Below are 115,343 nucleotides of genomic sequence, written 5' to 3'. Positions count from 1 at the left end.
CCATCAATGACACCAATCCTTTAGAGGAATTGGCCGAAGCTTTGAAGTATTGGTATGCCAAAACCAAGCGAAAAGTAACGTATGAATACGTTGTATGGAAAGGGATCAACGACGACGAAGCACATGCACTTGCCCTTGCGAAATTTTGCCAGGTTATTCCCTCCAAGGTTAATTTGATTCAATACAATCCGATAGACGACGGGGAATTTCAGCAGGCGGACCCAGAGGCAATCGCCATGTACCTGAAAGTGTTGGAGGGTTTTGGAATTGTGGCAAAAATCCGCAAGTCCCGAGGTCAGGACATCGATGCCGCTTGTGGCCAGTTGGCGAATAAAAACGATCTGATTAAATCGTGATGGAGGAAAATGATTCGTGCCTGTAACCTGTAATTCAGTTGGCGTAGGGCAGGGCATGTAGGATGCGTGTCCTATTTGTTGCTAAAGTCAAACAATTTTCGTTTCTCCTCTTTGCTCAGGTTGTCGTACCCCTTCTCAGCTATTTTATCCAAAATACGGTCTATCTCCTCTTGAGTAGTCGTTTCGGAAGACATTTTCTGGTTTTTGGGAGGAGGTGTAGAAGCTGTGGAAGTCTGTTTTTTCCCTTCGTTGTTTCTACGGTAAGTTACTTTTACTTTGGGTTTTTTGGAAAAAAGCTTTTCAAAAAACGCCCCCATTGCTTGTATGAAAATGCCAATATCCTTGCCTTTGTTTAATTGGAGCACATAGTAGTATCCCAAAAAGGCTCCGCCTAGGTGGGCCAACTCTCCACCTGCATTGCTTCCAGCTGAGTTTGCAAATGCAATCAGCACATAAAAGATCGCAATGTATTTGATTTTGACAGGGCCTAAGAGAAGAAGGTGAAATTCCGTGTTTGGGCGCAGCGTAGCGGCTGCCACTACGATGGCATACACTCCTGCACTCGCCCCCAGCATCAAGGCGCCATCTATCCGGTCGCTAAAGTATGGTGCGATGTTATAGATAATCATGTAAAAAAATCCACCTGCAATTCCTCCTAATATATACAGGTTGACAAGCTTTCGGCTACCGAGGAATTCATGTACCAGCATACCAAACCAATACATAAACAACATATTGAACAGGATATGTAGAAAACCCTCGTGCAAAAACATGTAGGTAAACAACGTCCAAGGTTTGCCGATAAACTCCGGTATGGACGCTGGCATCATAAAGAAGGAAATCAGGGATTTGTAGATGTCTCCCGCCCCTCCCAAGGTCAGAAATACCCGCAAGACCATAAACGCCACAAAGAGCAAAATATTGATTGCCAATAGTTTGTACAGCCCGTTGTTTTTTTGGTTAAAGGCGTTTTTAATGTTATACCAAAATCCTCCGTACATGTTAGTAGAAATTTCTCCTATCCCTTTTCCAATAGGTTACCAAGAATGCCCCAATGACTAATCCAGAGAGATGGGCGAAATGGGCCACGTTGTCGGCGGGATTACTTGCAAATATATGATATACCGTGTATAGTCCATAAAACAGCACGAGGTATTTTGCTTTAATCGGTATCGGTGGGAAAAGCAAGAACAACTGGGTGTTTGGAAATAGCATGCCAAATGCGATCAGGATGCCAAATAAGGCACCAGAGGCGCCTACCATCGGAATGTTTACCTGCCGGTCTCTGATTCCCAGCATGTTTCTAGTGGCTCTGTCGATCAGTTCGGGATTGTCCGGATTCCTACTGTAAGTGTCTACCAGATCGTAAATACTGGCATTGAACAGGTGTCTGTTCGCATTGACGAATCGGTTGAACACCTCTGGATCCGGATTTTCGGTAAACGTTTCGATCTGATTATTCAGCTGATTGATTTTATACACATTGTACCCCGAGTATAAGATCCCAGACCCGACACCACAGACCATCCAGAGAATGATGATCTTTTTGGGTCCGAGGAATTGCTCCAGTAGTGGCCCGAAAATAAATAACCCAAACATGTTACTGAATAAATGCCAAAAATCGGCATGCATAAACATGTAAGTAACAAATTGGAAAGGCAAAAAGAACCGGGAATCAATATGATATAGGGCAAACCAGGCTTTAAGCTGCGGCATAAAAAATACCGTGATGATGTGCATGCCGATAGTGATCAGCAGGATATTTTTCACGGTGGGTGTTAAGGCTCGAAACATAGAAGGGTATTCGTTATTGGTTAAAAAAGCTGTCTATTTTAGTTAAATCCAATTTCACAAAGGTTTTGTTCCCTGTGGGGCTATAATTTGGGTTTTGGCAGGCAAATAGTCTTCCAACGAGGTTTTCCATTTCTTGAGGACTTAGTTTTTGTCCCGTCTTTATGGCCGATCGCTTGGCCAGAGAACGGGCGAGGTTTTCACGATTCCCTAAAGAAAGCACCGATTTAAAATGTTTGAACTGTTCTAGCAAGGATTCAAAGAGCGCTTTTTCGTTCGTAATGGGAACATCCGCAGGGATACCGTTGATGACGACTGTGTGGTTGCCGAAGGAACTAACTATGAAGCCCAAGCTGGTAAGCTCTTCCTGTAAGTCCATCACCAACACGTAATCCGCAGGGCTAAGGTTTAAGGTTTGTGGAAATAAGCACTGTTGCGATGCACCCTTCGATTTTTCCAGTTGACTCAGAAACCGTTCATATAGAATGCGTTCGTGACTGGCTTGTTGATCAAATAGCAGTATGCCGGAGGATATCTGTGCAATAATGTATTTGGATTCAACTTGGAACGTACTCCCGGGAGTCTTTCGCCCGGCCACCTCAGCCTTATAGTCTTGCTCTGTTTGATTTGCCCTGCTTGAGAATGTAACTGTTTCCGGTTCCTCCTGACGCTGAGAGAGTAAGCTGTCTTCGTCGTTGGTTTCAGGAAGTTTCCGGTTGTCAAAAAGGTTTTCCCATCCACCCACATTTTGTTTTCGGAAGGCGGGGCTTTGAAAGTTTTTGTAGGAATGTTCTGATTGGACTTCTTTGGTTTGGGCTTCGTTTTGGTTCCACGTTTGGGTAAAGTTTACATCTAGGCTGAAGTCCATGGCCGGCACGACGTGATGGGCACCCAATGATTGTTTGATGGCGGCTTTTAGCACGCCATAGATGGTGCGTTCATCGTCAAACTTAATTTCAGTCTTCGTAGGGTGTACATTGATATCGATGTGCGAGGGATCAATTTCCAGAAAGAGCGCATAAAAAGGATGTTGATCCGGTGCCATTAGGCCTTCAAAGGCGCTGACCACCGCATGGTGTAGGTAATTACTCTTTATATACCGGTTGTTTACAAAGAAATATTGATCTCCTCTTGTTTTTTTTGCGCTGCTTGGTTTGCCGATGTATCCTTTGATTCGTATTAGGGGAGTCTCTTCTTGACAGACAACCAACTGGTCCTGGTATCCTTGTCCCAGTACACCCAGGATTCGCTTGCTGAGTTTTCCTGGAGAGAGGCTAAATAACTGCATGTCGTTTTGATAGAGCGTAAAAGCTACCTCTGGGTAGGAGAGCGCAACGCGTTGAAACTCCTCTACCAGGTGTTTGGTTTCTACTGCGTTGGACTTTAGGAAGTTACGTCGTGCAGGGACATTGAAAAACAGGTTTTTTACCGAAATAGACGTTCCATCCGAACAGCTAATAGGCTCTTGCTTTTTGATTTCTGACCCTTCTATGCACAGCAGCGTCCCCAGTTCATCTTGGGTACGCTTCGTCTTCATTTCTACTTGGGCAACGGCGGCGATGGAAGCAAGTGCCTCGCCACGGAAACCGAAGGTTCGGATACAGAAAAGATCATCGGATTTTCGGATTTTTGACGTGGCATGTCGTTCAAAAGACATGCGGGCATCTGTTATAGACATGCCCATGCCGTCGTCAATTACCTGGATGAGTTGTTTTCCTCCTTCTTTTACTACTACTTTGATGTGGGTAGCGCCTGCGTCCAAGCTGTTTTCCAGAAGTTCTTTCAATGCAGATGCGGGTCGCTGTACTACCTCACCTGCAGCGATTTGATTCGCTAGGGCATCCGGGAGAAGTTGGATAAGGTCACTCATTTTGTACCGACTGATTTTAGTCTGTACAGTGCCACCAACGCAAAAACCGTAGCGCCTAAATAAAGGAAATAGTATAGAATATCAGGTCCCAAGTAAATATATCCCGCAAATCCGCCTATCAGCACCACCATGATGATCAATCGGATCATACCGGTGCTCTCAAATACGCTACTTGGTTTTTGCTTAATTGGACTTCCTTTGGTAAATGCCCCCCTAATAGAGGATCCGCCTCGATAGTGTGTGTCGTCATCCTCCTCGGTGTCCAAAACACCTTCTTGCTGAAGTTCTCTCTTGATACGCTCCGTTCGTTGGTGGATTTCTTCTTTTACAGGATCGTAGTGCCGGGGAGTAATTTGAAAACGGTGCGGTTGGTTCGTTTTGAAGATGGATGGGAATTTCATAATCAATGTTTATGGGTCAGAAGCATGCCAATGGCAGCTAGTAAGAGCTAAAATCATTCAACTGTCTGACGGTTATGCCATGCCTGTTCGCCTTTGGAGAACTCGATTGGTACGCCTGTCCCTGTCGTTTTAGCCCTTTGTTTGTGCCGTGGGTTATGATGGAGTTCTTTACCGATTTACTAAACGCTACCAATAATGGGTGCCCTATTTTTTCAAGTACCATCGCCAGTCCTTACTCGTTTTTCGGTATGATGCGCAGTCGATACGACAGAAGCAGGCTACTTCTGTGCGCTAATTTCCTTGTTTAATGGAGGCAGCCCCCTGATTTGACATAAGATTTCAACGGTTTATCAACTTTTCATAGGTTGAAAAGATGAAAATATGTACGTTTGATCAAAAGCCAATATCCTACAAAGCTAAACTTAAATTTATTTCGGATAAAATTTAAACGGTTTCATGTCTCAAAAAGTTTGTGTAGCAGTGGTTATCCTATTTTGTTGGATACAGGTGGTGTCTGCGATAGGAGAGAGGAAGGTAGACCCGCGGGATCCGCTGTTAAGTAAGGACGATCAGCGGCAGGCCGAATGGGTTGACAGCGTGTTTAACAGTTTGTCTTTTGAAGACCGGCTCGGTCAGCTCTTTATGGTGGCTGCGTACTCAAATAAAGACCAAAGGCATAAGGATGAACTGACCCGGTTGATTCAGGAGCAGAAGCTAGGAGGACTGATCTTTTTTCAGGGAGGGCCGGTGCGGCAGGCCCATTTGACCAATCATTACCAGTCGGTCTCTAGGGTCCCACTTTTCATTGCAATGGACGCCGAATGGGGACCCGGGATGCGCTTGGATAGTGTCTTGCAGTTTCCGAAACAAATGACACTCGGAGCAAGCCCACATGACCAATTGATTTATCAAATGGGAGAAGAAATTGCGAGGCAGTTTAAGGAACTGGGCATGCATATTAATTTTGCCCCCGTAGTAGATGTAAATTCAAATCCTGACAATCCCGTGATTGGCTACCGTGCTTTTGGGGAGGAAAAGGAAAGGGTTAGCAGAAAGTCTGTTGCGTATATGAAAGGGATGCAGGATAACGGGATCATGGCCAATGCCAAGCATTTTCCGGGCCACGGAGACACCAATTCAGATTCCCATTATACTACCCCGGTTATCCATAAGTCCAGATCACATATTTTGGATATTGATCTCTACCCCTACAGGGAGTTATTTAAGGAAGGACTGATGAGTGTAATGGTTGCCCATTTGCACGTCCCCAGCCTGGGAAGTGAAGCCAAGCAGCCAACCACTCTCTCGCCGCGCGTGGTGACCGATCTGTTAAAAGAAGAGATGCAATTTAAGGGTCTTATTTTTACAGATGCCTTAAATATGAAAGGGGTGAGCAGTTTGTATCCTCCTGGAGAGGTGGATCTCATGGCGTTGAAAGCGGGCAACGACGTGCTGCTGTACTCTGAAAATGTTCCCAGATCCAAGGCGCTTATTATGGAGGCTGTTCAGCGAGGAGAGTTGACTGAGGAGGAAATAGATAACAGGGTTAAGAAGATACTACATGCAAAGTATTGGGCAGGTTTGGATCGCGTCCAGCAGATAAATCCGCACCGGATGGTAGAGCGGATAAGTACTTTCGGTACGAAGGCGCTCATTGAGCAGCTTTATGCTTCATCCATTACGGTGGCCAAAAATGATCATGTAGACATTCCTGTCCGCCATGTGGATACGCAGCGCATGGCATCGCTCACCATTGGTGGTAGGGGAGAGCTATTCAAAGAATACCTTAGCAAGTATGGTCAATTTTCACACTACACGCTAAGGTCAAACAGTAACCTTGATAATTTTAAGGCACTGGAAGAAAATCTGAAAGAATACGGTACCATTGTGGTAGGAGTAATGGGCGTGACCAATAACCCGCGTCGTAACTTTGGAATTCAGGAGGCTGATGTACGGTTAATTAAGCGATTGAGTGAAACCCACCGGGTGATTACCGTTGTGTTTGGAAATGCCTATGCTGCTAGAAATTTCGAATCGCTGCCTAATTTGGTTTTGGCTTACGAGGAAAACGAATTTACGGAAAAACTCGTGCCCCAGGTGCTCTTTGGCGCCAGACCGAGCACCGGAACATTGCCGGTGAGTCTCAGTAGTAGTTTGCTTCAAGGAATGGGCTGCGAAACCTCAAAGATCCCGAGGCTAGCCTATGCAGCTCCAGAATCGGTGGGGATGGATAGCCGGGTTTTGATGCAGATTGATGATTTGATGGAATCATCCATTCGTAAGCGGGCCTTTCCGGGAGGAGTGGTGTTAGTAGCCAAACAGGGAAAGGTGGTATTTGAAAAGGGCTATGGGCATTTGGATTATACCCAGTCGAAGCGAGTCATGCCAGGGACCTTATATGACTTGGCATCGTTGACTAAAGTGATGGCCACGACCCAAGTGATGATGTTTTTGAGGAGTAGAGGCATTATTCAAATGGATGACCCCATTGGTAATTATTTGACGGAGTTGCGAGGTACCAACAAGGAACGGTTGCGGCTTGGAGATATCATGACCCATGAGGCTGGGTTATTGGGTTGGATTCCCCATCATGACCAAACCATTCAGGGAGGAAACTGGAAGCCGGAGTTTTATAGTCCAACGCCCACAGACGAGTTTAGTCTGCCCGTTTCCCAAAACATGTATGCCCATAAATCGCTTCCAGATTCCGTTTGGAAATGGACGGTGCAATCTAATCTCAAGCGATCGGGAACAAGGGATGGCCATCGGTACTCCTATACCTATTCGGATGTAGGGATGTATTTATTAAAACGAATGATCGAAGATATCACCAGGCAGCCAATGGATGAGTTTTTAAGGCAAAATTTCTTTGAGCCTTTGGGTACTTACCGACTCGGTTATCAGCCTTTAAGGCAGGTTGATACGGCTGACATAGCTCCCACTGAAGAAGATAGGCTTTTTAGAAAAGCGCTGGTGCAGGGATATGTTCATGATCCAGGTGCGGCTATGTTGGGAGGCGTGGCAGGGCATGCAGGACTATTCGGCACAGCCAATGATGCAGCGGTTTTGATGCAGATGATGCTTCAGGGAGGGAAATACGGTTACTTGGAATTCTATGATTCCGAGACGGTCCAGGCTTTTACGAATAAACAATCGCCGTACAATCGCAGGGGTTGGGGTTGGGATCGCCCGGATCCTGATCCAGCTAAACGGGCTGCAGTAGGGAAGTTAGCGCCCAAGGATTGCTTTGGACATACGGGATTTACCGGGACAGCCGTTTGGGCGGATCCCGCTAATGAGCTGGTGTTTGTTTTTCTGTCCAACCGCGTAAATCCAAATGCCGGAAATAACCTGATCAATAAGGATAAAATAAGGGGGGAAGTACATGATATTGTGTACCGGTCTTTCAGTCGCCCATTTCTATTGGCAGGTAATTGAACAAATCAGGGGTGTTTTGGTGTTAACAACCTGAATTTAGACACAAAATAACTATGAAGATTGGGATCGTTTGTTATCCGACCTTTGGTGGCAGCGGGGTAGTGGCTACGGAGTTGGGTAAAGCATTGTCCAAAGAAGGGCATAAAATCCATTTTATCACGTATAGTCAGCCTTCCCGATTAGATTTTTTTAATGAAAATTTATTCTACCACGAAGTCGACATCAAGAGTTATCCGTTGTTTGACCATGCTCCTTATGAGCTGGCGTTGGCGAGTAAGATGGTGAATGTGGTCAAGTATGAAGAACTTGACCTGCTTCATGTGCATTACGCGATTCCCCATGCCTCTGCGGCCTACATGGCCAAACAAATACTAAGAGAACAAGGGGTTCACATACCGGTAGTTACTACCCTTCACGGTACCGACATTACATTAGTAGGCAAGGATCCGAGCTACGAACCGGTGGTGACTTTCAGCATTAATAAGTCGGATGGTGTCACTGCTGTTTCAGAGGACTTGAAAAAGGCGACTTTAGAACATTTTGATGTCAGGCGGCATATAGAAGTGATTCCCAATTTTATTGATTTGGAGCGATTTAAGCGTCAAAAGAAGGAACATTTCAAGCGTGCGATCTGTCCGAATGGCGAAAAATTACTGGTGCATACCTCCAATTTTAGAAAGGTAAAGCGTGTAGAGGACGTCATAAAAGTATTTAAGGAGGTGCGAAAAGTGATGCCTGTGAAGCTGCTTCTCGTAGGGGATGGACCTGAACGGGACAAAATGGAGCGGCTGTGCCGGCAGTATGAGACGTGCGAGGATGTTCGGTTTTTAGGCAAATTGGAGGCGGTAGAAGAGGTGCTTTCGTTAGCCGACTTGTTCCTAATGCCTTCTGAGAAGGAAAGTTTCGGACTTGCCGCGCTGGAGGCGATGGCTTGTGAAGTGCCTGTGCTTTCTTCCAATGCGGGTGGGATACCGGAATTGAACCTGGATGGAGTCACAGGGTACGTATGCGAGGTAGGAGACATCGATACAATGACTCTAAGGGCACTGGAAATTTTGGCGGATGAAAATTTACCTCGCTTTAAGGAAAATGCGTTGGCCAGGGCAAAAGACTTTGATGTCTCAAGAATTTTGCCTCTTTATGAGACTTTTTATCAAAAGACAATCGAAAATGCGGTTTTGGAGCTGGCAAAATGAGAAATATCATTTTTATTTTCGCGGAAAAATGAAACCACTTTAGGTAGCAAATACGTTTAATTTGCATCTTTAAAAAAGTTAAAGAAAGTATTATAAAAGGAGAAACCGTCCATTGGTTGGGTGGTGAGTGGTTATTTTGGAAAAACTGTCAAAAGGATGAAGAAAATAGGTAGATTGGAAAGACCGGATAACAATGGATCCGCACGAATGTTTGCCAACCCCGTTTTGGAAAAAATCAGCCGAACGCATATCAGCGTGCCGATAGCGATGTTTATAGGGATGGGGATTTATTCGCTCTATTGGGGGGTAACGACCACGGAAATTAGCTTTTTGGGAGCGATTTTACTCTTGATAGGTGGCTTTCTCACGTTTACACTGGTAGAATACATCATGCACAGGTATTTGTACCACATGGAACCGGATACCCATCTTAAGGATAAAATGCAATATTCGATGCACGGTGTGCATCATGACTATCCCAAGGACAAGGATAGGTTGGCTATGCCCCCGTTTATTTCCGCTATGTACGCAGTGGTTTTGTATTTTGTGTTTGATTTTATCATGGGGGAATCCGCATTTTATTTCCTTCCGGGATTTTTGGTAGGGTATGCAGGCTATTTAGGGGTTCACTATATCGTTCACGCATTTCAACCACCCAAAAATTTCCTTAAAGTCCTTTGGGTAAATCATGCGATTCACCACTATAAAGACCCTGACGTGGCGTTTGGTGTAAGCACACCCATTTGGGATTATGTTTTTGGTACCATGCCAAAGAAGTAAACCATAAAAAAAGGCTGACCCGTTCAGCCTTTTTTTATGGTTTCTGCTAGTGGGTTCTTCAGTTTTTGAACCGGTCGCTTGGGGGATTTGAATGGGATGTGATCGTATACACATAATTATCAACATATGGACATTAGTATATTGGGACTTGGTTGGATTGGTGAACCCCTTTACATGTCTCTTCGTAAGAACGGGCATGCTGTGATCGGCTCCACCACCAATAGAGAAAAATGGTTGGAATTTCGTAATAGAGGTGTTGATGCCTGTCTCTTTGAACTTGGTCCAGAGCCGAAAGGTGAGGGCTATGAGAGACTTTTTGATACGGATATCCTTTATATAAACATTCCTCCATCCAGGCGTACCAAACCCGATTCTTTTCATATTGATCAGATTAAGCACGTGAATATATTAGCCAAACAAGGCGATACAAAGCGGGTAATCTACGTAAGTGCTACGTCGGTTTACCCTAATCGGAATCAGGTGGCCATGGAGGAGGATCCACTGACGGAAAGCACGACTGCCAATCCTGCCTTGTTTCATGCCGAACAGATCCTACGAAAGCAATGGGGAGACCAGCTTACCATTATTCGGTTTGGAGGGCTGTTAGGGGATAATCGGGTTCCCGGCAGGTATTTTTCTGGAAAATCAGGAGTAGTTGGACATGCGCCAGCAAATTACGTTTATCGATTTGATGCAGTCAGGGCGGTTGAATGGGTGATTAGCAAGGGGCTTTGGGGGGAGGTTTTTAATGTGGTGGCACCAGAACATCCGGTGAAATCAGCTGTTTATGAATCCAATGCAGCTTCGTTGGGGTTTGATCCGCCGGCAAGCTATGCCCCACCGGATGAATCGTGGAAGGAAATTTCGCCACAGAAAATAATGGTTTCTGGGTTTCGTTTTGAATATCCAAATCCACTTAGCTTTCCCTATTTGCGATGAATCTAAAAATTTTCATTGTTTATGCGCTAAAAAGCAGATGATACTTGGCATCGTTTACCAAACCAAGTATCTCATATTGCAGCATCCCTGATCAAAATCAATGAATTATGTGGTAAAACAGAATAATCATCGGAACGCTAATTCTGATAAGATTGATTATCAATAAAATGCGTGTATTCGCATAAGCGGTTTTTAAAGAAATGCAAATTTATATAGCTTTGTGAAGCTGAAATTAACAAACAATGGATAAATATTCATATATCTCCAATGCACATGTAGCCTATATAGATGAACTATATGATAGCTACAAGAAGAACCCAGACGCAATTGATCCAAGTTGGAAGGCTTTTTTTGATGGATTTGATTTTGCCATTACGAAGTATGGTGAAGACGAAGAGGGGGGGGCTGAAGTTTCCTCAATGACCTCAAAGACTGCGGTAAATGGAAATCTAGCGACGAAGGGTTCCATCATGGATATGGAGGAGCTACCCAAGGAAATTAAGGTTAGGGCATTTATTCATGCCTACCGTTCCAGGGGTCACCTTCGGTCTAAAACCAACCCTGTCCGGGAGCGTAGGGATCGAAGAGCGCTTTTGGACTTGGATGATTTTGGCTTGGATACTTCGGATTTAGATAAGGAGTTCCAGGCGGGTAATGAAATCGGAATAGGCAATGCAAAGCTTAGTAAGATTATCGAGTCCCTCAAGACGATCTATGAAGGTAGCATGGGTTTTGAATACATGTATATTCGGGATCCGGAAATTTTGGATTGGTTCAGGCTCAAGATTGAAAAGGAGGCGCTGGAGTTTAATCCACCTATTGAGGAGAAGAAGCGGATTTTGGCCAAGTTGAACGAGGCGGTGGTGTTTGAGAATTTTTTACATACCAAATACCTTGGACAGAAGCGCTTTTCACTAGAAGGAGGCGAGAGTACGATTCCATTTCTGGATGCCATGATCAACAAAGGCGCGGAAATGGGTGTGGAGGAAGTGATGATAGGCATGGCCCATCGCGGTAGATTAAATGTTTTGGCCAATATCATGGGGAAGACCTATGAGCAGATATTTTCTGAGTTTGAAGGTACCGCAAAGCCTGACCTGACTATGGGAGATGGGGATGTAAAATATCACATGGGATTTTCCAGTGAGGTTCCTACCACTTCTGATAAGCTGATGATATTGAAGTTGGCACCTAACCCTTCGCATTTGGAAGCAGTAAATCCAGTTGTAGAAGGCTTTGTGAGGGCTAAAATCGATCATCAGTACAATGGAGATGCCGACAAGATGATTCCTGTGTTGATCCATGGAGATGCTGCTGTTGCCGGGCAGGGCATTGTGTATGAGGTCACGCAAATGTCCGGACTAAAGGGATATTACACTGGAGGCACGATCCATTTCGTGATCAACAATCAAGTCGGTTTTACAACGGATTTTGACGACGCAAGAAGTTCCATATATTGTACAGATGTCGCAAAGATTATCGATGCTCCGGTCATTCACGTAAATGGGGATGATCCAGAGGCAGTGGTATTTGCGGCGAGACTCGCGGTGGAGTTTCGGCAAAAATACAACAGGGATATTTTTGTCGATATGGTATGCTACCGACGACATGGGCACAACGAATCGGATGAACCGAAGTTTACCCAACCCGAATTGTACAATGTGATTTCCAAGCATCCCAATCCGAGAGAGATATACAACAAGAAATTGCTCGAAAAAGGAGCGGTGGATGCACAGCTTGCAAAGCAGATGGATCAGGAGTTCCGTCAATTGCTTCAAGATAGGCTGAACATGGTCAAGGAAAAGCCACTTCCCTATACCTATTCGGCTTTTGAGAAGGCATGGTCGGAGTTGAGAAGGGCCACCGCAGCTGATTTTGAAGCTTCACCTGCAACGGGCATTTCAGAGGAGGCTATTAAGAAAGTTGCGGATGCACTCACGGTTATCCCAAAAGGATTCAAGCCCATTAAGCAAATCGAGGCTCAGGTAAAGCAGCGAAAAGAGATGTTTTTTAAGACAAAGTCTCTCAATTGGGCGGCAGCGGAACTGTTGGCTTATGGTTCCTTGCTTTTGGAGGGTAAAACGGTGCGTATCACTGGTCAGGATTGTCAGCGGGGTACCTTTTCGCATCGGCATGCGGTTATTCATGATGCTGTGACGAACAAACCCTACAATTCACTAAAGGAGCTCAAGGATAGTCGAGGTAAGTTTTATATTTATAATTCCCTGTTGTCAGAGTATGCTGTATTGGGTTTTGAATACGGGTATGCGATGGCTAATCCAAATGCATTGACAATTTGGGAGGCCCAATTTGGGGATTTCGCCAACGGTGCCCAGACCATGATTGATCAATTTATCACTTCCGGCGAGTCTAAATGGCAAAAAATGAATGGGCTGGTGATGTTGCTTCCCCACGGATATGAAGGGCAAGGCCCAGAGCATTCCAATGCCCGTCCGGAGCGTTTCTTGCAATTGGCAGCTGAAAATAACGTGGTAGTAGCCAATATTACGGAGCCATCCAACTTTTTTCACATGTTGAGGCGGCAGATGACTTGGGAATTTCGAAAGCCCTGCATCGTCATGTCTCCTAAATCTTTGCTCAGACATCCGAAGGTGTTTTCTCCGATGGAGGAATTTACTTCCGGAAGGTTTAAGGAAACCATCCTGGATACTACGGTAGATCCTAAGCAAGTACGCCGGGTGGTCTTATGTTCCGGTAAGATATACTACGAACTGGACGAACTGAGGGAAAAGGAGAAGATCAAAAATGTGGCAATCATACGTGTGGAGCAGCTACACCCGCTACCAAAAAACCAGATAATGGAGGCATTGAAAGCGTTTGGAGATGCTGAAATTTACTGGGTACAGGAGGAACCAGAAAATATGGGGTATTGGGCTTATATGGTTCGGAATCTTTTCAGGGATCTTCCTTCGATGAATGTCGTGGCGCGAAAGGCGAGCGCATCTCCCGCTACCGGATTTAACAAGGTGCACCAGGAAGAACAAAGGCAGATTCTGGAGAAGGCTTTATATATTCCGTGAAAATCGGCAGTAATCTAAGTTTTCAATTAGTTTAATATAAAGAAACGATCGAGCTTTTGGTAGCTCTAAATTAAAGCGAAGACCACATGAGTATAGCAATCAAGGTTCCCGCTGTTGGGGAATCCATTACCGAAGTAACCATAGGCCAGTGGTTTAAAAATGATGGCGACTATGTAGAAATGGACGAGGTGATTTGCGAACTAGAGTCCGATAAAGCGACTTTTGAACTGGCCGCTGAGGCTGCTGGCGTCCTTAAAATCAAAGGACAAGAAGGTGACACCTTGGAAATCGGAGCGGTAATATGTGAGATTGACACAGAAGGTTCGCAGGCTCCATCGACTCCGGAAGGGCCCGCTGAAACATCGGCAGAGACTAAAAAGACAGGAAGTGGCGAAGTAAAGGATATGGTGGTGCCTACGGTAGGTGAGTCTATCACAGAGGTTACATTGGCAACTTGGCTGAAAGGCGACGGGGAGTATGTGGAGCTTGATGAGATTATCGCAGAGGTAGACTCAGACAAGGCCACGTTTGAATTGCCTGCAGAGGCATCCGGCATATTGCGTCATGTGGCAAAGGAAGGCGATACGTTGGAAATAGGTGGTCTGATCTGTCAAATAGTGGAAAGCGGAGAGCCCAGTTCAGGGGTAGGGGATAGCAAGGGAACTCTCATGAATACCCCGGGTGTGGAACGCAGTGAAGTTGCAGGTAAGGAAAGCTATGCGACAGGACATGCATCCCCTGCGGCGGCAAAGATTTTGGCCGAAAAGGGTATAGAGGCCTCATCGGTAAAGGGAACCGGTAAAGACGGTCGAATTACGAAGGAAGATGCTGAAAGTGCGCAAAAGGCAGCCATCGCGCCGGCAAAGGCAGCAGCTGGCTCCGCACCTGTTGAATCCAAGTCTGCTAGCCCGGTAGTAGAAGGCGATCGAAATATGCGAAGGGAGAAAATGTCTTCCTTGCGCAGGACCATATCCAAGCGCTTGGTCGCAGCCAAGAACGAGACGGCCATGTTGACCACCTTTAACGAGGTAAACATGAAGCCAATAATGGATTTAAGGAAGCAATATAAAGATCTGTTTAAAGATAAATACAACGTTAATCTGGGCTTTATGTCCTTTTTTACGAAGGCAGCCTGTATGGCCTTGCAAGAATGGCCGGCGGTCAATGCGCAGATTGACGGAAATGAAATTATCTATCACGACTTTTGTGACGTGAGCATTGCGGTATCTTCTCCCAAGGGTCTTGTGGTTCCCGTCATTCGAAATGCGGAGAAAATGTCTTTCGCTGAAATCGAGCAGGAAGTGGTGCGTCTCGCCGTTAAGGCCAGAGACGGAAAGCTGACCATCGACGAGATGACAGGGGGAACATTTACGCTAACTAATGGCGGTATATTCGGATCCATGATGTCGACACCGATTATCAATGCCCCACAATCGGCCATTTTGGGAATGCACAATATTGTGGAGCGGCCGATGGCAGTAAATGGTGAGGTGAAGATATTGCCCATGATGTATTTGGCGTTATCTTACGACCACCGTATCATCGATGGGCGAGAGTCGGTGAGTTTCTTGGTACGCGTAAAGCAGCTTCTAGAAGATCCGACCCGCTTGCTGATCGGTGTGTAAGGGAGCTATTTAATGCCATTCGAGCCGTTGGCTTTGAAGGTTTTTTTTCATTCATTCACTATCTCTCTTCGTAGCAGAAGGAAAGGGATTAAAACGAGTAAATATGTACGACCTTATAGTAATTGGTTCAGGACCAGGAGGGTATGTTGCCGCAATCCGAGCCGCTCAGCTTGGTTTAAAAACAGCGATTGTGGAAAAGTATCCTACGCTTGGTGGTACCTGCTTAAATGTGGGCTGTATTCCCTCCAAAGCACTTTTGGACTCTTCTGAGCATTATCATAACGCCGCTCATGCCTTTACGTCACATGGGATTGATCTTAAAGATCTAAAGGTAAATATGCCGCAGATGATCAACCGAAAGTCAGAAGTGGTGAAACAAAATGTGGACGGCATCCAATACCTGATGAAGAAGAATAAAATCGATGTGCATCAAGGTGTCGGATCATTTGTGAACAAAACTACAGTGAAGGTTACCAAGAGCGATGGGACTTCTCAGGATATTACAGCTAAGCATATCCTTATTGCCACGGGTTCCAAACCGGCAGGGCTGCCATTTATCAAGTTGGATAAGGAACGGATTATTACTTCTACCGAAATCTTAAACCTAACCAGCGTTCCAAAGCACCTGATCGTGATCGGTGGGGGTGTAATCGGGCTCGAATTGGGGTCTGTTTTTGCAAGGGTTGGTGCAAAAGTATCCGTTGTGGAATTTATGGACTCGTTGATTCCAACCATGGATCGGACGATGGGGAAAGAGCTTCAAAAGTCTTTAAAGAAGCTTGGAATCGAATTTTATTTAAAGCACAAAGTGACTGCCGTGGAGCGAAACGGCGACGAAGTCACCGTGAAGGCAGACAATGCGAAGGGCGAGCAAATTTCGTTGCAAGGTGACTATGTGCTCGTTTCAATTGGGAGGAAGCCTTACACAGAGGGGTTGAATACCGAAGCTGCGGGCGTGAAGATCAATGATAGGGGGCAAATTGAGGTCGATGAACACTTAAAAACCAGCGTAGATTCCATTTATGCAATAGGGGACGTGGTAAAAGGTGCCATGTTGGCACACAAGGCAGAGGAAGAAGGCGTGTTTGTAGTGGAGCAATTGGTGGGGCAAAAGCCCCATATCAATTATTTGCTCATTCCCAATGTAGTGTATACTTGGCCTGAGGTTGCGGGAGTGGGATACACTGAAGAGCAGCTTAGAGAAAAAGGGATCACCTTCAAGACAGGTAAGTTTCCTTTTATGGCATCCGGACGAGCCAGGGCATCTGGAGATGTGGATGGATTGGTAAAGGTACTTGCGGATGCCAAAACGGATGAAATTCTGGGAGTGCATATGATCGGACCACGTGTAGCGGATATGATAGCCGAGGCGGTGGTGGCAATGGAGTTTAGGGCTTCTGCTGAGGATATTGCGAGGATGTCCCATGCTCACCCAACCTATACGGAGGTGTTTAGGGAAGCCTGTTTGGCTGCTACCGGTGACAGGGCCCTGCATATATAAGTGTCCAAGTTTAAAAAAATTAAAGGTCTCCGAACTCAGGAGACCTTTTTTATTTTTAGCTCAAATATTTACGTGCCTTTCGGCGTGGTAAGAGGATCTCACTAGCGGTCCCGACTCCACGTATTTTAAGCCTCGCTTGAGTCCTTCTTCCCGGTAAGCTGCAAATTGGTCTGGATGAATGAACTCGGCTACTTCAATATGCATTTTGGTAGGTTGTAGGTATTGTCCGAGTGTCAAAATATCACATCCGTGGGCAACTAGGTCATCCATAGCCTTGTGTACTTCGTCCACTTTTTCGCCTAACCCAAGCATGATGCCGGTTTTTGTGCGTTTTCCAAAATCCTTGGTTCGTCGTATCTGTTCCAGTGATCGGCCATACTTAGCTTGAGGTCTAACCCTTCGGTAGAGCCTTTCCACCGTTTCCATATTGTGTGAGACCACCTCCTGTCCAGCTTCGATCATTCTGATCAGTGCATCCCAGTTGGATTTTACGTCAGGAATGAGTGTTTCTATAGTGGTGTTCGGAGATAACCTCTTGGTTTCCACTACTGTTTGATACCATATTTCGGCTCCTCTATCCTTTAGTTCGTCCCTGTTTACCGAAGTGATCACTGCATGCTTTACTTTCATCAGTTGGATTGCTTCGGCGACCCTTCGGGGCTCATCGGTATCGTATTCAGGGGGCCTTCCTGTAGCTACTGCACAGAAGGAACATGAACGGGTACATACATTCCCTAAAATCATAAAAGTAGCAGTACCTGCACCCCAACATTCTCCCATATTGGGACAATTTCCACTTTCGCAGATGGTGTGAAGCTTATGCTGATCTACTAATTTTCTTACGTTGGCGTATTCTCTACCCACCGGCAGTTTTACCCTTAGCCAATCGGGTTTCTTTCGCTTGGTCTGTTCCTCAGAAATAACGGGTAATTCGATCATAGTTTAAATGAAGTCAGGTACAAAGGTAAAGATAAATGCAGGGCCTGCCAACCGGATATTATCTTCTGAACCCATAGTATAAGGTAAAATAAACGGATTGGAAAATTTGGCGGTTTTCCGTAGTTGGCATCAACACGATTTCTTTGTTAAAACCTTCCAGGAGGTAGCCAAGTTCCAAGCCGGTAACATTTGACTTGAAAAACCCAAATTCAAATGCCAATGCGGCCTTCGCATGTGCGCCAAAGGCCAATTCTGATTCGCCTATACCTTCGAATAGCCTGCCAGGCCCCAATACGTCAAATCTACTTTGGTGTAGTTCCGGGCTGTATTGTTGCCGAATGGTTTCTGTCCGGCTTTGATAGACCTCGATATAGTAGGGGGCCACAAGACCTAAGGTAGGACCAACCGCGGCCAGTGCGGAAACCTGCACACCCTGGTGGGGCGCTTTCTTAAACATGATGATTTCTCTCCCGTACTGTGGCCTGATGGCATACAGGTAATTGGATTTTCCAAAAATGAAGCTATTACCCAACGCAGTGCTATATCTGACTTCCTTGGGGTTTTTCACATTGGCCAATTCCAATTGGAAAAACTGAAAAAGGTTGTCGTCTATGCTGCTTCCTATTTTGAGGCTTATGCCTCCAATTAGGCCGCCATTGGTGTTTTTATTGATGCCGAATAATACTTCTCGGTCATAGTCGTAATTGCCCGCATCTTCCCGCTGCGCAAGGGATGTGTGGTAACTGAACGAACAGATACAGAGAATAAGTAGGTATTTCATCTGTTTATAATTTGTTCTTTAGCGGTCAGATGGAATCTCGCACGAATTTCAATCGTCCCTCCGTGTGTCGCTTGCGTCGTGCTCGATTTCATGTGTCTATAATTGTTTTTCAGCGGTCAAATGGAATCTCGCATGGCTAATAGTCATCCCAGTGTGTGTCGCTTGCGTCATGCTCGATTTCATGTTGTTTCCCATAAGCAGCCAGAAAGTAAACGTCCGAACCCCAGACAATGTTCTTAATTGGAAACTTAAAAATAGCAGATAATCGGTAGTATCAAAAGATACCGCTGTGATTATTCGATAGCTACCGGTAGCATATGGAAAAAACGAAATAAAAAAAGTTGAGTAGCTTTGTAGCGTTTTCGTGCCGCTGTACGTCTACACAATAACGACGTCCTATAATTATCAATTCTTTTGGAGCAAGATCTCATACAAGAAGCTAGAAAAGGGGATCCAAAGTCACTCGAGAGGCTTTATAAGCATTTCTATGGGTATGCCATGAGTGTGGCTTTGCGGTACTCGGGTAATCGCGACGAAGCGTGTGAGATTGTGAATGACAGTTTTCTGAAGATGTTTGATAAATTGGATCAATATAAAGGGGGGAGCTCCTTCAAAGGCTGGTTGAGGCGGATATTGATCAATACGTCGGTAGATTATTACAGGAAAAACCTCCGATTTTCGGGAATGGTGGATATAGAACAGATAGATGTGGAAGCATATCATGTGAGTGTAATAGATGATTTGTCCACGGAAGATATCCTTCGGTTATTGGGCGAACTGCCCGATAACTTGCGTATTATCTTTAACATGTTTGAAATCGAAGGTTACAAACACGATGAAATAGCAGCCCATTTGAATATACCTTCGAGTACCTGTCGGACCTATCTGGCTAGGGCCAAGGGTATGTTGAGGGAGAAGGTAATTGCTTTAAACCATGTAAAAAATGAAGGAGCAGTTTGATAAGAGGTTAGTGGATAAAATTAAAGACTCCTTTGCGCATCATGAGGAGCCATATGATCCTGCACAATGGGAAAAATTATCCAGTGCCTACTTTAAGCCGGAAAGGAAAACTGCGCGCCTGATATGGCCATTCATTACGGCTGGATTGGCAGCTAGTTTGTTTTTGGTGCTCGTTTATGGACCATTTGGAGGGGGGGACGCGCTAGATGACGAAAGACTTTCCGAAGCGGCTGAACGGAAATTTGAAGCGGAGGAGTCCGGGTGGGAAAGCCCGGCTTTAGCTGGGTCAGATACCTTGCCAACGCTTCGTCAGTTTGCGGATGAGGTCAATCAGCAGGGAGAAGAAGACACAAAAGCACAAAGTAGAACACCTATACGAACGAATTCCGCCGAGCGTTCCTCACCGGAAGATAAGCTAGCTTCTGTGGAGAAGAGTGATTTGGAAACCTATGAAGACCGGCTGGCTGTTCAAATCGAAGAGGATCGTCCATCAGGCTTTGAGCTCGATCAAATGCTACCTAAAGGGGACTTTGTGATGCCGACGGATACGCTTTTTAATGCAGCCGAAAGCCGTCCAGCTCCCATGGATGTGAATGAGGCGCTGCAAGTGCTGGAAAAATGGATGGCATCTGGGGATGAGGAGGCCACGACTCCATTGGCTGCAAAATCCAATTCACCTGTCAAGCTGGGCTTGGTGGTGGCTCCGCAGGCTAGTTCCGATGCCGTCAATGGGATGAATTTGGGTGCCGGGGTAATGTCTGAGTTTTCGTTGTCTCGAAAGTTACGATTGGATGTGGGAATGACCTACGCCAGACAGAACCTAAATGCAGATCGGTCTCCGAGTGTAGTCATGGCTTCTCAGGCATCCTACGCAAAGGCGGATCAAATGGCCATGGCGGAAAACATTCGAGCCAGTTCAAATTTTCTCGGCTCATCCTCCCAATTGAGTTTGGCCAGTATAGATATTCCGGTAAACTTGAAATACCTGCTTTTGGAGAGAAAAAATGCGGGTGTGTTTCTAATCACCGGTTTATCTAGCATGGTTTATTTGGATCAAGCAGCCACGGAAACCTTTGAGACAAGTTCTTTTTTTACCTCTACTTCCTCAGGGTTGAATTTTGCTCCCACTGTGGAGCAGTTTACTTCTGTTTACCGTCCTGCAGGTAGGTCAGGTGCTGATTTTGGAGGTATGTTGAACCTGTCGGTTGGCTATGAGTATAATTTGAAGAATGGAACGTTTATTTCCTTAGAACCTTTTTACAAATTGCCACTTGGAGACCTTACCTTTGTTAATCAACAATTTTCGGTTGCTGGAATGAACCTGCGGATGAACTTTAATCTTCGAAAATAATTCGTTACGTATTCCGATTGTTTTAGCCAATTGCACCTAAATTAAATCAATATAACTACCTTATTATGAATCAAATGTTTAAGTACCTTGCGGCACCATTCGTTTTCTTGTCCCTTACCGGATGTTTGCAGGAGTCGGAATCAGAGTTGGATCAAGTAATCGCGCGAGATGATGCCATTTTGGAGCGGTACATAGAGAGTAACCAACTAGCTGCCACTAAAACGCAAGTCGGATTTTATTATGAAAAAGTCAATCAGAATGCGGAAGGTGCGGAGATTGTAAACGATGATTTCGTCGGCGTTTATTTTGAAATCCGGTCATTGGACGGTCAGTTGATAAAATCTTATATGGATGAAACAAAGGAGCCGATTATATTTAAGCAATCGATGGATGGAATATGGCCGGTTGTCTTCGCCTATGCAGCTGGATTATCCCGTGTCGGAGAGGAGCTAATGGTCTATTCTCCCTCCTATTTGGCATTTGGTAACTACGGGTATCAGCAGTTGATCCTTGCCAATTCAAATCTGACTATTCGTCTTAAGTTTGCCCGAAAATACACACTTGATGAGCTAAAGGAGCGGGAGGAGCAGTTGATTTTGGATTATATAGCGGAAAATGAGTTGGAGGGATTTGAAGAAATATCTGATGGAATATACAGGAGGATATTGGAGTCAGGTGATGCGGAGAAAACAGCTTCTTCCAACAGCAGTAACGTGTCCTTTGATTTTGAGCTTTTCCAGTTGGGCGAGACAGAAGCGACTTTTGAATCTACCCCCAATTCCCGGCCATCCGTTACGATAGGGGCTGCTGGAGGATTGCCGTTTTTGGATCATGGCCTACGAGGTGTCAGAGAGGGAGCGGAGATCGAGGTATTGGCGTATTCATTTGCTGCCTATGATGGATCCATTCAAATTATTCCTTCAGAAATCCGGGAAGATTTGTACCTAAAAGGAGAGCAGATCGATTTGGTACGGCCTTTTACACCGGTTTTCCTAAAGGCAACGGTGGCGAGTGTCCTTTAAAACCACAGAAGGTGTTGAAACAAAGCTAAAATAGGAAAGTGGGAATACCGCTTTCCTATTTGTTTAGGTTGGTAACAAACTCTTGAAAAAGGGGATGTCCAGAATTTCATGTATGGATATCCCAAAGATAAACGCCCAGATCAACGCACTAATCAGCATGGTGAAGATGATTTTTTTCTTTGGGATGCCGAATGACGTAAGAATTACTGTTCCACCGATAGGAGTTAGTAAAATGGGAGTAAGTGCGGCAATTCCCCAAACGCCAAACTTTTGCCATATTCGAATGATATTTCGGGTTTGTTTGGTGAATTTTTTGGGATTTTTCCGGACTTTGATGGTCCACGTTCGCTTTATCCATTCTCCAACAAAGGTAAACGCCACCACAGAGGTCATCATGCCCGATACGGTGACCAGCTCTATTTCTAAGACGCTATATCCAGCCGCATAGCCAAGTACTGGGCCGGCAATGAATTTAAACAAGCATAGGAAATAGATGCCTAGAAACGTCGCAAGATATTCTACCATAAGAGGAAGAAAATGTAGATCAGGTAGCCTCCAAGCAATATGCCCCCATCAATTCGGGATAGGTTGTACCGCAGTCGCATGAGTGGAAACAACAATACCGTAAACGCAATCATCCAAAGGTAGTCATTGTAGATAAAATCGAGCGATACAGGTATGGGACGAACCAAAGCCGTAACTCCTATAATGGAAAGTATGTTCATCATGTTGCTTCCAAGGATATTCCCTATAGCAATGTCCGTTTCCTTTTTTAGGGCAGCAATCACCGATGTGATGAGTTCAGGAAGACTGGTTCCAACTGCAATTACGGTAATGCCAATCACCCGTTCACTGACACCGAGGGTTTGTGCAATATCAACGCCGTTTTCAACGAATAATTCCGCACCAAAATAAAGGCCGAGTATACCGAGTAGCACATATCCTAAGGACAGCCATATCGATTTTTTTTTCAGCTCAATGGTGTCTTCATCGCTAATTTCCACTCGCCCTATTTTTTTAAAAAAATACAGATTTACAGCCACCAGTAGGCCCACCAGCACAAGACCTTCCAAAAAAGAAATGATGCCGTTAAGGGATAAAAGAAAGAAAAATACGGTCGTGATTAACGTGAACAGATAGTCCATCCTCAGGATGGAACGAGTGATCACAACCGGAAAAACCAAGCTAGTAATTCCCAGTACCAGGGTGATATTTGCGATATTCGACCCCACGACGTTGCCGATGGCAATATCACTATTTCCCTTTAGGGCGGCGGTTACGCTCACCAGAAGTTCGGGGGCCGAGGTGCCAAATGCGACGATGGTCAGACCAATTAATCCGGCACTTAGCCCAAGTCGGGCGGCAATGGCGGACGCTCCATCTACGAGTACCTTGCCACCAGCCAAGAGTAATAACAGCCCGACGGTTAATAGAATGTAAGAAATCATTTGGTGTTAGAAAGAGAGTTTAGGACCGAAGCAAAGATCGCCTGCATCTCCTAGACCGGGTATGATATAGGAATGGGAATCCAGCCGGTCATCCAGTGCACATGTCCAGATCTTGAATGGAGATTTCAGGCTTTTTTGAAGGTATTCAACACCTTCAGGTGCAGCAATGACCGATAGAAGATGAAAGGTAGTTGGACGACCGTGTTTTAACAGGGCGTTGATGCTTTTGACAAACGATTTTCCTGTAGCTAACATGGGGTCTACCAGAATTACGTCCTTGCCTTCAATGGACGGTGCTGCAAGGTAACCCAATTCGATTTCTATAGGCTGGTGTTCCAGGTGATCCTTTCGAAATGCGCCGATCAATCCGCTATCAGCGTTGTCAAAAACACTCAAAACGCCGTTAAAATAGGGTATGGCTGCTCGCAGGACCGCAATCACAACAGGAGGAGACGCTGCCAGTGGGATTTTTGTTTCCGCTAGAGGCGTCTTGATAGTTGATGTTTCGTACGTAAGTTCCTTTGAAATTTCGTAAGCCATGATTTGACCTAGACGTTCAAGGTTCTTACGAAAAACCAATCGATTTGTTTGGGTCTCGGTATTTCTTAATTCAGCCAAGTAATGGTTGGCTATGGAGTTATCGCGGTTTAATACAAACATCGCTGGAAAATTGAACAAAAAAACCCGATCTGTAAAGATCGGGTTTTCACTACATATCAAATATTGATTACTTTACTTCAAAGCTTACTCTTCTCGCAAGTTGTCTTGCATCCGCAGAAGCTTTGTCTACACTCGTATCTTCTCCATATCCCTTGTAAGATACTCTAGAGGCATCTATTCCTGCGGCTACCATAACGTCGTACACTGCTTTAGCCCGACGCTCAGATAACTTCATGTTGTAGTTCTCAGGGCCTAGCTCATCAGCATAACCTTTCAACTCTACATTAACTCCTGGATTTCGCTTAAGGAAGTTGGCTACGTAGTTAATAGCTGATGCAGAATAACCAAGTGGTTTTGCGCTGTCAAATGCATAATACACATTCACGTATCCGTCGTTGATTGCTTTTTTCAAGTAATCTACTTCTTCAACGGTGTCAGCGGGAGGACATCCGTCCATAGATGCAGGTCCGGGGACAAATGGACATTTATCTAAGTGGTCAGCAATACCGTCTCCATCTGAATCCAATGTTCTACCGTGAGAATCCACGCGAGCGCCGGCAGGGGTGTTGGGTTCTTTGTCCAAGTAATCTGGAACACCATCTCCGTCGGAATCTTTCAGCATGTCTCTGATTTCACCAATTTGGGTAGCTAACTCTTCTTTGGTGGCATATTGGCTATCACGGATATACCAATCTGCGTGGGTGCTTCCACTACCTAAGTAGAAGGAAAGACCCAGTGTGCCTGTCCAGTATACGCCGTTAACCCCGTAGTGACCTGGAGTAGTTCGTGTAATTCTGGAATTGCCATCGAAAGCCAGATCTTGTCTTCCCGCAAGGATGGTGCTAATGTCGCCATTCAAAGCTACACGCTCTCCCAACTTTACTTGACTTGTCAAACCGACGATGAAGTTGTACTGATCATCTTGTTCGTCGGCAAATATACCTTCTTGGGGAGTCATTCTACCGATACCTGCGCCAAAGTGACCCAAAAGGTTCACACGGCGAGTGAAGGTTTCCCAGCTCATGATTCTTCCCAAGTTGGCAATACCTTGCAAATTAGCCCGGAAATAGTTCGAAGAAAATGAAGGAGTGCTGGACTCGTTGCTGAACGAACCGAATCCATAATCTAACTTCGCTCCAAACTTTTCATTAAACATGTACCTTACTCCAATATCCGCAGATCCTACATTTAACGGATTTGGACTGTAGTAGCCGGGAGTTAGAGGAGCCATGGCGTTATTGAAGCCAGCATTGACATCAATAGACCACTTGTTGAAGTCGTTTTGCGCTTGAGCTCCAAACCCTAAAGCGCCAGCCATTAGTGTTGATAATATTAATTTTTTCATGGTAAAAAATTTTTTTTCAACTTTCAGTTTTTAAATTGTTTTGAATTAAGATTTGTTTCGAAGTAGCAATTCCAATTACAAATGTAGAATATTTTGCGAGAACTCTAAACTATTCCACATTTTGTTTTGTAAAATTAAATTAATAATCCGAATTGTAGAAAACCGGTCATCACAAATTATGCCAACCCACCCCTTATTGATTGAGCTACTGCACCTGTCTGGAGTTTCTGGAGACGAGCGTCGTGTTCGTGATTTTGTGTTAAATTATGTTTTGAAACGTCGAAAGTTTTGGAAGGTTGCGCCGGAGGTTCATTTTGGAGATAATCTTCAGGATAATTTGATTTTGGCGTTCGGTAATCCTCGGACAGCGGTTTTTGCCCACATGGATACGGTAGGGTTTATGGCCCGTTATGCGAATCAGTTGGTTCCTGTAGGCGGCCCGGAGGTATTGGATGGGGATGCGCTAATAGGGGAGGATGCTTATGGTTCGATCGCGTGTAGGCTTCTGGTTGATGATGGCAACTTGTATCATGACTTTAAGCGGCCGGTTCTGCCCGGCACCATCCTGACCTATCGGCAGGACGTCGAAATCACAGATTCGTATATAGAGGGTGCCTATTTAGACAATCGGCTGGGGGTTTACAATGCGCTGCTGCTTTGTGAGGAGTTGACGGACGGATTGGTGGTGTTTTCGACCTACGAGGAGCATGGTGGGGGAGCAGTTCCGTTGTTAATGAAATATATTTATGAGAGGTGGCCCATACAGAATGCCCTGATATCAGATATCACCTGGGCTACTGAGGGGGTGAGGCCAGGAGAAGGTGTAGTTATTTCCCTGAGAGATAAGCACATCCCACGGAGAAGTTTTTTGAATAAAATGGTGTTACTTGCTGATGAAAGTGAAATCCCGTACCAATTAGAGGTGGAGGCGTATGGCAGTAGCGACGGTCGTGAGGTCCATTATTCTCCCTATCCAGTGGACTGGTGTTTCATTGGTGCTCCGCAGGAGAATGCGCATACACCAAGAGAGCGGGTGATATGGACAGACTTTGAGTCCATGCTTCAATTGTACAGGTTCTTGATGGATCGCCTCTAACTGTCGGGTAATTTGTTTTGTTTACCTTTTATATTCTTTATATTTGTCAAGAGCTTGCCACAGAGGCACCCTTAATTCCTTTTATGATTCAGATTTTAGACCGGAATTTTGTTCCGTACATAAGTGCCTCCGAAATTCAGCAACGCGTCAAGGAAATCGCCGGTAAAATAAATGAGGAATTTGCTGGTGATCCTCCCGTACTTTTAGGGGTTTTAAATGGCGCATTCATGTTTTTTTCTGATTTGGTAAAGCACCTCACCATCCCCTGTGAAGTGGCGTTTATTAGGATATCTTCCTACCAAGGATTGCAGTCGTCCGGTAAGGTCATACCCAAAATGGAAGTTACGGATGACCTGAAGGGGAAACGGGTCATTGTGGTAGAAGACATTGTGGATACAGGAAGGAGTATGGAATACCTGCTCCAGGTTCTGGCTGGGATGGGTGTTCCAAGTGTTTCCATTGTTACCTTGTTGCAAAAGCCAGACGCATTAGAAGTGGAAGGCATATCTTTGGATTATGTAGGTTTTTCTATCCAAAATCAGTTCGTATTAGGTTACGGTCTCGATTACAATGGATTTGGCCGGAATTTGCCTGAAATATATGTTTTGAAATAGAGTAAAAAGTTCTTTAACCAATTAAATAGTGATTGAGTATGCTTAACATCGTTTTATTTGGACCTCCCGGTGCGGGTAAAGGTACACAGAGTGAAAAGCTGATAGCCAAATATAAAATAGACCATATTTCAACCGGAGATTTGTTCCGCAAGCATCTCGGACAAGGGACGGATTTGGGGAGGCTTGCCCAAAAATACATGGATGAAGGCAATTTGGTGCCGGATGAAGTAGTGATTGGGATGGTCGATGACAAGATAAATGAAACCAAAGACCCTACCGGGTTTATTTTTGATGGGTTTCCACGAACTGTTGCACAGGCAGAAGCATTGGATGCATTGCTTAAGGCCAAAGGTATGGCAATTTCTGGAATGATTTCCTTGGAAGTGCCCGAAGAAGAGCTCCGAAAGCGTATTAAAGAACGGGGTAAGACGTCTGGTAGAGTAGATGATCAGGATGAAGCGAAGATCAGCAACCGAATTAAAGTCTATTTGGACGAGACACTTCCGGTGGCTGATTATTACGATCAGCAGGGGAAACTGAGTCCTGTAGAGGGTGTAGGCACCGTAGATGGCATATTCAGTGCAATTTGTAAGGTAATCGATAATTATTGATAGCCGAAAAAATAGTAGTACCTTTGTTTCAAATTGGCTAGGCATCATTGCTTAGCCAATTTTATTTGGCCCCGTGTCTATCGGCAATCTCCCACCCCGTGAGATAGGCTGGCAGAGGGCGGTTTTCCATCCAACTTAATCAAACACACTGGTGGCAGATTCCAATTTTATCGATTATGTTAAGTTTTGTTCCCGTTCTGGGTCCGGAGGAGCAGGTTCCGTGCATTTCCGGAGGGAAAAGCACGTGCCCAAAGGTGGTCCCGATGGAGGGGATGGCGGTAGAGGGGGACACATTATATTAAAGGGCAATGCGCAGCTTTGGACCCTGCTTCACCTCAAATATAAGAAGCACGTGATTGCCGATTCAGGTCGGAGTGGCGAAGGGGGGAGGCGAAAGGGTGCAGACGGAAAGGATGTCATTCTAGAAGTTCCCATGGGTACGGTGGCAAGGGATGCCGAAACAGGTAATATCCGCTGCGAGATAACCGAAGATGGTCAGGAGTATATTCTCACCTCTGGAGGGCGTGGAGGTCTTGGTAATGACCATTTTAAGACTGCTACCAATCAAGCGCCGCACTTTGCGCAGCCGGGGGAATCAGGAATTGAGGAATGGATTATTTTGGAGTTGAAATTACTGGCCGATGTTGGACTGGTTGGGTTCCCGAATGCAGGCAAATCGACCTTGTTGTCGAGTATTTCAGCAGCTAAGCCCGAGGTCGGAGATTATCCTTTTACGACATTAGTACCCAATCTGGGCGTGGTGGCTTACCGAGACGACCGCTCGTTTGTTATGGCGGATATTCCCGGGATCATAGAGGGTGCCTCAGAGGGCAAAGGGTTAGGATTGCGATTTTTGCGCCATATAGAGCGAAATTCCATTCTGCTATTTGTGATTCCAGCAGATGCAGCGCATCTAGGGTCGCAGTACAACATTCTGGTGAATGAATTGAGGAAGTATAATCCGGAACTCTTGGACAAGCAGCACTTGTTAGCCATTTCAAAATCCGATCTATTGGATGATGAGCTGATTGAGGCGTTGAAAGCAGAACTTCCACAAGAAGTTCCCCACGTCTTTATTTCGTCGGTTACCGGGAAAAATCTGGATCGACTCAAAGATATGATCTGGCAAAAAATTCACGAATAATGCCAGATTGTCAGGTTTTTTTGCTGTGGCAGGCTAATTGTAATGGAAATCGAAACTGTTAAAACTTCATTGAATATGGCGGAGCAAGAACATATGGAACAAGAGGATGTTCTTAAGGAAAAGGAAACCTTGGAAGACAATTCGACACTTGAAAACGATACAAAGGCTGAGGCGGAAGCTTCGGGTACAAGCGATACATCTTCAACGATAGTGGAAAGGCTCACTTCGGAAAATTCGGAATTGAAAGAGAAGTACCTCAGACTCTATTCGGAGTTTGAAAATTACCGAAGAAGAACAGCGAAGGAAAGGCTTGAGCTCATCAAGACGGCCTCTGAAGACGTAATCAAGGAGCTTTTGCCGGTTTTGGACGACTTTGAGCGAGCACTTAAAGCAGAGGAAAAGGAATCTGGCGAGATTGCAGATGAGGGAAAGCGACTTATCTATAACAAGCTAGTCAAAGCCCTTTCGTCTAAAGGTTTACATCCAATGGAAGACCTCATCGGGAAGCCATTTGATGCAGATATGCACGAGGCCATCACCCAGATACCCGCTCCTTCGGAAGATTTGAAAGGCAAGATTGTGGATGTGGTGGAGCGAGGTTACCTACTAGGAGAAAAAGTGGTCAGGTACGCAAAAGTTGTAATAGGACAATAAAAAAGATGGCTAAAAGAGATTATTACGAGGTTTTGGGCGTAGCCAAAGGGGCTAGTGCCGAAGAGATAAAGAAAGCCTATCGGAAAATGGCAATCAAATACCATCCCGATAAAAATCCTGACAACCCCGAAGCTGAGGAGAAATTTAAGGAAGCAGCCGAAGCCTATGAAGTGCTAAGCAATCCTGAGAAGCGGCAGCGATACGATCAGTTTGGACACCAGGGAGTTGGGGGAGGTGCAGGCTATAGCGGCGGGGGTATGAACATGGAGGATATCTTCTCCCAGTTTGGGGACATTTTTGGTGGCGGTGGATTTGACTCTTTCTTCGGAGGCGGCGGGGGTTCGCGTCGTTCCAAAAAGGGCACCAACCTCCGTGTCAAATTAAAGCTTAATTTGAGTGAGGTTGCAAATGGTGTGGAAAAGAAGATCAAAGTAAAGCGGCACAAGGTGGCGGAAGGTGTTACCTTCAAGAATTGCGCAACCTGTCAGGGAACCGGGCAGGTCAAAAAGGTCGTAAATACGATGCTTGGTCAAATGATGTCGGCAAGTACCTGTCCTACCTGTCAGGGCAGTGGCAAAATTGTGGACAAGAAGCCCGCCAATGCCGATTACCAAGGACTGGTAGTTTCAGAGGAAATCATCCCAATCAACATTCCGGCCGGCGTCGGAGAGGGAATGCAGTTGAGCCTTTCGGGCAAAGGAAATGAAATTCCAGGCGGAATCCCAGGGGATCTCCTGATAGTGATCGAGGAGGTTAGCGACGATGTCCTGATACGAGACGGGAATAATGTAGTGTATGATTTATACATTAGTTTTATCGATGCGGTACTGGGGGCATCTATTGAGGTGCCGACAATCGAGGGAAAAGTAAAAATAAAACTGGAGCCAGGTACGCAGAGCGGAAAAATACTTCGGCTTAAAGGGAAGGGCATTAAAGAGTTAAACGGATATGGTAAAGGAGATCAATTGATTCACGTAAATGTTTGGACCCCGAAAGAACTCAATAAAGAAGAGCGTCAACTGCTGGAGTCTTTGAGAGGTTCCGAGAATTTTAGGCCAAATCCGGGCAAATCAGAAAAAAGCATTTTCGACAAGGTAAAGGAGTTTTTCTAAATCAACGGGGTTTTGCTCCGTTTTCTGCTTGGTTTGAAGAAAACCTTTTGTTGCGTCGAACGTACTAATCTCGTATGCTTAAAAAAGTGTTTCTGTTACAATGCTTACTCTTGGCATCCCTTATGGCTGTAGAGTCTGTTGCCCAAATAGCCAAGCAATTTGTAGTGGAAGAGCGGGATGGATTCGATTTGGTCAATTTCGAGTTTTCGTGCTACAAAGGTGTTTCCGATTTCAAGCGGGGATATTATGGAAAGCCGATCTTTGCAACGGCCGAGCTTGGGAAAGTGAATATACTTCCCTCTTTTAGTTATCAAATCAAGGGAGGGGTACTTGCCGCCCGTCTGGAACACAAGAATGTGGAGTCTGAAAGCCTGGGAAGAAGTCTTTCTTACCGGCTCTTTTCCAATACCGATGAAGACTTCGACCATCATTGGGAAGTGGGGCTGGACCCGAATTACCTGTATAACCTGAACCTACATTTTGGCATCGGCAAGGCGCACCTTGATTTTTCCAGCTTACCGGTTTCCAACTGCAAGATTAAAACCGCCTCTGCGGACGTATACCTAGCCTATGCCAGTAAGCTTCCCAACTCCATTAACATGGACACTTTAAGCGTCACCATCAACATGGGGGCGCTTTATGGCGACGATCTTCATTTTTCAAATGCCAGGCAGATGATGTTTGACGTGAGTTATGGTTCTGTAAATTTGAACTTTTCCGATTTGATGGCAGAGGCCAGCCAAGTATATACCAAAGTGGCCGCAGGTTCGGTCAACATCACCCTTCCCCATCAAGATCTACCTTACTTGGTTAAAATCAAATCGACCGCCATGTGCCGTACGAAGCTACCAACCCATCTTCGGGAAATCGGCGATAAGGTCTATGTAAGTAACGGATACAAGGAAGATGCTAAAAATCTCATGACCTTTATGATTGACGTTTCTGTCGGTTCTGTATATTTGAAATAGCGTAAGTAAATTATGCTAACGCGTTTTTTTTCTTAACCAGCCAATAATTTGGGTATTCTAGAAATCATTGGATTGAATAAGTCGTACGGACACCACGTGGCTCTCCGAGATATCGATCTCTCTGTGGAGGAGGGGGCTGTCTTTGGGCTGCTTGGACCTAACGGGGCGGGGAAGACTACGCTGATTCGTATAGTAAATCAAATCATCGACCGCGATTCGGGTGAGATCTATGTCAATGGCGAGCCGCTTAAAATGGTGCATGTACATAATATCGGTTACCTGCCCGAGGAGCGGGGATTGTATAAGGGCATGTCAGTCGATGAACAACTTCAGTATTTTGCGCAGCTAAAGGGCCTTTCTAGCAGGGAATCCAAAGTCAGGATAGATCGATGGCTTAAGCGCTTGAACCTAGATCCTTGGAAGCGTAAGAAGGTTCAGGATCTTTCGAAGGGTATGGCTCAAAAAGTGCAGTTTATTGCAACGGTCATTCATGAACCCAAGCTTTTGATTTTGGATGAGCCATTTTCTGGCTTTGATCCAGTAAACGCCGAGATCATCAAAAATGAAATTCTGGCACTGAAGAGAAACGGTACCACGATCATACTTTCTACTCATCGGATGGAGTCCGTAGAGCTTCTTTGTGACCATATAGCCATGATCAATAAATCCAGGAAAATCTTGGATGGGCCCGTTCGACAGATTCGTCGGGAGTCCAGATCAAATCAATATCGAATCCGGATCAGACCTTTCCAAAGAGGCGTGCTTCCCGATTTTGCAGCATCAATGGAAGATGACGACACGGTAGTGTATTCGATAAGCCTTGGAGGTGAGCAGGTCAACGATTGGTTGATTCGGTTTATGCGCTTTGGGGAGGTGCTGCACTTCGAGGAGGTCATCCCAAGCATAGAGGAAATTTTTATTCAGAAAATCAACGAAAGCCATGGCGAGTAAGATTCTGTTGGTGATCAAACGCGAGTATTTGGCGAGGGTTAAGAAGCGGTCATTTATCGTAGCCACTATTCTGACCCCATTGATTTTTCCTTCTATACTTGGGGTGTTTTTGTGGCTTGGGCTGAGCGATACTCCGGGAGATCAGGCACGGATGGTTGAAGTGATTGACGAAAACGGCGTGATTTTTTTGGAAAGTAACGAGATGTTCGTCTTTTCCTATGTCAACGGATCGGTGGAAGATGCCAAAGCATCTATGCGCACTAGCAGCCGATTTGGATTGCTGCATATTCCACGAATAGAGGAAAATCGTCCAGTAACAGTGACCCTTTACACCGAAGAGACTCCAAGTTTATCGGCAGTAAAGAGTTTAGAATCTCTCGTCAGAAGCAGAATAGAGGAAAAGAAGCTACAAGATTCGGGAGTGGATCCATTTCTTCTTGATCGGCTGAAGGCCGATGTAGCGGTTACCGCTATTCGACTAGAGCAATCGGGCGGCGAAAAGGTCTCCAATACAATGGTGAACTACGGCATTGGCTTTATCACGGGTATTTTGATCTACACGTTCATATTCGTTTACGGGAACCAAATTATGCAAGGGGTAATCGAGGAGAAGTCGAGTAGGATTATCGAGATTTTGGTTTCTTCTTTGAGGCCCTTTCAGTTGATGATGGGGAAAATTGTTGGGATAGGTGCTGTTGGACTCACTCAGTTTCTAATATGGATTGTACTTATCAGCTTGGTCTCCTCCTTGGTAATGGGGTATTTTGGTATGCGCATGCCACAGGAGCAATTGCTCGAGATGTCCAATCCAGAGGCCTCGTCTTTGCTGGCAGAAAGCAGCGAGATCGTGAATATACTGGCGGTTTTGCAGGAGGTGAATTTTCCGCTTTTGGTTTTTACTTTCATTAGTTACTTCGTCGGAGGGTACCTTTTATATGGCGCATTTTTTGCCGCCATCGGAGCAGCAGTGGACAGTCCTTCAGATGCGCAGCAGTTTATGTTTCCGGTTACTATTCCATTGTTGATAGCCTATATGGGATTGTTTATTTTTGTGTTGGACGATCCCAATAGCAAGATTTCCTATTGGCTTTCCATCATTCCATTTACATCACCGGTAGCGATGATGGGACGAGTTAGTTTTGGCGTTCCTTTTATCGAATTATTCATTTCGATCAGCTTGTTGGTCCTCGGATTTCTTTTTACTACATGGGCAGCTGGTAAAATTTACAAGATTGGCATACTTATTCACGGAACGAAGGTGAGTTATAAGACGCTTTGGAAATGGATCAGAGATAACTGATGCTTACAAGAATTAATAAGTTGTTCTAAAGGCAATATTTCCGTATCCTTACAGTTTATTGAGTGTTTGCGTATTTCATCGGAAATAGGTGTTTATCTAGCTCATTCGGAATTTATTGTATGAAAAGTACCTTTCAGGATCTCACTACGCTGGATTTTTATCAAAACAAAGGCAAGGTAAAGTGGATTATTTTTGGCTTTTCTTTGGTGATCAGTATTGGGTCTATCTACTACACCAATACGCTGGTGGAAGAATTAAAGCAAAGGGAACGCCGCCAAGTGGATCTGTATGCTTCTGCGTTGGAATATGCCTCTGTCAATTCGGACAACCTGACATTCATCTTTCAGGACATCATTCAAGAAAACCGTTCCATACCAGTAATTACCACAGATGCAGAAGGAAACCCTTTAGAGTATAAGAACGTCAAAATCAAAAAAAACAGTACGGAAGAGGAAATTGACCGGCAACTTCGCGCAGAACTGGCCGAAATGGTGGCAGTATACGAGCCTATCAAGCTGCTGGACAACTATTTTATTTATTACCGCAATTCCGAATTGCTGACTAGGCTTCGTTATTACCCCTACGTACAACTGTCGGTTATTTTGGTTTTCGGATTATTGGCCTATGCCTTATTTAATCAGTCCAAAGTAGCTGAGCAAAACAGGCTATGGGCCGGTCTAACCAAGGAAACAGCCCACCAATTGGGTACGCCGCTAGCCTCTTTGATGGCGTGGATCGATTACTTTAAGAATTCCCCCGTTTGGGAGGAGAATAAGGAGGTGATCATGGAGCTGGATAAAGACGTCAAAAAGCTACAGGTGGTTACAGAGCGCTTTAGCAATATAGGAAGCACACCGGTAATTAAGGTAGAGAACGTTTATAGTGCCGTAGAAGAAACCATAACGTACCTCCGGCCTCGGATTTCCAGTAAGGTGGAGATTAAGTTCAATTCCCATGCCGAAAATATCGAAGCCATGATGAACAAGCCCCTATTTGAATGGGTGGTGGAGAATATATGTAAGAACGCCGTGGATGCGATGAAAGGGCAGGGAATGATCAGTATTGATATTGTTAAGGAAAGCGAAAAATTCGTCTTTATTGACATCAGCGATACCGGCAAGGGAATGGAAAAGGGGATGTTTAAAAAGGTGTTTAACCCAGGCTTCACAACACGAAAGCGAGGTTGGGGCCTTGGACTTACCTTGGCCAAGCGTATCATTGAGGGGTATCATCAGGGGCGGATTTTTGTGAATAATTCGGAGCTCGGCAGAGGCACCACTTTCCGGGTGGTCCTTCGGGGTGTTACCGATACCGGCCAGTTCAAGGATGAAAAGATGTGGTAGGTAGTTTTTCCTTTCACCGAAGGCAACCAATGTTTTTTAATCAGATCGAAGGACGGTCAGAGGGTCATGCACAATTTGTTACTGATTTTCCGTACCTTTGCAGGCTGAAATTACCCCTGTGATACAATGAGTTTGATTCAAGAAATCCAAAAGCGGAAAACCTTTGGGATAATTGCCCACCCGGATGCTGGAAAGACCACCTTAACCGAAAAAATGTTGCTTTTTGGCGGGGCGATCAAAACTGCAGGTGCGGTCAAGTCCAATAAGATTGATACGGCCACCAAGTCTGACTGGATGGAGATCGAGAAGCAACGGGGTATCTCTGTGGCCACCTCGGTGATGGGATTTGAATATAAGGGGGTGAAAATTAACCTGCTTGACACTCCTGGTCACCAAGACTTTGCGGAAGACACCTATCGGACGCTTACTGCCGTGGATTCGGTTATCATGGTGATTGACTGTGTGAAAGGTGTTGAAATCCAGACAGAAAAGCTCATGGAGGTGTGTCGCATGCGCAATACACCCGTGATTTGCTTTATCAACAAGCTTGACAGGGAGGGGCGGGATCCCTATGAATTGTTGGATGAGGTGGAGGATAAGCTGTCCATAAAGGTACGTCCACTGTCCTGGCCCATTTCAATGGGGAAATCCTTCAAAGGAGTATACAATCTCTACGACAAGCAACTCAACCTTTTTACCCCAAGTCAGCGTAAGATCACCGATGATCGGGTGACCATTGAAGATCTGTCAGACAATCGCCTGGATGAATATATCGGTAGCAGCCTAGCGAATCAGCTGCGGGAAGATGTGGAGTTGATAGAGGGTGTATACCCTGATTTTGATACTTCAGAGTACCTTCAAGGCAAAGTTGCGCCTGTTTTTTTTGGTTCTGCTGTGAATAATTTCGGGATTCAAGAAATGCTCGATACTTTCATCAAAATCGCCCCTATTCCCAAAAGTAGGCAGACGGAGCTTCGGGAAGTAAAGCCGGACGAGGAACAGTTTAGTGGGTTTATTTTTAAGATTCACGCCAACATGGATCCGAAACACCGGAACCGCATAGCTTTTTTGAGAATCTGTTCGGGCCGATTTGAGCGTAACAAACCCTATAAACACGTCAGAGGTACAAAGGCCTTGCGGTTTTCGAATGTCACTTCATTTATGGCTCAGGACAAGGAAATTGTAGATGAGGCCTTTCCGGGTGACATCGTAGGATTATACGATACAGGCAACCTGAAAATAGGAGATTCCCTTACCGAGGGGGAAGACCTGCAGTTCAAGGGGATTCCCAGTTTTTCGCCGGAGATTTTTCGAGAGGTGGTAAACAAGGACGCAATGAAAACCAAGCAGTTGGAAAAGGGGCTTCAGCAGCTTATGGAAGAGGGGGTAGCCCAACTGTTTACTTTTGAAATAGGCGCACGAAAGGTGGTGGGAACCGTGGGCCACCTTCAGTTTGAAGTCATTCAGTTCCGGTTGAAAAATGAGTACAACGCCACTGCGGATTTTGTTCCAATGAATTTATACAAAGCTTGTTGGATTCATAGTTCGGACCGGAGGAAGTTGGATGAGTTTGTTCGATCCAAGCAGCGACACATTGCACGGGACAAAGACGGTAAGTTGGTGTTTATGGCCGAAAGCAAGGCATGGTTGCAAATGGTTCAGGATAACTTCCCGGATATTGAATTTCATTTTACTTCAGAGTACTGACCGTAGATCTCTTTGGATTTGAGTACCTTTATAATTGCATGCCGATACTGAGCTATGAGGAAACCTTTTAATGTAATCTACGAAGATAATCACTTACTGATCGTCAATAAGCGGTCGGGTGTCTTGGTACAGGGTGATAAGACCGGGGATAAGACACTTACGGATTACTGCAAGGAATACATTGCGGAAAAGTACCAAAAACCTGGAGAAGTCTTTTTGCATCCAGTGCACCGCATTGACCGGCCGGTTAGCGGGATAGTTGTGTTTGCCCGCACGTCAAAATCACTTGAACGGATGACGGCGCTTTTTAGAAAGCGGGAAATCCATAAGGTGTATTGGGCGGTGGTGAAGCGGAATCCCAACATGGACAAAGGCAAGTTGACCCATTGGCTGGTCAAGGACGAGCAGCGAAACGTGGTAACAGCCCACGACAGGGAGGTAGCAGGTTCAAAAAAGGCCGAGCTCAATTTTAAACGCTTGGGTAGGCTGAATGATCATTGGCTATTGGAGGTGCGACCCATTAGCGGAAGACCTCATCAGATTCGTGTTCAGCTAGCCGCAATGGGCAGCCCGATCCGAGGAGACGTCAAGTATGGTTTCCCAAAGCCGAATGCGGATGCCAGCATCAACCTTCATGCCTTTCACCTGATCTTTGACCATCCCGTAAAGAAGGAGCGAATTTATATTAGGGCGGCACTTCCAGAGGAGTCTTTTTGGGAGCAATTTTTGGAGTTCGAAGAGGTACGGGGTAAGGATCAACATCTGGACCGTACTTTTAGTGGCTGAGTTTTTGTATGCCCAGTATAAATTGTGAGAATATGATAAGAGCCATAGGAAGGGTATACCTGTTTTTTGTTCTTGCTTTCCCGGCAATGGGACAAACGCAGGGCGTATTTTGGGAGATTTCGGGGAATGGCCTGAGCACCCCCTCTTACCTGATGGGAACAGTTCACCTATTGTGTGAGGATGAGTTTGAGTTGGAGGGAGTATTAGCCGATAAGCTCGCCGCGTCTAGGGCCTTGGTGTTGGAAGTTGACCTGGACGACCCGGGCTTGGCCATCGCCATGATGTCTAAAATGCACAACGAAGGGGGGGAGTCTATCACCGATTATTTGTCGGAAGAGGAATATGGGGAAATCCGCACCCTTCTGATGGAGCGTACAGGTGTGGATATCGGCATGTTAAAAAGGCTACGGCCCTTTATGCTTATGTCCCTCATTTATCCTAGCCTATTGGAATGCGAAACGAAATCCTATGAGTCTGAGCTGATGAAATTAGCCAAGTCTTCCAAGGCTGAAATTCACGGATTGGAGTCGGTAGATGATCAATTATCGGTGTTTGATCAAATTCCTTTGGAAGAGCAATACAGGAGTTTTTACGAATATGCAATGGACTTGGATAAGGGTAGGGAGGAGTTTAAAAAGCTAATCAAGGCCTACCGGGAGGAAGATATCGAGGTACTTTTAAAGATGGTGTCTGAAAGCCCGGAATATAGGGATTATCAGGAAATTCTTTTGGACAATCGAAACCTCAATTGGATAGACCCCATGGGGAAATGGATGAAGGATGGCCCTGTGTTTTTTGCGGTGGGAGCAGGTCACTTGGGAGGCGAAAATGGCCTTATTCAGCTATTGAAAAATGAGGGGTACCGGTTAAGGCGAATTGGCCGGAATTAGCGTAACACACCTGCGTAGGTTTAACCGTCAGTTACGGAAATTTGCTACGTTTTTTGCCGGAAGAAATGTCCTATCCCCGCAATGCTAATCAGAAGAAAGGTAATAAACAAAACCACATCCGTGCTGGATCGGGAATTGTCTTTCAAGGCGTCGTACATGCTTTCAGCAAATACACCCGAAGAAAAGGCAAGTGTGGTTCTTGGTAGCATCCCCCATAATCCAAACCATAACACCCGCACCATTCCAGTAGAGAGCAAGGAAAAAAGGATGTTTGAGAACGCAAAGGGGATGGCGGGACTGATTCGGATAAAAAAGATGAGGCTTCCGATTTGTTGCTGTTTGGCTTGGATTATTTTTCCGACTTTTGGGTATTGATCGAGTAATGGATCCAGCATTTCAGCACTTACCGACCTACCCGCCCGATAGCCTATAGCCGTGGCGATGGTGTACGCAACGACAAGGTAAGCAAAAGCTTCCCATCCCCAGATATACCCTGAAATGATGGCAAGAAATGTAGTAGGGATCAAGGCCAGCCCCATGCTGAGCGCACTCGCGATGATAAACAGGGAAACTGCCAATGGGGAATCCAGCATAGGCAGGGGCCATCGTTCTTCATATACCATCAGATACCGTATACTGGCCATGGATCCCATGCTGGGCATGACGGCCACCCAGGTCAATGCCCAAAAGAATTGAGGGTTGGACCGGGAAATGTCCCTCATACGTTTGAAAAAAGTCGGTTTTTTCTTCATCTTTGGACAAAACTAGTAAAGTTTCGCCGAACAGTTATTGTTGATCCTTTAGTCTAATTTGTTTTGAAGCGTAGATTTTGGAATAAATGCGTCATAGGATATCGGATAGGAAGAAATACACATGGATTCGAGAGATAGTAAGCGGTGGACATCTCTCTTATCAAAGAAAAAAGAACAGGATACTATGAAATTTGCAACCAAAGCCATACATGCAGGTATTGCACCTGATCCCTCTACCGGAGCCATCATGACGCCGATTTATCAGACCTCCACCTATGTGCAGGAGTCTCCGGAGGTACATAAGGGGTTCGAATATTCCCGTACGCACAATCCTACCAGGACTACCCTGCAAGATAATCTTGCGGCACTGGAAAACGGAAGCGTGGGACTGTGTTTTGCCTCCGGAATGGCTGCCATTGACGCAATTTTGAAGCTCTTAAAACCGGGCGACGAAGTTATCAGCACCAATGACCTATATGGGGGTACCTACCGGATTTTCACCAAAGTATTTGAAAAATACGGCATCAAATTTCATTTTGTAGCCATGGAGAAGGCGAATGATTTGGAGCAGTACTTTAATGAAAGCACCAAATTGGTATGGGTGGAAACCCCCACTAACCCGATGATGAATATCATCGATATAGCGGGAATAGCGGAGATTACGAAAAAAAAGGGCGTATTGCTGGCAGTAGATAATACCTTTGCAACCCCCTTTTTACAGACACCGCTTGATCTTGGTGCGGATATCGTGATGCATTCGGTCACCAAGTATTTGGCGGGACATTCGGATGTAGTGATGGGGGCTATTGTGGTAAAGGACGAACAGCTGGGTAAAGAATTGGCGTTTTTACAAAACGCCTGTGGGGCAGTTCCAGGACCGCAGGATTGCTTTTTGGTACTTAGGGGAATCAAAACACTTCATATTAGGATGGAGAGGCATAGTCAAAATGGGAAGACTATTGCCGCGTTTTTGGTAAACCACCCCAAAGTTGCCCGGGTTTACTGGCCTGGTTTTGAGGTGCATCCCAATCATCAGGTCGCAGTGAAGCAGATGAAGGATTTTGGCGGAATGATTTCGTTCACACTCAAAGACAACCGCACAGAAGCGGCTTTCAAAGTGATGGAGCATCTACGCCTTTTTTCGGTCGCTGAATCGCTCGGTGGCGTAGAGTCACTTTGTGGGCATCCAGCTACCATGACCCATGCCAGCATCCCCAAGGCGGAGAGGGAAAAGGTTGGTTTGGTAGATTCACTTATTCGGCTAAGCGTGGGTATAGAGGACGCGGAGGACTTGAAGAGGGATCTAGCCCTCGCGCTTGAAGCATTGTAACCAAACGGGAGGCTATTGAAATACTTTGGAAAACAACCCGTCTCTGAGTTTGACGACTTCTTTGGTGAGCGCCTTGTGGTGTTTTTTGGCGTGTTTGGCGAGAGATAGGTATTTTTTTTCAACCGCCTCTTTGTCTCGCAAATAATAGGTGAAATGTTGATAAAAGAGGTGATTTTGGTACCAGGCGTATTTAGCCTGGGTCAGTGAACTGATCTTTTCGTGGGCGGGCAACGTAAATACCGGGTTCAATCCCCCACTCATACGGATTCGTTCGAGCAAAATGATTTTTTGCAGACTCTCGTATACATTTTTAATGGATTGTGGGTCTGGTTCGTTTTTGATGTCAAACTTAGAAAAGCCAATTTCCTCGTTTATGATTTGTGTACTTGCGGTATTTAGCTCCAGAGGAGTGAGGTTTTTGGAGTAGTTGTATACGGTCAGATACAGGTCTTCCCAGATTTTAAGTGGGGCTGCTATGGTAACATCAAACACATCGTTATAGATGGATTTTTTGTGCTTTTCGATTTCTTCAGAATAGGATAGGTAAGTCTCCTCCATTGTCTCCTGATACTGGTGTAGCTGTTGCTCGATCAGCTTGATGTGGTGAATTTTTTTGGTATTTCGAAAAATAAGATCAAACGGGCTGAACAGCGTGAGACGCAGTGTTTTTTGTTTAAAGTGGATTTTACCAAGCAATTCCAGAAATGTCTGAAAAAAAAACAGCTTTTCTTCCAGCGAAATCGCTTTTTTAGAACGTATTTTTCGCGTCAAATCCTCAAAAAGGGACTTCCCTTCCTCCAGTTGAGCTTCAAAGAGTTTCAGGATATTTACTTTCTGTGGCTCCATAGCTATTCGTGGATTTTAACCAAAGTGGCTCCATAGCCAAAATTGCTCTTATGGGTATCTTTGAAATATTTAATATGGTTTAGCTGGCTAAGGTAGCGATGAATTTCCTTTCGTAGGATTCCGTTTCCAATGCCATGTATGAAGGTGATTTCATCCATCCCGGTGGCAATAGCATAATTTAGGTTTTTCTCGAATACTTCCATCTGTAATTTGAGCTTGTCCGAGTTGCTCAAAAACTCAGGTTCATCGCTGAGTTTTTCGATGTGGAGGTCGATTTCGCGTGCTGGACGGCTAAACTGCCTACTGATGGGTTTTTCTGTAGCTTGTTGCGGATTAAGCTCTTGATTGAGTTTTTGTACATCCAACTCAGATACGTTATGATCCAGGCGAAAAACATAGCCGTCTTTTTCCAAGACAGGAGCTTTTCCTTTGCTTTTAAAAAAGGAGGATGCCTTGAATTTTACACTTCGTTCAAAGGGTTTTTCGGTCTTTTCCAAACGGAAGTTGATCGGGATGATCTGAATCAATAAGGCAGGCCAATTTTCGAACACTTTAATGGATTTTTCTTCCATCATGTGATGGGATTTTGCCTTGGCGACGCCAGCACCCAGCGTTTTTGAATTATCGCCATGCACCTCAGAGATTGCATATAGGATGTCCTTATTCAAGTTATTGATCAGATACATGCCATGATTGTGGTCGTTAAAGGGAATGTAGGCTAAAAATATACCGGAGCTGGACGATAACGCAGAGGACTTAGCAGCTTTCGGCTGCCAAGTGGGCGAGGCGGGTTTTTCTGAGCGAAAATAGCTGGATTCCACCTCGTTGATTAAGACAACCTCGGATTTTAGTGCCGGAATACGAAAGCCTTCCTCTATCTCGATTTCCACTTCTCCACCCGGCAGTATCCTTGTGATGGTTCCTTCTTCCTTGCCATGAAGCAATTTTACCTTATCTCCTACATTCATGTGTTCTTTTTTTGGTAGCCTGAAATGGGAATTTCGAACGTAAAGAACATAAAAATTCTGCAAAAGTAAACGGTTTTCAGTCGGAGGATCGGAAAACTCCCTGCGTTACAAGGTGAAAATAGAATCAGAGAACCGCTTTATAGGTTTCAAGCGCCCGCTCACGGGCAAATTTATGATCTACCATCGGCTTGGGGTAATCGGATGAACGCCACTCGGGTACCCACTTTTCGACGTATTTTCTGTCTTTATCGAATTTTTCCTGTTGCGAAGTGGGGTTAAAGATTCGGAAGTAGGGTTGGGCATCTGTACCTGTGCCGGCAGCCCATTGCCACCCGCCATTGTTGGAGGCCAATTCATAATCCAACAACTTTTTTGCAAAGTAGGCTTCTCCCCAGCGCCAATCTATCAAGAGATGTTTAGTCAGGAAACTGGCTGTGATCATCCGTACCCGGTTGTGCATGTAACCGGTAGCGTTCAGTTCCCGCATTCCGGCATCTACGATGGGGTATCCTGTCTTGCCCTCGCACCACACTTGAAACTCCTCTGGCTTATCCCTCCAGGGGATCTGGTCATACGCCTTTTTAAACGCATTATCCACCACATGTGGATTGTGGTATAGGATCATCATGTAAAACTCCCTCCAGATTAATTCGTTTAGATAGGTTTCATTAAGCGCTTGGGCTTCTGACACGAGCTTCCGTACGCTGATCGTTCCGAAGCGTAGGTGTATGCCGAGACGGGTCGTGCCTGATAATGCGGGGAAGTTTCGGGTTTCATCATAGCGTTGAATCAAGGGGCGGTTAATCTCCAAGGGTGGAATGGAGATGTCTGCTTCCTGAAAGCCGATTTCAGCCAGGGTGGGAATCGGAAAAGGTGGGGTCTGTAGGAATTTATTGTTGCGGGGATTCAGCAGCACCGGGCTTAGTTTGATGGCTTGCAAGCGTTGCTTCCAGCTCCTGCTGTAGGGTGTGAAGACTTTGTAGTGCTGACCACTGTCGGTCAATATTTCGTTCTTTTCGAAGATCACTTGGTCTTTGAAATCCAAAAAAGGGATATTTTTGGTTTTAAGGAAATCACTGATGGATTGATCTCTCTCCCGTGCATAGGGTTCATAGTCCCGGTTGGTATATACACATTGCACGTCGTACTCCTGCAGCAAAGCCCCATACACTTGCAGAGGACTTCCGTATTTTACCAATAAACTACTGCCAAATGCGGCAAGTTCTCGGTGAAGTCTTTGCAGTTCCTGATGGATAAAGGCGACACGTGCATCTTTTTTGTCCTCCAGCTTTTCGAGGATTTCGGTATCAAAAATAAAAAGGGGGAGTACATTCGATTCTTGGGTGTAGGCATAAAACAGCCCACTGTTGTCTTCTAGTCGAAGGTCTCGTCTAAACCAAAATAGGGTGACTTTTTCCATTCCTTATTAATCGAGTAGGGATAAAAATGTTTGTTTTTTGTTAAAAATCGGCCGGTTTGTCCAACAGTTGAATGACTGGTTTTTCCACTTCTGCTTCTGGTTTGAAAAGTTCGGGTGCCAATTTGTCCAGATTGATTTCGAAATTGTACCGAAGAGAATTGTCGTCGTCGTTAAACAGTTGAGCGGGAGGGTTTTTTCTCCTGATATTTTGAAACAATTCTTTGAACGAACTGAATAACAAATTCTGCGAAACCGAAACTCCGTAGGTGTTGGGAGCGCGGTTATTGATATTCAATGCGGTGAGTGTATTAAAGTTGTTGCGGTTATATACCCTCACCCGGTACCTTCCATCCTCAGTGAGTAGGTATTCTGCCTGCCAGTCACCTGCGATGGTGTTGAAGTCCGCGTTTCCCTGCAGATCGGTAAATCCACCGTCTCGGGTTACCCTGAGACGCCCATCCAAAAATGTGTATGCCACCCGCAATTGAAAGGTTTCCAGAGCGGTCTCATCGAGAGAAGTGAGGTCGAAATCAATCTCTAGGTTTTGATCCACTTGTGCTATCAAGCTGTTGAGTTGGGAGGATATTAGCTGGCTCAGGTTAGAGAAGCCTATGCCCGCCCCACTAAATTGGCCCGGCGGTGAAAACCTCCGGAGCATGATCAGCGAGAATACTTGACGGTTTTTCTCCTGCTCGTCGTTTGCGAGGCGGTTTTGGAATGCAGAAATGGTCGTCTGCAGTTCACTGCCCTCTGGGAATGCCGAAAAGTCAAAGGCAAATGAAATATCCGGAGAGAGAAGCTGGCCCTCTAGATTCATCAGTACTTTAACCGGATACCTACGTTTTAGCTCGGCCGTTTCAAACTCTGTGGCATTGGGGTTACTTTGCAGGCCAATCATGGAGACATTTTCCTCATAACTGGCCCGGATAGTCATATTCCCTTGGTAAGGATCCCCAAACCACGTGATCCGTCCGCCCGGTTCAATGACAAATCGCTTGTTGATGATGTTATATAACGAAAAATTGTATATCGCATCTACGATTTCATAGGTGCCAGTCATGTTGAAGTTGCCCTGTGTATCCACATTGAGGTTCAGGACGCCCCTCCCTCTCCCTTGGATATTTTCACCGGTTCTCGGGTCTATCTGAATTTCAAGGAATGCGTTTGGATTTAAATCTAGGTTTAGATTTAGGTTTAAGTTGCGGATATTGGTGTTCCGTGAGGTCTGCTGGGTAGAGGAGTTGGCGGTGGTGTCGTGTACGTTTATAAAGGTGATGAAATCTTCCTGTACCTGTACGTCGCTGCTGCTTAACGGGATAAAAACACGTGTATTTGGCTGGGATGTGGCGTTGGCAGTAATCTCCAGGTTATTAAATGCCCCGAAAACTGACACTGTGCCTGAGGCGAAGGCAGTCCCATAAAACAGCTCGTTGTTTGCAAGGGTGGTATTGAGCACCTGCATGTTTGTAAGTGAAGCATTCAAATCTACGATGAAGTTGGAAAAATTATCGTGGCTTAGTCCTCCCGAAAGTGTTGCCCGGTTGTTGTTGCTATCCCGCAGGCTTACCGCTCTGAGACTGATCTCGTTGGGTTCAAACAATATGTCACCCTCCGCAGTATAATGCGTATTCAAGTAATTGAACAAAAACCGTCCGCCAGACAACGTACCTTGTCCGGTTACTTCTGGCTTGCCCAAGGTGCCGGCTACTTTCAGTCTCCCATCGACTGTGCCACCAAGCTCAGAAAGCAATCCCTGCAAAAAAGGCTCGGCTATTGCCAAGTTGGTCTCTTCGAATATCGCGGTTAGATCAAGTTCGTTGTCAAAGTCGCCTACCGTTCCCCTTACCTCGATGGCTTTTTTAGTTTCCCTGTAATTATCGACCTGCACATAAATAGACTCGTTTTCGAAAAATGCAGCGGCCTCAATATCTCCGATCAGGAAATCATTGATATGGATATCCCGGATATTCAGATAGCCTTCTGAGCCTTCTTTGCGCTGGTATTCCGTCAATATCAACGCGCCGTTGGCAATTCCCCGGTAACGCATCAGTCCAAATGAATTCAAAAAATCCAAGCTAAGCTCGTTGATCTTGATGTCCAGCGACTCAGCAGGATCGGAGTTGATTTTTCCGTCGGCAGAAATATATTGATCCTCGTGAAAAAGTTTGACATTATTGAAAGCTACCTCGTTTTTTCTCAGCTGTATACTGTTGTCAGGGACAAATTCCCAGTAATTTTCCAAAAGCTTGATATCCGAGGGTTCCAAGGTAATTACCGTGTTGCCTGGTTGTAACAGGATTTCACTGTTGATCCGTAGGTAGCTTTCAGTAGCCAGCTGGTCCAGTCCTATTCGAAGGTCCACTGTGGACTCACTCCATATTGCTTCGGTGGCTAGGTTATGAAAAGTAAGGTTAGACCCGACCTGCTGCCGTTTGGAATAGAGGTAAAATGCGGCCAATACATCGGTGGAATTCTTCCGCTTGGATGTGTTGAAATCAATATTGTTGTCAAAAAAATAATTGCCGTTATAATAAATCGTGTCGACGGCTGCAAAAAAATTAAACACCGTGTTTTCGGCTGTCTGGTAAAACGCTCCTTCCAACGTAGTCTGATGAGAAATGTACATAGCAGGTTCCAGCAGATTAATGATGGGATTCGGATCTCTGAGATCCACGTACAGATCTATGTAATAGTCGTCGCTGTCTCCGGAAAGGCGTCGTTTGGTAGGCTCGTTTGTAAGGATATTCCAATAATCCTCCCATAACTCCTGTACGTCCGTTAAGAGTTCACCCACACGGAATTTTCCCGATATGCCGGCTACGAGCAGGTCGGAGTTTAAGGAGATAACTCGGGACTCATCGGTGAACAGGGATTGGAATAAAAAATAGTCCAGAAAGAGGTCCCTGCCTTCATAGCTGATAAGCACATCTCTAAAGCGTGTCACCCCTTCAATATTATCCAGCTCAATACCTTTGGTGTCCAGCTCAAAACTACCACTTAGAAAGAGGTTGTTTTCAGTGATGTTCAATTGCTGTAGGAAAGCGGTATCCAGCTTGAGGATCAAGTTGGCGGAATCCTTTTGGTTTCGTAAATCCAAGGTGCCGTCTACATCCATCACCAAATTAGGATCTTTAATTTTTAGTTGGCCTCGAAAGAGCTCTTTTCCAAAGGTGGCGTTGGTGGTAATGCCCGAATAATTGTAGTTGTTGATGCCCAGGTTCCGGAAATTGGCATCCAGTTCAATGATGGCTGATTCGGCAGTAAGCCCGGAACCATTGAAGTTGCCTCGAAAACTCGCCTTCTGAAAGAGTTCTCTATCCTCCAGCAAAATGCCGATGTCCAAATTTACAGCTTCCATATTTCCTTGATATGAAGGAATACCGTCTTCGGTGTACTTGAAATTCACCGTACCCCGAAAAGTACCGATTCTGGTTCTGAAATCACCATTCGCTTTAAATTCGGAGAGGTAGCCGTTCAAGTCGGTGTCGAAACGGATATCGCGAAATTTGTCCAGCTCTTTTTGTGCGGACAGGCTTACATAGGGCTTTAGGTCGGCGCTTAACAGCGTGGAGTTTACTAGGGATAGGTTGAAGTACGTGTCTGAGATTTCCGGTAGTCCCTGTATGCTAAACTTTCCGAATAGTGCGCTGCGCTCTCCAAAGCGAATCAACAGTTCTTCAGACGTCAGTTCTTGGATGGTCCCATGAACTTCACCACTGAGGTACACAAGGTCATCCACACCTGGAAATGTGGCCGAGAAGTATGCTAAATCGGGTAAATGCAGTACGGCTTCATCTAAATTGGCAAAAATGCGAACCTCTTTGGTGAAATTGCGCAGGCTTCGGGGACTCTCGTAGGTAAAGTGCAGATAATTTTTGATCTGGGTCTGATTGGACTTTAGGTATAGGTTTGCTAGTTCCATCCCCGTAGAACTATAAGTAAACGTGGTGCGTAATTGCTGAACTGGGATACCGGAGGTCGCTTCGGTGCCTTCCAGGTAGTTTAGATCAAAGGCAACGGTATCTGCATGAACCCGAAAGTCATCTGCCATTGCCACCAACTTACGAAACCGTAACCTGCTATAATCAAACGTTTGGGTAAGAATCGTGACATTATAGTCTAAAATGTCCAGCGAAGTATCGTCCAAACTGATCATGTCAACCACAAATTTTGGCGGGCGCTTATCCGTCCGGGGAGTTGTAGGCTTTAGGATTCGGCCCAATCGCTCCAAAAACACATTGATGTTGAGTCGGGTATCTCCTAAATGGGTGATCAGCCGCACGTTACCCTCTTTTAGGGAAACCTCATCCAGTCCGGGATTTTCGGCATCGAGTAGGCCTCTAATCGAAAAGTCGACGTAAACTTCCTCCAAGTCTGCCATCAGGCTATCCTGCAAATCGTAGATCGTTACATTTTTCAGGCTTATGGCATCCCACCATCGGATGTTTACTGTGTCTATGTTGGTCCGGTATCCGGTCTTTTCAGAGATTAGCGAGGTGAAATATCCCGCAACCGTCGTCTGTATCACAGGGATTTGCAGTAGTCCGACGAGCAGCAGGAACAGTACCAAAAAGAACAGCGTTACCCTTGAAAGCAGGTTAAGTGCTTTCCGCAAAATTTCCGTAACTTTCGGGTTCGTTTCCAATCGTAAAATGAATGACCGTAAATATATTAGCTATCGAATCCTCTTGTGATGAAACGTCAGCATCGGTGATTTCTGATGGCAAAGTACTCAATAATATCATCGCTACCCAATCTGTCCACGAGAAATATGGAGGGGTGGTTCCCGAGTTGGCGTCAAGGGCGCATCAGCAACATATTATTCCGGTGGTTCACGAAGCATTGAGTCAATCGGGGGTGTCCAAGGCGTCATTGAGTGGGGTAGCATTTACCCGTGGGCCCGGGCTTATGGGATCCTTGCTGGTCGGAGGTTCCTTCGCCAAATCCTTTGCGTTCGCATTAGGGATCCCGCTGATTGAAGTGAACCATATGGAGGCCCATATCTTGGCTCATTTTATCGAAGATCCTAAGCCTACTTTCCCGTTTATTTGTCTTACGGTGAGCGGGGGTCACACCCAATTGGTATTGGTACGGGATTATATGGAGATGGAGGTGGTCGGCGAGACGCTCGATGATGCGGTGGGTGAAGCGTTTGACAAGATAGCCAAGCTACTTGGGTTGCCCTATCCCGGCGGACCACATCTCGATAAACTGGCAGCCGAAGGAAACCCACGTGCCTTTGCTTTTCCAGTAACCAGTATGAAGGGTCTGGATTTTTCATTCAGTGGAATCAAAACAGCCGTCATGTACTTTCTGAAAGAGAGGCTACGGGATGATCCTGATTTTGTAAAAGCGAGAATGGCGGATATTTGTGCCTCGGTACAGTTTACACTCATCAGCATGCTGCTGATAAAGTTAAAAAAGGCGTCAACCATGTACCGGGTGAAACAAATAGCCATCGCAGGAGGAGTATCGGCAAACAGCGGACTAAGAAACACCTTAGCGGAAGTGGCTGAGGAAACGGGGTGGCAGGTATTTATTCCGCGCATGGAATATTGCACAGACAATGCGGCGATGATAGCCATGGCAGGGTATATCAAATACCAATATGGAATCTTCTGTGATTTGGAGGTTAGTCCTTCGGCAAAAATGAAAATCGGAAAAAATGGCTAAGAAGAGTAGGTTTGAGAAAACCATCAACATAAAAAATAAAAAGGCGAGTTTTGAATTTGAGTTTTTGGACAAATATGTCGCCGGGATTTCGCTGCGTGGCACCGAAATTAAGTCGCTTCGAGAAGGTAAAGTGTCCCTTACGGAGGCCTATTGCTATTTTAGGAAAGGGGAGTTGTTTATCAAACAGATGCACATCGCTCCGTATAGCTTGGCCGTTCACTATAACCATGATCCGGTGCGTGAAAGAAAACTGTTGCTTAACCGTCAAGAGTTGAATAAATTAGAAGCTAAATTTTCTGAAAAAGGTCTCTCCATCGTGCCAGTCCGCATCTTTATTAATGACCGGGGCTTGGCAAAGGTAGAGCTTGCCTTGGCGAAGGGCAAAAAGACCCATGACAAGCGACAGTCTATCAAAGAAAAGGATGCAAAACGCGACCTCCAACGTATGGCCTTCTGAAGACAAGTTTGGCATATGCCGGCTAAGCCTTCTTCCCTTATACGCTTCGGCTTCACCGGGATCGAGCTTAGTGAGTCAGTTGCTCTACGGAGAGACGTATCGACTGATGGATGTGTCGGAGGATCGTAATTGGATAAAGGTAGAGGCAGAAAATTATGCCGGTTCAGGATGGATGGCGGTTTCGCAGCACCATTCCTTGGATGAAGAAATGTTTCTCCAATTGCAACAGAGCGATTTTCAAGTTACCCTGTCCGATATCGTGACCATACAGCTTTTTGAAAGGCAGGGCGTACTCACCGTTACCCCGTTAAAGGGGCATGAGACGGCACACCGGCAAAACATTTCCGGACGTAACCAAGTTCATGAATTCATCAGGCTGATTCATTTATGATGGAGCGAATGGATAAGAAAGTGCTGGTATTAAACTTGGATCATACCCCGATTGCGGTGGTAAATGTTCAAAAGGCGATCGTACTCACCTTACTGGAGAAAGCCACCCCTATCGCTAATTTTGAGCAACTTCGCATACGTACCGTCAATAGGGATTTTCATTATCCCGCAGTAATCCGCCTTTACGAGTATAAAAATATACCCTACCGCGGGGTGATGCTAAACCGGGTCAATTTATATCGGAGAGATCACATGAGTTGTCAATACTGTGGTTCTGCAAAAAATCTGACCATCGATCATGTAATTCCCAAATCAAAAGGTGGTAAGACGAGCTGGGGCAACTTGGTGACCGCTTGCCATCGATGCAATACGTTGAAGGGAGACAAGTCTCCCGAGCAAATGGGGATGCAATTGCTTAGGCAACCTTTTAGACCTACTCTTTCCTATTTTTTGGCAGAATACGCCGAACGGCACGCAGCAGAGTGGCTGCCTTTTTTGCAGGTTCGGGTAGGATAGCTGGGTAGTCGATTTCTCGCCTAAGATCACCCTACGCTTTGTCTTTCGGGGAATCCTGCGTGATCTCAAGGTGGGAAAAGTCCACGGCGAAGCCCTCCCCGTCCGGTGAGGCAGCCATCAAGCCAACCATTAGGGAATCAGAGGGAGGCATGTAGGCAATGCGCAGCAGGTCATAGTGTATATCGTCCGAAGAGAAGTGGATTTCTACAAATTCGTTTTCACGGAATAGTTTGAGCCAGATATGAGGTGGGTTGCCGGCATAGGGACTCACAGACCAATCCGAATAGTCCCTAGTGACCACCGCGCTTACCTGTTGCTGCCCGTGTACGTATTCGATTCCGGTTTTGAGCCAGTGGCTTTCATCCTGCCGAATCATAATGCCCGCTTGGTCATAGAGGTCTTTGTACTCACCGGTTATTTTTACTTTGATTTCAAATTTTCCAAACAGCTCTGTAAAGAAAAAATGGCCATTGTCCCGGATAAATCCATAATGGGTTTTTCGCCAAAAGTCTGTTTTTGGATCGGTTTGGAGGGTAAAGTTCTCTCCGGTTATTTTCCAGTGTTTCGGTTCGTTGATCCAATGATAGTTTTCCAGCATAAAAGCATCGCGTTAATGTAAGATAATACGGTCAAGATACCAAGTTTGCTTTATTCGTCTAGCTCGAAGGAGAAAGGAGCAAAAGCACCCTCACCCCAAGCCAAATGCCGGGTACTGGGAGAAATCGCAAACAAGGGAGAGAAGGTGCGTACAGATACCCGGTTTCCCTGAAATTCCAGTAGACGCAGCCAGCCATCTCCGCCGTTACCATGCCATCCGCCACCCAAAGCCTGGGCGTTAAAGGTCATTTGGTACACTTTCTTTCCCCCCGCATTGGTGTCGGTCCGGAATCCTACGTGGCCGGACTTGTCATCGGGCGCACCGATGTGTCCGGAAAAAACCAATTGAATGTTTTTAGAGGGCTTCACCAGTTTTTCCCAGATAGCTTTTCCGTAGTTGCGATCGGTAATGGGATAACCCTCGGTCTCGATGTGATTGCTGTTTCTGTCCAAGTAAGAGTGTGCCAAGAGGATAACCGTGTGGTTTTTATACGCTTCTTTGTTTACCATCTCGACTGCCCATTGCAGCATGGCTTCTCTGGGAGCAAACTCAAGCACTAGGATGAGGAATTTTCTTCCTTCGGGAGAGGAGAATTCATAGGTGGCGTTGGTCAAGGTGGGCATCCCATTCTCATCCAGCGCCACGTCTCGGATCATCTGTTGATTGTGGTGGTTTTTTTCCAAGGGGAAATACCGATTATAGGAACTCTGTCGGTTTTCCACATTGACGATCCCAAAATCGTGGTTTCCCGTGGTGGCTATCACCGGGACCTTGTTGTCAATGGTCGCAAAAGACCGGGCAACAGCCTCCCATTGTTGGGTGCCGGTCTGATTGGCGGCCTTACCATCCGGGTTCATCAATCCGTTTTGTTCCACCAGATCCCCGACCTGCAGTACCAACTTTACATTTAGTGGGTCAATATGCTCATCCACCCAATTGACCATAAGATCCAGTATGGGTTGATTACGTTTGAATTTTACATAGGATTGTGTGTCAGGAACCAGAACGAGGGTCCAAGCGTCTTGCTTTTCAAGAGCAGGAGATTGAAAAGGCTGGTTTTGGGCGGAAGCTGTGAATCCAAACCAGATGAAAGCCAGGCAAAATACGGACAGCAGACGATTTTTCATGTTGTGTAGGTTTTTTGTGTGTTTAAAGATAGCATTTTACCGGTGCAAGCCCTCGACGTTTTTTCCGGACGGATTTTTTTCTATTTTAGGCAAGCCAAAATACCTTTTTACTTACCAAATGATGTCAGAAACTACCGAGATTTCCCCCTTCAACCCGGCGAGCCGTCGATCCTTCCTGCAAAAGATCACCACCTTAGGGTCACTAAGCTTGCTCCGTTCGGCAGCGTTGATGGCCAAAGCAAATGATGATACCTTACAGGTACAGGCAGGACCTTATCTCCAAAATGTGCTGCATGACGAAGCGACGATCATGTGGATTACAGACCGAAATTGCTTTAGCTGGGTAGAATATGGAGATGGGAATCACCTGCATCGAAAGTTTTTCGATGTTCAAAACGGGCTCATTCAAGCCAATAACAGGGTAAACAAGATCAAACTCAAAGGGATAAAACCTGGGAGGTCCCATAAATATCGGATTGTTTCCACCGAGATTGTACGGGTCAGCGGTTCCCAATTTTACTTTGGGACAACCTTCACGAGCCCTATTTACAGTTTCGATACCCCAGCGGCCGATGCGTCCAGTTTTCGGATGGTGGTCTTTAACGATCACCACGAGCGGCCTCAAACCATCCCGGAACTGCTGTACCGTTTTGGCTACAAAGGGAATGAAAAGGACTTTGATCTGGTAGTGTTCAATGGGGATGTGTTTGATAATACGGAATCCGAGGAGCAGGTAATTCAGCAGTTTTTACGACCGTGTGTGGATATTTTTGCCAAAGAGACCCCATTTCTATTTGTGCAGGGTAATCACGAAGTACGCGGTGCTTTTTCCCGGCAGATCCCCGGTTATTTTTCCTTTGTAGATGAGAAGTTTTACCATGCGTTCAATCGCGGCCCCCTCCGAATCATTGTCTTGGACGGCGGGGAAGACAAGTCAGATGACAACTGGGAGTACCGCGGCTTGGTGGCATTTGATCCCTACCGGGAGGTACAGCGCGAATGGCTGCGTAGCGAAATTCAGTCCGAGGCATTCAAGCAGGCTCCATTTAAGGTAGTATTGATACATATACCCCTGTGGCATTCCGGGGATTGGCATGGGCCTACGCATTGCAGGGAAATGTTTGGCGATCTCCTAGAGCAAGGGGGGATCGACCTGATGCTGTCTGGGCACACCCATCGGTACGGTATACATTCTCCGGATGCCGATCACAGCTATCCGGTGATGATTGGTGGTGGGCCTGTGGCCGGGAACCGGACGCTGATCAAAATAGCCTGTACCCGGGAAAATCTCCAGGCGACCATGATAAAGGATGATGGAGAGGTGATAGGTGAACTGAACATTAAGCCCAAAAAAAAGCGCTGAAGGATTTCCCTTCAGCGCTTTTAATTGAATAAGCGTATTTACTTATTTTTTATTGGCTTCTTCGTCCATCTTTTCTTTCAAGGCAGACAAGGCATCCAAATCTCCAAGTGTTGATTTCTCTGCCGCGGGAGTGGCCGTTGACTCGGTTCCTGTTGGCTTTTTCTTCGCACCGGCTTTTTTACCTTTCAAGGAAGCGTCTTCTTTGAAAGTAGCTGTATGCGAAAGCACGATGCGCTTGTCATCTTTAGAGAACTCGATCACTTTGAAATCCAACGCTTCGCCGGCTTCTGCTTGAGATCCATCTTCCTTCTCCAGGTTTTTGGTGGTAGCAAAGCCTTCCAAGCCGTAGGGAAGCTCCAGGATAGCTCCTTTGTCGTTTTTAGAGATGATGGTACACTTGTGGTCAGATCCTACAGGGAACACACTTTCGAAGGTGTCCCAAGGGTTTTCTTCCAGTTGTTTGTGTCCCAATGCCAATCTTCTGTTGTCCAGGTCCAACTCCAATACCACTACATCCAGTTCTTCGTTTACTTTTACGAATTCTGATGGATGCTTGATTTTCTTGGTCCATGACAGGTCAGACACGTGAACCAGACCGTCGATTCCCTCTTCCAATTCCAGGAATAGGCCGAAGTTGGTCAGGTTTCTCACGATGCCTTTGTGCTTGGTTCCCACGGCATACTTTGTAGCCATTTCCTGCTTGGTCCAAGGATCCTCGGTAAGCTGCTTGATGCCCAAAGACATTTTTCGGTCGTCTTTGTCCAAGGTCAATACTACCGCAACGATCTCATCGCCTACTTTCACAAAGTCGGCTGGGTTTCGCAGGTGCTGAGACCAGGACATTTCGGATACGTGGATCAATCCCTCCACGCCTGGAGCCAATTCCAAGAACGCACCATAGTCGGCTACGTTTACAATCTTACCTTCCACTTTGGAACCCACTTCGAGGTTAGCAGAAAGCGAATCCCATGGATGTGGCGTAAGCTGCTTCATGCCCAGGGAGATACGTTTCTTGTCATCGTCGAAGTCAAGCACCACGATCTGCACTTTGTCGTCCAGGTTAAGCACTTCTTCGGGATGGTTGATACGTCCCCAGGAGATGTCGGTGATGTGCAATAGGCCATCTACACCACCCAAATCGATGAACACACCGAAGTTGGTCATGTTTTTGATCACCCCTTCCAATACTTGGCCTTTCTCCAGGTTGTTGAGGATCTCTGCTTTTTGTTTTTCCAGATCTTTTTCGATCAGGACTTTGTGTGAAACGACTACGTTATCGTTGGCGTGGTTGATTTTCACCACTTTCACTTCCATTTTCTTACCCACATAGATGTCGAAGTCACGGATAGGCTTCACGTCGATCTGAGATCCTGGCAAGAAGGCTTCCACTCCGTAGATATCTACGATCAGACCACCCTTGGTTCTTCTTTTCACCAATCCTTCGATCACGTTGTCATATTCCAACGCGTCTTCGATCATTTGCCAGGCTTTCACCATTTTGGCTTTTTTGCGGGAAAGTACTAGCTGTCCCAGGGAGTTTTCCTGTTCTTCGATAAACAGTTCCACTTCGTCACCGATTTTGAGGTCTTCCAAGTCGCGGAATTCACTCAAAGGGACCAATCCGTCGGACTTGAAGCCGATGTTGATGATGACATCCTTGTCGTTGATGCCTACGACGGTACCCGTGATGACCTCTTTTTCGGTGATCTCGTTGAGGGTTTTGTCGTAGAGCTTTTCCATTTCGGCACGCTCTGCTTGGGTGTAGCCTTCACCAAATCCTTTGGTTTCGTACTTTTCCCAGTTAAAATCTTCGTTGTTTGGCATAATATGCAATGACCCTGAAAATCAACAACCCTAGGGTCTTCAGGTTGAGGGTTTTAGTTGTTTTAGATTCCCGGTAAAGGGCCGTTCACTCGAACGGACTGCAAATTTACAACTATTTTCAGGAATCGAAACAGCTTAGGGACAAAAAGTTAGGGGAGGGTTTTTACCTCGTTCGGATACCGACTGGCTTAACCTTGGGTGGGGTGTAGATTCTTTTAATGTTACACCTTGGTTGGACACAGTCCTTACATCAATTAAGCTTGTAGTAAGTCGGGCAAATCTCACGACCATCGACGGTTTTAATGGCTCAAATACGGTGTGGCCGCATACTCGTTGTTCGCCTATAAACAGTCGGCAATCGAATTATAAAACCCCACAAGATCTCAGAATACCAGTTAGCCTAGGAAACGAATTCATAATAGTTACGAACTTTATTAGAGGGTTTTCTAAATGGAATCGTGCACATTGTTCATTATTAATGGGCTGAAATGAGAATTTTTGAAAAGAAAAACGTAATATGAGGAACGAAAAGCAATATCTTTAATGCATGGTAAGAGGATAATCCCTGAGGAATAAATTTCGAATCTTTTGGGGTATCTTGCAGCGTCGATTGTTTTTCATTTTGACGGTTATTTGCATTAGCTGGTGTTAATGTGGTGAACGAAAGCCTAAAAAAGAGCAAGCAATTCTGTTAGCTCAATTATTTAAAAATGGGGTTTGATAATTAATCGTCTTGAGTTTGTCCGAATAAGTGCATGCATCAGTCAAAGAAGGTGCTTGAAGCTGAACTCAACTATTCCAAACCAAATAGGTAAATTATGTCAGTAACATCAGGCCAAATAGTCAAAAACCTTATTATAACAGAGCCAGTAACAGTCAACCAAATACAACCATTGGGAACAATGGTTTCAATCAAATTTACCGGGGTTAACACAAATAAGGCCAACACCAAGGTTATATCGATAGCAGAGTTCGAAAATCTTGAAGTCTTGTCAGAGGAAGGCACATTTAACTTCAAAGGTGATCCCACAAGGTTTGGATTATTTGCGGAGGCAGAGCGGATTAATTCCGCATATCAGTTTGACCCCTTGTTTGCTGTAAATTGTAGTATCGTTGACCCACTTCCTCATCAGGTTGAGGCTGTTTACAAATTTTTATTGCCTCTTCCTAAAATCCGGTTTCTCCTGGCTGATGATACTGGTGCTGGAAAAACAATTATGACTGGCTTGCTTGTGAAGGAGTTAATGATGCGAGGTTTAGCGGAGCGAATTTTGATTGTTACTCCAGGCGGGTTGACCAAACAGTGGCAGGAAGATGAAATGGGAATCAAGTTCAATATCCCATTTACCTTGGTAAATAGAGCATTGTTTTCCTCAGACCCTAACGTATTTCATACAGCTTCAAGAATAGTCACTTCTATTGATTTCATATCTCGTGAAGATGTCTTGAATGTTGCTAGCAATTCACATTGGGACTTGATTGTATTTGATGAATGTCATAAGCTTTCTGCTTACGATTATGGCTCTAAAGCCTATCTTTCAATGAGGTATAAAGCTGCTCAAATTCTATCTCAGCAGTGCGAGCACATTCTGCTTTTGACCGCTACTCCGCATAGGGGAAGAACGGACACTTTTAAAAAGCTTCTTCAATTATTGGATGAAGACATCTTTGCAACGGATGAAATAGCTTCTACCCGGATCAAAGAATTGGAACACAATGGTATCAATAAATTCTTCATTAGAAGGCTGAAAGAAGATATGAAGGATTGGCAAGGAAAGCCACTCTTTAAAGACCGATTCACCAAAACTGTAGCATACCAACTAACACCGGAAGAGAAGGAGTTGTATGACGCAGTTACTAAATACCTGACCAAGAAAAAGGAAGAAGCATCGGAGACAAAAAACATCCATGTTTCTCTCGCCTTGACTGTAATGCAGCGCAGATTGGTAAGTTCAATATTTGCCATTAAAAACACCTTGGAGCGAAGGTGGGGAGCGTTACAGGGTATTGTAGATGAGGTTAACAAAAACCCGAATCTCTGGAGTCAGCGCCACAAGTTAGAAGGCTTTGATGTTGATAATATAGAGGATTATGAAGACCTGGAAGATGATGAACGAGACGCATTGGATGGTATTCTATCAGACCCACGGAAATTTAAACTTTTTACAACAGCGAAGAGCTTGAGTGAAATACAGCAAGAAGCTAATGAGGTGAAGAAGCTGTTTGATATGGCTCAAACGCTTTACAATAGACAGCAAGCTGAAAAGAAATTTCAAGAACTTGAGTCCCTTTTAAAATCAAATGGAGTTATTGACGGGGAGAAACTAGTCATATTTACTGAACATAAGGATACTCTACTATACCTCGAAAGAAGATTAAAAGAAAGTGGAGGTTATGGAGTTGCCACTATTCATGGTGGTAAAAATGTAGATGACCGAAGGGCCGCTCAATGGGCTTTCGCTAAACCCGAAACTCAGATATTATTAGCTACAGATGCAGCTGGTGAAGGTATTAACCTTCAATTCTGTCGGTTACTAATTAACTGGGATATTCCATGGAACCCGAATCGACTTGAACAGCGAATGGGGCGTATTCACCGCTATGGCCAGAAACAAGATGTTTTGGTTTTCAATATGGTAGCAAGCAATACCAAAGAAGGTAAGGTACTTGAAAGATTGCTATCCAAATTAGATATCATTCGAGAAGGAATGGGTGATGATAGGGTTTATGATGTGATTCAGGATGTTTTGGAAGGTGTTGGACTGGATGATATTATCAATTCGGTATTCAATGGCAAGGAAACTGATTTAGACCGGTTCCTAGCACAAGATGATGAGGTCTTGAAAATGAAGTTCAAGGAAAAAATTATTGAGCAAAAGGATAAGCTGGCGCACAGTGTTGTGGACTTCAAAGATGCTAGAATCCTCAAAGAGAACTCGGACGAGAAAAGACTCCAACCTATTTACATCCGGTTATTCTTTGAAAAGGCGTTCAAGAATTTAGGGGGTGAGTTTACCGAGCTTCGCAAATCGATATTCAGAATAGATAAAATGCCGGAGCCGGTAATTAATGAGTTGAAGAATACTTATAATATCCACTTTGATGCCATCAAATCCATTCAGTTCTGTTTTGACAAGCAGATCTTCCTGGATTATCAAAATGTGGGAGACTTGGGCAAGGTGCATTACATCAACCCAGGCAACCCAGTGTTTGATAGCTTAATAAAAGTAGTGCGTAATCAATACAGGGAGGATATTATAAAAGGTACTGTTCTTATATCTCCTGATGATAAGGAAGACTATTTTGCCTTCTTTGTTAAAAGTCAAATCGTTGACAATCGCCCAAGCAAAGCGGATGATAGCATTGCCGATGAAAGGCTCATGATGGTTTATCAATCCAAGGATAATGGATTTCATATCACCTCTCCTGCCAAGTTCATTGACCTTCATACCCCTACAGACTTTACTAAGCCCATTGAACCACCAGAGGTGATTGATACGGATGAAGTCATTCAATGGAGTTTTGAAAAAATAACGGTACAGCAGTTTGAGGATACCAAAGCGCATGTAGCAAAAGATGCTGCTGATCGAAGAGGGTATTTAGAATCCGCTTTCGCACAGGTTATTATGGATTTGCAAATTTCCATTCAGGAATTGCAAGGTAAAGTCTTATTGGGTGACAATAAGGTGCAAGAAAAGATACTCAAAAAACAGGAGCGAATCACTGAGCTAATCCAGAAAAAACAAGCTCGTTTGGAGAGCTTGGATTTAATGACCCAACTCAACCCGAAAGCACCAGAAGTGTTGGGGTGTGCTTATGTGGTACCGCTTACACAAGTAGAGTATGTAGGGCATTACGGCATGAGTAGGGATGATGAAGCAGAAGCCATTGCCATGCATACCGCCATGAATTACGAAATAAGAGACGGGTGGAAACCTCAGGATGTGAGCGCCAATAACGAAGGTTATGACATAAAGAGCATTAGCCCAGAAGAACTGAAGCGATATATTGAAGTCAAAGGCCGTAGCGGCAATGACGGCAGTGTAATGCTAAGTGAAAACGAAATGAACCGATTGGCCCAATTGGGGGATGCTGCTTGGTTATACATCGTGATTAATTGTAAAAGCAACCCCGAGCTTTACCGCATTCAAAACCCGGCTAAACTACTCAACTTTGAATTGAAATCTAAAGGAGTGCAATACTTTTTGCCCATGGCAGAATGGAAACAAAAAATAAATTCAGATGCCTAATCAAACCGAAACAATAAGAAAATTCATCAAATACCTAAATAATAAGGACGAACAAGGTGGCTTTTGGCTACCAAACATTCAGCGTCCTTTTGTTTGGAAAAAAGAACAAATTGAAAGGCTATACGACTCAATTCTTAGAGAGTATCCTATTGGGACCCTTTTAATTTGGAAGACAAAAAGCGATCTGAAGCGAAGAAAATTCATTGACAATTACAAAAGTGGAATTAGCCTAGCTAACTTCTATATCCCACAAGATAAAACTCAGAAGATGATGGTTCTTGATGGTCAGCAGCGTTTGCAGTCCCTTTTCATTGGTCTGATGGGAAGCTATGACGGTGAAGAGCTCTATATCAATATTTTAAGTGGTGATTTGGTTGCACCTGAGGATATAAAATTTGGATTTAAGTTCAAATCGAAAAGCCAAGCCCAATTTCCATTTTTGCTTTTCAAGGACTTGGTTTTTACTGATTCAAAACCAAAGGAAATCGTTAAATCGATCGTTTCACAAAATGAAGTTACCGAAGAGCAAGAAGACAAGATTTATGACAATGTAGAGTTGATTCGTGAAGTTTTTTGTACCCAGGAAAACATTCTTTACCAATTAGTTGACAGTGTCGACCGACCATCAACTTATACCGAAGAGGATATTGTCGAAATTTTCATCAGAGCAAATTCCGGAGGTACTCCATTAGGCAAATCTGACTTGTTGTTCAGTCTTTTGACTGCTAGTTGGGAGGAAGCTGAGAATAATATGGATGAGTTACTTGATGATTTGAATAAAACCGGGTACAAGTTTGATCGTGACTTTATTCTTAAGATTTCGCTCGTCTTGCTCGACAAAGGAGCTAAATATGAAATCGAAAAATTCAGACTTCCTGAAGTTAAAGAGGGGATAGAAGAAAATTGGCAAAAAATTGCCAATACACTTCGGTTTGTTAAGGACTTCATTTATGGTAAGACCTTCTTGAAGACGGATAAAACATTGCCTTCTTATGCTAGTTTGATCCCGATTATTTACAGCCGATATCACTTTCCTGCTACTTGGGATAAGGCATTGGAATCAGATCTTGTTGACTACTTGGTGAAGGTAAACCTAACTGGAGTTTTTGGAGGTGTATCTGATAGTTTTACAGATGCTTTGGTCACTGTAGTGAAAAACAACAAGGGATTTGAAAAAATTGAAATATTTGGAGAAATCCGCTCCAAAGGTAAAAGCATGGAGTTGACACAGGAAGCCTTGCTAGGTTATCATTATTCTTCCAAAGAAATACACCTGCTGTTTAACTTGTGGTATGGCTTTAATTACCAGCCTGCATGGAATCAAAACAAGCCTCAAATTGATCATATTTTTCCTCAAAGTGAATTAAAAAGGATTAAAATGCCCAACCCTGAAACCGGGAAATTGAATGTAATGAAGTACAAGTGGTGGGACCGGGATCAGATTGCAAATTTGATGCTGCTCACAGCCCATGAAAATGGGGCATCCAATAAAACGGATATATTGCCCAAGGACTGGTTTGCAGATAAAGAAGAAGATTATCTCAAGTTGCACCTTATTCCAAGCGAACCAGCTCTTTGGGAGCTTGATCGCTTTGAAGATTTTATTAAGGAGCGTAGAAAGTTGCTTGTGGAACAATTCGCAAACATCTTATATGTACCAAAAACAGAGACAGAAGTAAAGACCCAATGACCCAAGCCAAAAAACTCATAGAAGTAGCCATGCCGATCAAAGAAATATCGGCTGAAAGTGTACGTGACAAATCCATCAGGCATGGGCATATTTCTACGCTGCACCTTTGGTGGGCAAGAAGACCGTTACCAGTTTGTCGGGCCGTGGTTTTTGCAAGCTTGGTGCCCGACCCGGAGGATGATCATTGCCCACAGGCATTTAGGGATGCAGTGAAGTTGCTATTGGGCAGACAGGATAACAACCTCGATCCTTACAAGCCTTATGATGACATCCCCTATACCTCAGCCATTGACCGGATGGAAGATACCCTGCGGAACAGGTTGATGATGTTCATCGGAAAGTTTTCGGATAAATACATTCAGGCCACGAAGCAAGGAAAATCGGCAGCAGCCAAAGACATGCTTTCTGATGCCAGCCTCATCAAGTGGGACAATAAAAACGATGATACCATTATTGGCAAAGCCCGCAAGCTGATTTGGGTAGCGCACAATGCCACTTCGGGCAAAACAGCCAATGAGTTGTTGTCAGACTTTGATGCTGCTTACAAGGCTATTAAGGATGCCGAAAATTCGCTTTACAGCTTAGCCGACCGCCATTTGGAAATGGAGGAAGTAAAGGCCAAAGAAACTGCCTTGCACCTAGCAATAGATGCCTTCCAAGACAAAATGCCCAAGGTATTTGACCCCTTTGCAGGTGGTGGTGCCATTCCGTTGGAAGCCGCCAGATTGGGTTGCAAAACCTATGGAAACGACATTAACCCGGTAGCACATATCATTCAAAAAGGCAGCCTGGAATTTCCTCAGAAGTACGGAAAACCCATTACCTACTCCAATGCTGAGTTTGTAAAACTCTATGGAGAAGAAACCCTGAAAACCATACCCAACGAATGGCTTACCTACACAGCGGGTGCAGCCACAGGCGTGCGCATTCCCAACCGCTTGAGCTTTGATGTGGAGTTTTATGCCAAAAAGCTATTGGCTGAAACCGAAAAGGAAATTGGGCATCTCTACCCGGCTGATAGTAGTGGAAAGAAGCCGGTCGTTTACTATTGGGCAAAAACCGGATACTGCAGCAATCCAAGCTGTGGTGCGGAAGTTCCATTATTAAAACAATTCTATCTTTCCAAAAGAAGAGGTTCTTCTGAATCCAATTGGACACATTTAAAGCCCATAATTGAAGGTAAGTCTATTTCATTCAAAATTAGTAAAGGAAAGATAGATATAGACGGGTGGGTTTCAAGAGGAAATATGTCTTGTCCATGTTGTGGGAATACTACTGATGTTAAAACACTCAAAAAACAATTTATTGAGGGGAAGTCGAAAGAAAAAATATTGGCAGTCGTTGTTGATGAAGAAAATGGTCGAATTTTTAGACTTCCAAATCAAGAAGAAATCCTTGTCTCAAATCAGCTAAATCAACCAGAGGATAGCCCTAAAGAACCAATGCCTGTAAAATATACTCAGGCATTGCCCTCTTGTACTTGGGGTGTTTCAAAATGGGGCGATTTATTTAACAATAGACAGGCACATGTATTGAATGAAATCGTTTATAAGTGCAACCAAATTAGCGAAAGCTTTAACACGAAAGATGAGTATAACAAAGCTATAGTTGTTTACTTATCAATTTTGATTGATAGAATAATAGCTCGAAGTACGGCTTTTGGTGTTTGGCATGTTCTTCAAGAAACTGTTGAACATCCATTTGGTAGACAGGCAATTCCAATGATCTTTGATTACCCTGAAATGAATGTTTTCAGTGATTTGAGTGGTGCTGCTAACGGTCAACTATTTTTTGTACTTAAATATTTAGAATCAGAAAACTCCGTTTTTTATTCCAACTTAATAAATGCTTCTAGCGGTGAAAAAAGTCAATTCACTGATAAATCCATTAATTCGGTAGTAACTGACCCACCATATTATGACGCCATAGCATATGCCGATATTTCTGATTTTTTCTACGTATGGTTAAAGAGAACTTTAGGTAACATTTATCCATTAAACTTTGCAACTCCTCTAACCCCTAAAACCGAGGAATGTACAGCATTGAAACACCATCATAGTGGAAATTCAGATGATGCAAAAAATCATTTTGAAAACAAGCTGCTTCAAATTTTTGATGCGATTGAGCACCAAACTTCAGACTTGGTAAGCATCATGTTTGCGCATCAGAGTACAGAGGCTTGGACAACATTGTGTAATTCAATTTTGGGCGCAAGAATGAACATTACCGGAAGTTGGGCAACAGATACAGAAATTACCGGAGCTTTAAAAACGGATAAATCCTTTCTCTCTTCTTCAGTGACCGTTTCAGCAAAACCATCCCAACGCCAAGGCTATGGCGAATACCGGGAAGTCAAAAAAGCCATTGAAAAAACAGTGGCCAAGGAGGTAGAAGAACTCTACCGCTTGGGCTTTAGAGGAGCAGATTTGTTAACCGCTTGCTTTGGGCAGGCTGTGAGTGAGTTTGGTAAATACGAAAAAGTAGAGAAAGCAGATGGTAGTGAGGTGACCGTAGCAGAGCTATTGGAAATGGCCCGTGAGTCAGCTTTTAATGCCCTACTTAAAGGTTTTGATGGCGATGATTTCACCAAATTCTACATTGGCTGGTTACAACTCTATGGCTTTGCAGAAAGTGAGTTTGATGATGCCGCCAAGTTCAGTCGTGTCGGTCTCAGTATCAATGTACAGGAGTTGTTTACCGATCACATCCTCATTAAAAACGGCAACAAGCAAGCCTTGGGTGGCTTTAAAGAACGCCTGACCGCAAGCAAAAATTTAGGAGACAAAACTGGCAGTCATTTAATAGACAAGGTACACCGTGCCATGCACCTCTACCAAGGCAGCAATCGGGGCAATCTGTTGGAATTTATCTATCGGGTAGCGTCTAATCCTGACAGTCCGTTTTGGCGGGTACTTACCTCGCTTTGCGAGATATTGCCCGGTGGCAGTGAAGACCATAAGCAAGCCACCGGCTTAATCACCAACAAAGAGAGCTTGATTCGTGAGAGTGCTACGGCTCAGAAGGAAAAGACACCTCAAACCAACCTGTTTGAATGAAGAAAAGGCAAGAAATTCAAGGTATTGGCATCAATACGATCGCTTCGCTGCATCAAATGAATCCTTGGTGGAAAGGCAACGCCATGGAGCAGCTCCCTGAGACCAGAAGGCATTTAGTAGGACAGATTGAACGGCGATTTGAATACAAATTAGCGCCCATAACGGTAGTCAGAGGTTCCAGGCAAATCGGAAAAACCACCGCATGTATGCACGTGATATCGGATTTATTGGCAAATGGGGTTGATCCCAAACATATTCTTCGCATACAATTTGACGATATCGAAGCATTCAGAATTGGTAAAGACCCTGTACTGAGCTTGGTCACCTGGTATGAAAATAACATTCTGGAAAGTACCCTTAACAACATCGCTTCGGGTGGTTCCGAGTGCTATTTATTTTTTGATGAGATTCAGAATTTAGACGATTGGAGCACCCAATTGAAGTTCTTGGTAGATCATAATACCGCTACCTCTGTTGTTACGGGAAGTTCTGCTTTACGAATAGAGATGGGAAGAGACAGTCTGGCAGGAAGAATCAACACCATAGAAGTAGGTACCCTGAGCCTCACCGAAATTGGAAAAATTCGGAAATTAGCTTCTCCCGAACCTTTTTTGCCAGATAATGGTGTGTCCCGATTGAAACAAAAAGACTTTTGGTTGGGGTTGACAGATTATGCGGAAAAAAACCACCTATTTATTGAAGAGGCCTTCCAAGCCTTTTCAGATCGGGGTGCTTACCCTATTGCGCATCTCAGTGCGAAGGCCCCTTGGGAGTTGGTAGCCGACCAGTTGAACGAGACGGTTATCAAACGGGTCATACAGCATGATTTACGCTTGGGTGAAAAAGGACGTAAAAGAGATCCGCAGTTATTGGAAGAACTGTTCAGACTATGCTGCCGCTATGCTGGTCAGACCCCTTCCATTACCAAGCTTACGCAAGAAATTCAAACTGTTTTAAATGCTAATATTGGGACCCAGAGAGTTAGAACCTACCTTAAATTTTTAAGTGATACGTTACTGATACGCCTGGTGCAGCCACTGGAAATCAGGCTTAAAAAGAAAAAAAATGATCCAAAAATTTGTCTGGCGGATCACGGCTTGCGGGCAAGTTGGCTGCAAGAGCATATACCACTTGAATTTGACAATGCTGACAACAATCAGGATGTAGCGACGATTGCAGGATACCTGGCAGAGAGTGTAGTAGGCGCCTTGTTTTCAAGCATTAGTGGTCTAGATTTAGCACACTTACCTGGTAAGGGAAAAGACCCTGAGGTAGATTTTGTGATCACGCTGGGCGATCAGCGCATTCCGATAGAAGTGAAATACCGCAATACCATCAAAGAAGATCATTATAAAGGTTTGAAGCGGTTCATTGACCAGTCAATTAACCGTGCCCCCTTTGGGATCCTCGTGACTAAGAATCAGGTAGAAAGTAATGACGAGCGTATTATTTCGATTCCATTAAAGGATTTATTGATTCTTCGATAAGAATCGAATTCAAACCCATTTAGTTGAATAACGCAGGATAACATCATGAAGCAGATACAACAGGATAATCTTTTCAAAGCTTTTGGGCTATTCATAGAAGCCTTTCGTCCATATGTGGTGGCAATACTCACCAATGAAGCAGGGGATAAATGGCCTGCATGGTTTGTGGAGGCATTATATCCGCAACAGAAAGACAACTGGAATCAAGGCTTAAAATCAGGCTCTTCACCGGAGGCTTTGATAGACTACCCCTACCTCAAAAGTTTTGCCTTAAAGTACAAAGACCTGATACGTGCTGATTTTGGTAAGGACACTAACAAGTTGGCAACCCGTTTGGAAACCATCTATGATGTCCGCAACAAGCTGGCTCATTTTCAAGAAATCAGTGAAGACGAGTTTGCAGAAACCTTCATCAACATGAAGAGCATTGCCCGCTCGCTAAAAATGGATGAATTGGAAGAGGCATTGGCATCACTGCAAGAAGCCAAGGAAGAACAATCCATCACAAAGCTTGCGACAAAGAAAAACCCACCGCTTGAACATGGCGCATTGATTCCATGGTTCCGGGTAGTTACTCCGCACATGGATATCAAACAAGGCCGATTAGATGAGTCTATATTTGCTGCCAATCTTGCGGAAGTAGCGCTGGGTAATGGACGTGAGATTTATAGCAACCCTGGTGTGTTCTTTTCTAAAACCTACTTTACTGCAGGCTTAAAGAATGTGGCAAAAACTGTATTGAAAGGCTTGAATGGAAAAGAGGATGCTGAGAACCGTGTCATTTCACTACAAACAGGTTTCGGTGGAGGAAAAACTCACACCTTGATTTCACTGTATCACCTAAGCAAGTGGGGTAAAAACGCCATCAAATCCAACTATACCAAAGACTTGTTGGCCTACACAGGAGCTCCGGAGTTTGATTTTGCCAACATCGCAGTATTCACCAATACCACCAACGACCCTGCTAATGGAAGACAGGCAGAGGATGGCGTGCATATCCAAACCATTTGGGGAGAGTTAGCCTACCAATTAGGCGGCAAACCGGCGTATGAGTTAGTGCGAAAAAATGACGAGCAATTGATTGCCCCTGCAGGTATATTCAAGCAAGTATTGGCACAATGCAAACCTGCCTTGATATTGGTGGATGAGTTAGCTGATTATTGCGTGAAGGCATCAGCAAGAAAAGCGGGAAACAGCAGTTTGGCAGATCAAACCATCAGCTTTATGCAGGAACTGACTGAAGCAGTCTCAGGCACTAACAACTGTGTGGCTGTGATTACGCTTCCTGCGAGTGTGCAGGAAGTAGGTAACACTCCCGAAGCACAAGCCATATTGAGTTCCTTACAAAAGCGAGTGAGTCGAGTAGGTGCAGATACCCAGCCCGTTGCGGATGAGGAAATCTATGAAGTTATCAGAAGGCGTTTGTTTGAAGACATTGGAGATGCAAAGACCATTGAGTCAATTGCCGATCAATACATGAGCATGTATCAGGAGTATTGGTCAGAGCTTCCCCCCAATGCTAACAAATCGGAGTACAAGCAGAAGATTTTAAAATCCTACCCTTTCCATCCGGAATTAATTGATGTGTTCAGAATCCGCTGGGCAAGCCATCATGATTTTCAGCGTACAAGGGGAGTCTTGCGATTGCTGGCTTCCATAGTAAGTGACTTATGGAAACGTCAGCAATCACTTCCTGGCGGCAACGCCATGATACATACGGGTGTGGTAAATTTCGCCAACTTGGATGCTCTTTCCGGCCAATTAAAAAAGCTTTACGGAAATGGTTATGATTCCGTGATTTCAGCGGATGCAGCAGGTTCTTCATCCAATGCTTTTAAGATAGATAGCAATAAGAAAGAATATGGTGATTGGTACTTGACGCAAAGCATTGCTTCAGTCATTTTAATGAACTCGTTTGGTAGCGAAGGAACCAATAAGGGTATCTCCGTGCCAGAACTCAAATTGAATCTTCTTGTTCCACACGGCTTTAACCACAATAGTGTAAATGGGGCTTTGGATGAATTGGAAAGTAATGCATACTACCTGTACTATGCTCAATCTTCCAGTTCAGGAAAACGGTATTGGTTCCATACCAAACCCAACATCAATATCCTGATTAATCAGGCAAAGAGCGATGTAAAAACAGAAGACATCCATGCCGAAATTATCAACCGCCTGCATCAGAAAAGCAAGAATGTTCACGCATTCAATGTTCTGGTAAATCCGGCAGAAGACATTCCTGAACAGCAAAAACCAACGCTCTTAATCTTAAGCCCAAATCATTTAGCCAACCCTAACGGGATCAATGGCAATACGCTCCCATTGATCCAGAAGATTGCCACCAAAAAAGGAAATAGTGAGCGGATTTACAGAAATACACTCCTTTTCATGGTGTGTTCTGAATTAGGTATTGGAAGACTACAATCAGATGTTCGGGAATATCTAGCCTGTCAAAAAATAAGTGCCGAGTATACTAATCAATTGGAGCAAGAGCAGAAAGCAGACCTTCGAAAACGCATGGATGAAGCCTCCAAAAGCTCGGAATCGTCAATTGTAGCAGCCTATTCCATTGTTACCAAGTTTTCAGCTAAAAATGGTTCGGATGTTCTTCAAATTCGTCAGTTCAAAGATAGTATAGACACCCAAATCAATACCATTATTGTCGAATCCTTGAAGGAAGAAGAATGGTTATTAGAATCTGTTGGCTTAGGAACTTTAAGAAACAACAATCTGCTTCCAGTACCCGAACAAGCTATTAAAGCAAAGGACATCTATGAGGCATTCCTGCGCTTTGATGACAAGCCTATGATTACGGGAGCTGAGGCAGTTGCTAGAAGCTTACAAAAGTATTGTACAAACGGTGAGTACTGTATTGCAACAGGGGATGGGAAAGACTTTACAAGGTACTATTTTCAAGAAACCATTCCATTCTTTGATGTCAATGACGTCACCTATTGGTTGGTGGATAAAAGCTTAAAACCATCCCCTAAGGATATAACTCAAACAATTAATACGTTAGCGACTAATTCCGATACATCAGTTTCAGGAGTCAGTGAACCTCCTTTCGAACCCCTGGGGGCAAAAGCTGTTGACTCGAATGTAGGCATAAAACAATTCAAGTCTATCACGGTGAGCGGTAGTGTTCCCTTAGAACGCTACACGGAACTATTCAACTATTTCATCACACCATTCGCCATGAATGGAAACAAGATTGAAATAGAGGTAAAATTTAAAATTAAGTCCACAGTTGCCAGCCCAATTGACGAAAGTAAACAGCAATACAAGTCAGCGAGAGAAGCAGCGAAGCAATTGGGCTTGGATTTCGGAGAAGAAGACTAAAGGTTAGAGAATCTGCAACTGGAATTTCCCGGTATTCGGGGTTTTTCGACTTCAAATATTTGGCGGATGAAGACATTTTATGAAGTCTATAAAGACAATCAAAAACTCGCACCATTGGTGCGAGAAATTGGATGGGTCCAGAATAAATTGATTTTTGAAAAATGTAAAACGATGCCCAAAGAGAATATTACCTTCTAAAAACCCGGCAAATGGGTTGGTCCAAAAATGATTTGATGGAGAAAATCGGAAAAAACCATTTTGAAAACCAGGTCTTGGCTCAGAATAATTTTGGTCAGACAATTTCACTTGAGAATAAGCTTCGGGAGCCGATTTTTGAGCAAATGGAAGATTTTAGAACCGTCCTATACCGACCAAGTGCCCACCAAGTGCCGACCAAGTACCCCCTAACCTCCCCCCAACCTCCCCTCAAGTTCCCCTCAAGCTCTATGGAAGTGAAAAACCTGATAAAAGTGATTGATGGTGAGATGACTCGAAGTGAGATTCAGGATATTCTAGGATTAAAGGATATTAAAAATTTTCGAGAAAACTACCTTGAATCTGCTCAAAAAGAGGGGTTTGTAAAAATGAAGTTTGGTAAAAACCCGAATCATCCTAATCAAAAATATCTTTTAACTGAAAGAGGAGAGTTATTTAGGGAACAGTTGATTCACGCCAAGCTTGAGGGTGTAAATGAGGGTGTAAATCTAAAAATTGAGGGTGTAAATGAGGGTGTACTATTGGAGTTGCAGTTTTTGTACGACACCATAGCCAATGAAGAAGGTAAAAAAGCCGTCGAGTTAAATTCTTTGATAAAAAAGAGCTTAGCAACTACAGAGCGTTATTTGAAAATCCTCAAAGAGCATGGTTATATTGAGTTTAAAGGAGCGTCAAAAACAGGGGGGTATTTTATTAAAAAATAGATACCTTAGAATGTGATAATGTTGGATGTCGTTCCAGTAAAAGAAATGCATGATCATAGGACAAACCATAAATAACTACAAAATCCTAAAGCTATTGGGAAATGGTGGATTTGGTCAGGTTTTTCTTGCGGAGGAAAACATCACGGGAGAACTGAGGGCGATAAAAAAGCTTATCGGTTCCGAAAATAGTCAAGATGATATCATCCATGAAATAAGACAGGTATCCAAGTTAAAGCTTGCCCACACGGTGATGTATTTTCATCATTTTTGGGAAGGGGATAGTCTTCATTTTGTCATGGAGTATTGTGCCGAGGGGACATTGCATGACAAAATCAGGGCCAAATCACAAGACCCCGATCAGTTACTGCTGTGGGTAAAGCAGTTGGCACTAACCCTACAGGAAATTCATGATAAGGGAATAGTCCATAAAGACATCAAGCCTGTTAATATTCTCTTTTCAGATCAGATACCAAAGATTTCCGACTTTGGTATGGCTAATCGATATGGAGGTACCCGAAGTTACCTAAGCCCTCAAGCACTCGTGGGGATGCGAAGTACAAACGAAGATCCCCGAGAAGATGTCTACGCACTTGGGGTGGTTTTATTAGAATCGCTGTTAGGGTGGAATCCATTTTATGACAAGTCTGTGGAGGAAATAATTCGCATGCACAGGGACTTATCTTATCCCATAGAAGGCCTGCCCCTATGGCAACAAAGTATTGTTTTAAAGGCCATAAGCAGGCATCCCGAAACAAGATTTCAAACAATGCGGGATTTTGCAGAAGCATTAGCGTCCAAAGAGATACCCTTCGCCATCAGAAAGGAGGTTTTTGATGCGGGTATCATCTCAGATAAAATCAAAAATTTGATTAGAAGAAGGTCTTGGTTAAAAGCCTTAAGCTTGGTTGAATTTGGTGTCGAAAAATATCCGGACAATTTGCAGATTTTGGAAGTGGCAGGTAATTTTTACTTGGATAGGGGTAAGGTTTCTGAGGCAAATTTATGGTTTGAAAAGGCGCTTAGAGTTAATCCAAGACTTAATATTCAAAGGCAGTTGGGCGAAATACACCTCGAACAGGGCAATTATGCCAAGGCGATTTCCTTTTTGTCGGATCATATTCAGAGAAACCCCACAGATTTAGAGGCCCATAACCTGTTATTAAAATGTTTTTACTTAACCAACAGACTTGAGGCTGCTATTAAACTGAGTGGCGAACTATTAAGGGTATTTCCGAAGGATAAGTGTTTAAGTTGTAATATTGCACTTTTTTATATGCTTAATGACTATAATATCGAAGGGAAGATGTTGGATAGGTGGGGGTTTGATCAATCGGTATTTGTTAAATACAATAGGTCATTGTTTTTGGAGCCGGAATCCGTGAGAAGTTATGGCGTGAAAGGAAGGCCTGTTCTCAAATCGAAGCTGTTGTTTATGGACCGAAAATTTTTGGACATTGATCACAAAAAGTCAACGCTTAGCATCGTAGACTCTAATTTTTCGTGCTTGAAGGGCAAGACTTTTACTGACTCAATAATTAAAATTGGGAGAGATGGCTTTTATTTTAACGACATACTAATTTCCAGCTCTACGATAGTAAGCCGAAGGCATGCGGTAATCATCAACCAACCAAATGAAATATGGCTTTATGATTTGGACTCATTTTCGGGGGTGAAGGTTAACGATAAAAAGGTATATGGAAAAGTACAATTGATCGGATTAAGTAAGATACAAGTTGGAAATCATTGGGTTTTGGTGAACCCGGACGAGCGGAGGATTGTGTGAATGCCGATTTCGTTGATGATGTTATTGCAAAGTATTTCCCATCATGTTCTATTGGAAAGGCTGCACCCCAATATCAACCATCCACACCAGGCGTAAATGACGAAGGTTTGAGGGAATAAATGAGGGAATAAATGAGGGAATAATAAAGGTTATCGATGAGGGAATAAGTGAGGGATTAATCGAGGGAATAACTGAGGGGGTAAAAGAATCCATGATTCAAATTGTTTCACTGATTTTGACTGAAAAGAGCGTTAGAGCTTCTGAAATCGCTGAAAAGTTAGACAAGTCTTATAAAACATTAGAACGTCATATTTCTCTTCTCAAACAACTTGGAGTTATTGAGTATATAGGTTCAAAGAGAGCTGGAGGCTACCAAGTGTCAGAGAGATTTATGACAAAAACAGGTGGTTACTATATCAAAGAATAATAAGAGCTACAGGAAAACATGAAACTATCCATCCGCTTTTTTAATGATCAGGAGGTTCGCGCCATTTGGGATGATGCTCATTCCCAATGGAGGTTCAGTGTGTTGGATATTGTTGGGGTTTTGAATGAGGAGCCGAATTATAACAAAACCCGTAACTATTGGAAGTACCTCAAAACCAAGCTGAAGAAAGAAAACAGTCAGTTGGTTAGTGCTACTACCCAACTGAAATCAAAGTTGTTGATGGTGAAAAAAATACAAATCGAAGGCCATGGGTATTAGCGGAGCCAAGATAGCCAAATAGATAAGGGGCTGCTCGTTTTCGTAATCAGCAATATGTTAAAAGTTTCTAAATAGGCGAATTTAGGCTCACGCCGTTTGGTAATTTCCGGGAAAGCTACCCCATCCAAACATTGCTTGGATGATCGAAAAGCCGGAAATAGGGATGGAAACCAGGTGCCTAAAGGGGGGATAGTTGCGGTGGGGTGTTTTTTTCCAGCAAGTAGTCCACTTCTTTTAGAAAGGTTCGCCGCTTGGTTTCCATAAATTTCGAGTCGGCACCGGGCTCTGAAACATCAAACAAGTCTATGTATAGACTGTAGCGGTCCTTCGGCACATAGTCTGCGAGTTGCTCACTCTTGTTGGTGATCCAATAGTCCGCAAAGGCCAGGGTTTTGGCTCCGTTGAACTTTGGTTGGAGCCGTACATTTTCAGGTAAAATACCCTTGGTAAGATTTCTGAACAGGGCCCGTTTGTAGGGCTTTGGCTTAAAAAGATGGACGGGGAGGCTATAAACCAATTGCAGTAGGCGAATGTCTGCCAATGGATAGACGGTTTCCATTCCGTGCCGATTGGCGTAGGCCCCTTCAGATTCGGTTCGCAGCGTGGTGTGGGGTCGGCACATGCGCCTCTTCAGATATGCAGAGAAGGAGCGGTCAAAAGGGAATGAATTTTCTTGTAGTTGCGCATGTAGCGGGCTGCTCGGATGAAGTAGGTTTCTAGATTCCAACGTGGATTGGAATGAGGCGTTGGTGGAGCCACGGTACATTCCCACGTAATACCGGATTATGCCTTTTAGGCCGGTTAACCCGAAGGCAGCAAGGTGCTGCATCAGGCCCGTGATATTTCCCTGGGAAAGGTACTCGTGAAAGTAATTGCTTCCAGGTGCAGAGATTCCCTCATCTCCGGGGAATCCGCTGAACATGACTTCAACGCCATCCCGCTCGGCCGCCTCTTTAAATAGGGAGTCCTGCCATATGGCATCGCTGTTGGCCAGCCCGCCCATCACGTCATTTCGAGTATCTAACTCTTCGTAAATATCATTGAAGTGAAACCTGGTGATGGGGTGGTGGTTATTAATGTCCAATCCAGCGAATTGGATGATGTCGGCTTGGGTAGCTTGCTCGTCTATTCCGTTTGGAGAGTAAGTTCTCGTTTTCTCATCGAGTACAAAGGAGTAGGTATGGATGTCTCCAATTGGCATTAGCCGGGATAACAGTACGGCAATAGCCGATGAGTCCATGCCGCCACTTAACTGGCAGCCTACTTTTGATTTGCCTTGTATGCGGCATCGGATCGCTTCTTCCAAGCAGGCAAGTAGCAGTGCATGGTAATCGGCTTTCGTCTTGCATCCCGGAAGGGGAATGCGTGTTAGCTCCCAGTAGGGTTGCTCCACAAGGGTGTCCTGTGGCGATAGTTTCAAAAAATGACCTGGTTTAAGTCGGTGAATGGAACGAAAAAACGTTTCTTCTACCGGCTGCGGAAAATTTTTAAGCTCCCTTGCTACATAGGTTAAATTAATTTCTGGACTGGTTGGAAGCGCTTCTCTCAAGTCTGTGACCCTGGTCGAAAGGAAAAGCAGGTCATCATAGCGTGTGTAGAAAAGGGGACGTACCCCTAAGGGGTCTTTTGCCAAAAGGAAAGTTTGGCTGTTTTCATCTACAAGTACAAAGCTGAAATCTCCAATTAGCTGTTTCAGGCAGTCTGTTCCCCATTTTTGGTAAGCGGCTAGGATGATCGTCAGATCATTTTCGGCACCGGCCAGAGCCAGTTTGGCGACGAGCTCCCTGCGGTTGTCGATCCTTGCCCATCCAACCAATGAAAGTCCATATTCCGGGAGCAGTGCCAGGTTTTCTGTACGGAAACCCTTAAGTACGTACTGGGTACCGGAAATTGTGTGCTGATTGGTTTCCAGCCAATCCGGTACGAGGGAAAGCAGGGCCTCCTGCCCGGATAGGCCCAGGCGAATGACTCCAAAAAAACCGTTCATAAGGGGTGGGGCTTTAAGTGGTTCCGTAAACTAATGGTCACAAATGCATATCGGTCCTAAATCTAGTAAAACATTTTGCTCCTTTCGGTATCTTTTATTTAAAAGACACTTCTTTTACGAATCGCCAAGGAAAAGTTGATTGGGATAAAATTTTATAGTTTATTTAAGGATCAGATAGTTGTTTCTAATTAAACCCAAATAACGTGAACGAAAGAAGGTCTTTTCTAAAAAAATCCGCACTTGGTACTGCGGGAATATCTATAGGGGCGCTCGGTTTTAGTGCCAAGTCCTACGCATCCATCGTGGGGGCCAACGACCGCATGCGTATCGCCGTCTGCGGACTCAACGGAAGAGGGAAGTCCCACATCGGTGGATTTACTGCCCTGGATGACGTAGAGATTGCTTACCTCGTGGATCCGGATAGCCGGGTGCTGGCCGAACGCCTACAAGGCCTTAGGGACGGTGGCGGCGTGCATTCCCGTGCGCAAGGACAGGCAGACGTACGAAGGGTGCTGGAGGATAAAAACATCGATGCCATCACCGTCGCTACGCCCAATCACTGGCATTCACTCATGGTAATATGGGCCGCACAGGCCGGAAAGCACTGTTATGTGGAAAAGCCGGCAAGTCACGACGTGTACGAAGGGCGCGTGGCATTGGCTGCTGCGCAAAAATACGGGGTGGTCATTCAGCATGGCGCTCAGCGGCGAAGCGAAGCCCGATGGGCGAATCAAATCAGTGATATCCGATCGGGCAAATACGGCAAAATGCTGGTTTCGCATGGCTTTGCTTGTAAACCAAGGGCAGGAATCGGGCACAAGCCCTATACGACTGTACCCTCCAACCTGGATTGGAATCTGTGGAAGGGACCGGCAGTGATCGACCAGTTTCATGAAAATCTCGTGCATTACAACTGGCATTGGAACTGGCAGGTCGGCAACGGCGAGCTGAACAATCAAGGAACACATCAGCTGGATGTGGCTTATTGGGCCTTGGATCCGGAAGTGGCCAACACGCATCCCAAGAGGGTGATGGCCATGGGGGGACGTTTTTCGTGGGATGATCAGGGGGAAACACCCAATACCATGTTTGCCATTGCCGAGTTTGCCAATGGGCAGCAGGTCTTTTTTAATGTAAGAAATGTCAATCACGAAGGTTATGTGCAGGAAGTGACCAATAGGTTTTATTTTGAGGATGGTGGAAAACTCATAGATGGGGAATACCACTCCCATAATGGCAGCCAACCCAGAAATGTACCGATTACGGAAGTGAAAATTACGCCTGGAGGCCCCTATGGTAGCTTTGTAGCTGCTTGTAAGGCGGGTGACCCGATGATGGCAAACGGGAATATGTATGATGCGCATTATAGCTGCACCTTGGGTCATTTGATGAATATATCTTATAGACTGGGAGAAAAAGTGCCGTTTAACGCAAAAGCAGGGCGCTTTGGTGACAATCCGCTCGCCTATGAAGAGTTTATGAAAATACATGCCATTGCGAGAGATGGCATGGGGGTACTGGAAGATAAAGCAGACTATATCGTAGGGCCTTGGCTGGAATTTGATGGAGAGGCCGAGCATTTTGTAGGAGACCATTCCGTAGAGGCTAACCGCTTGCTTTACGATCCGCGAAATGCCGAATTTGATATTCCTTCGCCGAAGTCGGTTTGATAATATCGGTTTGATTTTGCGAATAGCACAGCTGACGGCGTATTTCTCCAAGTTCATTCTGGAGGAGTATGCCGTCTACCGTTTCCGTTTGAGGCATGCGGGTCAAATTGAGTAAAAAGTATCTTTTATAATTTAAATAAATGTTAAAAAGTACAGTGGAAGGTAATTAATCAATCAAAATATTTTTGCTTTTGATATTATTTTTTTAGTTTTAAGAGGTTGTTTTTCTGACGTTATATGGTTTGAACCGATTAAGAACCACTTCCGGATTTCATTGTTTGGTCTTGCTGTCCTCGTTTTATGGGAGGTTCTGTACTTCCATGAAATATCAATGGAACCGGGAATTGGCTCGTCGTGACATTTTGTCGAATGGCTTCGGAAAGAACATCCATGTTAGTGGAACACATAAAAAATAAATAAGGTATGACACCATTCCGGTTTGTGGTTGCTTTTTTTGTGGTGTCCATCATTGGTTTTGCACTGATTCCCCAATTGTCCGTGGATTTGAACCCGAGGGAACGCGAACCGGTACTGAATATTTCTTTTTCAGTGCGTGATGCCTCCCCCGAGTTAGTCGAAAAGTTGGGAACCTCACCCCTGGAGGGGGTATTCAGCCAACTCACAGAACTTAAGAAGATTAATTCCATATCGGAATACAACCGAGGCTCTATCACGTTGCGCTTTGACAAACACACCGACATGGAGTACAAGCAGTTTGAGGTAGCCTCCCTGATTCGCCAGGTGTACCCCTCCATGGATACCAAAGTTTCCTACCCAAATGTGACCCAATCTGCGCAACGGAATGTCAATGAAAGGTCTCCCATCCTTACGTTTAGCATCAACGGTCCCTTTGCTTCCTTTGAGATCAAGAAGATCACCGAAGATGTGCTGAAATCATCCCTAAATCGCATTGAGGAGATTGAAGAGATTTCCGTGCGCGGCGCGAGCGACCTTAGTTTATTTATAGTATACGACATTAAGAAGCTTCAGGCATTGAAGATCAACAGAAATGCGCTGGCTTCCAGAATCCGAAATGCTTTTGGACTTCAATATCCCGGTTTGGTGATCAATGCGTCTGGCGAATCACTGTTTTTGACGGTGGACCGGTCTCTGACGGCACTGGAACAGCTCCAAAACCTACATTTGGGGACGCTGGAGGGTAAGGATCTGTACTTGAGCGACGTGGCAACCCTGTCGCTGCAGGAGGAGGAAGCGACCAATTACTACCGAATCAATGGGAATAACTCGGTAACCATGACCATCTTTTCGAGAGACGGCGTGAACAAGGTACTGCTAGCCCAGCGCATCAAGGAGGTAGTCAGCGGGCAGGCTGGCCTGCTTCCTTCCGGTTTTGACGTTCGCTTGGAAAATGACAACACAGAATATTTGGCCAAGGAGCTCAAGAAAATCTACAAGCGGTCCGGACTCTCCATTTTGATTCTGGTGGTCTTTATTTTTTTGGTAAACCGAAACATCCGGTACCTGACTACGCTGTTTTTGGGGATTCTTGTAAACCTCAGCCTTACGGTGATTATTCTGTATTTGCTTCGGGTCGACATTCACCTTTACTCATTGGCAGGATTGACGATTTCCTTCGGGCTAATTGTGGACAATATGATCATTATGATGGATCATCTTCACAAACACCGAAACCGCAAGGTATTTTTGGCATTGTTGGCAGCTTCCCTGACCACCATTGCGGCCTTACTGATGGTGTTCCTGCTTCCGGAGGAAGATCGGAAGAACCTCGGGGAGTTTTCGGTAGTGGTAGCAGTCATGTTGGGCGTGTCGCTAATGGTAGCGCTGGGTTTCACACCGTCCTTATATCAGTTGCTATTTGGGAAAAAGCGCCAGTCAGGCAGGAAGCTGTCCGTTGCGGCACTTCGGAGAAGGGTTCGTGCATTTTTGCATTTGGAACGCACCATTGCATTTACGGCCAATTACCGTAAAACCTTTGTTTTTTTGCTGATACTCCTTTTTGGTCTGCCGGTTTTTTATCTGCCATCCCGGTGGGAGGGGCAGGAGTGGTATAACAAGAGTATTGGCAGCACCTATTACCAAGAGGAAGTTAGGCCTTGGGTAGACAAGGCACTGGGAGGCTCTATTCGGATGTTTGTACGAGGGGTTTTCGAGAAATCCCAGTACCGCGAGCCGGAGCGCACCAGGCTATATGTCAATGCTGCATTGCCCTTTGGCAATACGCTGGAGCAAATGGACTACATTATCCGGGAATTTGAAGCGTATCTAAAAGGGGTAGAAGGGGTGGATAAATTTGTAACGACCGTTTCCTCCGGTCAAAATGCCCGCATTGAAATCACCTTTAAAGAAGCCTATGAGCGCTCCGCATTGCCCTATCAGCTTAAAGGCAAACTGGCCATGAAGTCAACCGACTGGAGCGGCGTTAGGTGGAACATTTACGGGGTTGGACAGGGGTTTTTTACCGGTCCCGGAGGGGAGGGGATACCTTCTTTTCGGGTGGAGATGCGGGGCTATAACTTCGATGAGCTGGAGCGGCAGGCCGAAAAGCTGGCGGAGCAGCTGCTGGCGCACCGGCGGATTCAAGAGGTTAACACGAATGAGCGGCTGAGTTACAACGAACGTAAAACAGAAGAATATGTGCTGCGTTTTGACCAAGATCGAATGAGTCTGGGAGGCGCTGACATGTACCGGATAGTGAGTGCGCTGGACGACGTAGCCAAGCCCCAATCGGCCTCCTTGTTTGTAAACGTGGATAATCGTCGCTATGGAGTTTACTTGAAGGAAAGGGGTTCGGATGCGTTTTCACGATTTGACCTGGAGAATACCAGTTTGATTTCGGGAGAGGACGAGATTTTTAGGGTAGGGAGTTTCGGTACGCTAAATAAGGAAACCACCACCAGTTCGCTCCATAAGGAGAACCGGCAGTATATTCGGTTGGTATCCTTTGAGTATATGGGGTCGGCCAAGTTTGGTGGAGAGTATTTGGATGAGGTGTTGAATGAACTGAAAACGACCTTGCCCTTGGGCTATACCGCAACAAAGCAAACGTATAGCTGGGATTACAGCAAGGCTAAGCGACAGTATGGGCTTTTAGCGGTATTGGTGTTAGGGATATTCTTTATCTGTTCGGTGTTATTTGAGAATTTTAAGCAACCTCTGGTGATTATTTTTATCATTCCGATTTCATTTATCGGTCTGTTCCTGATTTTCTCCCTGTTTGATTTTTACTTCGATCAAGGCGGTTATGCGGCGTTTGTCATGTTGGGAGGTTTGGCAGTTAATGCAGCTATTTTTATCGTCAATGATTTGAATAACAGGAAGGGGGGTGTGTATAACCGAAATTTACTGAAGGCTGTGGCCGGAAAGGCAACTCCTATCCTGTTAACCGTTATGTCCACTTGTTTCGGCTTGATCCCTTTTATTATGGAAGGGCAAAGTGAAGTTTTTTGGTTTTCCCTTGCGATTGGAACCATAGGGGGGTTGTTGTTCAGTATGATTGGGGTTTTCTGGGCTCTTCCCGTATTCCTTTGGCAAAATAATAGGTACAAAGCTTTACCTTCGCAGCGCAAACATACCCAGAAAGCACCTAATCCATGACTAAGACATTTTCTGCATTTCTAATGATAGCCGGCATGGTGTTTGGCTGTACCTCTTCTATAGAGCAGCGTGAATACGGGCCAAACGCCAAGCTTACGCTAGAACTGGTGGATAGCATCGTGGTGCAAGAGCTCCAACCCTTGGCAACGGATGACTACTCTCCGGAAGCCGGGTACTTTCTGATGCGTGGGCTTAGGTCCCGTAAACCCTATTTGGTAGACGAAAAGGGGACGATTTTGCAGGTTTTTGATGTGCTGCATGACGGACCGAACGGACTGGGCGTCAATGGGGCCTTTGGGTACCGGCTCTTAGGCAGAGACCGGTGGATCGCGGAAGGGACGTTCAACGGGTACCATGTGTATGATTTGGCTGGGAAAAAGCAATTCCAACTGCCTTCTTTGCAAAAGGGGATGTTTGGCATGTCGGTTTATCACTATCAGACCAATTTCCATCCCTATGTGAAAGGGGGTAAAGACTACATGGTGGGAAGGGAATTTAACCTGGTGAATTCGCAAGAATTAAACCCGGAAGAAATAGGCGCTGCCTACTACGATTCGGCAAATATACTGTTCAGGTATAACTTGGCCGATTCTACGCATCAACTGCTGGAAACCTATCCAAAGGGATGGACTCCGAGAATCGAGGGTTCCTTCGTCGGGTCAGGAGTGATTATGGCATTCCATCCGGGGAAGCAGGAAATGGCGGTATTGCCAGTAAAGGGGAATCAGCTTTTTGTCTACGATTTTTCGGGGGAACAGCCTATCCTGAGAGATACGATCGAGCTATTCCATAAAGACCGTCCCTTACAAGTTCCGGTCGTCAAGTTTTCCGAGGAGGATCAGTTTTCCGATTATCCGTCATTTTTTGACCTTCGGTATGCAGGGGATGATCTGGTAGCCGTATTTTCCACCAAAATCCCGACGGATATCATTCGTCAACTTCGGGCTGGATCGGAGCAATATTTCAATACCCCCGAGTACAAGGAGGCGAGGGCTATGTACAGCAAAATGCGGTGGATATGGGTTAGTGGAGGAAAGCAGATAGGCGTGTTGGATGAACTTCCCAGATCTGGGCATTTGGACTTTGCTGATACAAATGGGCATGTCTATCTCAATGACAACGCTGATCCGGAGGTGGAGCGAAGCTATAATGTGTTTTATAGGTATAGGTTGAAGCGCTGAAAGGGGGGTGTAAAAACACCCAAAATAGCTGAAGGCTTCTTTATTCCTTTGATAGGTGGTTTGTTTTGTAACTTCAACATGAAAGAACAGAAAAAAAATTAATGTTTGTTTTATTTGAATTTATAGGAATTATATTTTGATTAGTTTTTACTGTCGATTGGTTTTTCTGAGTTTAGAAAAATTTCATATTTTTAATACTTATCCGTATTTGTTAACTAATCGTTAATTAATAAATGTTTTTGTTGATTAATTTGCAATGGATAGATCCCCGCCATACATTTGTGTCATACTTACGTAAGTCGTTCAATTACCTGCCCAAAGTAATTAACCTCAATCGATGATTTGCCGGTAACCTGCCGGAGCAGAGGTTTAACATTTGTTTTACAAACCTTCTAAAATTTAACACCATGAGATTAATTATTGCAACCATTGTCGCCCTTAGCGTCACATTCAGTTCCTTTGCCGGGACACAAGCAGGGACACCTGACCCCGTAGTTACGCTTAAGAAAGTTGGATCCAACAAGTATCAGTTGAAATACCTATCTGTGCCAGAAGGCAAAGTGGTCGTTTCGATTAAAAATCAGCAAAACGTGACCATCTACAAGGACGTTATCGAAGCCGAAAAGGTGTTTTTCCGTAACTATGATTTGGGCAAGTTGGATTTGGGTACCTACAGCATCCAAGTAATGGATGCAAATTTGGGTAAGTTGGAGGATTTCCAGGTTTCTTTAGTTCGGGAGCCACAGGCGCCGGGATTCTTGGCTGACACAAGGCTTATCAGCGACACTACCATCGCTTTGTTGGTGAACAATCTGGATAAAAAGGAAAAGACGATCCGAATTTATGAAGGATCTGAGTTGATCCATCAAGAGCGGTTTTCAGAGGCAACTTTCGGAAAGAAGTTCAACTTCAAGCACCTGAGAACGTTGAAAAATGTCTCGTTTGAGATCGTGGACGAAACAGGATTTGGCAAGTTTTTGTCTGTCAGATAAAACACATTCACTTTACCACTTACAACCACTACGAAAAAAAGGCCGCTTCCGATAGGAGGTGGCCTTTTTTGAATTTAATGCGGTGTCAAGTTGTTTTATTTCCATGCATCTATTATTTATCAAACACATGGTTTGCCCCCGCTGTGTACGTGCCGTGGAGGAGGTATTTAATCGTAATGGCATAGCCTATTTAGAAGTACTACTTGGTCGGGTTAGGACAAAAGATCCATTGTCATCCGAAAAGGTAACGATCATTGAGAATGAGTTGCGCCATTTGGGATTTGAGCTGCTGAAGTCGAGGGATGCCCAGCGGATCGAGTCGGTAAAAAATGCCTTGATCAAGTTGGTACACGAGGGGGATATCCCGCCGTCTTTTTCTCTGTCGGGGTATTTGGGTGGCTGCCTTGCAGAAAATTATACGGTGCTGAGCCATCTTTTCAGTGGGTTGGAGGGTATTACGATAGAGAAGTATTTTATTCAGCTAAAAGTTGAAAAAGTAAAGGAATGGCTTAGCTACGATGAGACTACCTTGAGCGAGGCCTCCTATCGTCTTGGTTACAGCAGTGTTCAACACCTTTCCGCGCAGTTTACAAAAGTTACCGGTTTGACCCCCTCTAAATATAAAAAGCTATCGTTCAAGCCCCGGGTTGGCTTGGATAACCTTTCAAGCCCCACTTTTGTACAAGGGCTAAAATAGCCGGATGCCCAGTGAAAGGATTAGTTGATTTTGCCGCTGATCAGTCGCAAAACCGGCAATGCTTGAAGCCTGTTTGCCCAGTGGGCCTTCGTATTTGAAGTCCAGGATCATGTTAGCGATATCTACCCCTATACCCGCCTGATAGCCCATTGTAGCCCGATTATAATCCGGCATGGGCACGGTAGCGTTGTTCGTGTCTACTTCCGAACTGATTAAAAAGCTCAAGGCTGGGCCTGCCTGAATGCGGAAGAACCTGGCCAATTTGAACCCGAAAAGGACTGGGACATCTATTCGGTTGAAGGAAACTGAATAGTTTACTTGCGTTTGATTCTGCGAACTCTGAATTTCGCCACCGGTATTGGTGTAAAGTATTTCAGGTTGAAGGAAGATGGAATTCCCCCCCAATCTGGCAAATAGCCCTAGGTGATAGCCCAATTTGCTGTCACCCGTTGAAAATCCGTTGCCATTGACGCTGATATCTGCTTGAGATATGCCCAGCTTAGGGCCAATGGAGAATTCCTGAGCCTGCGTTTGGACGATGCTTACTGCAATCAGGCATCCGATCAACATTCCGATAAATGAGGTTTTTGTGGTCATCCTTTGATGGGTTTTAATTCCAAGGTACGTTCTTTTCTCAACCATAATCAACGAAAAGACTAGGGTAATTTAGTATGTATTTCATTTTAAAGTTACGATGTTAGATCGTAAAACGAAAACCAGGCACCTTGTCTAGCGTTTGATCGAATTTGACAACGTTATTTTTGGCCAAATTGATAAAAAACGTGCACAAACTATCTTATGCCTTGTATTTTAAACAATAAAGCAATAATTTGTGCTCCAACTTTGATATAAGTTCAAAATAAGACAAACGGGAATATTTTGACATAAAATATCAAAAAGTGGCAAAACAAATGGTTGAAAGAGTATACTAGCTGAAATATTTTTCCGTTAGTATGGGTTGACTAGCGATAAAACCTGCCGTTTTTGAGTGAATGATCGAAAAGGAATTTGAAAGGAGACTTTGCGGACTACGGGTGTGTTTTTGTCTAATCTATTCAAACTTTGGCGATCTTTTGCGGTTCTTTCTTCATGTGCAGGCTGCGTATAGAAGATCCATTGAGAGGTAAATTGTTTCATTAACGCATAAACAGAACAAAATTAGTCCATGATAGAAGTAATTAAATACCCAAGCGTTTTAGAGAGCAGCAACCTGGAACTGAGAAATGTTGCGAGGGATTTAGTCTCAGGGTTGAAGATATACCACGATAATGTGGGGTACTTGGTGGGTGAGTTGGCCCTTTCAGAGGGTACCTCACCTCACAGAAATATCAACAGTTCTCCGGAGGAAGTGGATTATCGGATATTTTTGAAGGCAGCCCTCCTCTTGGCATCCCAGAAGCTAGGCAGCCCAATCACAGTGACCACGGGATTTCCGTTTTCTACTTTTCAGGTTTTTAAAGAAAGTGCATACCGGTTGTTGGAAAACGAGCACATCATTGAGTTTGATACGCAGACCTTTGGGGGAGGCGGACGCAAAAAAATGGCGGTTGAAGTGGATAGGGTGGCCATTGTCCCCGAGGTAGTTGGCGCCAGTATGGCTGTCAGACAGATTGTGCCCAATGCGCCGCGTAACTTTTTCATGATCAGTCTCGGATATGGCACGATGGAGGCCATTCTCAGCACGGAGGGCGGGCTGGTGCAGCGTTCCAGTGTGTCTACGTTCGGGCTTCGTTACGCCGTAAACCTGATCACTCGGGAACTACAGAAGGACAATTACTTGGATTTGAAAACTGAGCATCAGATAGATCAGAATTTCAGTCAGGGAACGATAATCCTTAACAGAAAGCGAATTGATCTCAGAGATCTTCGAAAGCAGGTTATCGAGCAATACTACAAAGATGTTATTTCTCCTTCTATTCGTAAGGCCTTTACAGATCGGGATTTTGCCAAATCAGAGGACTTGTATCTAGCTGGTGGTGGAGCAAATTATACCGAATTGGTAAATTTATTCAAAGAGGAGTTTGATGGGTTGTTGAACATTCACGTCCCAGAAAATCCAGAGCAGCTTGCCTCCATCGGTTATTGTTATAACAGTCTAGCCATCAATGGAGGTGCTAAAGACAAGGCTGTTGGAGTTGACCTTGGAAACAGTTCTACCATTATTACTACCTTTAAACAAGAATCAGAAGACTAAAAGCTTATGAAATTTAAATCCAACAAGCAGCAGGAGGAGTCGGCGAATGTAAGTAAGGTTACGGTTTTGTCGTTGGGATTTGAACTTACAGGAGATATTATATCCAGAAGTGATATACGTGCGGACGGGATTTTAGTAGGGAGTATCCGAACAGATAAGAAGGTGGTTGTGGGGGAAAAGGCTTCGATCACCGGAGACATCATCGCCGCTGAAATCAGTATCAGTGGCGAAATAGTCGGTGACCTCTATATCACAGGCGAAACGACCATTTATTCGATGGCTTCTGTTTCAGGGAATATTACGACGCAGGAGATTTTGATTCAAAAGGGTGCTAAGGTTGACAGCACCATCAAGACTGTTAGCAAAGAGCTAGTAGAAGCCGCTTCCAAGAACAGTAAGGTAAAAGCAGTCAGTAGAGAGGAACTTTACTCTATTATGGAGGAGCGCAAATCACAGCCCAAGAAAGCCGAAAAGGTAGACAAAGTGAAGGAGGAGATAAAAGAAGAAAAGACAGACTTGTCAGACGATTTTACCCGCAATTTTCCGCGAACCTGGTAGCTGAAACCGTAAGTCGATTAGATACCAAAAAGGCTGTCTCATGTTATTTGGGACAGCCTTTTTGGTTCTTAGCGGTTAATTTATCCGCCTTCTCCGGGTTCCCCGAAGATCCCTACCATATTCATCAGCACCAGTATAATCACGATGGGACAGATCCATTTGATGAAAAATATCCAAGCCTGCTTTGGAAATCCTTCAAAGACGGGCGCTCCCTTGGAAAGTTCATCGGCATAGGATTTTATTTTTTTCACCCAGCCAGTGTAGAGACTCAGCATCAGACAGATGATTACCACGGCCATGGTTCCGAAGAAGAAGTCCATCATATCGAAGAATCCGGCGAGGGGCCTGCCGAAGAAGCTGAAGGAAAGCTTTTGAAAAAAATTGCCATCAACAGCTGAGAGGGCAGAGGGAATTGACAAGAGCATCGCTCCTAAACCGATCGTCCAAGTAGCTTTTTTTCGCGACCATTTTCGCTCGTCTATAAAGTAGGCGACCGGCACTTCCAGCATGGAAATGCTTGAGGTGAGGGCAGCTACGAACAGCAGGACAAAGAACATCGCCCCGATGACATTTCCAAATGGGTCAATTTGGTCAAACACCCTTGGAAGCACATTAAACACCAGCGCGGGACCACCGTCTGGACTCTCTCCCGGAAGGAGCGCAAATAGCGCAGGAAAAATCATCAGACCACCCATAAGTGCCACCATGGTGTCCATACCTGCAATCCAACCGGAAGATTGAATTACATTGGAATCCTTTGGGAGGTAAGAGCCAAATGTAATCATCAGTCCCCACCCGACCGACATGCTGAAAAAAGCCTGCCCAAGCGCTGATAAAACCACTCTTCCATTAATTTTTGAAAAGTCCGGGGACAGGTAATAGTCAATCCCTGCGCCAGCCCCCGGAAGGGTGACGGATCTTGCGGCTATCAGCAGGATGATCAGAAATAGGATCGGCATCAGAAATTTTGCCGCTTTTTCTATCCCTCCAGATATACCACCAAGGACTATGATAATCGTCGCAAGGATAAAAACCATACAAAGCGGAATTACCAGATAGGGGGTCTGTACAAAGTCCGCAAAATTGATAGGGATGTTGATCAGTTCTGTAAAAATATAGCCGATCGTCCAACCTGCGATTACCGAGTAGTAGCTAAGTACAGCAAAACAAACCACCACGCAAAGCACGCCGGCACTTTGCCAAAAGCGGTTACCACCTGTTACCCGAATGGCACCGACAGGGTTTTTTTTAGACTTTCTACCTAATGCGATTTCATTTAGCAGAAGGGGTAGGCCAATAAGTAGGACGCAGATAATGTAGACGAGTACAAATGCCCCACCACCATTCTGTCCGGTGATGTAAGGGAATCGCCAAATATTTCCCAATCCTACAGCTGAGCCTCCCGCGGCCATAATGAAGCCGAAATTGGAACCCCATTGCCCTCTTTTTGGTACGTTGGTTGCTTTTTGCATCATGTTTTGGTGGTTTGTCGTTTTTTTAGGAGCCGTCGATTATTTTGCCCGGGCTAAGTTAAATTGTTTTGTCACAATAGCAATTCCCTCCACAAAACTTTTAGGCTCGTAGTTAAGTACCTGCCGTGCCTTGTCTATAAGAAGTCCTGTTCGCAGCGGTCTTTTGGCTACCTGAGAAAAGTGCGATGAGTCCGTGCGGATAATGTGGCTCTCATCTAGGCCAAAATGCTTAGCGGTTAATATGGCCATTTCATATGGCGTAAGCAGGTCTTTACCCGAAATATTAAATATTCCGGTTGCCTGCTTATCGGCTATTAAAAGGCATCCGTAGGCCAGATCTTCCGCAAGCGTAGGTGTTCTGAGTTGATCATCTACCAGGCTCAGGTTCTTTCCGTTTTCCAGTCCATGCTTTACCCAAAGGACGATGTTGGATCGGCTTAGATCGTGTGCAATGCCGTATACCAGATTGGTTCTGACGATGGACCAACGGCAAGCTGTAGCCTGTACGATCCGCTCGGTTTCTAATTTGGTCCAACCGTAGTAGTTCAGTGGGTTTGGTTTTGCGTCTTCATCATAGGGACCTTCTTTTCCGTCAAAGATAAAATCAGTAGAAAGGTAAATTAGGTGGCTTTTATGTTCGCAGCACGCTTGTGCGATCCAATTGGTAGCATCCACATTTTGGGAAAAGCAAGTATCTCTGGCTATTTCACACCTGTCTACATCGGTCATAGAGGCCGCGTGTATGACAACTTGCGGTTGATATTGCTGAAATACTTCATTGATGTCTTCTTTGCGGCTGACATCCATCTTAACGTATTCAAATTCAGGGTTTTCAAAAGGAAGTCTGCACTCGCCTTTACCCGATGCGATCACATGGTAGAGCGGATTTGAGGATGCCTGCTCCACTAATTTTTGTCCCAGCAGGCCATTCGCACCTGTTATCAGGATGGTACGCCTACTTTGCGTCGGGGTATTCATAGCCATATTCTTCGGTTATTTTTCTTCGGTTAATTTCGCTGACCTTCACTTTCATTACCACCGGATTTGCCGGCTTGTCCATTCGGTCGGTTGGTTCGGAGGCAATTTTATCCAATACATCAAGTCCTTTTATGACTTTTCCAAACACCGTGTAGCCATCATCTAAATGCGGCGTTCCACCTACGCTGGTGTACGCTTGTAGTTGGTTGGGCCGTTTTTCATTATCCAAGTTAACGTTTAAGAATTGTTCCAGCTCTACTTTCTTGGAGAGCATTAGCGCATTTAAGCTGTCAAATTCGCCATTTTGGTAATGGCTGACATATTTTTCCCGCAGCGGTTTATTACTTTCCAGTTGAAGGAATCGCATAAAAGCCTCCTGTAATTTCTTCATATCTGTGTTTAGTGTCAGTTCATCGTACACTTTTCCTTGAACGATATAAAACTGACATCCGGAGGACCTTCTCTCCGGATTTATATTGTCACCCTGCCGCGCCGCAGCTAGGCTGCCTTTTTCATGGATCAGGTTCGGGTGTATCTCTGCCGGAAGCGTGTACCATTCCTCTTCCGGAAGGTTTTCCAAACCGAAAACATCGCCCCCTTGAATCATGAACTCATTTATGACGCGATGGAATTCAGTAGAGTCAAAACGCCCCTCTTCCGCCAGTTTTAGGAAATTGGCTTTGTGTGCGGGGGTTTGGTCATACAATATCGCATACATATTGCCGTGTCGGGTTTCTATCGTCACTAGGTGATCCCTTTCAGTAGAGCAGGCAAGTCCAGTAATTCCAAAGAGAAGTAGAAAAACACTTTTTTTCAGGTGATTAGGTTTCATCTGTTTATAATTGATTTTTGATGTTCAGATACTTGCCTATGGGCAGGTCTCCGGTCATTTTATGAATGGTCATCTCAGTGTGTGATTTCAATGCCAAGCCTGTGTTTCCGGTAGGCAGGCTCGGTTTTATTTAGCTAATTGTATTCTGATTTTAGACAATATTTCTTTCCCCCCGGCAGCGAGTACTTGTCCCGCAAGGGTTCTTCCCAACGCTTCGGCTTCATCAATGGGGCCGCATACCTGTTTTTCTACTCGCTTACTTCCGTCCAAGCTTACGATGCCTCCCTTTAGCGTCACCTCCCCTTCAGCATAAGTTCCGAGTGCGAAAATTGGTATACTGCACCCACCATCCAGTTCTTTTAAGTAGCTTCGTTCGGCGCGTAGGCAATATCCCGTAGTTGGGTCATGCACCGCCTGAATGATTTGTTTGCGTAGCTGACCATCCAAGCCTTCAAATGCCTCGATGGCAATGGTACCCTGCCCCACCGCCGGAGTGAACTCCTCAAGCGGTAGCACGTGCCTGATAAGGTGATCATAACCCATTCGGTGTACGCCCGCATAAGCGAGTAGCAGTGCGTCGCAGGCCCCCGCTTCCATCTTTGCAATGCGGGTTTGTAAGTTTCCGCGAATCTCGGTCGTTTGGACGTGGGGGTAGAAATGCTTCAGCGTGGCCACCCTTCGGGTAGAAGAAGTTCCCAGTACGGTATGGATTGCGGGGTTGCTCAGATGAATATCCGGTCGGTGGCTAATGATCACGTCGTTGGTACGTTCCCGCACAGTAAATGCGATTAATTCAAACCCGTCAGGAAGGGTAGACTGCATGTCTTTTGCACTGTGTACAGCGATATCTATGACCCCCTTTGCTAACTGAATTTCCAGCTCTTCTGTAAATACCCCTTTACTTCCAATTTTCGAAATGGCTACATCCAGTATTTGATCGCCTTTGGTGTCAATGATTACAATATCTGTTCCAAGTCCCTGCTTAGCCAATAAGTCTGCCACGTAATGAGCTTGGTATAAGGCCAACTTGCTGCCTCTGGTTCCTATTCTAATGGGTTTCATTTATCTACGAGTGTTTTTCCATGGGGCACAACGGATTTACGCCTGCCGACCGATCGCAGGGTAGTCATCCCGCTGTATGTTGGCAGATCCGTCATGGATATTTCAATTAATGGTATTTCTTCTTCTTTTGGGCATTTCTGACCACCGATTCTTCCACAAATTCAATGATTTTTCCTGCAATATTGATTCCTGTGGCTTTTTCAATACCTTCTAGTCCAGGGGAACTGTTGACTTCCAGAATTAATGGGCCGCGTGAAGACTGCAGCATATCTACTCCGGCAATAGAAAGTCCAAGTGCTTTTGCGGCATTCAATGCGGCTGTTTTTTCCTCTTTGCTCAACTTGATCACAGTCGCTTTACCTCCTCGATGTAGGTTGGAGCGAAACTCGCCTTCAGCGCCCTGTCGCTTCATGGCGCCTACAACTTTATTGTTGATTATAAACGCCCGAATGTCCGCCCCTTTGGCTTCTTTGATAAACTCCTGCACAATGATCCGCGCTTTGAGTCCGTGAAATGCCTCAATGACTGATTGGCCGGCTTTTTTGGTCTCGGCGAGTACCACGCCTAACCCTTGGGTTCCCTCCAGAAGCTTGATGACCAATGGCGCTCCACCCACTCGCTCTACCAGCTGTTTTTCACCGCCCTTTGAGAAGTTGGTAAAGGCGGTTTTTGGCATCCCCAGTCCTTCTCTTGAAAGTATCTGTAGGCTTCGGAGTTTGTCGCGGCTTCGGACAATCGCCTGTGATTCCACGGCTGAAAAGGTACCGATCAGCTCAAACTGACGGACAACTGCCGTGCCATAAAACGTGACTGAAGCACCGATCCTAGGGATAATAGCGTCTATCCCTTCGAGTTTTTCCCCTTTGTAGATGATGGAGGGGCCCTCCTGTTCGATGACCAGGTCGCAGAGAGAGTGGTCTATTACTTTCCCCTCATGGCCGGCCTCCTGTATAGCCTGCATGATCCTTCTAGTGGAGTATAGGTGGGAGTTTCTGGATAATACCGCTATTTTCATTGTTTTTTATTCTTGCTGGTTTTGAGCGCCTTAAGTGATTGGTTAGTCAGTTCTACATCCACTACAAACCGTCCTTTTAGAAGTTTGCGCCCCAACAATACTTGATTTCTCATTTTGCTGCGATCAGAAAGGGTAAAGGAAGCTTCAAACCTCTCGCCAAATAACTCTACCGTGGTAAAAACCTGATAGCGAACCTCTGCCTGCCCGAAAGAGTTCTTTACGCTCTTGACAGAAAAGGTGTCGGTTTCAATGACTTTTCCCGTATACCTCGGGTTTTTTGGATCCAAAACCGTAAATCTCAGTTTACTTCCTCCGGCTATATCCACCATTTCTGCAAATGTAGAATGGATCGAACTGGTGTAAGCACCTGTGTCGACTTTTCCACTAATGCCGGAAATACCCCATTCCGGAAGGCTTATTTTTTCCCTTCTACCTACTGTTTTTTTCATCGGCTGGTTTACCTCAGAATTCTAGCAACAGCAAATGTCAGTTCCATAAATAGAACCTTTGAATTGGCGTTGCGCTCTATATGATAATGGGCATCTCCCATTTTTTCGTAAATCTGATTGATCTTTTCGCTGGTCAAAACGTTGGTTGCCAGCTTTTGGATAAACTCGCGCTCAGATTCCGGCGTCCGCATCATTCGGGTTAGCTGACTTTTATCCAACAGGCACTCTCTAAGCACATTGATAGCGGTCAAGAGCAATGTTTTTTGGTTTTCCTTGGAAAGAGCGGCAAGATTTTCAACGATTGAACAAATCGCGTTTATGTCTTTACTGTAACAAACCCTTAACCAGTCTCTTACGGTTGAGGTATGTTCATCTTTCGCATCTTCTGCCAGCAAGAAGGCTTCTCTAAGGGAACCGTCTGCTAAGGTGGCGATTTGGTGAGCGGTTGTCTCAGCGCAAAGCTCCCTGCGAAGGAGCTCAGGGATGATTTCCTCATCGGTAAATGCCCTGACCAATATTTTTTGTGTTCGGGACAGTATCGTGGTGAGCAGGTGATCCGGATGGTGGGATACCATCAGGAACAGTGTCTTTTCCGGAGGTTCTTCCAGGATCTTTAACAGGGCATTCGCAGAAGCAGGATGCATCAACTCGGGACACCAAATCACCATGGTTTTATAACCCCCTTCAAAGGATTTCAATGAGAGGGTTTGGATTATTTGCTTTGCGACTCCCTTTGAGATGTTCAATCCTTTTTCAAATCCGGCGGCAACCGCCCAGTCGTGAAGGTTACTGTACGGGTTATCAAACACAAAAGTGCGCCAAGCTTTCAGGTGGTCGACCTTGGTGTCGGCCACGTCGTCGTTTTTGGAACTACCGCCTAGTGGAAAAACGAAATTTACGTCCGGATGAACCAATTTGGCCGCTTTTTGGCAGGCGGGGCATTGTCCGCAAGAATCCGCATCGCCTGGCCTCTCGCAATTGACATAGGTGGCTAAGGCCAATGCCAACGGAAGCGCGGCACTACCCTCGGGTCCATGAAATAGCAGGGCGTGGGCGAGGTGGTCTTGCCTCATAGCCTGAATGAGCTTTGATTTGGTTTCGGATAGTCCGGGAATTGATGAAAATAGCATAGTTATCGCTGCAAAAATAGCTAAAAATCCTTATCCCAAATCCTATAAGGACGAGTCATTTCGAAAACCGCCTGCAAGACCGCCCTTTCGGTTTCGGAAAAGGTCATGCCTTTTAGCGCCATCGCTTTTGCGGCCGTTTCCTCAAATTTCTTGAGTTTGAAGGTGCTAAAACCGGTAGGGCCACCCCAAGCAAAAGAAGGAACCATTTTTTTTGGAAAACCTTCTCCAAAAACGTTTGCGCCGACACCTATCACGGTACCGGAATTAAGCATGCTGCTGATTCCCATCTTACTGTGGTCACCAATGAAGGAACCGCAAAACTGAAGCCCGGAATCCATGAAATCTTCTTTCGGATAGCTCCATACCCGGATATTGCTGTGGTTATTTTTTAAGTTGGATGTGTTGGTATTGGCTCCCAGATTACACCATTCCCCTATCACCGAGTTGCCAAGATAGCCATCGTGGGACTTGTTACTGTACCCTTGAAATACCGAGTTGGAAACTTCGCCACCTACCTTGCACTTGGGTCCTATGGTGGTATCGCCCCGCATCTTTGCCCCCATGCTTAGTACGGCATCCTCGCAAATGGCAAATGGTCCTCTAATCAGCCCGCCTTCCATGATCTGTACATTTTTCCCAATGTACACCGGTCCGTTTTCCGCATTGATTATTGAAGCTCTAATGGATGCTCCAGGTTCTATAAATACCTCTGCTTCCCGGTAAATATGGGTGTACGGATCTGCGCATCCTGCGGATATTCTTCGTTTTGTCAAGAGTTCGAAATCAGACCGGATTTGATCGCCATTCAGCTGAAAAATATTCCAAAGATGCTTCAACATGCCTATAGGGGCGTCATAGGAGGATTTTTGTTTCGCATGGTGGACGGTTTCATGAAATTTGACTGGGTTCTCGCAATACATGGCTATTAATACATCACCCAGCCATAAGGATTCGGTAGTCTTTAAGGAACGTATGCGGTCTATCAAGTTGGCATCAGGGAGGATGGATCCGTTAATCATCCAGGCCGGCTTATTTTCGAAAGGGAACTTTGCGTTAAGATGGGGGGCGGCGAGAATCCCAGATTTAACCCCTAGGTGCCGTTCCCATTTTTCGCAAATTTTCAAAATGCCTATCCGTATTTCTGCTATCGGGCGGGTGAAGGTGATAGGGAGTAGATTTTCGCGTATTTTTGGGTCTTCAAAAAGAATAAAATAGTCCATATCCCAAAAATAAAAAAGTCTGTTGGAATAAGCTTCCAACAGACCCAAAGTCTTTCCTAAAGGGAAAGGAAATTAATTCTTTTTGTATCGTTTGTTGAATTTCTCTACCCTTCCAGCAGTATCCAGCAACATTTTCTTGCCGGTATAAAATGGATGAGATGCTGAGCTAACTTCAATTTTCACCAAAGGATACTCTTTTCCATCTTCCCACTCTATTGTTTCTTTGGTATCAATGGTGGATTTGGTGAGGAATTTATACTCGCTTGAAGTGTCTAGAAAAACCACCTCTCGGTAATTAGGGTGAATGTCTTTTTTCATATTTCTATTGTTTTTTGTCACAAACGATTGCCTTTCAATCTGAGGAAGTAGATTTATAGGATTACTTCAGCCTGTTCACAACCAGCCTGTAGTGGGCTATTTGAGGCAGTTTGGTAAACCAATTTTTCGCTCTTCTTAAATTGAGGCACAAATTTATCGCTTTCATAGCTCGTTTCCAAGCCTTTTTGGATAAATTCTTTTAGTTGTTGGTTGGATCTCAGAGATAAAGTTTACATTCGCTATAGCAAGCTGATCTTGGGGCTCCGAGTCGGTCTTTGTTGGTTTTAGCATGCAGTAGATATGAAGGAGCGATTTTTATTTTTATCACTTATGGCACTTCTTGCCGTCGAGGCCTATGGGCAGAGCGCCTATGTTAATTTCAATAGGGATTACTATCACCTGATAGAACGCTATGAAGTTAAGCGAGGAATATTTACGGAACCTTTTCAGACAGGAATGAAGCCCTATCGCAGAGATCATTTGGCGGTCTATTTGAATCAGCTGTCGGCGGACTCCTCATTGAACAGCGCCAGGGACAGATTTAACCTGTATTTTCTTCTGCGTGACAGTTGGGAATTTGTGTTTGATGGAGCCCCTGAATCGGAGGGAAAGGGCGTGGGGCCGTTTTATCGAACACCTTCTGATTTGTATCACTATCGAGATAAGTCCTTCGATCTTCACGTGAATCCAGTGTTATATCTTCAGGCAGGACATGAACGGGGAGTGGGTGATTCTGGATTTAGGAATACCAGGGGCGTGGAGGTAAGGGGTAGTGTGGACCGGAAGATCGGTTTTTATACTTTTCTGGCAACGACCGACCTTAGGTTTCCCTCCTGGGTGCGGGATTATACCCAATCAAATGGTGCCGTGCCGGGAGAGGGGTTTTGGAAAAGATACCGGGATACTGGGTATAACTTTTTTTCGGCTACGGGGTACCTCACCTTTCAGGCTACAGAACATGTTGCAATCCAATTTGGGCAGGATCGTAATTTTGTAGGGGAGGGATACCGCTCGATGATTCTTTCCGATTTCTCCAACCCGTATATGTTTCTAAAGGTAAACACCAAAGTATGGAAGTTGAATTTGACCAACCTCTGGGCGCAGCTGAATGCCGATGTATTATATGATCGGGGTTTTCCTACCGATGGCCGCTATCCCAAAAAGTGGTTTAGCCATCATCGCCTATCGGCGAATTTGGGGAAGCGCTTAAACATCGGGGTATTCGAGTCGGTTATGGCAAATCAATTCGATTGGAATTACCTCAGTCCATTAATTTTTTATAGATGGGTGGAGCATCAGCTGGGCTCTCCGGATAAGGTCATGCTGGGAATGGATCTCAAGTGGAATCTTCCCAAGCGCATGCAGGTGTATGGGCAGTTTGCATTGGATGAGTTTGTGTTTGGGGAATTTTTTGGGATAGATGGCAGAAAGTCCAGTAGAAACAAATATGGTCTTCAAGCGGGCTTTAAGGCAATAGATGCATTTGGTGTTCCTCATCTTGATATCCAACTAGAATACAATCAGGCTAGACCCTATACCTACCAGGAAAAGTTCGATTTTCAGTCGTTTACCAATTACCGGACCCCATTGACGCACCCCTTAGGGGCAAATTTTAGAGAAGGTGTCGGAATTGTCCGCTTTCAAGCAGCTCCGAAACTGAACCTTCAAGGTGTATTTCTATACCAGTATTTTGGAGAGGATCCAGATGATAGCGCAAACTTTGGGGGAGATTTACTAAAAAACAGAACCATTAACAGTACAGGACTTTTTGGCAATCTGATTGGTCAGGGAGTGGCCAACCGGGTGAGTCAAGCTAACCTTGTCGCAAGCTACATGCTAAAGCACAACCTGTTTTTTGACTTGAGTTATACCTACCGGAACCAACGACAGCTAGATACTGGATCCACAGGACTTACCGGTTTCTTTCAAGGGTCTATGCGGCTTAATTTCGCTCGGTTTGACACGAATTTCTAGCGGGTCAACGAGGTGAAGTATAGCAGGGGTTGACACTTAGGAGATGCCCAAATGATTTTAGAGTGGTTTCCTGGGGTATATTTGCCGAATATGTAAGGTGGAAGAAGAAAAACCTTTTCGCTATGGTGCCAGTTTAGTAACTTAGTTATTCCAAACCAATTTTGACTACGATTATGGAAAAGGTAAACAGTTTATTTCAGCTTATCAGCGCACTGTTTTTTGGAGTAGCGCTTGTCTATTTTTTGACCTATGACAAAATGTGGGATATACCTTTGCAGTCGGGGTCTGTGGTGGGTTGGCTTTTGGTGGGGACAGTGTTGCACCTGATATCTTGGGCGGTGGTTTCGATGGTCAAGCGACGCCTTGAAAAAAGGATAAGTCAGGCTGAGATGGAAAAGAAGGAATTGAAAGCAATGGTTTTTGACCTCGAGAGAGAGCTTAAATTGGGTAAAATTGACAGGAAATTGGAAGGGGGAGAAGCTGCCGATAGGGAGTCTTCTGTGATTAAGCCGAGGGAAAATTTTAAGTGATTACTGTTTTTTGGAAGAATTGCCTATCTTAAGTTTGTTTTTGAGGGATTTAAACGAGTTTTCAGATGGTTGCAAAGACTTTTGGGAGTGCTGTATCCGGTGTAGATGCCAAGCTGATTACCATCGAGGTAAACGTTGGGCAGGGGACCAGCTTTTATATGGTAGGCCTCCCGGATAGTGCCGTAAAGGAAAGCCAACAGCGTGTGGAGTCCGCCTTAAAGTATTTTGGTTACCGCATGCCAAGACAGAAAGTAGTCGTGAACCTTGCACCTGCTGATATTAGAAAAGAAGGTTCTTCCTATGATTTGCCGATTGCGATGGGGATTTTGCAGGCTTCGGAACAGGTGGTTTTTCCTGCATTGGAGGAGTACCTCATCATGGGAGAGCTTTCATTGGACGGCAAGCTTCGACCGATTAAAGGAGTACTGCCAATAGCTATTGAAGGTCGGAAGCGAGGTTTTAGAGGGTTTATTTTGCCGAAAGAAAATGCAGGTGAGGCATCCATCGTCAATAATCTTGACATCATCGGAGTGGAAACCTTAGAGGAAGCCATTCATTTTTTAGAGGGGAAAGCAGATATCGAGCCGACGGTAACCGATACGCGTGATATTTTTTATCATTCCCTAACGGATTACGAGTTTGATTTTTCGGATGTGCAGGGACAGGAAAATATCAAGCGGGCAATGGAAATAGCTGCTGCAGGCGGTCATAATGTGATCATGATAGGGCCTCCCGGTGCAGGCAAGACCATGTTGGCCAAGCGATTGCCTTCTATTCTGCCTCCCCTTAGCTTGCATGAAGCCTTGGAGACCACCAAAATTCATTCGGTGGCCGGGAAATTGGGGGTAGAGGCATCCTTGATTGCCCAGCGGCCATTCCGCTCGCCGCATCATACCATCAGTGATGTTGCCCTGGTAGGCGGGGGAGGGAATCCACAGCCCGGAGAAATTTCCCTGTCGCATAATGGGGTCTTGTTTTTGGATGAGCTTCCCGAATTTAAGCGTACAGTCCTAGAGGTAATGCGCCAGCCATTGGAGGAGCGCAAAGTGACGATTTCACGTGCAAAGGTGTCAGTCGATTTTCCGGCAAACTTCATGCTCATTGCGAGCATGAATCCTTGTCCATGTGGGTACTATAACCATCCGGAGAAAGAGTGTGTCTGTGGTCCTGGTGTGGTTCAAAAATACCTTAATAAGGTCAGTGGCCCCCTATTGGATCGCATAGATCTTCACGTGGAGGTTACGCCTGTTCGGTTTGATGAAATGACCTCAAACAGGAAAGCCGAGTCAAGCAGCTCCATAAGGGAACGTGTGACTAGAGCGAGGGAGCGGCAGGTCAGCCGATTTGAAGGGCAGCGGGATATCTATTGCAATGCCATGATGCCCTCACACATGGTCAAGGAAATTTGTGCAATAAATGATGCCGGAAAAGCTCTGCTAAAGACAGCTATGGAACGATTGGGGCTTTCTGCTCGTGCTTATGACCGGATTTTGAAAGTTTCGAAAACCATCGCCGATCTCGCGTCAAGTGATCAGATAAAGGTGGAGCATTTGGCAGAGGCTATCCAGTATCGAAGTTTGGATAGGGAGGGATGGGCCGGTTGAAGGGGCATCGGATGAATTTATTTGATGATTTTCGCACGTATTCATTTGGAATCCAAAGAAAATATACTTTTATTTAACCCAGCAATTTAACAGCCTCCCGCCTTTTCTAGCTTCTAAAAATTTGGTAGTCCATTTTATTGTATCGATAGATGGACCTGTAGATTCCGTTCGAGAATAGGGGTAGATTTGGCTTAATTGTTAGTTTACTCATATCAACGATGTGGTCTAAAGATAAAAGAATCCAAGACGAGCTGGGCCTTGCCAGTTCCACCTCTGTTTTTGCTTCAGGTCTTAGTATGACCGGAGAAATTCATTCAAAAAGTGATATCCGTATAGAAGGGGAAATCAAGGGGATAATTGTAACCAAAAAGAAGTTGGTGGTCAGTCAATCCGGATGCATACATGGCGATGTGTGGGCACAGGAGATTTGTGTCATGGGAGAAGTCCAGGGAAATCTAAATGTGCAGGGGCTAGCTCGATTAACGGGGAGCTCAAAGGTTCGGGGAGAAATAATTTCTTCTTCTATCGAAATAGAGGGAGGGGCGGATTTTGAGGGTATAGTGAAAAAAGTGGATCACAATCAACGAACCGAACCGGTGCTCAAGGAGTTAAAAATGATCAAGCTAACTACGTCAGCCTCTAGAGTCGCTATGGCAAAGCAAGCAGGAGAGCGCTAAGACTTTACCTGTGCAATTTTTCCAACCCAGATTTCAAATCCTCCAACAAGTCTTCTACATGTTCCAAACCTACGGACATCCGTATCAGGTTTTCCGGTGAGATAGACTCAGGGCCTTCTACAAGTGCCCTTCGTTCGATTAGACTTTCTACCCCTCCCAAGCTGGTTGCATTGCTGAAGTAACGCAGGGATTGAACAAATCCATCGCTTTCGTTGGCACCTCCTTTCACCAAGAAGGTAATCATTCCCCCAAACCCGCGCATCAGTTCTCCGGCTAGTTTGTGGCCCGGATCGGTGGGTAGTCCTGGGTAGATGACTTTTTCTACAAAAGGATGCTGTGACAAGTATTCCGCTATTATTTGTGCATTCGCACAATGTCCCTTCATCCGATAAGAGAGCGTTTTGATGCTTCTGCAGAGTAGATAGCAGTCAAATGCAGATGGGATTGCTCCCCCAATGGACTGGACTGTTTTTATCCGTTGCCAAAATTCATCGGTTTCTTTCGTAACAAGGATACCAGCGAGCACGTCACTGTGGCCCCCAATGTACTTTGTGGCACTGTGCATGACCAGGTCTGCGCCAAGATCTAGCGGATTTTGTAGAATGGGCGTGGCAAACGTGTTGTCGCAAATTACCTTCACTTGAGCATGCCGTCCAATTTGAGCGATTAAGGGAATGTTGGCAATCTGAATAAGCGGATTGGAGGGGCTTTCTACCCAGATCACACGGGTTTCCGCTTTGATAGCGGCCCTGACTTGTTCTGGCTGGGTCATATCGACAAAGGTTACCGAAAGCTTATCCTGAAATACTTCGATAAGTTGTTTTTTCAGTCCATGATACATATCCAACGGAGCGATGATATGGGATCCCTGATCGAGACATTGAAAAACAGCCATGCCGGCAGTATTTCCCGAAGAAAATGCAGCGGCCTCTTTCCCATGTTCTAAAGCTGCCATGACCTTTTCCAAGGAAGTACGGTTGGGGTTTGCAAACCTGCTATATACCAACGAAGTCTCACTGTGTAAATAGGTAGTTGAAAGCGTGATGGGTTGAATCACGGGCTGGTGCAGATCAGTTACCTGATTGGAGATGTGGATTGCAGCGGTTTCCGGCTTCATAGGGTTTATGGGTTATCTGATGCGGTCAACTGACCTAACAAGCATTTCATCTTTTCGGATAAATCGGTTAGCTAGCATATTCATGATCAGTGCAAAGATAATTGCATAAAATCCGATGATATAAGCCCCTGTAGCGTTTGGATTAAATGTTTCGTTTGCCTTATAGGTGATAAAGACCGAAGCGCCTAATGCTACTCCCATCACAAGGGAATTGATCATGTTTAATAGCATCTGTCTTGTTCGGTTTTTGAACTGTAGGAGACTGTAAAGAGCGATAAAGCCGGCTACGACAGCCAAGATACCTATGAGGTAGTTATTATTATGCTCGATGATTTGACCGGAGTTGATCGAGGTTTTGACTAGGGCCCAGGGGTTGAATTTCAACTGCTCGGTTTGGGAGGGGTTTACCTGAACCCAAATTGTAAGGAACGGTAACGAAAACATGGTAATGGCTACCAAAAGCAGAAAAACGGATTGAATGCGTTGTATCATTTTTTATAAATTTAGACAAAGTAAGGTCGGAAAATCATTTTTCGCAAGGTTTGCTCCAAAAGCACGTTTAAATTTCAGGGTTGGCGTATCTTTGCGAAACAATAAGGATTGGATGAAAAGGTATTTTCTGGAATTGGCTTACGAAGGCACAAATTTCCACGGATGGCAGATTCAGGAGAATGCCTCGTCGGTGCAGGAAGAGGTCGAAAGAGCTTTGTCAACCATACTACGAGCTCCGACTCAGGTGATGGGTAGTGGTCGGACGGATGCCGGTGTGCATGCCAAGCAACAATTTGCCCATTTTGATTGTTTGGAAATTGCCGATAAGAAGGAATTTGTAAAAAAAATAAATGCCGTCTTGCCGTTAGGCATTGGGGTCTATCAAGTGCATCAAGTGGTGGAAGACGCGCACGCCCGATTTGACGCCCAATGGAGGAGCTACGAGTACGTTATTGGGCTTCGAAAGAATCCTTTTGAAGCTGGTTTGGTGTGGAGGTGTTTTTACGATCTTGACGTGGACAGAATGAACCGAGCGGCCTCTCTGTTATGTACATACGAAGATTTTGAGTCATTCAGTAGGGTTAAGACAGAGGCGAAGCACTTTAGATGCAAAATAAAGGAAGCCTACTGGGAACAAAAGGATCAGCATTTGATATTTCATATAACAGCAAACCGGTTTTTGAGGGGGATGGTACGGGCCATTGTTGGAACCTTGGTACAAGTCGGTAGAGGGCAGATCGACGCAGAAGGTTTCGAAGGCGTTATAAAAGCAAAGCGTAGGGTCATAGCCGGTGCTTCAGCTCCTCCGCAAGGGTTGTTCCTTTCAAAAGTGGTCTACCCAACCCATGTTTTTATTTAAATCACAGAGTCTTGAGTCTAGAGAAGGAAAACGTAAGTAGTGGTGAAATTCTTGACATGGATGTCTTGAAAAAGCTTTACCAATTTGTAAAGCCCTATCAACGACATTTTTATTTTTTGGTTGTCTTGACATTGGCCTTGGCGGTGTTGGCACCTACACGGCCCTTATTGATCCAAATCGCCATCGATGACTATGTGAGCGTGGGAGACGGTGTGGGTTTGCTGAGAATCATAGGCTTCCTGATTGGCTTGCTAGTGCTACATGCGGTGGTGCAGTTTGGTCATACTTATCTTTCGGGGTGGATTGGACAGGTAATTATACGGGATATCCGGACGAAGCTATACCGCCACCTACTCAAAATGAGGTTGAAGTTTTTTGATAACACGCCCATCGGTCGATTAGTCACACGGAGTATTTCAGATATTGAGACGCTTGCAGATGTCTTCAGCCAAGGTTTAGCTTCGATTATAGGCGATTTACTTCAACTGGTTGCGATTTTGGCGGTCATGTTTTGGGTAGATTGGAAACTGACCCTCGTCAGTTTGAGTACGCTCCCCTTATTGATTTTTTCGACATACGTTTTTAAGGAAAAGGTCAAAGCTTCCTTTAACGAGGTTCGAAATGCTGTCTCCAATTTGAATTCCTTTCTCCAAGAGCACATAACCGGGATGAACATCATACAGATATTTAACCGGGAGGATAGGGAGTTTGAAAAATTCAAGGAAATTAATCGTGAACATCGAAAGGCACACCTAAAGTCGGTGCTGTATTATTCGGTCTATTATCCGGTGGCAGAGATCATTCAGGCTATTGGGATCGGGTTAGTGGTATGGTACGGAGCGACTGGCGTATTTGATTTGGAATTGAAAGTCGGGGTACTCATTTCATTTATCATGTACCTCCAGTTGTTTTTTAGACCTATCCGCATGATCGCAGACCGGTTCAATACCTTGCAAATGGGAGTTGTGAGCTCTTCCCGTATTTTCAAGCTTTTGGAGAATAACGAGCAAATTCCGGATGAAGGATCTTTTGCCCCAGATCGTATTCAAGGCAATATTTCCTTCCGTGACGTTTGGTTTGCCTACAACGAAAAAGAGTGGGTACTGAAAGACATCAATTTCAATGTAAACCATGGAGAAACCGTTGCGCTCGTGGGGGCCACGGGGGCAGGAAAGTCTTCTGTGATCAATTTAATGAGCCGGTTTTATGAAATAAACCAAGGCAGTTTGCTGCTTGATGGCAGGGATATCCGCGAGTATTCGTTGGACACCTTGAGAAAACACATTGGGGTTGTGCTACAGGATGTGTTTTTGTTCTCCGATACGATTTATTACAACATTACATTGGGGAATCCACAAATTTCCAGGGAACAGGTACTGGCAGCGGCAGATCTAGTGGGGGCTAGAAGATTTATCGAGCGGCTTCCGGGTGGATTGGACTACGATGTTAAAGAACGGGGAGCGACCCTCTCGGTAGGGCAAAGACAGTTGATTTCCTTTGTAAGGGCAATGGTGTACGACCCGGAGATCATTGTACTGGATGAAGCTACCTCTTCGGTAGACACGGAGACGGAGGAATTGATACAGGAGGCAATAGAGAAAATGATGCAGGGAAGAACTTCGATTGTGATAGCGCATAGGTTGTCCACCATTCAGCGCGCCGATAAGATTATCGTTCTTCATCAGGGAGAAATTAAGGAATCAGGAACACACGATGAGCTGCTTCGAAAAGGTGGCTATTATACCCAATTGCACCAGATGCAGTTGAAATCGCTGGTTGCAGGATAAATTTTCGGCCTCATAGATGATCAAAGTGCGGGATTTTCCGTTATACTCAAAAAGCTAAACCACAATTATTAGATTCTTTACTACATGAGAAAACTACTGTTTCTAATGTGGGTGTTTTCGCCCATTTTTTCCTATGCTCAGCAGCATCAGCTTGGGTTACGACTTGGAGAACCTCTATCGATTACCTATAAAACCGATTTAGATGACCGTTTCTCCGTTGAAGGAATGATCGGTAGAGGTAGTGCAAACAGCGCCGCTTATTACCGACGGTCATTTGAAAACAATCGCCCACTATCCTCTGCGGTTTACCAGGGCCATACTGCATCCGACGCATTCACGTTGAATGCCCGAGTAGCGTATCATGAAGATATCACTTCCGAATTTGACATCTCCGAGGGGACTTTACTGGCGTATCTGGGCGCGGGCGCACAGCTGAGAAGTGTGAACGTAAATTATGTGTATTTTACGCCCAATCCTTCCGAACAGACGGTATTTCTAAACGAGTCGCGAACCAATATAGATTTGGGTCCAGAAGGATATTTTGGCTCTGAATACCTATTTGAGGATTTGCCGATCAGTGTGTTTGCCGAGGTAGGGCTTTTTTTTGAGTTGATTGACAGACCTGGTCACCTGAAGCTTCAAGGGGGAATTGGTGCCCGTTATTTGTTTTAAGGAATGAAGCGAAGCGTAGTCATCGGGGGACTGGTTCTGTTATTTCTGGTAGGGGTCTATTTTCTTTTAGGTGGGTTTGCGCCATTGGAGATGGAGTTGGTCTCTTGCGGCGAGTTTAAGTTGTCAGGGATTCATTATCGAGGTACACCGCAGGACGCAGCACTCGGGGAGAGTTTTCGGAAAATTGAGGATGTAATCGCCGAGAATCCAGGCAGCGTATTGCACACGATCTACGAAGTAGAGCCAGCCGGTAAGCTGGATACCCTTCGGGTGTTTGTAGGTACGGTTTTGCCTGAACAGGTGGATTCATTGGAGCTTTTGGCTATACCCTGTAAACAGGCCATAATAGCCAAGATTCGTTCGCATCGGTTTGTGATGCCCAGTCCCTTGAAGGTGAAGTCCCAAATCGAAGCCTATGCTGCGCAGAGGGGAGTCACCTTGTCGGGGGTATTTATCGATGTACTCCACGACTCTGACGAAGTCACTGTATGGGCTCCTTTGGTTACTGGTGACTAGCTAGGTGTTTTTGGTATGATTTTAGTTTAGCTAAAGGATACAATCTAATGTTTGATTCTATGATGACAAAAATGAATAGTATTGACAGGTGGTCATTGATTGCGCTGGTCGCAGGATTGCTGTTTAGTTGTGAAGGTCCTATGGGTCCTGCGGGTCCTCCCGGTATAGACGGGTTGGACGGAGTGAACATCGTGGGAGAGGTATTTGAGGTGGATGCAACATTCAATCAACAAGGGGAGTTTAGTGTCTTTGGCGAATACGGGTTTGAGATTTTGGAGTCGGACAAGGTATTGATCTATCGGTTGGATGGAGTGGTAGAGGGAATGGATGTATGGACGCCCTTGCCAAGGACGGTATTCCGGGAAAATGGTATTTTCAATTATTCCTATGATTTTACGGTAGTGGATTTTTCCATTTATATGGAGGGGAATTTCGACCTTCGTACGCTTGGTCCCGAATGGGTGCAGAACCAGATTTTCCGGGTTTTGATCCTTCCTGCGGATTTTATCAGTGGTCGTATGGATTTCAATGATATGGATGCCATGCTGCGGATGTTGGATGTGCAGGAGTCGGATATTAGGCGGATTGTGTTGTGATCCTCAGTGTATTAGCGGTAACATAAGACAGGCAGCCCAAACCTTTTGGGCTGTTTTTTGTTCTACTAGGCACAAAAATGTTGGAATTCAAAAAATATACGTCTATATTTCTACCTTACCTTCACATTATTAACTATCAGTTTTATTCGTATGAAAAAATTTCTATTGATTGCATTGGTGCTGGGAGTTGCGTTGTTTCCGGCATGTGAGGGACCGGAAGGTCCTCAAGGTCCTCCTGGTTTCGACGGGCAAGATGGCCAAGATGGTCAGGACGGGGAAGATGGCGTAAGTTTTGTCGATTTGGTTTTTGAAGGCCAGGTAAATTTGGCTGACCTGGAGCAAGATCCTGCACAATACGTCGTAATTTCTTTTGATGTGGAGGGCTTTTCATTTGAGGATGATAATTTCTTAGTATATATTCAGTGGGGTGTGGTCAACGAAAGGCCGGTATGGAGGCTGATGCCGCAGATTGCCTTTTTCGAGCAAGGTATCCTTACCTATAACTTTGAGTTCAGTACAGAGACGGTAAATATTTTTATTGAAAGTAATATTGATCCGTCTACAATTGGTCCGGAATGGACGCAAAATCAGGTAATTCGACTGGTATATATGCCGGGCTTTTTTGCTCAGGGAGAGGAAGCAGCACGGATAGATGTGAGCGATTTTGATAGTGTTATGAAGTATTTGGGTAAGACAGAACATGATATCGTGCCTATAAAGCCGCGATAAGTGCAAGTGCGCTTGGCATTGAAACCCGGTGATTATCAATCCCGGGTTTTTTTATTATTCTTTGGCCACGATGGCGTATCTTTGCGGCATGCAATTGAAAAATGACTTATTGTTGCGCGTCATAAGAGGGGAAAAGGTAGCGCGTACGCCGGTTTGGTTGATGAGGCAGGCAGGTAGGATACTACCTGAATACCGTGCCGTAAGAAACAGTGTGAGTGGGTTTATCGAATTGGCCAAAACCCCCGAGCTCGCGGCTGAAGTTACCATTCAGCCGGTGGATATTTTAGGCGTAGATGCTGCGATTATTTTTTCTGATATCCTGGTTATTCCGGAGGCAATGGGCCTGCCCTATGAGATGGTAGAAAAGCGTGGGCCTTGGTTTCCCCATACGATTAGTAGCGAGTCAGATATCAAGAAGATCCATGTACCTGATATAAAGGATCGCTTGTCCTACGTTTTGGAGGCAATTAAAATAACCAAAAAGGGATTGAATGGGAGGGTGCCGCTGATTGGGTTTGCCGGGGCACCGTGGACTATTTTTGCCTACATGGTAGAGGGTTCCGGCAGCAAGACATTTTCCAAGGCCCGTGCGATGTTGTACCAAGACCCGGTGTTGGCCCATACACTATTGGAGATGATTACCATCTCTACCGTGAAATACCTCAAGGCTCAAATAGAAGCTGGTGCCAATGTGGTTCAAGTTTTTGATTCATGGGCCGGAATTCTACCTCCCAACCACTACCGGGAGTTTTCATTGAAGTACATTGAGACGATTTGTCATGCGATTACAGAGGTGCCTGTTACGGTTTTTGCGAAGGGGGCCTTCTTTGCACGTCGAGAGATGGGAGCGTTAGCTTGCGATGTAGTTGGTCTGGACTGGAATATGGAAATTGCTGAGTCTATCGAACTGATCGGTCAGAAAAAGGCCTTCCAAGGTAACTTAGACCCAGCCGCATTGTATGGCACAGAAGAATCTATAAAGCAGGCGACCTTCCGCATGATGGATGCTTTTTCAGGTACAAGGCACATTGCCAATTTGGGTCATGGACTTTATCCGGATATTGACCCAGGCAAGGTCAAGTTGTTCATTGAGCTCGTAAAGCAGTATGGGGTGTGATTTTTTGTCAGGTTGTGAGGAATTTGTAAATTAAAGAAAAACCAATTTTTTTCCTTAATAAGTAGAATGTTGATTCACTTTTGGTTGGCTTTTTGATATAAAACAAAATGATTGGTTAATCGCAAATTTTGCTTTTTACGGTCATGCAATATTTAAAGCTCTGTACCAGAGCAAACATTTGCATTCTATGTTTTAGCTGAATATATTTGTATAAATGTATTTCGAATACAAAAAATAGTGTGTCGTGATAATTTGGATATAAGCGGTTTGCAGTATGGAGAAGTTTTTACAGCGATCTAAGAGTTCTGATTTTTATTATGCTAACATTTCCGGATTTGTAACCGCAGACGGTGATGTTTTTTTTACTGACCCCTCTAAGCTTGCGCTTAAGCGGGGGCTTGATGTTGTTGTTTCTGCCTTTCTTTTGGTTTTTGTGATGGTTTGGCTGTTCCCTTTGATAGCTTTGGGGATAAAGCTGTCTTCCAGAGGTCCCGTGTTGTTTAAGCAGCGCAGGCACGGAAAGGGGAACGTGATTTTTGAGTGTTATAAATTTAGAACCATGCGGATGAACTCTGAGGCGGATTCCCGCCAAGCAACGAAGGGAGATCCAAGAGTGACGCGTTTTGGAAGGTTCCTAAGAAGAAGTAGTTTGGATGAACTTCCGCAGCTCTTAAATGTTCTCAAGGGGGAAATGTCCTTAGTTGGTCCCAGACCCCACGCCGTCCCGATGAACGAGCTTTTTGGAAGTGAAATAGCGAATTACATGTTTAGGCATGTCGTAAAGCCGGGGATTACCGGACTTGCTCAGTGCAAGGGGTATCGGGGCGAAGTGGAAACCTTTTTCGATATCTATGGCAGGATCAAGTTGGATCATTTTTACATCAAAAAATGGTGCTTTTTGCTCGATTTAAAGGTTCTTTATTGGACGGTGTATACGGTTTTTTTTAGACGTGACAAAGCCTATTGATCGTACTGCTTTTCAATGTTTTCTTTTGTTTTTTCTTTAAATCCCCGATCATTTGGTTGTCTGAAGGCTTATTTTATGCCGGTTTTAACACGATATAATGCGTTTATTTTTGAAAAAGGCGATAGTTTGTTTCTTTAATGCTCAAATGCCAGATGAATTATTTCACCATGGTTCTGGTTCGCTTACTCTTGCCTGTGTTTAAACAATCAAAAATGTATTACGTATACCAAAAAAAGTTTTTCAAATAATTTCAAAAATATTTGGAACAAACCATGTAAGGTTTTACATTTGTAAAAATGTATTTCAAATATACAATAATGTTTTTTAAAACTGAGATGTTGGTGTAGTGTTTAAAACGGCGGAGATGATGGAAAATGTGGTAGTGAAGCGAGAAGTTGGGCATCTATTTGGAGAATCGGAGCGGCCTGTTTCGTTGGTGTTGGAACAATCCGATTGTTTGTCAGATACCAAAAAGCTCTACGCAAAAAGGGTGTTGGATTTAGGGGTTTCGATTTTTGCAGTCCTGTTTATTTTATCGTGGCTGTATCCTTTGGTAGCACTTTTGATTAAGTTGACTTCGAAAGGGCCGGTGTTGTTCAAGCAGCAGCGCCATGGGTTAAATAACAAGCCGTTTTATTGTTATAAGTTTCGTACCATGGTTCAGAACAATGATGCGGATGTAAAGCAGGCTACCAAGGGGGATTCCAGGGTTACATTTGTGGGACGGTTTTTAAGGGCAAGTAGCATCGATGAATTGCCACAGTTGTTTAACGTGCTTAAGGGCGAAATGGCGATCGTTGGTCCCCGTCCTCATGCGATGCCTATGAATTTGGAGTTTGCAAGAAACATCGATAACTTCATGAATAGACACCAGGTTAAGCCAGGAATCACTGGATTGGCGCAGGTGAAAGGCTACCGTGGAGAGATCAGAGACTTCCACGATATCTACAGAAGGTTTCGGTTTGATATTTTCTATGCAAAAAATTGGTGTTTACTTTTTGATGTGAAGATAATTCTGAATACTTTCACAGCATTGGTATTCAAAAACCAGAATGCATACTAGTAGATAGTCGACTTGGATAAGGAGCGCCAAGTATTTCCTCCTCTGATAAATCATTCTAGGATTGGACGAAGGCAGAAAAGGTAGGCTGGTAAGTGATCACCCAATTTATCGTCTCTCTAGTGGGGGTTAGGGTTTTGTTTTGAGGAGGTTTGTTTATTAGTAGAAGTTCTTTTCAGGGGTTATTGTAAAGAATGTGGCCTCGATGGCCGGTTTTTGGTAACGAAGGCGTTGGTTAAAGTTGGTCTGGCGCCTCTGATTGGAATTTCGTTTTCGAAAGATCATCTCAACTCATTGGTAAGGTATGTATAAATGAGTTGGATGTAATCATTGTTCATTGCGTTGTTGGCATGGGAGAGAAAGGTATCAGTTGGAGAATTTGTTGCAGGCAACTTTATCTTAATGCTGAATACGTGGGATTTGATCAGCGGCATCCCTTCTATATCCTGAAAGGGTTGAGTGTTCTCGGTAAAGACCTTTTTGATGTATTCAATCATCACAAAATTCTTAGTGCTTTCCGTCTTTCTTTAAATGGAACGAGGAGGTGGTTTTCGAGAAAATCCAAACGGCCTCGATATATTTACAGGCATTGGTTACTTTTCGTACAATATAACGTGCACTTTCAATATTTATCTCGTACGGTTCATATTGTTCAGTTTTATTTACTTACTATAGGTCAATCGAGTTTACGCTTGCTATCAAATGCTTCCAGCAAAATACTTGATCGACGTTTACCAAGTTGTAACCTAAATTGGCAAATAAATCCTTGAATAATAAGTAAATGCATGAATTTTGACGGCAATTACTTAAATTTACATTTTATAAAAAAGCAACATTGGTCAACTAGCATGTTTGTTGCTCCTAAGAAGGCATTAATAATCAGTGATATTATGATAACGATGAGGATATTGGTTTTGTTTTTGGCACTACTTAGTTTTTCCTGCGCGAAAAGGAATTTGGTTTACTTTAGTGATATTGCCTCTGACTCTGCTTATACGACAAAAATTGGCTCAACTTTTGAGCCCAAGATACAAACTGGGGATTTGCTTCGGATAACCGTAAGTAGCTTAAATGCGGAATCAAATCTATTATTTAATGCGGGTATCCTAAATACCCAAACCGATGTACGTCAGGCTACTAACCTGGTGGCACTGAATCAAGGATATTTGGTTGATAAGGAAGGGGATGTAAATTTCCCGGTTATTGGGAAAATAAAGTTGGTAGGAAAGACCAAGGAAGAGGCAGTGGATGAAGTGACCCGGTTAGTGACTGAACACGTTAAGGATCCCATTGTAAATGTGTCTTTTCTCAACTTTAAAGTTACTGTTATCGGGGAAGTTGCCCGTCCCGGGACTTTTACGTTGGAAAATGACCGGATTACGCTTTTGGAGGCATTGGGTATGGCAGGCGACATGACCCAATTTGGCAAGCGGGAGAACGTGCTTATCATTCGGGACGAAGGTGGTGAGAGAAAGGCAGTCCGTATCAACTTAAACAACAAGGAAGTTTTGAACTCGCCTTATTACCTACTACAGCAAAATGATATTGTATATGTAGAACCCGATAAGATGAAGGCAATACAGGCGACAACCAATCAGCGTTCCCTTTCGCTCTTGGCTATCCTTTCCTCCCTAGGTGTAGCCCTGCTCTTTAACTTACGGTGGTATATAAATGACTAACGAATAAATTTGGCTTAACGCAACCCTATCACCTTGAATCGATGGCCTATTTTCGGAGTACTCGCCAATCCTTGGAGGAGGGCCAATCGAGTCGATTTAGAAGAAATTAAAGAAACATGAAACCTACCGATATTCTGCTAGATGGCTTTGAGCCGGAAAGGACTGATAAAAATAATTTGAAGCAAGCGTTGCAAAGGTACCTAAAGTACTGGTATTTGTATGTGTTAGGTGTATTGACAATGGTAGGTATGGCATCCCTTTATTTTATGTATGCGGTGCCTCAATACCCTGCCTCAACGACTATTTTGATAAACGTTTCCAATCGAGGGGGGGATTTTAGTCAAAATGCCATTTACAGTGATTTGGAGAATTACCAGTCAGTCAAATTAGTCGAAAACGAATCAGAAGTTCTTAATTCGGCCAGTTTGATGAATCTGGTGATGAATGAGTTGGATTTTAGGGTGTTGCTGTATCGAAAGGACAACGCATTCAGGCGTTTGGAAGTATATGGCAGTCAGGTACCACTGAATGTAACATTGCATGAATACGATTCTACGGCCTTTTACTATAAAGAGTTAGAGACGGATTTTGAGTTTAATGTTATCAATGACGACACCTTTGAGCTGGTAGGTAGTCAGGGAAATGGCGATCGTTTTGTATATGGAGACACTATTCGGAAGCCGTTCGGTGCATTTACTATTGAGAAGACACCGTATTTTGACCCAAGTGCGGAGTTAAGCATTGTATTTGATAATCCATATGCAATCATGTGGCGGTACTTGGGGCGATTGGAAGTGTTTGTGGTAAATAAGCTTGCCAGTGTCATACGGATTAGCATTACGGATCCGGTGCCGCAAAAAGCAGCTTTGGTATTGGATAAATTGGTAGAGGTTTATAATAGAGAAGCTGTACGAAATAAAAATTTGACAGCAATTACTACCTTAGAGTTTATCGACGAGCAACTGGCGGATGTAACTCAAGAGTTGCGTCAGATCGAGGCTATGGAGGAGCAATATAAGCGGGAAAACAAGATTACCCAGTTAAGCGCAAATGCTATTCAATATTCTCAAAATGCCGAAAATTTCAGAAATCAGTTATCCAGTTACAATATCCGCCTTGAAGTATTAAAGTCCATTGAGAATTACATTCTTGCCCAATCTGGAGATTTTCAGGCGGTTCCAAGTACCATGGATATACAAGACCCCACACTCTTATCCTTGGTGGAGAACTACAATGAACTTCAGAGAGAAAGAGAACGGATGTTGCGGACAGCCCAGCCAGGAAGCCCATTGGTTCAAAACTTGACGGAGCAGATATCAAGTGTACGAACCGGTTTGCTTGATAACCTACGGAATATAAAGGCAAACTTGGAAATCTCGAGGGATAATCTGTTGGCAAGGGTAAATCAATTGGATTTTCAGTCTAGCCGTGTGCCCGAAATAGAGAGGCAGTTGGTAGAAATAACCCGGGAAAAAGTCAACAAACAGGAACATTATACCTATTTGGTCGAAAAAAGAGAGGAAGCGGCACTTTCCCTGGCAGCCACCACAGTTTCCAATTCCAGGATAATTGATAGGGCAATAGCAGGAAATGAACCATCCAAGCCTAATAAGCTGCTGATTTCGATTTTTGCTGTAGCACTTGGATTCCTCATCCCTTTCGGTTACGTAATCGCGAAATATCAGTTAAATGACAAGATTATCAGTAGAGACGATGTTCAATCGAGAACAAGCCGGGGTATTTTGGGCGAAATCGTGCATAAAAAGGATAAGGAAGCCAAGGTGATTGGAAGTTCCAAGCGCACTGCCCTGGCAGAGCAATTTCGGTTGATTCGAACAAATATTCAATTTGCACTTCCCACCCATGATAAGAAAGTCATTATGATCACTTCTGGGATTCCTGGTGAAGGAAAGTCCTTTATCGCGTTAAATTTGGCGATCAGTTTTGCGCTTACAGGTAAGAAAGTGGCAATCTGTGAATTTGACCTTCGGAAACCTGCGTTGTTACGTAGTATTAATTTGGAAGCGGAATATGGTCTTACAGATTACATTTTAGATCCGAATGTGAAGCTTTCAACCATTGCTTCCAACGATCCGTCCATATCTAAAAACCTTACTTTTTACGGGTGTGGTTCTATTCCGGAAAATCCATCCGAAATTATGTTGGATCCAAGGGTGGGAAAATTAATTGAGATTCTTAAGGAGGAAAATGATATTGTTGTTTTGGACACAGCACCTGTTGGCCAAGTGGCGGATGCTTATCCACTTTCTAATTTTGTAGATTTGACGCTTTTCGTGATGCGTTATAACTATACACCGTTTAGTATGATTGAACTCTTAAATGAGGACTACAAAGATAGAAAGTTGAAAAACCCGATGATCGTGCTGAACGACGCGAAGGATATCGTTAATAGTAGCTATAGATATGGATATAAATACGGATACTATGAGCCAGATTCAAGTAAGAAGGGATTACGAAAGTTGTTTAGTGTGAGGGATTAATAGCAATTGAGGTGGCTGGCTTAGCTGATATTTGGCCGCTTTTGTAAGGGAAGTATGAAGGTAATGTTTTCGCGGCTCTATAACCAATTAAAAGGGTTTTTAAACAAAGGGCATGAGCGTAGTATCAAGGCAAAGAAAAATATCCTTGCCTCTTTTCTAATAAAAGGTGGGAGTATAGCTGTCTCGTTGGTATTGGTGCCGATGACACTGAACTATGTGGACGATACGCGTTATGGAATATGGTTGACGCTCAGTTCACTTGTTGGTTGGTTTTCGTTTTTTGATATCGGTTTTGGTCACGGACTGCGAAATAAGTTTGCAGAAAGTGTAGCCCAAGGGAAATTCACATTGGCAAGATCCTATATAAGTACCACCTATGCCGTGTTAGTTCTGATTATGGCAGGCATGTTGGGCGTGTTTTTGTTGGCTAACAATTTTTTGAATTGGAGTAGTATTTTGAATACTCCTTCCGATATGGCTGAAGAGCTTAGTACCGTTGCATTGGTTGTCTTTACGTTTTTTTGCTTACAATTCGTCTTAAAGTTGATCACAACTGTACTCACAGCGAATCAGGAGCCGGCCAAGGCTTCTTTCTTCAATCTACTTGGGAGTTTACTTTCGTTAGCTGTGATATTTACGCTGACAAAAACCACAGAAGGTAACTTGGTTTATTTGGCCTCTGCGCTTAGTATGACGCCCGTGTTGGTGCTATTAGCTTCATCCTTTTGGTTTTTTAATACCAGCTACCGGAGGTTCGCGCCGACACTTCGTTTGGTCAATTTTAAGCTAGTCGGTGACTTGTTGAATTTGGGAATGAAGTTCTTCATTATTCAGATCGGGATTTTGGTACTTTTTAGCACACAAAATATTATCATTACCCAACTATTTGGCCCAAGCGAAGTAACCCCGTACAATATTGCATACAAGTTATTCAGCGTCGTTACCATGGGTTTTGGGATCATTGTGACACCGCTATGGAGTGCATTTACAGAAGCCTATGTGCGAAAGGATTTTTACTGGATTAATAAGACACTTGCCGAAATGCGTAAGATTTGGGTTTTGACTTCTCTCGCTTCCTTTCTTATTTTGTTTGCTTCTCCCTACTTATACCAGTTTTGGGTGGGAGAAAAGGTATCCATTCCCTATGCACTTTCCATTGCGATGAGTTTTCATGTAATCGCGTATAGCTTTCAGACAATTTATGTCTTTTTTTTGAATGGTATTGGAAAAATTCAAATGCAATTGTACCTTATCATTGGCTGTGCGTCAATCAATATCCCACTCACCATATACTTTGGAAAACTATTTGGCCTCGTAGGGATTACCTTGACAAGTACCATCATCTTCTTAATAACCGGTGTAGTGTATTTGGTTCAAACCCGGAAGATTTTGAATAATACAGCGACTGGAATATGGATGGAATAGCCGGGTCAAGTGTGTGAAATGAGATAGATGAACTAAATAGTGAGTATTATGAATGTGGTAGCTACATCCGTCCATTATGAAAGATATGTGGAAAAGCTTAACCTAAATTTCCATCTTTTTTGGGTATCTTTTTTCATTTTTGTATTGTGCCGGGCCATTTTGAGTACCTACATAACCTCATTTTACGTTGTTGTTCAGGGCATTCAGTCCATTAGTATATTGGTCATGCTGTTTGCAACCGTTCAGTTGGTTCAATTTAAAGTGAGAAATGAGCTTTTGGGAATTTTACTGTTTTCTTATTTTATTTGGTGTACTTACATTATATTTAATGGATTTGTTTATGAGTATGATTATATAAAGTCGCAGATATTTCATGGATTTTTCAAATATTTCTTTCCGATTGTCTTGTTGTTTCCAAAGACTATAAGGTTTTACAGGCTTCAATTTAATGTTATTTTCTACGGAGCAATAGCCTTTCTTATCCTGAATTTACTGTTTTTTGATCAAGTGACCACTCATTATGATATTAATGTTAACGAGAAGTTCACCTTTGAAGGGTTTGTTAGAAATTTAGGGGTGCCGATAGGGTTTTTGT

General features: G+C 44.6%; 96 protein-coding genes (2 of these 96 running past the window's edge). 64 read left to right on the top strand and 32 right to left on the bottom strand.

Annotation, left to right across the window (positions count from 1 at the left end; translation table 11 throughout):
• Positions 1 to 356, top strand: partial view of a dual-specificity RNA methyltransferase RlmN gene (gene rlmN / locus IAQ59_RS04765; RefSeq protein ID WP_425342599.1) — the final stretch only. Its footprint begins 715 nt before the window's first position; 356 of the gene's 1,071 nt are visible here — the last part of the coding sequence; its start codon lies beyond the left edge, outside the window; the stop codon is at positions 354 to 356.
• Between the two features lie 71 nt (positions 357 to 427).
• Here rlmN and IAQ59_RS04760 read toward each other — a convergent pair whose 3' ends face one another.
• From IAQ59_RS04760 to IAQ59_RS04745, 4 genes are read right to left on the bottom strand one after another with little or no spacing between them, the layout of a single operon-like run.
• On the bottom strand, positions 428 to 1,357 hold the full coding sequence (locus tag IAQ59_RS04760; protein ID WP_209329642.1) for a rhomboid family protein: 930 nt from the start codon (positions 1,355 to 1,357) through the stop codon (positions 428 to 430).
• Position 1,358: 1 nt separating this feature from the next.
• A complete protein-coding gene (locus IAQ59_RS04755; RefSeq protein WP_209329641.1) occupies positions 1,359 to 2,150 on the bottom strand; it encodes a rhomboid family intramembrane serine protease in 792 nt (263 codons plus the stop codon).
• 13 nt (positions 2,151 to 2,163) lie between these two features.
• On the bottom strand, positions 2,164 to 4,017 hold the full coding sequence (mutL, locus tag IAQ59_RS04750) for a DNA mismatch repair endonuclease MutL (protein ID WP_209329640.1): 1,854 nt from the start codon (positions 4,015 to 4,017) through the stop codon (positions 2,164 to 2,166).
• Positions 4,014 to 4,418 (bottom strand): hypothetical protein, encoded by a 405-nt coding sequence (locus tag IAQ59_RS04745; protein WP_209329639.1) that lies wholly within the window; start codon positions 4,416 to 4,418, stop codon positions 4,014 to 4,016. The genes mutL and IAQ59_RS04745 overlap by 4 nt, the downstream gene beginning before the upstream one ends.
• 456 nt (positions 4,419 to 4,874) lie before the next feature.
• Between IAQ59_RS04745 and IAQ59_RS04740 the strand changes: the two genes are divergently transcribed.
• The 7 genes from IAQ59_RS04740 to lpdA all read left to right on the top strand — a co-directional run bounded on the left by IAQ59_RS04740 (position 4,875) and on the right by lpdA (position 16,938).
• Positions 4,875 to 7,856 carry a serine hydrolase domain-containing protein gene (locus tag IAQ59_RS04740; protein ID WP_209329638.1) on the top strand — a complete coding sequence of 994 codons (2,982 nt, stop codon included), beginning with the start codon at positions 4,875 to 4,877 and terminating at the stop codon, positions 7,854 to 7,856.
• 53 nt (positions 7,857 to 7,909) lie between these two features.
• Positions 7,910 to 9,052 carry an N-acetyl-alpha-D-glucosaminyl L-malate synthase BshA gene (bshA, locus tag IAQ59_RS04735; protein WP_209329637.1) on the top strand — a complete coding sequence of 381 codons (1,143 nt, stop codon included), beginning with the start codon at positions 7,910 to 7,912 and terminating at the stop codon, positions 9,050 to 9,052.
• A gap of 156 nt (positions 9,053 to 9,208) precedes the next feature.
• Positions 9,209 to 9,832 carry a sterol desaturase family protein gene (locus IAQ59_RS04730; RefSeq protein WP_209329636.1) on the top strand — a complete coding sequence of 208 codons (624 nt, stop codon included), beginning with the start codon at positions 9,209 to 9,211 and terminating at the stop codon, positions 9,830 to 9,832.
• A gap of 126 nt (positions 9,833 to 9,958) precedes the next feature.
• The gene (locus IAQ59_RS04725) at positions 9,959 to 10,771 is read left to right on the top strand and encodes a Rossmann-fold NAD(P)-binding domain-containing protein (RefSeq protein ID WP_209329635.1); all 813 of its coding nucleotides are present in this window, start codon (positions 9,959 to 9,961) and stop codon (positions 10,769 to 10,771) included.
• 242 nt (positions 10,772 to 11,013) lie between these two features.
• Positions 11,014 to 13,812 carry a 2-oxoglutarate dehydrogenase E1 component gene (locus IAQ59_RS04720; RefSeq protein ID WP_209329634.1) on the top strand — a complete coding sequence of 933 codons (2,799 nt, stop codon included), beginning with the start codon at positions 11,014 to 11,016 and terminating at the stop codon, positions 13,810 to 13,812.
• Positions 13,813 to 13,898: 86 nt separating this feature from the next.
• Positions 13,899 to 15,437, top strand: a complete 1,539-nt coding sequence (gene odhB, locus IAQ59_RS04715; RefSeq protein WP_209329633.1) for a 2-oxoglutarate dehydrogenase complex dihydrolipoyllysine-residue succinyltransferase — start codon at positions 13,899 to 13,901, stop codon at positions 15,435 to 15,437.
• Positions 15,438 to 15,540: 103 nt separating this feature from the next.
• On the top strand, positions 15,541 to 16,938 hold the full coding sequence (gene lpdA / locus IAQ59_RS04710) for a dihydrolipoyl dehydrogenase (protein WP_209329632.1): 1,398 nt from the start codon (positions 15,541 to 15,543) through the stop codon (positions 16,936 to 16,938).
• A 60-nt stretch (positions 16,939 to 16,998) separates the two neighbouring features.
• Here the strand turns inward: lpdA and lipA are convergent, their stop codons facing one another.
• Together lipA and IAQ59_RS04700 are read right to left on the bottom strand one after the other, a co-directional pair.
• Positions 16,999 to 17,877: a lipoyl synthase gene (gene lipA / locus IAQ59_RS04705; RefSeq protein ID WP_209329631.1), complete on the bottom strand. Its 879-nt coding sequence runs from the start codon at positions 17,875 to 17,877 to the stop codon at positions 16,999 to 17,001.
• A gap of 58 nt (positions 17,878 to 17,935) precedes the next feature.
• Positions 17,936 to 18,658 (bottom strand): hypothetical protein, encoded by a 723-nt coding sequence (locus IAQ59_RS04700; RefSeq protein ID WP_209329630.1) that lies wholly within the window; start codon positions 18,656 to 18,658, stop codon positions 17,936 to 17,938.
• Between the two features lie 414 nt (positions 18,659 to 19,072).
• Here IAQ59_RS04700 and IAQ59_RS04695 point away from each other — a divergent pair, with 414 nt between their 5' ends.
• The 3 genes from IAQ59_RS04695 (at position 19,073) to IAQ59_RS04685 (ending at position 21,991) form a co-directional block, all read left to right on the top strand.
• On the top strand, positions 19,073 to 19,618 hold the full coding sequence (locus IAQ59_RS04695) for an RNA polymerase sigma factor (protein WP_209329629.1): 546 nt from the start codon (positions 19,073 to 19,075) through the stop codon (positions 19,616 to 19,618).
• Complete coding sequence (locus IAQ59_RS04690; protein WP_209329628.1) at positions 19,602 to 20,969, top strand: outer membrane beta-barrel protein; 1,368 nt, start codon at positions 19,602 to 19,604, stop codon at positions 20,967 to 20,969. Before IAQ59_RS04695 ends, IAQ59_RS04690 begins: the two co-directional genes overlap by 17 nt.
• A gap of 65 nt (positions 20,970 to 21,034) precedes the next feature.
• On the top strand, positions 21,035 to 21,991 hold the full coding sequence (locus IAQ59_RS04685) for an FKBP-type peptidyl-prolyl cis-trans isomerase (protein ID WP_245189434.1): 957 nt from the start codon (positions 21,035 to 21,037) through the stop codon (positions 21,989 to 21,991).
• A 63-nt stretch (positions 21,992 to 22,054) separates the two neighbouring features.
• Here IAQ59_RS04685 and IAQ59_RS04680 read toward each other — a convergent pair whose 3' ends face one another.
• From IAQ59_RS04680 to IAQ59_RS04665, 4 genes are all read right to left on the bottom strand, one after another.
• The gene (locus tag IAQ59_RS04680) at positions 22,055 to 22,516 is read right to left on the bottom strand and encodes a hypothetical protein (RefSeq protein WP_209329627.1); all 462 of its coding nucleotides are present in this window, start codon (positions 22,514 to 22,516) and stop codon (positions 22,055 to 22,057) included.
• On the bottom strand, positions 22,510 to 23,439 hold the full coding sequence (locus tag IAQ59_RS04675) for a calcium/sodium antiporter (protein WP_209329626.1): 930 nt from the start codon (positions 23,437 to 23,439) through the stop codon (positions 22,510 to 22,512). The genes IAQ59_RS04680 and IAQ59_RS04675 overlap by 7 nt, the downstream gene beginning before the upstream one ends.
• 6 nt (positions 23,440 to 23,445) lie before the next feature.
• Positions 23,446 to 24,099, bottom strand: a complete 654-nt coding sequence (gene upp, locus IAQ59_RS04670) for a uracil phosphoribosyltransferase (protein WP_209329625.1) — start codon at positions 24,097 to 24,099, stop codon at positions 23,446 to 23,448.
• 67 nt (positions 24,100 to 24,166) lie between these two features.
• A complete protein-coding gene (locus tag IAQ59_RS04665) occupies positions 24,167 to 25,444 on the bottom strand; it encodes an OmpA family protein (protein WP_209329624.1) in 1,278 nt (425 codons plus the stop codon).
• A gap of 178 nt (positions 25,445 to 25,622) precedes the next feature.
• On the opposite strand from IAQ59_RS04665, the gene IAQ59_RS04660 reads away from it, so the two are divergent.
• The 13 genes from IAQ59_RS04660 to IAQ59_RS04600 all read left to right on the top strand — a co-directional run bounded on the left by IAQ59_RS04660 (position 25,623) and on the right by IAQ59_RS04600 (position 38,620).
• Positions 25,623 to 26,540 (top strand): aminopeptidase, encoded by a 918-nt coding sequence (locus tag IAQ59_RS04660; RefSeq protein WP_209329623.1) that lies wholly within the window; start codon positions 25,623 to 25,625, stop codon positions 26,538 to 26,540.
• Between the two features lie 83 nt (positions 26,541 to 26,623).
• On the top strand, positions 26,624 to 27,154 hold the full coding sequence (gene hpt / locus IAQ59_RS04655; protein ID WP_209329622.1) for a hypoxanthine phosphoribosyltransferase: 531 nt from the start codon (positions 26,624 to 26,626) through the stop codon (positions 27,152 to 27,154).
• A gap of 38 nt (positions 27,155 to 27,192) precedes the next feature.
• Entirely contained in the window at positions 27,193 to 27,765 is a 573-nt protein-coding gene (locus IAQ59_RS04650; RefSeq protein WP_209329621.1) for an adenylate kinase, read from the top strand.
• 151 nt (positions 27,766 to 27,916) lie between these two features.
• Positions 27,917 to 28,909, top strand: coding sequence for a GTPase ObgE (obgE, locus tag IAQ59_RS04645; protein WP_209329620.1), 993 nt, complete (start codon positions 27,917 to 27,919; stop codon positions 28,907 to 28,909).
• Positions 28,910 to 28,984: 75 nt separating this feature from the next.
• Positions 28,985 to 29,563, top strand: coding sequence for a nucleotide exchange factor GrpE (locus IAQ59_RS04640; protein WP_209329619.1), 579 nt, complete (start codon positions 28,985 to 28,987; stop codon positions 29,561 to 29,563).
• A 5-nt stretch (positions 29,564 to 29,568) separates the two neighbouring features.
• Positions 29,569 to 30,675, top strand: a complete 1,107-nt coding sequence (dnaJ, locus tag IAQ59_RS04635; protein ID WP_209329618.1) for a molecular chaperone DnaJ — start codon at positions 29,569 to 29,571, stop codon at positions 30,673 to 30,675.
• Positions 30,676 to 30,749: 74 nt separating this feature from the next.
• Positions 30,750 to 31,643: a hypothetical protein gene (locus tag IAQ59_RS04630; RefSeq protein ID WP_209329617.1), complete on the top strand. Its 894-nt coding sequence runs from the start codon at positions 30,750 to 30,752 to the stop codon at positions 31,641 to 31,643.
• A gap of 48 nt (positions 31,644 to 31,691) precedes the next feature.
• Positions 31,692 to 32,594, top strand: a complete 903-nt coding sequence (locus tag IAQ59_RS04625) for an ABC transporter ATP-binding protein (RefSeq protein ID WP_209329616.1) — start codon at positions 31,692 to 31,694, stop codon at positions 32,592 to 32,594.
• Positions 32,584 to 33,894, top strand: a complete 1,311-nt coding sequence (locus tag IAQ59_RS04620) for an ABC transporter permease (RefSeq protein ID WP_209329615.1) — start codon at positions 32,584 to 32,586, stop codon at positions 33,892 to 33,894. Before IAQ59_RS04625 ends, IAQ59_RS04620 begins: the two co-directional genes overlap by 11 nt.
• Before the next feature lie 119 nt (positions 33,895 to 34,013).
• Positions 34,014 to 35,237, top strand: a complete 1,224-nt coding sequence (locus IAQ59_RS04615; protein WP_209329614.1) for a sensor histidine kinase — start codon at positions 34,014 to 34,016, stop codon at positions 35,235 to 35,237.
• Between the two features lie 126 nt (positions 35,238 to 35,363).
• Positions 35,364 to 36,944 (top strand): peptide chain release factor 3, encoded by a 1,581-nt coding sequence (locus IAQ59_RS04610; RefSeq protein WP_209329613.1) that lies wholly within the window; start codon positions 35,364 to 35,366, stop codon positions 36,942 to 36,944.
• A 54-nt stretch (positions 36,945 to 36,998) separates the two neighbouring features.
• Entirely contained in the window at positions 36,999 to 37,730 is a 732-nt protein-coding gene (locus IAQ59_RS04605) for an RluA family pseudouridine synthase (protein ID WP_209329612.1), read from the top strand.
• A 32-nt stretch (positions 37,731 to 37,762) separates the two neighbouring features.
• Positions 37,763 to 38,620 carry a TraB/GumN family protein gene (locus tag IAQ59_RS04600; RefSeq protein ID WP_209329611.1) on the top strand — a complete coding sequence of 286 codons (858 nt, stop codon included), beginning with the start codon at positions 37,763 to 37,765 and terminating at the stop codon, positions 38,618 to 38,620.
• A gap of 44 nt (positions 38,621 to 38,664) precedes the next feature.
• Here IAQ59_RS04600 and IAQ59_RS04595 read toward each other — a convergent pair whose 3' ends face one another.
• On the bottom strand, positions 38,665 to 39,342 hold the full coding sequence (locus tag IAQ59_RS04595) for a TVP38/TMEM64 family protein (protein WP_245189433.1): 678 nt from the start codon (positions 39,340 to 39,342) through the stop codon (positions 38,665 to 38,667).
• A gap of 151 nt (positions 39,343 to 39,493) precedes the next feature.
• Between IAQ59_RS04595 and IAQ59_RS04590 the strand changes: the two genes are divergently transcribed.
• Positions 39,494 to 40,702, top strand: coding sequence for a cystathionine gamma-synthase (locus IAQ59_RS04590; RefSeq protein WP_209329610.1), 1,209 nt, complete (start codon positions 39,494 to 39,496; stop codon positions 40,700 to 40,702).
• 12 nt (positions 40,703 to 40,714) lie between these two features.
• Here IAQ59_RS04590 and IAQ59_RS04585 read toward each other — a convergent pair whose 3' ends face one another.
• The 4 genes from IAQ59_RS04585 to IAQ59_RS04570 form a co-directional block, all read right to left on the bottom strand.
• A complete protein-coding gene (locus tag IAQ59_RS04585; protein WP_209329609.1) occupies positions 40,715 to 41,548 on the bottom strand; it encodes a hypothetical protein in 834 nt (277 codons plus the stop codon).
• A 2-nt stretch (positions 41,549 to 41,550) separates the two neighbouring features.
• A complete protein-coding gene (locus IAQ59_RS04580) occupies positions 41,551 to 42,516 on the bottom strand; it encodes a Smr/MutS family protein (protein ID WP_209329608.1) in 966 nt (321 codons plus the stop codon).
• Positions 42,517 to 42,640: 124 nt separating this feature from the next.
• Complete coding sequence (locus IAQ59_RS04575; RefSeq protein ID WP_209329607.1) at positions 42,641 to 43,936, bottom strand: cryptochrome/photolyase family protein; 1,296 nt, start codon at positions 43,934 to 43,936, stop codon at positions 42,641 to 42,643.
• 40 nt (positions 43,937 to 43,976) lie between these two features.
• Positions 43,977 to 48,551 carry a translocation/assembly module TamB domain-containing protein gene (locus tag IAQ59_RS04570; RefSeq protein ID WP_245189431.1) on the bottom strand — a complete coding sequence of 1,525 codons (4,575 nt, stop codon included), beginning with the start codon at positions 48,549 to 48,551 and terminating at the stop codon, positions 43,977 to 43,979.
• A 41-nt stretch (positions 48,552 to 48,592) separates the two neighbouring features.
• Between IAQ59_RS04570 and tsaD the strand changes: the two genes are divergently transcribed.
• The 4 genes from tsaD to IAQ59_RS04550 are packed head-to-tail and all read left to right on the top strand — an operon-like array spanning position 48,593 to position 50,972.
• Entirely contained in the window at positions 48,593 to 49,609 is a 1,017-nt protein-coding gene (gene tsaD / locus IAQ59_RS04565; protein ID WP_209329606.1) for a tRNA (adenosine(37)-N6)-threonylcarbamoyltransferase complex transferase subunit TsaD, read from the top strand.
• Positions 49,602 to 50,066: an SsrA-binding protein SmpB gene (gene smpB / locus IAQ59_RS04560; RefSeq protein WP_209329605.1), complete on the top strand. Its 465-nt coding sequence runs from the start codon at positions 49,602 to 49,604 to the stop codon at positions 50,064 to 50,066. The genes tsaD and smpB overlap by 8 nt, the downstream gene beginning before the upstream one ends.
• Positions 50,032 to 50,457 (top strand): hypothetical protein, encoded by a 426-nt coding sequence (locus IAQ59_RS04555; protein WP_209329604.1) that lies wholly within the window; start codon positions 50,032 to 50,034, stop codon positions 50,455 to 50,457. The genes smpB and IAQ59_RS04555 overlap by 35 nt, the downstream gene beginning before the upstream one ends.
• A gap of 8 nt (positions 50,458 to 50,465) precedes the next feature.
• Positions 50,466 to 50,972, top strand: a complete 507-nt coding sequence (locus IAQ59_RS04550) for an HNH endonuclease (RefSeq protein ID WP_209329603.1) — start codon at positions 50,466 to 50,468, stop codon at positions 50,970 to 50,972.
• Between the two features lie 31 nt (positions 50,973 to 51,003).
• On the opposite strand, the gene IAQ59_RS04545 is transcribed toward IAQ59_RS04550, so the two are convergent.
• Positions 51,004 to 51,570, bottom strand: a complete 567-nt coding sequence (locus IAQ59_RS04545; protein ID WP_209329602.1) for a DUF1349 domain-containing protein — start codon at positions 51,568 to 51,570, stop codon at positions 51,004 to 51,006.
• A gap of 50 nt (positions 51,571 to 51,620) precedes the next feature.
• Positions 51,621 to 52,697: a metallophosphoesterase gene (locus IAQ59_RS04540; RefSeq protein WP_209329601.1), complete on the bottom strand. Its 1,077-nt coding sequence runs from the start codon at positions 52,695 to 52,697 to the stop codon at positions 51,621 to 51,623.
• Positions 52,698 to 52,815: 118 nt separating this feature from the next.
• Here IAQ59_RS04540 and IAQ59_RS04535 point away from each other — a divergent pair, with 118 nt between their 5' ends.
• Positions 52,816 to 54,060 (top strand): metallophosphoesterase family protein, encoded by a 1,245-nt coding sequence (locus tag IAQ59_RS04535; protein WP_245189430.1) that lies wholly within the window; start codon positions 52,816 to 52,818, stop codon positions 54,058 to 54,060.
• A 42-nt stretch (positions 54,061 to 54,102) separates the two neighbouring features.
• On the opposite strand, the gene rpsA is transcribed toward IAQ59_RS04535, so the two are convergent.
• Complete coding sequence (gene rpsA, locus IAQ59_RS04530; protein ID WP_209329600.1) at positions 54,103 to 55,884, bottom strand: 30S ribosomal protein S1; 1,782 nt, start codon at positions 55,882 to 55,884, stop codon at positions 54,103 to 54,105.
• An 818-nt stretch (positions 55,885 to 56,702) separates the two neighbouring features.
• On the opposite strand from rpsA, the gene IAQ59_RS04525 reads away from it, so the two are divergent.
• From IAQ59_RS04525 to IAQ59_RS04480, 10 genes are all read left to right on the top strand, one after another.
• On the top strand, positions 56,703 to 60,134 hold the full coding sequence (locus IAQ59_RS04525) for a helicase-related protein (protein ID WP_209329599.1): 3,432 nt from the start codon (positions 56,703 to 56,705) through the stop codon (positions 60,132 to 60,134).
• Positions 60,127 to 61,824, top strand: a complete 1,698-nt coding sequence (locus IAQ59_RS04520; RefSeq protein WP_209329598.1) for a DUF262 domain-containing protein — start codon at positions 60,127 to 60,129, stop codon at positions 61,822 to 61,824. The genes IAQ59_RS04525 and IAQ59_RS04520 overlap by 8 nt, the downstream gene beginning before the upstream one ends.
• Positions 61,821 to 64,880: a DUF1156 domain-containing protein gene (locus IAQ59_RS04515; RefSeq protein ID WP_209329597.1), complete on the top strand. Its 3,060-nt coding sequence runs from the start codon at positions 61,821 to 61,823 to the stop codon at positions 64,878 to 64,880. Before IAQ59_RS04520 ends, IAQ59_RS04515 begins: the two co-directional genes overlap by 4 nt.
• Complete coding sequence (locus IAQ59_RS04510; RefSeq protein ID WP_209329596.1) at positions 64,877 to 66,367, top strand: ATP-binding protein; 1,491 nt, start codon at positions 64,877 to 64,879, stop codon at positions 66,365 to 66,367. The genes IAQ59_RS04515 and IAQ59_RS04510 overlap by 4 nt, the downstream gene beginning before the upstream one ends.
• Positions 66,368 to 66,412: 45 nt before the next feature.
• Entirely contained in the window at positions 66,413 to 69,706 is a 3,294-nt protein-coding gene (locus IAQ59_RS04505) for a DUF499 domain-containing protein (RefSeq protein WP_209329595.1), read from the top strand.
• 12 nt (positions 69,707 to 69,718) lie between these two features.
• Positions 69,719 to 69,904, top strand: a complete 186-nt coding sequence (locus tag IAQ59_RS22720) for a DUF1016 N-terminal domain-containing protein (protein ID WP_209329791.1) — start codon at positions 69,719 to 69,721, stop codon at positions 69,902 to 69,904.
• Between the two features lie 11 nt (positions 69,905 to 69,915).
• Positions 69,916 to 70,626 (top strand): Fic family protein, encoded by a 711-nt coding sequence (locus tag IAQ59_RS04495; protein ID WP_209329594.1) that lies wholly within the window; start codon positions 69,916 to 69,918, stop codon positions 70,624 to 70,626.
• Between the two features lie 49 nt (positions 70,627 to 70,675).
• Positions 70,676 to 72,409, top strand: coding sequence for an FHA domain-containing serine/threonine-protein kinase (locus tag IAQ59_RS04490; protein WP_209329593.1), 1,734 nt, complete (start codon positions 70,676 to 70,678; stop codon positions 72,407 to 72,409).
• A 211-nt stretch (positions 72,410 to 72,620) separates the two neighbouring features.
• The gene (locus IAQ59_RS04485; protein WP_209329592.1) at positions 72,621 to 72,836 is read left to right on the top strand and encodes an HTH domain-containing protein; all 216 of its coding nucleotides are present in this window, start codon (positions 72,621 to 72,623) and stop codon (positions 72,834 to 72,836) included.
• Between the two features lie 18 nt (positions 72,837 to 72,854).
• Entirely contained in the window at positions 72,855 to 73,115 is a 261-nt protein-coding gene (locus IAQ59_RS04480) for a hypothetical protein (protein WP_209329591.1), read from the top strand.
• 178 nt (positions 73,116 to 73,293) lie between these two features.
• On the opposite strand, the gene IAQ59_RS04475 is transcribed toward IAQ59_RS04480, so the two are convergent.
• Positions 73,294 to 75,102, bottom strand: coding sequence for an asparagine synthetase B family protein (locus IAQ59_RS04475; protein WP_209329590.1), 1,809 nt, complete (start codon positions 75,100 to 75,102; stop codon positions 73,294 to 73,296).
• Between the two features lie 203 nt (positions 75,103 to 75,305).
• Here IAQ59_RS04475 and IAQ59_RS04470 point away from each other — a divergent pair, with 203 nt between their 5' ends.
• From IAQ59_RS04470 to IAQ59_RS04450, 5 genes are all read left to right on the top strand, one after another.
• Complete coding sequence (locus IAQ59_RS04470; RefSeq protein WP_342450682.1) at positions 75,306 to 76,772, top strand: Gfo/Idh/MocA family protein; 1,467 nt, start codon at positions 75,306 to 75,308, stop codon at positions 76,770 to 76,772.
• A gap of 423 nt (positions 76,773 to 77,195) precedes the next feature.
• Positions 77,196 to 80,348, top strand: a complete 3,153-nt coding sequence (locus IAQ59_RS04465) for an efflux RND transporter permease subunit (protein WP_209329589.1) — start codon at positions 77,196 to 77,198, stop codon at positions 80,346 to 80,348.
• On the top strand, positions 80,345 to 81,529 hold the full coding sequence (locus IAQ59_RS04460) for a hypothetical protein (RefSeq protein WP_209329588.1): 1,185 nt from the start codon (positions 80,345 to 80,347) through the stop codon (positions 81,527 to 81,529). Before IAQ59_RS04465 ends, IAQ59_RS04460 begins: the two co-directional genes overlap by 4 nt.
• A gap of 407 nt (positions 81,530 to 81,936) precedes the next feature.
• Positions 81,937 to 82,521 carry a hypothetical protein gene (locus tag IAQ59_RS04455; protein ID WP_209329587.1) on the top strand — a complete coding sequence of 195 codons (585 nt, stop codon included), beginning with the start codon at positions 81,937 to 81,939 and terminating at the stop codon, positions 82,519 to 82,521.
• 103 nt (positions 82,522 to 82,624) lie between these two features.
• Positions 82,625 to 83,218: a helix-turn-helix domain-containing protein gene (locus IAQ59_RS04450; RefSeq protein WP_209329586.1), complete on the top strand. Its 594-nt coding sequence runs from the start codon at positions 82,625 to 82,627 to the stop codon at positions 83,216 to 83,218.
• On the opposite strand, the gene IAQ59_RS04445 is transcribed toward IAQ59_RS04450, so the two are convergent.
• Entirely contained in the window at positions 83,210 to 83,788 is a 579-nt protein-coding gene (locus IAQ59_RS04445) for a porin family protein (RefSeq protein ID WP_209329789.1), read from the bottom strand. The two genes, IAQ59_RS04450 and IAQ59_RS04445, sit on opposite strands and share 9 nt — an antisense overlap.
• Before the next feature lie 595 nt (positions 83,789 to 84,383).
• On the opposite strand from IAQ59_RS04445, the gene IAQ59_RS04440 reads away from it, so the two are divergent.
• Together IAQ59_RS04440 and IAQ59_RS04435 are read left to right on the top strand one after the other, a co-directional pair.
• Positions 84,384 to 85,412, top strand: coding sequence for a ParM/StbA family protein (locus IAQ59_RS04440; RefSeq protein ID WP_209329585.1), 1,029 nt, complete (start codon positions 84,384 to 84,386; stop codon positions 85,410 to 85,412).
• A 6-nt stretch (positions 85,413 to 85,418) separates the two neighbouring features.
• Entirely contained in the window at positions 85,419 to 85,970 is a 552-nt protein-coding gene (locus IAQ59_RS04435; RefSeq protein WP_209329584.1) for a bactofilin family protein, read from the top strand.
• An 80-nt stretch (positions 85,971 to 86,050) separates the two neighbouring features.
• On the opposite strand, the gene IAQ59_RS04430 is transcribed toward IAQ59_RS04435, so the two are convergent.
• The 9 genes from IAQ59_RS04430 to IAQ59_RS04390 form a co-directional block, all read right to left on the bottom strand.
• A complete protein-coding gene (locus IAQ59_RS04430) occupies positions 86,051 to 87,442 on the bottom strand; it encodes a sodium-dependent transporter (RefSeq protein WP_209329788.1) in 1,392 nt (463 codons plus the stop codon).
• Between the two features lie 39 nt (positions 87,443 to 87,481).
• Entirely contained in the window at positions 87,482 to 88,426 is a 945-nt protein-coding gene (locus IAQ59_RS04425) for an SDR family oxidoreductase (RefSeq protein WP_425342598.1), read from the bottom strand.
• Positions 88,398 to 89,252, bottom strand: a complete 855-nt coding sequence (locus IAQ59_RS04420) for a peptidylprolyl isomerase (protein ID WP_209329582.1) — start codon at positions 89,250 to 89,252, stop codon at positions 88,398 to 88,400. The genes IAQ59_RS04425 and IAQ59_RS04420 overlap by 29 nt, the downstream gene beginning before the upstream one ends.
• Positions 89,253 to 89,378: 126 nt before the next feature.
• Complete coding sequence (gene hemC / locus IAQ59_RS04415) at positions 89,379 to 90,314, bottom strand: hydroxymethylbilane synthase (protein WP_209329581.1); 936 nt, start codon at positions 90,312 to 90,314, stop codon at positions 89,379 to 89,381.
• A 106-nt stretch (positions 90,315 to 90,420) separates the two neighbouring features.
• The gene (rimK, locus tag IAQ59_RS04410) at positions 90,421 to 91,329 is read right to left on the bottom strand and encodes a 30S ribosomal protein S6--L-glutamate ligase (protein ID WP_209329580.1); all 909 of its coding nucleotides are present in this window, start codon (positions 91,327 to 91,329) and stop codon (positions 90,421 to 90,423) included.
• The gene (locus IAQ59_RS04405) at positions 91,326 to 91,778 is read right to left on the bottom strand and encodes an ATP-dependent zinc protease family protein (RefSeq protein WP_209329579.1); all 453 of its coding nucleotides are present in this window, start codon (positions 91,776 to 91,778) and stop codon (positions 91,326 to 91,328) included. Before IAQ59_RS04405 ends, rimK begins: the two co-directional genes overlap by 4 nt.
• Before the next feature lie 8 nt (positions 91,779 to 91,786).
• Positions 91,787 to 92,908, bottom strand: coding sequence for a DNA polymerase III subunit (locus tag IAQ59_RS04400; RefSeq protein ID WP_209329578.1), 1,122 nt, complete (start codon positions 92,906 to 92,908; stop codon positions 91,787 to 91,789).
• A 20-nt stretch (positions 92,909 to 92,928) separates the two neighbouring features.
• Complete coding sequence (locus IAQ59_RS04395) at positions 92,929 to 94,128, bottom strand: GlmU family protein (protein WP_209329577.1); 1,200 nt, start codon at positions 94,126 to 94,128, stop codon at positions 92,929 to 92,931.
• A 72-nt stretch (positions 94,129 to 94,200) separates the two neighbouring features.
• On the bottom strand, positions 94,201 to 94,446 hold the full coding sequence (locus IAQ59_RS04390) for a type B 50S ribosomal protein L31 (RefSeq protein WP_209329576.1): 246 nt from the start codon (positions 94,444 to 94,446) through the stop codon (positions 94,201 to 94,203).
• Between the two features lie 330 nt (positions 94,447 to 94,776).
• On the opposite strand from IAQ59_RS04390, the gene IAQ59_RS04385 reads away from it, so the two are divergent.
• The 4 genes from IAQ59_RS04385 to IAQ59_RS04370 all read left to right on the top strand — a co-directional run bounded on the left by IAQ59_RS04385 (position 94,777) and on the right by IAQ59_RS04370 (position 99,231).
• A complete protein-coding gene (locus tag IAQ59_RS04385) occupies positions 94,777 to 96,420 on the top strand; it encodes a hypothetical protein (RefSeq protein ID WP_245189428.1) in 1,644 nt (547 codons plus the stop codon).
• Between the two features lie 173 nt (positions 96,421 to 96,593).
• On the top strand, positions 96,594 to 96,950 hold the full coding sequence (locus tag IAQ59_RS04380; protein ID WP_209329574.1) for a hypothetical protein: 357 nt from the start codon (positions 96,594 to 96,596) through the stop codon (positions 96,948 to 96,950).
• Between the two features lie 65 nt (positions 96,951 to 97,015).
• Positions 97,016 to 98,554, top strand: coding sequence for a YifB family Mg chelatase-like AAA ATPase (locus IAQ59_RS04375; RefSeq protein WP_209329573.1), 1,539 nt, complete (start codon positions 97,016 to 97,018; stop codon positions 98,552 to 98,554).
• A 218-nt stretch (positions 98,555 to 98,772) separates the two neighbouring features.
• Positions 98,773 to 99,231 (top strand): bactofilin family protein, encoded by a 459-nt coding sequence (locus tag IAQ59_RS04370; RefSeq protein WP_209329572.1) that lies wholly within the window; start codon positions 98,773 to 98,775, stop codon positions 99,229 to 99,231.
• A gap of 4 nt (positions 99,232 to 99,235) precedes the next feature.
• Here IAQ59_RS04370 and IAQ59_RS04365 read toward each other — a convergent pair whose 3' ends face one another.
• Together IAQ59_RS04365 and IAQ59_RS04360 are read right to left on the bottom strand one after the other, a co-directional pair.
• The gene (locus IAQ59_RS04365; protein ID WP_209329571.1) at positions 99,236 to 100,348 is read right to left on the bottom strand and encodes a trans-sulfuration enzyme family protein; all 1,113 of its coding nucleotides are present in this window, start codon (positions 100,346 to 100,348) and stop codon (positions 99,236 to 99,238) included.
• 12 nt (positions 100,349 to 100,360) lie between these two features.
• On the bottom strand, positions 100,361 to 100,840 hold the full coding sequence (locus IAQ59_RS04360; RefSeq protein WP_209329570.1) for a DUF4293 domain-containing protein: 480 nt from the start codon (positions 100,838 to 100,840) through the stop codon (positions 100,361 to 100,363).
• Between the two features lie 112 nt (positions 100,841 to 100,952).
• Between IAQ59_RS04360 and truA the strand changes: the two genes are divergently transcribed.
• The 9 genes from truA to IAQ59_RS04315 all read left to right on the top strand — a co-directional run bounded on the left by truA (position 100,953) and on the right by IAQ59_RS04315 (position 109,146).
• Positions 100,953 to 101,699 carry a tRNA pseudouridine(38-40) synthase TruA gene (gene truA / locus IAQ59_RS04355; RefSeq protein WP_209329569.1) on the top strand — a complete coding sequence of 249 codons (747 nt, stop codon included), beginning with the start codon at positions 100,953 to 100,955 and terminating at the stop codon, positions 101,697 to 101,699.
• An 11-nt stretch (positions 101,700 to 101,710) separates the two neighbouring features.
• Complete coding sequence (locus IAQ59_RS04350) at positions 101,711 to 103,486, top strand: ABC transporter ATP-binding protein (RefSeq protein WP_209329568.1); 1,776 nt, start codon at positions 101,711 to 101,713, stop codon at positions 103,484 to 103,486.
• A gap of 84 nt (positions 103,487 to 103,570) precedes the next feature.
• Positions 103,571 to 104,158 carry a hypothetical protein gene (locus tag IAQ59_RS04345; protein ID WP_209329567.1) on the top strand — a complete coding sequence of 196 codons (588 nt, stop codon included), beginning with the start codon at positions 103,571 to 103,573 and terminating at the stop codon, positions 104,156 to 104,158.
• A gap of 3 nt (positions 104,159 to 104,161) precedes the next feature.
• A complete protein-coding gene (locus IAQ59_RS04340) occupies positions 104,162 to 104,674 on the top strand; it encodes a GyrI-like domain-containing protein (protein ID WP_209329566.1) in 513 nt (170 codons plus the stop codon).
• 59 nt (positions 104,675 to 104,733) lie between these two features.
• Positions 104,734 to 105,270 (top strand): hypothetical protein, encoded by a 537-nt coding sequence (locus IAQ59_RS04335; RefSeq protein ID WP_245189427.1) that lies wholly within the window; start codon positions 104,734 to 104,736, stop codon positions 105,268 to 105,270.
• 150 nt (positions 105,271 to 105,420) lie between these two features.
• Positions 105,421 to 105,999 (top strand): hypothetical protein, encoded by a 579-nt coding sequence (locus IAQ59_RS04330; protein ID WP_209329565.1) that lies wholly within the window; start codon positions 105,421 to 105,423, stop codon positions 105,997 to 105,999.
• Between the two features lie 88 nt (positions 106,000 to 106,087).
• Positions 106,088 to 107,116, top strand: a complete 1,029-nt coding sequence (gene hemE, locus IAQ59_RS04325) for a uroporphyrinogen decarboxylase (protein WP_209329786.1) — start codon at positions 106,088 to 106,090, stop codon at positions 107,114 to 107,116.
• A gap of 274 nt (positions 107,117 to 107,390) precedes the next feature.
• A complete protein-coding gene (locus IAQ59_RS04320; RefSeq protein ID WP_209329564.1) occupies positions 107,391 to 108,083 on the top strand; it encodes a sugar transferase in 693 nt (230 codons plus the stop codon).
• A gap of 364 nt (positions 108,084 to 108,447) precedes the next feature.
• On the top strand, positions 108,448 to 109,146 hold the full coding sequence (locus tag IAQ59_RS04315) for a sugar transferase (protein WP_245189426.1): 699 nt from the start codon (positions 108,448 to 108,450) through the stop codon (positions 109,144 to 109,146).
• A 278-nt stretch (positions 109,147 to 109,424) separates the two neighbouring features.
• On the opposite strand, the gene IAQ59_RS04310 is transcribed toward IAQ59_RS04315, so the two are convergent.
• Entirely contained in the window at positions 109,425 to 109,640 is a 216-nt protein-coding gene (locus IAQ59_RS04310; protein ID WP_209329563.1) for a hypothetical protein, read from the bottom strand.
• A gap of 393 nt (positions 109,641 to 110,033) precedes the next feature.
• Here IAQ59_RS04310 and IAQ59_RS04305 point away from each other — a divergent pair, with 393 nt between their 5' ends.
• The 4 genes from IAQ59_RS04305 to IAQ59_RS04290 all read left to right on the top strand — a co-directional run.
• Positions 110,034 to 110,822, top strand: a complete 789-nt coding sequence (locus tag IAQ59_RS04305) for a polysaccharide biosynthesis/export family protein (protein WP_342450681.1) — start codon at positions 110,034 to 110,036, stop codon at positions 110,820 to 110,822.
• Positions 110,823 to 110,938: 116 nt separating this feature from the next.
• Entirely contained in the window at positions 110,939 to 113,323 is a 2,385-nt protein-coding gene (locus IAQ59_RS04300) for a GumC family protein (protein ID WP_209329562.1), read from the top strand.
• Positions 113,324 to 113,377: 54 nt separating this feature from the next.
• On the top strand, positions 113,378 to 114,748 hold the full coding sequence (locus IAQ59_RS04295; RefSeq protein WP_209329561.1) for a lipopolysaccharide biosynthesis protein: 1,371 nt from the start codon (positions 113,378 to 113,380) through the stop codon (positions 114,746 to 114,748).
• A 48-nt stretch (positions 114,749 to 114,796) separates the two neighbouring features.
• Positions 114,797 to 115,343, top strand: partial view of a hypothetical protein gene (locus IAQ59_RS04290; protein WP_209329560.1) — the beginning only. Its footprint extends 710 nt past the window's final position; the window shows 547 of its 1,257 coding nt (coding positions 1–547); the start codon lies at positions 114,797 to 114,799; its stop codon lies off the right edge, out of view.

The sequence above is a fragment of the Lunatimonas salinarum genome (assembly GCF_017811155.1).
Lineage (GTDB): Bacteria > Bacteroidota > Bacteroidia > Cytophagales > Cyclobacteriaceae > Lunatimonas > Lunatimonas salinarum.
Note: the sequence above shows the minus strand (reverse complement) of the source record. Positions and strands in the feature narration are given on the sequence as shown.

Coding starts and splice junctions, on each gene's coding strand:
- IAQ59_RS04725 (WP_209329635.1), top strand. CDS start 9,959: ATGGACATTAGTATATTGGGACTTGGTTGGATTGGTGAACCCCTTTAC.
- IAQ59_RS04740 (WP_209329638.1), top strand. CDS start 4,875: ATGTCTCAAAAAGTTTGTGTAGCAGTGGTTATCCTATTTTGTTGGATA.
- IAQ59_RS04605 (WP_209329612.1), top strand. CDS start 36,999: ATGAGGAAACCTTTTAATGTAATCTACGAAGATAATCACTTACTGATC.
- upp (WP_209329625.1), bottom strand. CDS start 24,099: ATGTTTGTATTAAACCGCGATAACTCCATAGCCAACCATTACTTGGCT.
- IAQ59_RS04380 (WP_209329574.1), top strand. CDS start 96,594: ATGGAAAAGGTAAACAGTTTATTTCAGCTTATCAGCGCACTGTTTTTT.
- mutL (WP_209329640.1), bottom strand. CDS start 4,017: ATGAGTGACCTTATCCAACTTCTCCCGGATGCCCTAGCGAATCAAATC.
- IAQ59_RS04610 (WP_209329613.1), top strand. CDS start 35,364: ATGAGTTTGATTCAAGAAATCCAAAAGCGGAAAACCTTTGGGATAATT.
- IAQ59_RS04630 (WP_209329617.1), top strand. CDS start 30,750: ATGCTTAAAAAAGTGTTTCTGTTACAATGCTTACTCTTGGCATCCCTT.
- IAQ59_RS04730 (WP_209329636.1), top strand. CDS start 9,209: ATGAAGAAAATAGGTAGATTGGAAAGACCGGATAACAATGGATCCGCA.
- IAQ59_RS04295 (WP_209329561.1), top strand. CDS start 113,378: ATGAAGGTAATGTTTTCGCGGCTCTATAACCAATTAAAAGGGTTTTTA.
- IAQ59_RS04330 (WP_209329565.1), top strand. CDS start 105,421: ATGAAAAAATTTCTATTGATTGCATTGGTGCTGGGAGTTGCGTTGTTT.
- hpt (WP_209329622.1), top strand. CDS start 26,624: ATGATTCAGATTTTAGACCGGAATTTTGTTCCGTACATAAGTGCCTCC.
- IAQ59_RS04650 (WP_209329621.1), top strand. CDS start 27,193: ATGCTTAACATCGTTTTATTTGGACCTCCCGGTGCGGGTAAAGGTACA.
- IAQ59_RS04505 (WP_209329595.1), top strand. CDS start 66,413: ATGAAGCAGATACAACAGGATAATCTTTTCAAAGCTTTTGGGCTATTC.
- IAQ59_RS04755 (WP_209329641.1), bottom strand. CDS start 2,150: ATGTTTCGAGCCTTAACACCCACCGTGAAAAATATCCTGCTGATCACT.
- IAQ59_RS04370 (WP_209329572.1), top strand. CDS start 98,773: ATGTGGTCTAAAGATAAAAGAATCCAAGACGAGCTGGGCCTTGCCAGT.
- IAQ59_RS04680 (WP_209329627.1), bottom strand. CDS start 22,516: ATGGTAGAATATCTTGCGACGTTTCTAGGCATCTATTTCCTATGCTTG.
- IAQ59_RS04475 (WP_209329590.1), bottom strand. CDS start 75,102: ATGAACGGTTTTTTTGGAGTCATTCGCCTGGGCCTATCCGGGCAGGAG.
- IAQ59_RS04435 (WP_209329584.1), top strand. CDS start 85,419: ATGAAATTTAAATCCAACAAGCAGCAGGAGGAGTCGGCGAATGTAAGT.
- IAQ59_RS04480 (WP_209329591.1), top strand. CDS start 72,855: ATGAAACTATCCATCCGCTTTTTTAATGATCAGGAGGTTCGCGCCATT.
- smpB (WP_209329605.1), top strand. CDS start 49,602: ATGGCTAAGAAGAGTAGGTTTGAGAAAACCATCAACATAAAAAATAAA.
- IAQ59_RS04445 (WP_209329789.1), bottom strand. CDS start 83,788: ATGTTGATCGGATGCCTGATTGCAGTAAGCATCGTCCAAACGCAGGCT.
- truA (WP_209329569.1), top strand. CDS start 100,953: ATGAAAAGGTATTTTCTGGAATTGGCTTACGAAGGCACAAATTTCCAC.
- IAQ59_RS04615 (WP_209329614.1), top strand. CDS start 34,014: ATGAAAAGTACCTTTCAGGATCTCACTACGCTGGATTTTTATCAAAAC.
- IAQ59_RS04720 (WP_209329634.1), top strand. CDS start 11,014: ATGGATAAATATTCATATATCTCCAATGCACATGTAGCCTATATAGAT.
- IAQ59_RS04525 (WP_209329599.1), top strand. CDS start 56,703: ATGTCAGTAACATCAGGCCAAATAGTCAAAAACCTTATTATAACAGAG.
- IAQ59_RS04535 (WP_245189430.1), top strand. CDS start 52,816: ATGATGTCAGAAACTACCGAGATTTCCCCCTTCAACCCGGCGAGCCGT.
- IAQ59_RS04675 (WP_209329626.1), bottom strand. CDS start 23,439: ATGATTTCTTACATTCTATTAACCGTCGGGCTGTTATTACTCTTGGCT.
- IAQ59_RS04555 (WP_209329604.1), top strand. CDS start 50,032: ATGCAAAACGCGACCTCCAACGTATGGCCTTCTGAAGACAAGTTTGGC.
- IAQ59_RS04520 (WP_209329598.1), top strand. CDS start 60,127: ATGCCTAATCAAACCGAAACAATAAGAAAATTCATCAAATACCTAAAT.
- IAQ59_RS04375 (WP_209329573.1), top strand. CDS start 97,016: ATGGTTGCAAAGACTTTTGGGAGTGCTGTATCCGGTGTAGATGCCAAG.
- lpdA (WP_209329632.1), top strand. CDS start 15,541: ATGTACGACCTTATAGTAATTGGTTCAGGACCAGGAGGGTATGTTGCC.
- dnaJ (WP_209329618.1), top strand. CDS start 29,569: ATGGCTAAAAGAGATTATTACGAGGTTTTGGGCGTAGCCAAAGGGGCT.
- IAQ59_RS04345 (WP_209329567.1), top strand. CDS start 103,571: ATGAGAAAACTACTGTTTCTAATGTGGGTGTTTTCGCCCATTTTTTCC.
- IAQ59_RS04660 (WP_209329623.1), top strand. CDS start 25,623: ATGCCAACCCACCCCTTATTGATTGAGCTACTGCACCTGTCTGGAGTT.
- IAQ59_RS04545 (WP_209329602.1), bottom strand. CDS start 51,570: ATGCTGGAAAACTATCATTGGATCAACGAACCGAAACACTGGAAAATA.
- IAQ59_RS04510 (WP_209329596.1), top strand. CDS start 64,877: ATGAAGAAAAGGCAAGAAATTCAAGGTATTGGCATCAATACGATCGCT.
- IAQ59_RS04395 (WP_209329577.1), bottom strand. CDS start 94,128: ATGGACTATTTTATTCTTTTTGAAGACCCAAAAATACGCGAAAATCTA.
- IAQ59_RS04460 (WP_209329588.1), top strand. CDS start 80,345: ATGACTAAGACATTTTCTGCATTTCTAATGATAGCCGGCATGGTGTTT.
- lipA (WP_209329631.1), bottom strand. CDS start 17,877: ATGATCGAATTACCCGTTATTTCTGAGGAACAGACCAAGCGAAAGAAA.
- IAQ59_RS04700 (WP_209329630.1), bottom strand. CDS start 18,658: ATGAAATACCTACTTATTCTCTGTATCTGTTCGTTCAGTTACCACACA.
- IAQ59_RS04495 (WP_209329594.1), top strand. CDS start 69,916: ATGGGTTGGTCCAAAAATGATTTGATGGAGAAAATCGGAAAAAACCAT.
- IAQ59_RS04340 (WP_209329566.1), top strand. CDS start 104,162: ATGAAGCGAAGCGTAGTCATCGGGGGACTGGTTCTGTTATTTCTGGTA.
- IAQ59_RS04405 (WP_209329579.1), bottom strand. CDS start 91,778: ATGAAAAAAACAGTAGGTAGAAGGGAAAAAATAAGCCTTCCGGAATGG.
- IAQ59_RS04585 (WP_209329609.1), bottom strand. CDS start 41,548: ATGGAGCCACAGAAAGTAAATATCCTGAAACTCTTTGAAGCTCAACTG.
- IAQ59_RS04320 (WP_209329564.1), top strand. CDS start 107,391: ATGGAGAAGTTTTTACAGCGATCTAAGAGTTCTGATTTTTATTATGCT.
- IAQ59_RS04640 (WP_209329619.1), top strand. CDS start 28,985: ATGGCGGAGCAAGAACATATGGAACAAGAGGATGTTCTTAAGGAAAAG.
- hemE (WP_209329786.1), top strand. CDS start 106,088: ATGCAATTGAAAAATGACTTATTGTTGCGCGTCATAAGAGGGGAAAAG.
- IAQ59_RS04420 (WP_209329582.1), bottom strand. CDS start 89,252: ATGAAACCTAATCACCTGAAAAAAAGTGTTTTTCTACTTCTCTTTGGA.
- IAQ59_RS04390 (WP_209329576.1), bottom strand. CDS start 94,446: ATGAAAAAAGACATTCACCCTAATTACCGAGAGGTGGTTTTTCTAGAC.
- IAQ59_RS04490 (WP_209329593.1), top strand. CDS start 70,676: ATGATCATAGGACAAACCATAAATAACTACAAAATCCTAAAGCTATTG.
- IAQ59_RS04485 (WP_209329592.1), top strand. CDS start 72,621: ATGATTCAAATTGTTTCACTGATTTTGACTGAAAAGAGCGTTAGAGCT.
- IAQ59_RS04335 (WP_245189427.1), top strand. CDS start 104,734: ATGATGACAAAAATGAATAGTATTGACAGGTGGTCATTGATTGCGCTG.
- bshA (WP_209329637.1), top strand. CDS start 7,910: ATGAAGATTGGGATCGTTTGTTATCCGACCTTTGGTGGCAGCGGGGTA.
- IAQ59_RS04745 (WP_209329639.1), bottom strand. CDS start 4,418: ATGAAATTCCCATCCATCTTCAAAACGAACCAACCGCACCGTTTTCAA.
- IAQ59_RS04575 (WP_209329607.1), bottom strand. CDS start 43,936: ATGGAAAAAGTCACCCTATTTTGGTTTAGACGAGACCTTCGACTAGAA.
- IAQ59_RS04430 (WP_209329788.1), bottom strand. CDS start 87,442: ATGCAAAAAGCAACCAACGTACCAAAAAGAGGGCAATGGGGTTCCAAT.
- IAQ59_RS04685 (WP_245189434.1), top strand. CDS start 21,035: ATGAATCAAATGTTTAAGTACCTTGCGGCACCATTCGTTTTCTTGTCC.
- IAQ59_RS04580 (WP_209329608.1), bottom strand. CDS start 42,516: ATGAATGTAGGAGATAAGGTAAAATTGCTTCATGGCAAGGAAGAAGGA.
- IAQ59_RS04590 (WP_209329610.1), top strand. CDS start 39,494: ATGGATTCGAGAGATAGTAAGCGGTGGACATCTCTCTTATCAAAGAAA.
- IAQ59_RS04360 (WP_209329570.1), bottom strand. CDS start 100,840: ATGATACAACGCATTCAATCCGTTTTTCTGCTTTTGGTAGCCATTACC.
- IAQ59_RS04305 (WP_342450681.1), top strand. CDS start 110,034: ATGATAACGATGAGGATATTGGTTTTGTTTTTGGCACTACTTAGTTTT.
- IAQ59_RS04760 (WP_209329642.1), bottom strand. CDS start 1,357: ATGTACGGAGGATTTTGGTATAACATTAAAAACGCCTTTAACCAAAAA.
- IAQ59_RS04450 (WP_209329586.1), top strand. CDS start 82,625: ATGCATCTATTATTTATCAAACACATGGTTTGCCCCCGCTGTGTACGT.
- hemC (WP_209329581.1), bottom strand. CDS start 90,314: ATGAAACCCATTAGAATAGGAACCAGAGGCAGCAAGTTGGCCTTATAC.
- IAQ59_RS04595 (WP_245189433.1), bottom strand. CDS start 39,342: ATGAGGGACATTTCCCGGTCCAACCCTCAATTCTTTTGGGCATTGACC.
- IAQ59_RS04300 (WP_209329562.1), top strand. CDS start 110,939: ATGAAACCTACCGATATTCTGCTAGATGGCTTTGAGCCGGAAAGGACT.
- IAQ59_RS04425 (WP_425342598.1), bottom strand. CDS start 88,426: ATGGCTATGAATACCCCGACGCAAAGTAGGCGTACCATCCTGATAACA.
- IAQ59_RS04465 (WP_209329589.1), top strand. CDS start 77,196: ATGACACCATTCCGGTTTGTGGTTGCTTTTTTTGTGGTGTCCATCATT.
- tsaD (WP_209329606.1), top strand. CDS start 48,593: ATGACCGTAAATATATTAGCTATCGAATCCTCTTGTGATGAAACGTCA.
- IAQ59_RS04315 (WP_245189426.1), top strand. CDS start 108,448: ATGATGGAAAATGTGGTAGTGAAGCGAGAAGTTGGGCATCTATTTGGA.
- IAQ59_RS04600 (WP_209329611.1), top strand. CDS start 37,763: ATGATAAGAGCCATAGGAAGGGTATACCTGTTTTTTGTTCTTGCTTTC.
- IAQ59_RS04310 (WP_209329563.1), bottom strand. CDS start 109,640: ATGATTGAATACATCAAAAAGGTCTTTACCGAGAACACTCAACCCTTT.
- odhB (WP_209329633.1), top strand. CDS start 13,899: ATGAGTATAGCAATCAAGGTTCCCGCTGTTGGGGAATCCATTACCGAA.
- IAQ59_RS04365 (WP_209329571.1), bottom strand. CDS start 100,348: ATGAAGCCGGAAACCGCTGCAATCCACATCTCCAATCAGGTAACTGAT.
- IAQ59_RS04440 (WP_209329585.1), top strand. CDS start 84,384: ATGATAGAAGTAATTAAATACCCAAGCGTTTTAGAGAGCAGCAACCTG.
- IAQ59_RS04515 (WP_209329597.1), top strand. CDS start 61,821: ATGACCCAAGCCAAAAAACTCATAGAAGTAGCCATGCCGATCAAAGAA.
- IAQ59_RS04690 (WP_209329628.1), top strand. CDS start 19,602: ATGAAGGAGCAGTTTGATAAGAGGTTAGTGGATAAAATTAAAGACTCC.
- IAQ59_RS04550 (WP_209329603.1), top strand. CDS start 50,466: ATGGATAAGAAAGTGCTGGTATTAAACTTGGATCATACCCCGATTGCG.
- IAQ59_RS04400 (WP_209329578.1), bottom strand. CDS start 92,908: ATGCTATTTTCATCAATTCCCGGACTATCCGAAACCAAATCAAAGCTC.
- rimK (WP_209329580.1), bottom strand. CDS start 91,329: ATGAAAATAGCGGTATTATCCAGAAACTCCCACCTATACTCCACTAGA.
- IAQ59_RS04620 (WP_209329615.1), top strand. CDS start 32,584: ATGGCGAGTAAGATTCTGTTGGTGATCAAACGCGAGTATTTGGCGAGG.
- rpsA (WP_209329600.1), bottom strand. CDS start 55,884: ATGCCAAACAACGAAGATTTTAACTGGGAAAAGTACGAAACCAAAGGA.
- IAQ59_RS04540 (WP_209329601.1), bottom strand. CDS start 52,697: ATGAAAAATCGTCTGCTGTCCGTATTTTGCCTGGCTTTCATCTGGTTT.
- IAQ59_RS04665 (WP_209329624.1), bottom strand. CDS start 25,444: ATGAAAAAATTAATATTATCAACACTAATGGCTGGCGCTTTAGGGTTT.
- IAQ59_RS04455 (WP_209329587.1), top strand. CDS start 81,937: ATGAGATTAATTATTGCAACCATTGTCGCCCTTAGCGTCACATTCAGT.
- IAQ59_RS04385 (WP_245189428.1), top strand. CDS start 94,777: ATGGCACTTCTTGCCGTCGAGGCCTATGGGCAGAGCGCCTATGTTAAT.